Raw genomic sequence first — 115,343 nt, 5'->3', positions numbered from 1 at the left:
GATCGTAACGGATGAAGGTGGATTTACCAAGGTGCTTCCAGAATCTTATGATCGGTTATATGCTCTGCGTGATGAGCCTGGAATCGTAGTATTCCCAGGGTTCTTCGGTTATACGTTAGATGGTGATGTTTTAACCTTCTCAAGAAGCGGTTCTGATATTACGGGTTCGATTCTTGCGAATGGGGTCAAAGCTGATTTGTATGAGAACTTTACGGACGTGGATGCCGTTTATGCGGTGAATCCAAATGTGGTTTCCAATCCAAAGGGAATCCGGGAATTAACTTATCGTGAAATGCGTGAACTTTCTTATGCAGGTTTCTCGGTATTTCATGATGAGGCGCTGATTCCAGCATTCCGAGCGGGAATACCTGTCCATATCCAGAATACGAACAATCCGGCGGCACAAGGGACCCGCATTGTAAGTACACGGGATAATACGAATGGGCCGGTTATTGGCATTGCAAGTGATAAAGGATTTTGCAGCATTTACATTAGCAAATATTTGATGAACAGGGAAGTTGGTTTTGGCCGGAAACTGCTGCACATCCTCGAAGATTATGGAGTTTCATATGAACATATTCCATCGGGCATCGATGATGTGACGCTTATTCTAAGGCAGGACCAGATGAAGGGTGAAGCCGAGAAGAAAATCATTTCACGAATCAAGAAAGAGCTTCATGCTGATGAAGTGAATGTGGAGCATGATCTTGCCTTGATCATGGTTGTAGGGGAAGGAATGCGCCATAATGTCGGTACAACGGCAAGAGCGTCAAAAGCCTTGGCCGAAGCAAAGGTGAATATTGAGATGATCAATCAAGGCTCTTCGGAGGTAAGCATGATGTTCGGTGTGAAAGGGCATAACGAAGAGACGGCAATTCAGGCATTATATCACGAGTTCTTTTGAGAATAATAGTTCAAAGACCTCCTTTTAGAAGGGGGTTTTTGTGATTAATCTTTTAGTCATTATACAAAACGCTGGATTTTTCATCGGGTTCTTTATGATAGTGACAATGACTGTTTGGGGGTAATCATTCCAAGCTAACAGACACGCTGTATGGATCAGGCTGTCTGTCTTAATTTAATGCCCATTTGTCAAGTGGCTAAAGCAATTGGAGGAGAACGGAGTTGATGCTCTTGAAACGGATAAAAAGGGGGCGTCCAACCTCTGAATACATCACTTTCACCAAATCATAAATGAAAGAGATGTCGATGGCAGCATCAAGTTAACGGGCAAAATGATTCACTGGCACGAATTGATTTAAAATAATTAATTCGAGTTGTTCTTGCTGAATAGCATCATGTTTAGAAAGCATCCTTATCACCTCAAGTTTAATACTTCTATATAATAAAAAAGAATGTAGGATTGAGTTCTATCTTTATATTAAAACAAAGTGGATTGGAGTGTAAGGCTGCTAGGGAAGACACCGCAGGCGTAAGCCGAGGGGACTCCCGGAATGAATGCCCGCGGAAATCGAAAGCCCTACGTTACAACCGTCAAATTGTAAAAACTATAAAAAAACTGTAGACAAACTCGATTTTCATCGAGAGTTTGTCTACAGTCTGAGCCTCCAATTGAGGATTGGTGGTTTTTCTTTTATATTAGTCCAAGATGGTCAGTATTTGATCGATCTCTTTCCTTGGACGTGGAGTGGGGATCATATCGGGATAGCCGACGTGAAGGCTGCCGACGATCTTCTCTCCTGGTTTCACGCCTAAAGCTTCACGAAAATCCATGCTGTGTATCATGCCGTATGTTTCCCATATCATCCCAATTCCTTGTTCCCAGGCAAGCAGACTGAAATTCTGGATCAAGGCACTTGTGGCCGCATAATCTTCTTCACGTGTCATGGGATTCGGATTCTCTTCCATGATCACCGCGACAAACATCGGTACACCTATAAGTTTATTATATCCTCGCTGTCCGGCGTCTTTTTTCTTTTCAGGGTCCTTCTCTTTGTTGGCCATGAATGCACTGGTTGCTTCCGCGAGTTTTAAACGGCTATCACCATGCACCACGACGAAGCGCCATGGTTGGGTCATTTTATGGTTCGGTGCCCATGTCGCAGTTCCCAATAATGATTGGATGGTATCAATAGGAACAGGAATGTCCTTAAATCGTTTGATGCTGCGCCGCTCTTTAATGATATCTTCTAGTTTCATGATCATCCTGCTCCTTTAATCATATATGTAAGTTTAATAGTTTAAAAAAATAATCCCCGGCTGCCTAATATGCTTCCAGCGTGAATAAATTACTTGAATAAAGAGGGGGCAATATTCTAGTGACTTGCATTCGCTAATGAGCATATAATTTTACTAGGCACAGAGAAGCCGGGGCGACATTGTAGCTTTGTACAATATCAAAAGGGTACGATAAGAGAATATCGTAATGCTTATCAAATTTCAGAGAGCGATAATGAAATTGAAAATCATTATCAATTAGAATTTTCGCTTATTTCGTATAATTTGTCAAGGGTATTTATAAAAAAAATTCAACATATTTACCAATCCTTTATAATAGTTAAATTCTTTTAAAAAATCTGTATAAAAATGTATAATGAGAGGATGAAAAGATGCTATCTACATATGAAGAATCGAAGGGTGTCATAGATGAAAAATTTGTCCTCATTTCTTAAGCCATACTGGCTTTTGATCATTCTTGCTTTATCCTTAATGATTGTCGAGCTCGGGGTAGAGCTGTTACAGCCTCTATTTATAGCAAAAATAATTGATGATGGCATTTTGCAGAAAGATTTATCGGTGGTGATTAAATGGGGAAGTGTCATGGTTGGACTTTCCGTTTTTTCATTCCTTGGCGGGATCGTTAATTCCTTTACGGCATCACATGTAAGTCAAAGCTTTGGACATGATGTAAGGAAAAGCCTTTTTGGTAAAATACAGGCGTTTTCTTTTGCGAATTTGAATAATATCCCGACTTCCTCGTTGATAACAAGGATGACGAATGATGTGACCCAACTTCAAAATACGGTTTTTATGGGCTTGCGCATCATGGCAAGGGCGCCATTGATCGTAATCGGCGGGGCGATAATGGCAATTACGGTCGATTTGAAACTATCCCTTGTTTTGGTCATTTCAATTCCGGTTCTTGTCTTCTTCCTTAGATGGGTGATGAAAAGAGCGGCCAAGCTGTTTAAGCTCGTGCAGAATAAACTCGATAACGTCAATGGCGTCATGAGGGAAAACCTGATAGGCATGCGCTTGATCAAAGCTTTTCTTCGTAAGGAGCATGAGATCGGCCGATTTGACGATGCGAATGAAGAGTTGAAAAGAAAGACTGTGACTTCCCTTCGTTTAATTGAAACGACTATGCCTGTGTTGATGCTTGTCATGAATGTGGCGATTCTGATCATTCTCTGGCTTGGAAGCGAATTTATAACAACGGGAGATATACAGATAGGGGAGGTTGTGGCGATCGTTAACTATGCCACGAGGATTGCTGCATCCCTTTCCGTTTTTTCATGGCTGATCATGGTCATTTCCCGTGCGAAGGCTTCAGCGGAACGAGTGACGGAAATATTCGAAACCCCGATAGACATTGATGAAGGCAAGGCGGAAAGCAAGAGTGAGGCCGTCAATGGGGGAGGCATCAAGTTTCTGGATGTATCTTTCCGCTATCCTGGAACCGAAACCCCGATATTGAAAAACTTGAGCTTCTCCATCGATCCAGGAGAATCGCTTGCCATCATAGGAGCGACGGGATCTGGGAAAACATCACTGTTTCAGCTGATTCCAAGATTATACGAAGTTGAAAGCGGCTCCATTCGAATTGATGACCAGGATGTAAAAGATATTCCCTTGAATTCGCTGCGGAAAAGAATCGGCTATGTTCCGCAAGAGGCCCTGCTTTTTTCAGGAACCATAAGAAATAATGTCGCTTGGGGGAAAGAAGATGCCTCGATGGAGGAAATCGTGACAGCGGCCATGCATGCTCAGGTACATGAGACCGTAAAGAAACTTCCGAAACAATATGAAACCCAGTTAGGACAAAAAGGTGTGAATCTGTCCGGAGGGCAAAAACAGCGCTTATCGATAGCAAGGGCATTGGTGCGCAGACCAAAGATTCTCCTTCTGGATGATAGTACGAGCGCGCTGGATTTAAAAACGGAAAGTAAATTGCTTGCTGCTTTAAAGGAATATACATGCACAACGCTTATCATTACACAAAAAATCAGTACAGCTATGGAGGCGGACAAAATATTGTTGCTGGAAAGCGGTCAAGTGCTTGCGCTGGGGAAACATCAGGATTTGATGAAAACAAGCGATCTTTATCGAAAAATCGTTCACTCACAGTTTGGGGAGGAGGGGATTTCTCTTGAGTCGAAGAACATCTCCCGATAAGGCAAGGGCTAAACCGGTCAACTCCTGGAATACGATAAAAAGGATCATTCCCTACTTAGCAACAAATAAAAGCCTGCTATTTTGTGTCCTTTTCATGGTGCTGATAAGCTCGGTTTTGGGATTGCTTGGCCCTTTTCTTGTTGGGATGGCCATTGATGATTATATTGTCACAAGAGATAGCGGGGGGCTGATCAGCCTTCTTTTCGGACTTCTCGGGGTCTATATATTCTATTCGCTATCCATGTGGCTTCAGAATTATTGGATGATCGGAATCGCGCAGGATACGGTTTATGCGATGCGCAATCAATTGTTCAAAAAGCTTCACCAGTTGTCCATTCCCTTTTTTGACCGGCGTCAGCATGGGGAATTGATGAGTAGGGTCACGAATGATATAGAAAATGTCAGTTCAACTTTGAATAGTTCTGTCATCCAGATTTTTTCCAGTGTACTGACACTGGTCGGGACAATCGGAGTTATGCTGTATTTGAGCCCTTTATTAACTGTTCTAACATTATTAATCGTTCCTCTTATGTTCTTCGGTCTGAGGTGGATAACTAACCGGACGGGAAAGCTGTTTAAAGAACAGCAGAAGAATCTTGGAGAACTGAATGGGTTTATAGAAGAAACGATTTCCGGACAACGGATTGTAAAGGCTTTTTCACAGGAAGATAAAGTGATCCGGGATTTTGTCATCCGGAGTGAAAACTTAAAGAAAGCTGGTTTCCTATCACAATCATACTCTGGGCTGATTCCGAAATTGATGAATTTGCTGAACAACTTAAGCTTCACGGTAATAGCTGCTGTCGGGGGGTTTTTGGCGCTGAGTGGCATAGGGACGGTTTCCATCGGGGTCATTGTTATTTTCACCGAGTATTCAAGGCAATTCACCCGTCCCCTCAATGACCTTGCTAACCAATTCAATACACTACTCTCGGCTGTTGCTGGTGCGGAGCGGGTTTTCACCATACTTGATGAAAAAGAAGAGGAAGTGGATGAGAAACAGGCCTCTGAACTTCGTGATGTCCGTGGTGAGGTGGAATTTAAGGGTGTTTCCTTTTCGTATAATGATGAGGAGCAAACGATATATGATGTTGATTTCCGTGCGGAAAAAGGGGAGACCATCGCGCTTGTAGGTCCCACTGGGGCAGGTAAGACTACGATCATTAATCTTCTAGCCCGTTTTTATGAGCCGAACAGCGGCCGGATATTGATTGATGGCCAGGATATCCAACAGGTGACGAGGTCCAGTCTCCGTAAGCATATGGGATTCGTTTTACAGGATTCATTTTTGTTTCAAGGTACGATTCGTGAAAATATCCGCTACGGCCGTCTGGATGCCGAAGATGAAGAAGTGGTGGACGCAGCCAAGCTTGCCAATGCCCATTCCTTTATCATGAAACTGCCGGATCGGTATGATACCATCCTGAATCAGGATGGCAATGGAATAAGCCAGGGACAGCGCCAGCTATTATCGATTGCCAGGGCTATACTAGCCGATCCCGTTCTTTTGATTTTGGATGAAGCGACAAGTAGCATAGATACGATTACAGAGCTTAAAATCCAGGAGGCTTTACACCGTTTGATGGAGGGAAGGACAAGTTTTGTCATTGCCCACAGATTGAATACAATTCAGCAAAGTGACCAAATCCTTGTACTTGATGAAGGAAGGATCATTGAAAAGGGATCCCATGAAGAATTGTTGCGGCAGAGGGGTTTTTATTACGAACTGTTTCGCAGTTCATTAAGGGGAAACCAGATTGGATGAAGATAGAATGTGTGCCGTCAGGGCGCACATTTTTTGTGTTGGTCCCGTTATTAGGACCTTAAACCTGGGAAAAAACGCGGAGTTTTCACCAAATGCGGTTTTATTAAGAGTGAAAACACCCATTCCATCTTGGTGGGGACAGAGAGAATTATCGACAAAATAATGGAAAACACTTTACAAATTGACTAATTTGCTATTGCTAAAAAACCTTAAGGTAACATATAATTCAGAATATATATAAAATTCTTTAAATTTAATGGGTAAGAGGAGGAATAAAGCCCTAGCCCCTTATGAATGAAGTTTTTTATAGTTGCACACCAGTTCAAAATAGAGAGGAGATGGAAAGAAATGAAAGCGCTTAAGTCAGTTTTTCTTTGGGGGATCATATCTGCGTTGGGTGCGGTGAGTTTTGGTTTCGTCGCGCTAAACCGGGGCGAAAGCATCAATGCCATGTGGATTGTCACTGCAGCACTCTGTGTTTATTCAATTGCATACCGCTTTTATAGTAAATTCATTGCACGGAAAGTGTTTGAACTAGATGACAATCGCCAGACTCCATCGGAAGCGAATAATGATGGGAAAGATTATGTTCCTACAAACAAATGGGTGTTGTTTGGCCACCATTTTGCAGCGATTGCCGGAGCAGGCCCTCTCGTTGGTCCCATCCTTGCAGCGCAGATGGGATATCTGCCTGGGACACTATGGCTCGTAGTCGGTGTTGTATTGGCTGGTGCCGTACAGGATTTCATCATTCTCTTCGGTTCGATGCGCCGTAACGGCAAATCATTGGGAGAAATGATCAAGGAGGAAATTGGACCGATTACAGGCTTGATAGCGATGATCGGTATTCTGGGTATCATGATCATTTTATTAGCTGTACTTGCCCTGGTTGTCGTAAAGGCGCTCGTGGGGAGTCCGTGGGGGATGTTCACGATTGCCTCGACCATACCGATCGCTGTGCTTATGGGCATTTACATGCGCTATGTAAGGCCTGGACGGGTTGGCGAAGGGTCGATTATCGGAATCGTACTATTGATGCTCGCGTTATATTTCGGTCGCTTTGTATCAGAGAGCGCAACATTGGCGCCAATGTTCACTTTCAGTGGGGAAACGATTGCCATCATGTTGATTGTATACGGCTTCGTTGCCTCCGTTTTGCCTGTATGGATGTTATTGGCACCGCGTGATTACTTGAGTACATTCTTGAAAATCGGTACGATCATCGGACTTGCACTTGGAATCTTTATTGTCATGCCAAGCCTTGAAATGCCTGCCGTCACTCAATTCATCGATGGAACAGGACCTGTATTTTCCGGAAACTTATTCCCGTTCCTATTCATTACGATCGCTTGTGGGGCGGTATCAGGTTTCCATGCACTCGTTTCTTCAGGAACAACTCCTAAAATGATCGAACGCGAATCCCATTCACGTCCAATCGGATACGGGGCGATGTTGACTGAATCCTTTGTAGCCATCATGGCGATGATAGCAGCTTGTGTACTGACTCCTGGTATCTATTTTGCCATTAATAGCCCGGGTGCCGTTGTGGGAACGGAGCCAGCTCAAGTGGCCGCTACGATATCCGATTGGGGTTTCATTTTGACACCTGAGATGATTACCGGCCTTGCAGACGATGTTGGGGAAGAGACCATTATATCCCGCACTGGAGGAGCTCCAACCTTTGCTATCGGCATGGCCCATATCTTTTCGCAGGTGATTGGCGGAGCGTCCTTGATGGCGTTCTGGTATCATTTCGCGATCTTGTTCGAGGCATTGTTCATATTGACCACCATTGATGCTGGAACCAGGGTAGGGCGTTTTATGATACAGGATATAATCGGGACCTTTTACAAACCTTTTGCCGAAACGAATAAATGGCTGCCCAATATTATTGCGACTGCCATTTGTGTAATCGGCTGGGGGTACTTCCTTTATCAAGGGGTCATTGATCCTCTTGGCGGAATCAACACCCTTTGGCCATTGTTTGGAATTGCGAATCAAATGCTTTCCGCCATTGCGTTGCTGCTTGGGACGACAGTCCTTTTCAAAATGGGCAAAAAAGCGTACACATGGGTCACCCTTGTACCTACAACATTCTTGTTGATAGTGACCATGACGGCTGGGTGGCAGAAGCTGTTCCACGAAAACCCGGCTATTGGCTTTTTGGCACATAAGGATAAGTTTAAAGCGGCCTATGATAATGGGGAAATTCTTGCTCCGGCAGCTAACCTTACCGAGATGAAACGGGTTATCGTCAATGATTATGTGGATGCTGCCCTATGTGCCATCTTCATGATCGTGGTGATCACGGTCCTGATTTCCGCAATTAGGTTATGGATAAAAGTCTTGAAGAACCAGAAAATAGATTTACATGAAACACCTTATGTATCAAGGACATCATAAGGGAGGGAAGGCAATGTTGAAAAGATTGATTAAAATTCTCAGCTACAGAAAGCAATTCGTCAGTTTGCTGGTCGGCGTGCCGAGCTATGATACTTATGTGGCGCATATGAAAATGCATCATCCTGAAGATCCTGTGAAAACCAGGAAAGAATTTTTCTGTGAAGCCCAGGATGAGCGTTATAATGCAAAGGGTGGGAAAGTGTCTCGTTGCTGCTAACTTAATATCTTTTGAAGGGCCCTCAATAGGAGGACCCTTTTTTTAATGGATTTTTTTAGAACGGAAATAAGTAGAGGGGGAAATGTAATGGGAATGGATTCGTGAAATTGGTGAAAAGGATTTTCAAAACGAAAAAACCCATTCTTTCTGATCCTTATTTAATAGTGATGTTATATAACCTCACATATTTTCATGGTAAATAAAAATTAAGTTGAATTTTTAGAAAATTGAGTATATGATAAAAAATATAACATGTTAGTGTTAATAAACATAACATATATAAAAACAAGGGGGAAAAAAACAGTATGCAAATGGCGGATTCGGTATTCATGTTTTTGGCGACGATGATGGTTTGGCTAATGACACCAGGGATTGCCCTATTTTATGGAGGGATGGTAAAGAGTAAAAATGTCCTGAATACGGCAATGCATAGTTACATGCCACTGGCTGTCATTTCGATTCTTTGGGTGCTGATTGGGTATTCATTATCATTTTCACCTGGTAATGCATTTCTGGGCGGTCTGGACTGGGCTGGTTTAAAAGATGTAGGCTTTGCACCTGGGCCATACAGCGAAACAATTCCTCATAGTTTGTTCATGTTATTCCAAATGACTTTTGCCGTGTTAACAGTTTCAATCATTGCAGGTGGCATTGCCGAGCGGATGAAGTTTTCAGCATTCCTGATTTTTACGATCCTTTGGTCTTTATTCGTATACGCTCCTGTTGCACACTGGGTATGGGGAGGCGGCTGGTTAGCGGAATTGGGTGCACTTGACTTTGCAGGTGGAAACGTCGTCCATATTTCTTCAGGGGTTGCGGGTCTGGTTTTGGCGATCATGTTAGGTAAAAGAAAAGAGTCGGGTGACAGTGCACCACATAATCTTCCTTTAACATTCCTCGGAGGTTCATTAATTTGGTTCGGGTGGTACGGCTTCAACGTCGGAAGCACATTGACAATCAATGAAGTGGCGATGAATGTATTCGTTAATACAGCAGTTGCAGCGGCGGCTGGTATCATTGGCTGGCTGATCGTTGAGTATATGGCTAATAAAAAGGCAACATTGCTGGGTGCGGTATCCGGAGCTATTTCAGGCTTGGTAGCCATTACACCTGCTTGTGGATTCGTAACCACTGCCTCTTCCATCATCATCGGTGTCCTCGGCGGTGCCGTATGTTTCTGGGGCGTATTCTTCCTGAAGAATAGACTGGGTTACGACGATGCGCTTGATGCTTTCGGATTACATGGGATCGGTGGGACATGGGGGGGCATCGCGACAGGTTTGTTCGCGACCACTTCCGTAAACGAAAGCGGGGCAAATGGTTTATTCTATGGCGACTTCAACTTGTTGTGGAAGCAGCTTGTAGCGATCGTCGCGACATATATTTTCGTTGCCGTGGTCACTTATATCGTTGCGAAAGTCATTAACCTTTTCGTGCCGTTGCGTGTCAGTGAAGAAGATGAGTCAATGGGGCTTGATCTTACACTTCATGGAGAAAAGGCTTATCACGAATCAATTTAAAGGGGGGGCTCATATGTCCGAGGTTTTAACGAAAATAGAAATAATTACACGCCCTATCAAGTTTGAACAATTCAAAGCGGAACTTGCAAAAATTGGGGTGAGTGGAATGACGGTTTCGGAAGTAAAAGGAACGGGTCTTCAGAAGAGTTATGTGGAAACATATAGAGGCAGAAATCGTGAAATGTCATTGCATGACAGAATGAAAATCGAAATTGTAGTGTGTGAGGTGCCAGTTCAGGATGTTGTGGATGTAGCAAGGAAGTTCTTGAGTACCGGTAAGCCTGGTGACGGTAAAATCTTCATTTATGAATTGGCGAATGTCGTGAATATCCGGACCGGAAAAGAAGGTCATGATGCGTTAAAGAATGACATCTGATGCTGTGATTAATTTGGCCGAATATGCCGGATACAGTCGATTAAGGAAAGGGGGCTGAAAATGGGGAGACTGGTCCGAATTGTTAATGCGAAAAAACAGAAGATTGTTAATACGCTCATTTCAGAGGGTGTATATCAACCTGATGACCGATCCTTTTTATTAGAATTGCCATTGAAAAACTTAGAAGAGATATTATCCCTTCGAATAAAATCCTCGTTTCAAAATCCTCGTTTAAAAAAATAACCTTTCAGCCGTTATCCAAGATGGGGAGAGCGGCTTCTTTTTGCGTTTGTTGCCCAACCCCGGCTTTGGAATTTGAATGTTAGGTAAAAGGAAACTTTTTTCTAGAATCCCCCATGGAAATCGGGGAGCTTTCCAACTATAATGAATAAGGATATAAATTTAAATACGATTTTTTTGCTTTTTTTGACGTTATTCGCTTAGTTACTTCCATTTTTCTTTATTTTACGAAAACCAAATTCAAAAAAATGTAAGTTTTCCAGAAAACGATGAATTATTTCATGAATGCCCTGTTTAATAAATAGGGAAATTATTAATATGTTCTTTTAAGAGGTGAAAGGAAATGGATCAATTTACGGTCGAATCCGTTTTGAATATCATCAGGGAGTTTGTACCGAAGGATGCTTCAATTTCTGTGGCTGATTCTGAAAAATACATTTATTATCAACCGAGCAAACAAGTTGACTTAAGAATAAAACCGGGTGATTTAATCAGTGAAAAAACGGCGACATATAAAGCGTTGAGTGTTCGTAAAAAAATAGGGGTGCAAGTGGAAAGTAATGTATTTGGCGTACCATACTATGGGCTGAGTGTTCCTATCATGGACGAGGACAATCCTTTAGGGGCGGTAACGGCCATTTTGCCGTCAAAGCCATTAATTTTACCGACATCATTCTTGACCATTAAAACAGATGACCGCTGGATACCGCTTCCATATGATGAAATTATGTATTTGGAAGCTCAAAATAGGAAAACTAAGATTCAGTCCGAACGTGTGAGTGGATTTCATAAAATGAACTTAAGTGAATTGGAATTCATTTTACCTAGTGATTTATTCATTCGTGTGCATCGTTCGTACATCGTCAATATCAACTATATACAAGAGATCCTTCCTGATTTTCATTCTACATTTTTACTGATAATGAAAGACAATTCCAAAATCCAGGTCAGTCAAACATATGCAAGTCAATTTAGAAGGGCTTTGGGATTTTAGTGATTCTCCTTTATGTCAAAAAAATGCTGGTTTATGCTCTATTTAAGGCTTTTCATTCGAAATCGAATGTGATGATTACACAGGATTGATAAAATTAAGTGTAAGAAAAGCGAAAAATGGGGGTCTTTTGTATGAACGAAAGCGTTTTCAAAAAAATTCGCAACGAACAGTTTAAGGGGAAAGTAGTTACAGCGGAAGAGGCAGCTTCATGGATTAAAGATGGGATGAAACTCGGTATGAGTGGTTTTACTCGTGCTGGAGATGCTAAAGTTATTCCGATGGCTCTAGTTGAAAGAGCTAAAACTGAAAAATTCAAAGTTGACGTATTTACAGGTGCCTCATTAGGGCCGGAAGTCGACCAACATATGGCAGAAGCAGGTATCATAAACAAACGTTTGCCGTTCCAAGCGGATAAAGGTATTCGCAATAAAATCAATGCTGATGAAGTCACTTATGTAGATCAGCATTTATCTCATACAGCTGAACAAGTTCGTCAAGGCATTGTCGGGCCTATAGATTTTGCAATCATCGAAGCATTGGCGATTACGGAAGATGGATTAATCATCCCGACAACTTCTGTAGGAAATTCAGCCATATTCGTACAAGAAGCTAAACATGTAATCATTGAATTGAACGTATCCCATCCAGAAGGATTGGAAGGGATGCATGATATATATACACCAGCAAATCAAGGAGAACGCGAACCGATTCCTATGACTAAAGCAAGTGATCGCCTTGGATCGATCGGTATTGCCGTTGATCCTGAAAAAGTAATGGGAATCGTCGTTTCCACAGATCTTGATGCACCTTCTACAATCGTGCCGCCGGATGAAGAAACTGCAACAATCGCCAACCACCTTATTAACTTCCTTCGTGAAGAAATCAAGGCTGGCCGTTTAACTGAAAGCCTTGCTCCGCTTCAGTCGGGAGTAGGTTCAGTTGCAAATGCAGTATTCGCTGGCTTCCTTGATTCTGAATTTAAAGATTTGGAAGTATATTCAGAAGTGCTGCAAGATGCGGTATTTGATTTGATCGATGCTGGAAAAGTTAAATTCGCTTCAGGGTGTTCGATTACATTAGCTGAAGAAAAAGGTAAACAAGTTTACGGTGAGCTTGAAAAATACCGTGATAAACTAGTTCTTCGTCCACAAGAAATATCTAACCATCCTGAAATCATCCGTCGCCTTGGCTTGATTTCAATCAATACAGCGTTAGAGTGTGATATCTATGGTAACGTGAATTCGACACATGTTTCTGGGACAAGAATGATGAATGGAATCGGTGGATCGGGAGATTTTGCCCGTAACTCACGCCTAGGCATTTTCGTAACGAAATCATATGCGAAAGGCGGCAAAATTTCTAGTATCGTTCCTTTCGTTTCACATGTGGATCATACTGAACATGATGTGGATGTATTAGTGACAGAGCAAGGAATCGCTGATTTACGTGGTTTGGCACCAAAAGAGCGCGTAGAGTTAATCATAGAAAATTGTGCGCATCCTGACTACCGTCCACAGCTTCGTGCATACTTCACTGAAGCTGTTGCGCAAACTGGCGGGCATCAAACTCCGCACATTCTTGAAAAAGCATTTTCATGGCATACAAACCTAGCTAAAAATGGTACGATGCTTGAAGCAGTACTACAAGATCAAAAATAAAACATAAAACCACCCCGCCAATACAGCGGGGTTTTTTTATTTGGGTCCGTATCCCTTATTTGTGATAATAAACACATGAACCTTTCGGCACCACTGGAAATAGAATATTTTAAAATGAAGCTTAACCATCAAAAGGATAGGGAACTGTATCTTTAGGCTTTTTCTTTTATTTTTGTATATAATTATTCATTCAAGTTATGGAAATATGGTAAACTGCTAACAATGAGAGATTATCATACAAACTAATTTTCGAATTTAAGAAGATTTTACCTAAGAAATAGGGAGTTAAATAGAATGGTTATTGTGGAGGAGATAATTTGTTCAAGACAAAATTACATTTTTGGACGTTAGAGTTATTACTATTGTCTTTACTTTTTTATGTTGGTACTAAGATTTCTTTTCTTTTTGAACCGATAGTCATCTTTACATCTACATTGTTCTTTCCAATCTTGATTTCAGGTTTTCTCTACTTTTTGTTCAACCCCACTGTTGATTTCCTGGTTAAAAGAAGGGTGCCTAGGGGATTATCGATATTATTGCTATATGTATTTTTCCTGGGATTGATTAGTTTGCTGGTCGGTCTGGTCGGCCCGTCACTGTCCAAACAGGTTACGGATTTAGTCAATAACCTCCCGGATTATTTCAATCAAGTAAGAAAGTTCATTGAAGACTCAGCTCAGTCAAAATGGTTTTTGTGGACGGTGGAACAAGATTATGTTCCTTTGCAAGAAGTAGGAGATTCGCTTCAAAAATATTTGACGAATTTACCGAGTAATATAACTAATAGTTTGTCTTCGGTTTTCAGTGTAGTGACGAATATTACGTTAGTGGTCGTGACGGTTCCTTTCATCCTATTTTATATGCTGAAAGATGGCGATAAGCTTCCGGCCGCCATTATGAAATTCGTACCGGTTAGCTATAGAAAACCAGCTTTAACGGTACTTAAGGAAACGGGAGGGACGCTTGCCACTTATATTCAAGGACAGATGCTGGTTTGCATGTTTGTCGGAATTGGAACGTTCATTGGATATTTAATCATTGGTTTACCTTACGCGTTCTTATTTGCGCTGATAGGTGCGGTAACCAATATCATTCCATATGTAGGTCCGTTTATCGGAGCGGCTCCTGCGGTCATTGTGGCGTTGATTCATTCACCGACCGAAGCGTTATTGGTCATACTTGTTGTAACGGTCATTCAGCAACTGGATGGTAATGTCATTTCGCCGTTAGTCATCGGGAAGAAATTGAACACTCATCCGCTAACCATCATCATCCTTTTGCTCGTCGCCGGAAACATTGCCGGTATCATCGGTATGATTTTGGCCGTTCCGACTTATTCCGTTGTTAAAACGATTGTATTGAATATCGTAAAATTCATCAGGATCCGAAAAGAGGAAAAGCTTGAAGAAGATATATTGGAATGAAAAAACGGGCCCGACTCAATTAAGTCGGGCCCGTTTTCTTAGTGAAGGAGCAAAAGTGCCTAAATGGGTTACAAACCTAAGGAAATATATTTTACTTCCAGGAATTCTTCGATGCCTTGATGTCCACCTTCGCGGCCGAGCCCGCTTTGTTTGAATCCGCCAAATGGAGCTTGCGGAACGGAAGGAAGTCCATCGTTCAAGCCAACAATACCGAATTCAAGTGCCTCGGTGAATTTGATGCCCTTGGTGATATTTTCAGTGAAGACGTAAGCTGCCAAACCGAAGATGGAGTCATTTGCCCTTTTGATTGCCTCTTCATCAGTCTTAAAGGAGGCGATAGGAGCTAAAGGACCAAATGTTTCTTCATTCATGCAGAGCATGCTGTCATCAATGTTGGATAGTACGGTTGGTTCAATAAAAAGGCCGCTTATTGATTTACCGCCAGCTTCGAGCTTAGCACCGCTGCTGATTGCTTCATCAATTTGTTTTTGAACCTTATCAACTGCATTTTGATCGATAAGCGGACCGATATCGACGCCATCCTCCAGTCCATTTCCTACCTTTAGTTCTTTGACCTTGGCAACGAGCTTTTTGATGAAGGCTTCTTGAATGGCTTCGTGGACATAAATGCGATTTGAACAGACGCATGTTTGTCCTGCATTACGGAATTTCGAACTGATGATGCCATCAACCGCTTTATTAAGGTCGGCATCCTCAAGTACGATTGCGGGTGCGTGACCCCCAAGTTCAAGCGAGATTTTCTTTACCGTTTCAGCTGAGCCTCTCATAAGGGTTTTACCGACTTCTGTAGAACCGGTGAACGTCAATTTACGAACCCTTGTATCTTGAAGCCAAGTTTCGCCGATTTCTGATGATTTTCCTGTCACGACATTGATGACTCCTTTTGGAATCCCAGCTTCTTCAGCCAATTCAGCCATTTTTAGAGCTGTTATGGGAGTCAGGTTTGCCGGTTTAATGACGACTGTGCAGCCGACTGCAAGCGCCGGTGCAACTTTTCTTGTAATCATGGCTGCAGGAAAGTTCCAAGGCGTAATGACAGCTACAACTCCGACAGGTTGTTTTGTCACGAAAAGCCGCTTATTGGATACGGAAGCAGGAATCGTTTCGCCATACACCCGTTTTCCTTCTTCGGCAAACCAAGATAAAAAGCCATTTGCATATGTCATTTCACCAAGAGCCTCTTTAAGGGGCTTGCCTTGCTCTTCAGTCATGATTTTGGCTAGTTCTTCTTTATTATCATCTATCAATCGATGCCATTTCCAAATAAGTTCAGCACGTTCGTAGACCGAGAGTGCAGCCCAGCCCGTAAAAGCTTCACATGCGGCATCTGCAGCCTTCGCCGCTTCAGTTGCACCGCCTTTAGGAACGGTGGCAACTACTTCATCCGTTGCCGGGTTTCTCACTTCAATTTTATCCAATCCAAAATCCGACCACTCACCGTTAATAAATAATCCGTAATCCTTCATGATAAAACCTCCTAATTTGGTTAAATCCATCAAACTACTAAAACTTTTAACTATATACTTTTACCTTTACATAAAAGTATAAACACTTTTCAGTGATTCTGAAATTTATTTGATTGGCTATTTATAGAAAATCGGCTATTCATTGATAGAAAGGGAGCAAGACATAAAAAAAAGAGGTGCAAGTTGCACACCTCTTCATTCAAGATTCGCTTATTTTTCCGATGAGACGGCCACTTCACCCAGATCACCTGAGATGGCTTGATTAGAATTGAATTCACCTTCCGATTTAGAAATGACCACTGTAGCAACACTGTTACCGATTAGATTAGTGATGGCGCGTGCTTCAGACATGAAGCGGTCAACTCCCAGCAGTAATGCCATTCCTTCAACTGGAATCATTGGGAAGGCAGCTAATGTTGCAGCAAGTGTAATGAAACCGGATCCCGTTACACCGGCAGCTCCTTTGGATGTTAACATCAAGATTCCTAGAAGGGTCAATTCCTGCCAGATGCTTAAATCGACACCATAGGCTTGGGCGATGAAAATCGCTGCCATGGATAAGTAGATGGATGTGCCATCAAGGTTGAAAGAATAACCCGTTGGGACAACTAAACCGACTACCGATTTTGAGCAACCGTATTTTTCGAGTTTTTTCATCACGCTTGGTAGAGCGGATTCCGACGAAGATGTTCCTAAAACTAAGAGGATTTCTTCTTTTAAATAGGCTATGAACTTGAAAATATTAAAGCCGTAGATTTTTGCAATCGAGCCAAGGATAATAATGATGAATAGTGCCATTGTGATATATACACTACCCATTAATTGTCCTAAAGAGCTTAGAGAACCAAGGCCAAACTTACCGATTGTATAAGCCATTGCTCCAAAAGCCGCCAATGGAGATACTTTCATGATCATGCCGACGATGCCGAAGAAAATATCGGCAATATGCTGAAAGAAAGAAACGACTGGCTGCACTCTCGGTCCCATTGCCGCCATTGATAATCCGAATAATACGGCAAAGAATAGAATAGGGAGTAAGTCTCCGCCAGCAAGTGCGGCAACGGCATTATCAGGAATGATATTAGAAATGAAAGCAAGGGCGCCATGTTCCGTTTCGGAAGCGGCTGTTGTATATTGTGATACATCTCCGCCCTCGACTGAATCGATGTTAAAGCCTTTACCAGGTCCCAGCAGATTGACTACGATGATTCCGATGGCAAGCGCGAAAGTGGTAACGATTTCAAAATAGAGCAGTGCCTTTCCGCCGATGCGGCCAACCTTTTTCATATCACCCATACCGCCAATTCCGATTACGACAGTTAAGAAGATGATTGGTGCAATGACCATTTTAATCATTTTAATAAATAAATCAGCTAATATCTTCAGCTGTTCACCGAAAGCAGGGAAGAAGAAACCGACTGTTATACCCAGAATGATACCGATGATGACCTGAACTGTTAGATTTTTTAATATTTTCAAGGTGCATTCTCCTTTGTTATATGATAACGCTTTCTTAACTTGGTTATAGTGTAACAGAAGGAAGAATCAGAATATTCTTTTGGTGATATTGTTTTCTTTTTGTTCTTTTTGGTCATGGGATTAGGGTTCATGATAGATTGATAAACTGCAATAAAAAAATACCGGTGGGGTGCCGGTATTAGGAAAAATCAATTTTCGAATGGTTTTATGAGTGAGTAAAGGGTTCCGATCACAGGAAGTTTCAATCCGGCCTTGTCGGCAAGGCGCAGTGCACCGCCCTGTAAATGTTCCACTTCTAGGGTTAGGCCCTTCCGGCGGTCCTGGTGCATGGAAGAGGTGGATTCATCAGGTAAGCCTGCCATGTTTTCCAACGCCTGTGCAATATTCTCCATAGTAATTCCGACGCCATAGGCATTCGCGAGCTCCTTCATCTCAACAAGGACCTTTTCCAGCAATCCATTGGTTTCAGGGAATCTCCGTATCGTGCCGATAGGGAGGTTGGAGGCGGTTGTCACACCGGAGAAAGCGGTGATGAACATGTATTTGATCCACATCCTGATCAATATGTTTTCCGTTCTGCCAGTCTTCATGATAGCTGATCCGGCTGCCTGCTCGAATTCATCGCAAATCTTTTCTTGTGACGGATGAAGCGGGCCATAGATCAAATCGTGATTATCGTTGGAGTGAATGACATGACCTTTTTCATCAAGAGTGGCGATGATGAAGGCACTTCCTCCCAAGACAGCTTCATCGCCCAGTTCGTCCTGCAAAATGGATACATGTTCCAATCCGTTCAAAAGCGGGAGGACCTTTGCGCCCTTTTCAACAAGGACCTTTAAATCTGGAAGGGTGCCTTGCAGATGCTGGCCTTTTACGGCGAGAATCACAAGGTCGACCTTTACAATATCATTTACGTCCTCTGTGATATGAAGATCGTTAAATTGGTAGTTTCCATGAGGGCTGGTTATGCTGATGCCGTTTTCTTTCAATTGTTTGGCGCGGTTTTTTCGGACAAGATATTGAACATGCTGCCCAGCCTGCTGCAGCCTGCCTCCAAAGTAGGAGCCGAGTGCCCCGGCCCCTATAATGACAATATTCAATGTGCACACCTCTCTTTTGATTAAGATGTACTAATCATAACATTTACTGAAATTTCAGTAAATATTCCCGTTTGAAGGGAAACTGGTTGTTTAGGTGTTTGTAAGAATGGGGAAAACAAAAAACCAGCCTGAATTAGGTTTCAGGCTGGCGCTTATCATTATTTATAGATTTTTACTTTAACGGTTTTTCTGCCCCAATTGATAGCTTTTGAGTGAGAAGAGTAGAAGACGTCAATTTTATTCCCTTTGATTGCGCCGCCTTTATCTGCTGCAATGGCATCCCCGTATCCTTCTACATGAACTTTTGTTCCTAGTGGAATGACCTTAGGGTCAACTGAGATGGCTTTTGCGTTAGGGTTTTTCTTTAAGTTAAGACCAGATGCTGTAATACCGCTGCAACCTTTGCAGTTCGCAGTGTAAGCTGTTGCATTCACGGTGATCGTTTTATATTTCTTGGATGATGATGTTTTAGCTTTAGGTTTAGCAGATGTCGATGTTTTCTTGACCTTTAAAACTTGTTTTGGATGGATGTTATCTTTTTTCAGGTTGTTCCAACTTTTGAGTTGATTGACTGTTATATTATGTTTATTGGCGATACCCCATAGTGTGTCGCCGCTTTTAACTTTGTATGTAGTAGTAGCAGCCGATGAAACTCCGGAAAAACTAAATACCAAAAAGAAAGCAGTGAATAGTGGAAGTAGTATTTTTTTCAAAATGAATAGTCTCCTTTGTTTTAAATCGTAGACTTAGAATAACAGGTCTTTATGACAACAATGTTTCGCTGGAATAGTAATTGTGTTACAAAAAGGTTTCCTTTGATAAATAAATGTAATATAAACTAGGACAAAAGGACTTATCTATTGAATGTAAATATATTATTTATTATGTCAGTATAAGCGTATCTTTGGTAAATAACGTTGGTTTTATGGAATATCCTGTTTAATGAGGTGAAATATGGGGATCTGTTCCCTGGTTTTAAAGTCCTGTATATTTTGTAAAAAAAACAATGAAATATTGAACAATTGAGTGGGGTTTATTTTAGTAGGAAAGGATATTCGAAGCATGAAAAAAGCCCGCATCTATGTGATGCCGGCTTTTTTCATGCTTTGGATTAATTTAAAACAAATTCAGAAGCGAAATCGACTAGCATTTTTTGATAGACTGCCACTGATTCAAGGTTGACGCATTCCCTATCTCCATGCCAGTTCTCACCTTTCGGACCGAATTCAATGGCTGGGATATCATAAGCCGCAAAAAACACGGTATCTGCGGATCCGTGCTGCCCAAAAATGACAGCATCCTGCTTGGTGTTGCTTTCGATAATCGGGCGGAGCATAGCGATGAATGGGTCTGACTCTTCGGTTTTTACAGGTTTACTGTACATATTAAGGTGGACATTATTTCCTGTCACACTTTCGATCTGAGCAATGATATCTTCCATTGTTTGCGTAGGAAGGTAACGTATATCAAGGCTTAGCAAACAGGCATCCGGTACCTTATTATAAACATCCCCGCCTTTAATTTTTGCTAAGTTAAGTGAAGGGGAAGAGTAAAGGGGGGTGTGATCCCTGGTAAAAGGAAGTTCCTTTATTTTTTGATAGAGATCATAGGCCTTTTCAATTGCATTCACGCCTTCCCATGGACGGCTTCCGTGTGCAGATTTGCCGGATACTTCAATATCGAGACGAAGGGCACCCTTTGCCTGGAGTCCGATTCCCAATTGCGTAGGTTCAGCACAGATTACAAAGTCACCTCTATAACCATGTTTCGCTAAATATCCGGAACAGTTCAATCCGCCAATCTCTTCATCCGATACGATTTGTAGCTGGATTTTCAAACCTAAGTCCTTATCTTTCAGTTCGGTAAATGCACACATCATCCCTGCAACTCCCGCTTTCATATCGGCTGTCCCTCGCCCATATAAGTTTCCTTCATGAACCTCAGGGAAAAATTGATCCGGCGTTCCGCTGACAACATCGACATGGCCATTCCAAATTACCGTTTTATCTCCGCTGCCAATCTCGCTAACAAACATTTTATAACCGTTATTTACGATCACATTCACAGTAATACCTTGTTTTTTAAGCCAGTCCGCACAGTAATCAACTGCTTGGTTAGCTCCTTCTTTCGTTGAACTGTCAATAGATACTAAATCTTTAAGTAACTCGATGAGCAAAATGATACCCCCCTAAAAATTTGCATATTATTATTATATATACCCTTTCTAAGTAAGGGTTAACTCAAAATAATTTCCTGTTAAATAACGTTTAGCCTTTTCATCCCCTGGGGTATGTAAAGGGGGAGCGACAATTTACATTCTTTAAGGAGGATGATAGATATGGATAAACGTATAATTGGTGTATATGAAACTGGAGAAGAAGCCATAAAGGCTGTTGAGTCATTACAGGCCCAAGGGTATGATCGTGAAGATATTTCGGTGGTAGCTAAAGATAAAGAAGAATTAAATACAGTGAATGAAGAAACGGGTACAAAGGTTGAGGAGGGGCTCGCAGCTGGTGCGGCGACCGGAGGTATTTTGGGCGGTACTGCCGGATTATTGGCTGGTGTGGGTGCATTGGCGATTCCGGGAATCGGGCCGGTACTGGCAGCTGGACCGCTTGCTGCAACATTAGCCGGAGCGGCAGTAGGTGCTGGTACCGGAGGATTGGCCGGTACATTAATCGGAATGGGCATACCTGAAGACGAAGCTAATCGATATGAAGCGGATGTAAAGAGTGGCAAGCTGCTTGTGTTAGTCGATTCGAATGCGAGAAAATCCAGTTCTTCTTACTCAGGAATAACTGAAACCGATGAAACGCTTACGAACAGTAGAAGAACTCTATAAATAAGTAAGGTAAAAAAGGACGGATCCCTTAGGATTCGTCCTTTTTTTTGATTAGAATGTGAATTTCTTTATTTCTTTGTGCATTTCCTGGGATAAGGCATCCAAATCACTAGCCAGGGCATTTAATTGTTCCATGGAAGCATTCGTTTGTTCTACGGAAGCTGATACTTCTTCAGTTCCTGCTGCAGTTTCCTGACTGATCGAATTTAAGCTTTCTGCATTGCTCGCCATTCGTGTGACCTCGTTTACCATATCGTTCATCATCTTTTTTATTTCGTCGAAATTGCTGAATGTATTCGCGATAATCGATGCAATGTGACTGAAGGCATTTTCCGTATCCGATACAGAAGTATCCTGAAGATGGATTTTTTGATTGACTTGATCAATCAAATGAACGGTATTGGTTGTATCGGTTTGCATGGCTTGAATGATTTCAGAGATTTCTTTCAGTGAGTTTTCCGTCTGTTGGGCCAATTTCTTCACTTCATCGGCTACAACTGCAAATCCCTTTCCGTGCTCACCGGCCCTGGCTGCTTCGATGGCGGCATTCAGGGCGAGTAAATTCGTTTGTCCTGCAATCCCGCTTATGGTCTTTACGATCGCACTAATATCATTGGAGCGTGCATCCAATGATTTGACTGCCGTACTCATCTTACTGGAAATCAGGGATGTTTCATTGAATTGCTGTTTGAGGCCTTGCACTTGAGTGATTCCGTTTTCGGAAGCCTTGAACATATTTTCGGATTCCGTGGCCATTTTGCTCGCTTGCGTTTCAAGACCATGGATTTTATCAGCCAATAGCTTTACAGCCATTTCGTTATTCTGCCCGACTTCAATTTGGTCTATGGCACCGGCCGCTATTTGTTCCATCGTCATGGCCACCTCGTTAGCTGCCGCTGAATTTTCATCTGCACTAGCCACTAGCGTCATGGAGGATTCCGATACTTTATCGGAAAGGTTGTTGACAACGCCTAACATATGGCTCATATTCCTGGTCATTAAGCTGGTGTCTTCTGCAAGTTGCCCAATCTCGTCTTTCCTGGAAATGAAATTATTGGTTGTGAAATCGCCTTCAGCCATTTTCCGTATGGATTCCTGCAGCTTTTTAATGGGATTCGTTAGCGAACGGGTGATGAAGATGGCAGATAGTGCAGTGACAGTAAAGACGATCAGCAGTGTGATGATATTATCGATTACCATCGGGCTTGCACGGACTTTCACTTCATTTTCATCCATTACCCCTGTTATTCTCCATCCAGTTGTCGGATTGGTGGCGTATCCGATGATCCGGCTTTGCCCTTCGTATTCCTCGATCATTGAACCGGATGCACTTTTCATTTTTCTGAACATATTTTCCTTTGATATATCCTGTTGGATTTTTTCCTTGTCTGGATGTGCAACGAATGACCCTTTCTTATCCAGCAAAACCGCATAGCCCGTTTCACCGAATTTCGTTTGATTGACCATCGTGATCAATGTATCGATCGAGATGTCGACACCGAGCACGCCTATTAATTCATCACGATCATCATATATGGCTTTTGCTGCCGTAATGACAAGTGCATTTGTCGCTTGATCCGTATAAGGTTCCGTCCAAATGGTCTTGTTTTTTTGTTTCAAAGCCGATTGATACCAATCCCTTTGTCTTGGATCAAAGTCAGCCGGCAATTCAGCTTTTGGGAATATCAATGTTTTTCCGTCTTTCTCTGTGCCAAGGTATAAACCAATTATTTCAGAACTGCTCGACTGTGTATGGGAAAATTCATCCATTATCGATTCGGGGTTCTTATCATAAGTACTCATGATAGGGTACTTACCGATCCTATCCAATTGATTTTCCGTTTTTTGAAAGAAGATTTCGAAAGAATCGTTCATTGACTTGACTTGTTCTTCTGTCGTTCCGGTAAGTTCCTGGGTCGTCAACTCGATACTATTTTTATAGCTCATGTAAGAGATGGCCATTCCGCTTATCATGATCAAAGCTAAAAAAGGAATCAAAATTTGTTTTTTTAGCGAATTAAAATACCAGTCTGTCAGTCTTTTCATTTTGGACAATTCTCCTTATATTCTTCAAATTGATTTAGGTTCTATAAGATATTTCGGTCTGCTTTGATTTTTTTGAAGTTTCAAGTTAGAAAATTCCCAATATTAATTTTGACTTGGAAGGGCTTACATTTATTCTAGGTGGGAGAGGGGGATAAAGTAGATTAAAAAAGAGCTGACTGCCATGGTCAACTCTTTCATTCATTGCTATTCGACTTGGATATTTTTTGTCCTGCCCATATACCATGTGTAAAACTCGTCTGCATATTCAACGGATACATCTTGGAGCTTTGTATGGTGTACCGGCTTGGAGCGGTTGATCGTTTCAATTGTGGCAAGACCGAAAAGCTTTTGCAACTTTGTACGTTCCACCTCAATTTGAATGACCTTGCTTCTTTTGGTAATGAATAGTGATGTTTCCAAACTTCCGGATTTTAACTGAATGAACTCATCATTTAACAAGTAACGGCTATTTTTGTAATCCATTATTCTCAATGAATAAATGAGGACGAGTAAAATCAGCGAGATATACCATAGGGAGGGTTTAAAAAAATAAATCGCCAATGTTGTGAGAATCCAGAAAAAGCTGGGCCTTAGCATTCGAATCTTGAAGGCCTGTCCCGATAGGGGCTTCATTGACTGTTCCACTTTGTAAGCGGGTAAAATCTCTTCTACCATCCCATATGCCCGTTCAATTGATAAAAAAGGATAGAGTGTATTCGTTTCCAGCTCTTCATCGCCCGTATTTCCTGCACTGACCAGTTTCACTTCTGCCAGGCCTAGCAATCTTTTAATGATGGATTGGGTGATTTCTACAGCTTGTACTTTTTCTTTCTGAATGGAAAAAGCGGATTCATCCAATACACCTTTCTTTATATATATACGCTCGTGATCGGATGAAATTTCATATTTTCCATATTTGACGAAAGTGGAAACGATTCCGAAGGCAACGGCGACACATATGAGGCCTGCAAGAACGATTGTTATGATCCACCACGTATCCAATAACTTGGCAAGAAACCCTTCGGCATTCTCCAAATTGATAAAATCATCGAGTGTATTATATAACGTAGCCAATATCGGGATAAGAGCCAGGAAGCTGAGTGATGTAAAGGAAGCTTTCAGCACATCCTGTTTGGTTGGTGTGAAATGGATCGTTTTCCCATTGATTGATTCTGCTATACGCTCTTCGGGAATTTCCACTTCGATAACCGTAATTTCCTGTTTTGAAGCATATTCCCCCTCCAGCCGTTCGGCCTCTTTTCGGGAAATCACCTCAAAAGGTACGGTACCCTGATCACCAGTCATCCCCGTTTCGAATGTTATAGAGGTTAAACTGAAAATTTTATGAAATAACGTCGTGCGTTGCTGAACATTCTGTACCTTATGAAGAGGGATCGTTCGATACGACTTCGAGATAAGGCCTGAAGTAATATATATGGTTCCTTCTTTGATTTGGTATGTATACGTATACCATTTTAGGATGATGAAAATGACTTTCCAAATCAAATAAACAAGAAAACCGATTTGAAGTACCTTCATATACATCTTTTCAGAACCGAAGTTCAGGACATAAAGCATGATGATGAAAAACGCATTTCCTTTCAGCAATTTCCAAAACTCGAAGGGGATTTTGAAAGGGTGTAATCGTTTTGCATGTTCTTCCATCATTAATCCACTTCCTTAATTTTTGCGAAATGGGCAATTTTATCTCGTAATTCATAAGCCTCTTTCTCTGGGATGGCAGGTATGTCATGAGAGTCCCCCATTGTTCCAATGCTCAGGGAGTAAAGGTTATATTTTCGCAAAAACGGTCCTTGGTTCAATTTGACGGATTGGACCTTCGTCATCGGAATGAGTTCATGCGTTTCACTCCAGGCTCCACGTTTTGTTTGAATGAATTCTTCGTTCACGTCGTAACGCCAATACTTTTGCAACAAGATCGGTTCAATGAAGATGGACCAGATTGCATGAATAAAAGATAATGTGATAAGTCCGTTTAAAATCCATCCAATCCATTCTTTCCAAGTGAAATAATCATCAATAAATAATAGGATGCCAAGGACAGTGAGGATAATGAGATTGGTAATGGCTCCAGTCATCCGCCAAACCTTCACTGATTCTTTGGAAATTTTCTTAGTTGGTGGCTGTATCTTTGAATACATATATTCACTCCTTACTATGTCTTTATACTTATACGGATTAGCCGACAAGAAAGTTCCCTATTATCCTTTTGTGCCAAGAAATCATGAAGTCGGGGGTCCCTATCGGTTCCGTGGAGTGGCGGCCGAATAATCCTCCAGTTTCCTGAGTATGTATAAATAAAGACTTCTAGTGGATCTTTTCTTTTTATATGACTGTAAATTGGACAAGATAGAAGTGGTGAGCTTTTAGAGTGGGAGTGATAGGTTTGACATACAAAAGGAAGTTGAGTTTTATATTCTTCCTGTTTTTGATCTGTTTTTTTAATGGAGAATCGATGCAGGCTGCGAATGATGATGGAAACCTAGGGCAGGAAATTCAACAAATATTGGATGAATCGCCGGGATTGGCTGGCGCGTTAACGGGAATTTCCATCCGTTCAGCTGAAACGGGGGAAATGATTTATGAACGGGGGTCGCAAACAAGATTACGGCCTGCTTCGAACCTTAAGCTATTGACTGCAGCAGCTGCGCTGGAAACTTTAGGGGAAGATCATGCTTTTCAAACGGAACTATACATAAAAGGAGTGCAAGTTGGCCATGTTCTGCAGGGCGATGTGTACCTGAAGGGAAAAGGGGATCCGACTTTATTGGAAAAGGATTTCGATGAGCTTGCAGCTTCACTGAAGCACAAACAAGTTAAGGTGGTTCATGGGGATCTTATAGGCGATGATTCTTGGTATGACGATGTTCGTTATTCCCAAGATTTAGTTTGGAGCGATGAACAGGAATATTACGGGGCGCCCGTTTCAGCTTTAACAGCTTCCCCGAATGAAGACTACGATACCGGTACCATCATCGTGGAGATATCCCCAGGGAAAAAGGCTGGTAAAAGGGCAACAGTGAAGCTGAAGCCGGAAACGGATTATGTGAAGGTCATCAACAAAACAAAAACCGAATCGGAAGATGGCAATAAGAAAATTGAAGTCGAACGCTCTCATGGCACACAAGTCATTACGGTGACCGGAACCATTCCGGAGCATGCCGGGGTGACCAAAGAGTGGATCTCGGTGAAAGATCCCACAGAATATGCCTTAAGCCTATTTGAAAACTCAATGAACAAACATGGAATTAAAGTGTTGGGAAAAAGGAAAAGAGGGAAGACGCCAGTAGGAGCGGACATGATTGCCACTCATCGGTCCATGCCGCTTTCACAACTGCTTATTCCTTTCATGAAATTGAGCAATAACAGCCATGCCGAGGTTTTGGTGAAAGAAATGGGCAAAGAGGCAGAAGGAGAGGGAAGCTGGAAGGATGGTTTGAAGGTTGCTCGAAATCAGCTGAAGAGTATGGGTCTTGATATGCAAACGATCATGATGCGTGATGGATCTGGAATTTCCCAAGTCAATATGATTCCAGCGAATGAAATAACGAAACTGTTGTATGCCGTACAGGAAAAAACGTGGTTTCCTGCATACTTGAACGCTTTGCCGATTGCAGGCGACGAAAATCGGATGGTGGGCGGTACGCTAAGGAAGAGGATGAAAGGGACTTATGCAGCCGGGAATGTTCGAGCTAAAACAGGGACGATTTCAGGAACGAGCTCCTTATCAGGTTATGTTACGACCAAAGGAGGGGAAAAAGTCATATTTTCGATCATCTTGAATAATTTCGTAGAAGAAAAAGGCATTACGGCAATCCAGGATAAGATAGCCGTGATGCTCGCAGAAAAAGAAATCCGGTTGGGGATTGGCCTTTAGTATCCATTTGGAAAACAAAGTCTAGAAACGGATCGTCATCTGCCCATTCATTTTCTTCGGCAAATCCGAATTGGCAGCATATAGCCGATGAGCCATTTTATTGCTGACTCGATATCGGCTTCGATCGTAAATCCGAATGGCGGATTCAATTCAATGGTCATTCGATAACATTGCCAGCACCTCCTTCTAGTTTTTTTCATTTTAATCCTCTCAAGGAAGGAATTTGAGGGAGGATGAATAGAAATAAGTAGTATAGGAGGAATGCTCATGAATTTTCCAACACTTGCTGGACAGTATACAATTAGCAGTCTTATAGCTGAAATTCACGAAATTTCCAATAAACGATCTCCATATATATTGGCCATAGACGGACGGGGCGGATCTGGAAAAAGTACACTTGCTTCCCGTATCCAAGCTGAGTGTCCGGGTAGCGCGGTCGTTCATATGGACGATTTTTATTTGCCATCACCGGATAGGTTCCAACTGCCTCCATCCCAAAAGCAGATTGGTGCGGATTATGATTGGGAGCGGGTGTTTAATCAAATTCTGAAACCGCTTACAAATGAACGGGAAGCAAGGTATCAAAGGTATGATTGGGAAACAGACACTTTGGCAGAATGGCATGATGTTCCTGCTGAAGGCCTTGTTATTATAGAAGGAACATATTCCATCCGTAAAGAATTGGCAGGGTACCATGATTTCACGATTTGGGTGGAATGTCCCCGTGATCAGCGTTTGAAACGGGGGCTTGAGCGGGATGGTGAAGAAACGCGGCAAATGTGGGAGGATAATTGGATGATGCATGAAGACCTTTATGTGGGTGCGCAAAGGCCTCAAGAAAGAGCGGATCTTGTTGTGGACGGAACGAGCTGAATCCGTGGATTTCTGGAACTCGCTTTTAATTGTAAGGGTTTACCTGTAAAATTATATGTATGTTTAGATAATGCCGGAAACTTGGGGGGGAACTATGTTTACTAATGAAGAACAAGCTGCCGTATATAAAGCCATTTATAATCGAAGGGATATCAGGAGTTTTTTGCCTAAGCCCATTTCAAAGGATATACTCCGCAGAATTTTGGATGCTGCACATCATGCGCCGTCTGTGGGATTCATGCAACCTTGGAGTTTCATCGTGATTTCATCTCAGGAAACCAAGAACAGTTTAGCATGGGCAGCGGATAAAGAAAGAAGGGCACTCGCCATTCATTATGAAGGCGATAAAGAAAATAAGTTTCTTAGTTTGAAAGTGGAAGGGTTAAAAGAAGCACCTTACACCATTTGTGTTACATGCGACCCGACACGGGGCGGCTCCCATGTTTTAGGGAGGAATTCCATTCCGGAAACGGATATCCTATCCACAGCCTGCGCGATTCAAAATATGTGGCTGGCTGCCTGTGCGGAAGGATTGGCAATGGGATGGGTAAGCTTTTATAAGAAAAATGATATTCGTGATATTTTGGAGATTCCGCCGCATGTAGAACCCGTCGCACTCCTGTCGATTGGCTATACGGATCAATATCCGGATAAACCCATTCTTGAACTTGCTAATTGGGAAAAAAGAAGGCCGATGGATGAACTTATTTTCATAGATAAATGGGGTAATAAATAAAACGATATATTATGATTCCAGCCCCTGTCTTTGGGGTTTTTTGTTGAGAGTTTTTACAAAAAACAGAAATGAAGCAGTGGAAAATAGAGGACCCTTACGATGGATACATCTTTTGTAAGAGTCTTTTAAAATGCGTCATTCCGTAATATGGACACAAAATTTGGTTTGATTTTAAAATCTGCGCCGTTTTGAAGATCCCGGTATACCGAGATCTTCACGGTATTTTGCAATAGTGCGGCGGGAGATCTTCATCCCTTCATTTTCGAATATTTGACAAAGCTTCTGATCTGAAAAAGGCTTTATCTTATCTTCAGCGGCAATCAGGACCTTTATTTTTTCTTTGATGGTGGTCGTTGATTCGGCTGCTGGGCTGTTCACGCGGTTTAACCCTCTAGTAAAGAAGTTCCTAAGTTTAAAGAGTCCATGCGGCGTCTGGATATATTTATTGCTCGTCGCCCTGCTGATTGTTGATTCATGAACCTGAAGTTTTTCCGAAATGTCTTTCAGTGTCATAGGTTTTAACCCCGTAATTCCCTTCATGAAAAACTCTTGCTGCTGGTCCACTATTGTTGCTGCCACTTTGTAAAGAGTCATTTGCCTTTGTTCGAGCCCTTTTAAAAGTAATTGGGCATCATTTATGTGCCCTTTTATATAATCTTTAGCTGGATTGACAGGATTCAGAGCGATGTGGTCCTTGTAGAAAGGACTGATGGAAAGCTTAGGTGTGCAGCTATCATTGACCGTTATCAGAAAACCTTCTTTTTCTTTTTCCACGTAAACGTCCGGAATGATGTAATGAGTCAAGTCATTGGAAAAGTGACTGACGGGACGCGGGTTTAACCTACGGATGAAATCCGCCGCTTCTTGCACTTCCTGAATGGTCACTTTGTATAGGGCGGCAATTTTTCTGTAGCGTTTTTCTGCTATGTCCGTTAAGTGCTTTCTAACGATCTTATACGCCAGTTCATTGCGACTCTCATGCTCACGCAGCTGAATGAGTAAGCAATCGGTCAGATCTTTAGCCCCGACTCCAATCGGGTCAAGGGATTGCAAAACTTGAATCATTTTTTCTATTTCTTCGACGGACACGGAAAAATGCGAGGCAGTCCAATTGGCATCCAATTCAAGAAACCCATATTCATTTAAGTTTCCAATTAAAAATTGGAGAACCTTCCTTTCAATTGCTTTCAACGAACTTAGTAAACTCAATTGTTCCAGCAAATGGCTTTCCAGTGTTTCTGTGTTGATTGAATAATTGTTGATAGGGTTGTAATCATTGTCTCCGTTGAAACTTTTACTTTTAGAGGACCGTTTCAGAGAATTTATTTTAGGTATACGAATGCTGGATTCAGAAAGTGATGCGAGGGGGTCTTCAAATCTTATTTCGAGAACGGGATTTTCGTAAGCCTGCCGGTTTAGGAAATCTATTAGTTCATGGGTCGAATATTGAAGGATCTTTATCGATTGCTGTAATTCAGGGGTTAATGACAATTTCAAGGTTTGTTTTTGGTACAGTTCAAATCCTACCTGCATATATATCAACTTCTTTCGTTTAGATTAACTAACATGGCGGCTCAAAAGGGATGGAAAAATATTAACATGATAATAATACAAATCTTCCGAAAATTCAACATTTTGTGTCAGGTTTTATAACATCAACTAGGGGACAGGTAATTTAGTATTTATTCTAATGAATGGGCGTTAGGTGATTCGAATATGAATCGAATGATTTATATGTGAATCAAAGCAACCTCCTAATGATTTATATATGAATCGTTTTAACTTGAATACCTTTAATATAAGGCACATATAATTTGGCATGCATCTTGCTATATCTAAATATATAAATAAAAAATAAACTAGTTTGAAAAAATCCACTACAAGAGAAGGGTGTTTTTTACATGATAAAAGAAACGACGGGTATTCAGGAATTAATCGATTTGGATAAAAAGCATTTTATTCATCCGACTACGGCAATCGAGCAACAGCAGGCAGATGGTCCAAGTTTCATCTTTAAGGAAGGGAAGGGAATATATCTTACGGATGTCACGGGCAGGACTGTCATTGATGGCATGGCTTCACTTTGGAATGTGAATATCGGACATGGACAAGAAGAGTTGGCTGAAGTCGCGAAGGAACAAATGACGAAGCTAGCTTTCACCTCAAGTTTCGCCACTTTCAGCAATGAGCCGGCAATCCGGTTGGCGGCCAAGATCGCTTCCATTGCTCCTGGGGATCTGAATGCGGTTTTCTTCACTTCAGGTGGATCGGAGTCGAATGATACGGCCATTAAACTTGCTCGTCATTACTGGCTTTTGAAAGGGCAGCCTAATCGTCAAAAAATCATTTCCCGCTCGAAATCCTATCATGGAGTGGCAATGGGAGCTACAAGTGCGACTGGCCTGAAGCCGTTCCGAGACTTCACGAATTCAATCGCACCGGATTTTTACCATGTGGACGGTTCTTCCATTGAGGAGTTGCGTAAGGTCATAGAACAGGAAGGGCCGGAAACGATTGCAGCATTTATTGCTGAACCGATTCAAGGTGCTGGTGGCGTGAACCTTCCTCCAGAAGGCTATTTTAAGGAAGTAAGGGAGATTTGTAATGAATACGGCATTTTAATGGTGACGGATGAAGTCATTACAGGTTTCGGAAGAACAGGGACTTATTTTGGGATAGAACACTTTGGTGTTGTACCTGATATGATGTGCTTCGCAAAAGGTGTGACGAGCGGATATGCACAGTTAGGCGGGGTCGTCCTGAATGATAAGATGCATCAGGATTTCATTGCCCTTTCAAAAGGTACCCTTTTACACGGCTACACCTACAGTGGCCATCCTATGGCATGTGCGGTTGCTTTGAAAAATATTGAAATAATTGAACGTGAAAACTTGATAGAAAACTCGAAACAGCGTGGTGAAGAGTTGCTTGCCGGCTTTAAGAAGCTTCAAAGCAAACACCCGATTATTGGTGATGTCAGGGCACTTGGATTAATTGGAGGCATCTCCATCGTAAAGGACAAACAAACAGGCGAAGGCTTTGAGACACAGCTTGCTCCAAGACTGGTTGCTGAAGCGGCGAAGAATGGTTTGATTTGCCGGTCTGTTACGTTTGACCAAGATACACTCGTATTCGCACCGCCTTTAATCATTACTAAATCGGAAGTCGAAAGAATAATTGAAATCCTTGATGAGACATTTACTGCTGTCGAAAAAGAAATTTTATAAGAGGTGAAAGTGATGGTCATGACGGAAACGCTGAAAAAGAAATTATTCATTAATGGTAAATGGCAAGAAGCTGAAAAGTTCACGACACTAAAGTCTCCCTATAGCGGGGAAGTTCTGGCGGAGATTCCTTCTGCAAGCCTTGAAGAAGTAGAGTTGGCAATAGAATCAGCCTATCAAGCTAGAAAAACAATGGCAGCTTTACCTAGTCATAAACGCGCTGCAATACTTGAAAAACTTGCGAGCCTTTTGGAGAGCCGCAAAGATGAGGCAGCTGAAATTATTGCTAAAGAGGCAGCAAAACCGATCAAAACGGCAATGGTTGAAGTATCCCGGACGATTGCCACATATAAATTTGCAGCAGAGGAAGCAAAAAGGATTCATGGGGAAACATTGACGATGGATGCTACAGCTGACGGAGAAGGAAGGATAGGATACACAGTCCGTGAGCCTCTAGGCGTTGTGGGTGCGATTACCCCTTTTAATTTTCCGATGAACCTGGTTGCCCATAAAGTAGGCCCGGCCATTGCTGCCGGAAATACACTTGTCCTGAAACCTGCGAGCCAAACACCGCTATCTTCGCTATTTCTTGCTGAACTATTAGCCGAAACGGATTTGCCGGCAGGTGCGTTTAATTTAGTTACCGGAAGCGGTTCGGTTATTGGTGATAAATTAGTCACCGATTCACGGGTGAAGAGCATTTCATTTACTGGAAGTCCGGCCGTCGGAATCGGAATCCGAAATAAGGCAGGATTAAAGAAAGTGAGTCTTGAACTAGGTTCGAATGCGGCTGTCATCGTTGATAAAGGGATCGATATCGATAAAATCATCCAACGCTGTGTATCGGCAGCATTCGCTTTTCAAGGGCAGGTCTGTATTTCCTTACAGCGCGCATATGTTCATGAAGAGGTATATGATGAGTTCGTCAAAAAATTCATAGAAGCAACGAATGGCTTGAAACTAGGAGATTCTTTGGACCCGTCTGTGGATATTTCGGCATTAATCAGTGCTGGTGATGTACAGCGAAGCCTGGATTGGATTAGTGAAGCTAAACAACACGGTGCAATCGTTGCTGCAGGAGGTAAATCTGAAGGGAATATCCTGCATCCGACTGTGTTGCTGGAAGTGGATGCAATGCTTAAGGTATCTTGCCAGGAAGTATTCGCTCCCATTGTTTTGATCAATAAGGTTTCTTCTGTTGAGGAAGCGATTGACTTGGTCAACGATTCCGAGTTCGGATTGCAGGCCGGGATTTACACGGAAAATATCAATCTGGCTCTTTCTGCCGCAGAAAAATTGGAAGTAGGCGGTGTTATCATTAACGATATCCCAACTTACCGCGTCGACAACATGCCGTATGGCGGAGTCAAAAAAAGCGGGACGGGCCGCGAAGGGTTAAAATATGCCATTGAAGAAATGACGGAAATGAAACTGATCATTATTAACCGAAATTAATCAGAAAAGAGGTGAGCAGCTGCTCATCTCTTTTTTTGAGCTGAGGCTTATTTTTCTATGAATCTTGAAAGAGGTTAAGATGAAGGAGTGCTCATATGTTATGCAAAAATGAATAGGTAATTCACGATTGAATTTAAATGAGACAGGAAAGAGTAAAAAAAACGTGTGTTACCTATTATTTCAAGCTGGCATGAATCTTGCTCATATCTTATATATAGGTTGATAACTTAAAACCGAGGAGGAATTTACATGCAGGAAACTTTGCAAAATAACACGAAAAAAGAAGGAACGGGAGCACTGGACTTAAAGATGTTCATCAATGGGGAATGGGTGAATTCGACTTCAGGGGAGAAGAGGGACGTATTGAATCCGGCTACGGGGGAAATTATTGCCAAAGCTGCGGAAGGAACACAGGAAGATGTGGATGCAGCGGTCGAGGCAGCAAAATATGCTTTCTATGAAGGTGGTTGGTGGGGAACTCCTGCGGTGGAAAGAGCTCGCATTTTATTCAAAATAGCCGACAAAATAGAAGAAAAAGCTGAAGAATTAGCTGCGTTGGAAACATTGGATAATGGGAAACCATTGCGTGAGGCTCGTTATGATATAGCAGATTCAGCAGCCTGTTTTAGATATTATGCAGGATTGGCTACTAAACCGACCGGTCAAACTTTTGAAGTTCCTGACGGTCAGCAAGCGATGGTCGTAAGGGAACCGATCGGTGTATGCGGGCAGATCGTACCTTGGAATTTTCCGCTAATGATGTCAGCGTGGAAACTCGCCCCGGCGCTTGCTGCAGGAAATTCAGTTGTGTTCAAACCATCTGAGATCACTCCTGTGACAGCGGTCAAACTATTCGAAATCATGGATGAAGTCGGATTGCCAAAAGGTGTCGCAAACCTTGTGTTAGGAGCGGGACCAGTTGTCGGACAAGCCATTGCCGAACATGAGGAAATCGATAAAGTGGCCTTTACAGGAGGAACGGCAACAGGACGTAAGATCATGGAGGCTTCACTGGGTAACCTAAAGAAAGTGACATTGGAGCTCGGCGGGAAATCGCCTAATATCGTATTTGCGGACTCTGACTTTGAGACGGCCGTTGATTATGCTCTATACGGGATATTCTGTAATCAAGGACAAGTGTGTTCAGCAGGTTCTCGTTTACTGTTGGAAGAGTCCATTTACGATCAGTTCATCGCAAGTCTTACTGCGAAGGCGAAAAAGATCAAAGTAGGTTCAGGTTCTGATGAAAGCAGCCAGATGGGACCTATCGTTTCAGAAGCCCATATGAACAAAATATTATCGTATATCCAAATCGGAAAAGAAGAAGGTGCCAAAATAATCGTCGGTGGAAATCGAATGAAAGAAGAAGGCTTGGAAAAAGGTTACTTTGTCGAACCTACAATTTTTGTTGATACGACACCGGACATGCGGATTGTGCAGGAAGAAATTTTTGGACCGGTGCTTGTCGTTCAAAAGTTCAAGGATGAAGCGGAAGCACTTCGACTGGCAAATGATACGAAATATGGTTTAGCGGGAGCGGTGTTCACGAATGATATTGCAAAAGCGTACCGTGTCATTAAAAAAGTGCGTGCCGGCATCACGTGGATAAACTCATATCATCCGACTTATAACGAAGCTCCGTGGGGAGGATTCAAGCAAAGCGGAAATGGACGCGAACTGGGAACTTTCGGTTACGAAGCTTACACTGAAGTGAAGCAAATCAATAACAACTTGGATATCCAGCCAACAGGCTGGTTTGATGAAGAATAAATGGCTTGACGAAAAGGCTGTTCCTTGTGGAACAGCCTTTTTTTGTGGAATCGCAGATAAATATCAAAAATCGAAGATATAACTCCGGAAAGTGCAGATAAATATCAAAAATCGAAGATATAACTCCGGAAAGTCAGATAAATATCAGAAAGTGCAGATATGACTCCGGAAAACGCAGATATATTCAAAGATTGCTTACATTGATTTACTTTTGGTGGACTTTTTCAAGATCAACCCGTCCTGAAAAGAAAACGGCGCCATTACCCATATCTGAGAGACGATCTGGGGTAAGGGAATTGATGTGCTGTTTTGTTTCAGGCGTATTCTGCCACAAGCCTTGGCTGACAAGAACGCCGGGTAACACATTTTCACCGGGAGCAGCGGTAAGCAAACATTCACCGCGACCGTTCCAGATTTTAACCATATCTCCAGAGGATATTCCCATTGTTTTGGCATCGGCGGCATTCATGTGCAGCTTCGGTTCCTTTTCCAAGGAGATATGTTTGGCATTATTTGAAAAGGTTGAATTCAAGAAATTGTGATTAGGTGCCGGAATGAATAAAAATGGCAGGTCGCTGTCTTTTATGATTGGAGTATATGTTGGCAAAGGCTCGTATCCATCCTGCTTCATCCGTTCGGAATAAAGTTCGATTTTACCGCTTGGTGTCGGGAGTTTTCCTGGGAACATCGGCTGCATCTTGGCTTTGACAAATTGATTCCTTGAAAGGGAGTCATAGGTGATGCCTTCTAAATGAGGGTTTTCGGAAAAATCCAGCGCCTGACGTATCATATCTTCCTCTGAATCCCTAAATGCTTGTTCCCCAAATCCCATTCCAGCAGCTAACAGTTTGAACAGTTCAACATTCGATTTCGACTCGCCATATTTTTCGACTACAGGTTTTTGTATTTGCACGTAATTATGCCAGTATGAATTATAAAAATCCTCCGTTTCATAAGATGATGTGGCAGGGAGGACGAGGTCGGCAAACATGGCCGTTTCGGTTAAGAATAAATCATGTACAACTGTAAATAGATCTTCCCGCATTAGGCCTTCCTGCACCTTATTAGCATTCGGAGCGACAAGTGCTGGGTTGGATCCGTATACAAACATGGAGCGAATCGGGTTTTCTTTTTCCAGAAGTGCTTGACCGATTTGGTTCATATTAATGGTCCGGGTAGCTTTATTATGCAATAAATCAGGACGTCTCAAGGCATTTGTATTAAAAGCCAGATATCCAGAATTTCCTTTGATGGCTCCGCCGCCTTCGGCCATCCATTGGCCGGTAAGTGCAGGTAGGCAGGCAATGGTACGTACCGCCATGCCGCCATTGTCATGGTGCTGCAGGCCATTGCCTATCCGAACGAATGATGGACTTGTGGCGCCATACATCCTGGCTAATTCATATAAGTCTTCAATTGGAACGCCAGTGATAGCAGAGACGGTTGCAGGGTCATATTGGCGGACGTGTTCCCGCAATTCGGCAGCACCCACTGTGTATTCATCGAGAAAGGGCTGGTCGACTAGATTCTCGGCATATAGTATATGCATTAATCCGAGGGCGAGCGCACTATCTGTGCCAGGCAGAATCGGAATGAACCAATCTGCCCACTTGCCGGTTTGGTTTTTATGTACGTCAATGACAACTACTTTGGCCCCGTTTTTTCGGGCTTGCTGGGCAAGCGTTACTTGGTGCATATTTGTGCTCACAGCGTTAATGCCCCACATGATGAAAAGCTTTGTATGAATCGTTTCTTCTGGATCGATGCCGAATGAACCACCCATTGTATAGTTGTATCCGACTGAGCCTGCCGCGTTACAAATGGAACGCTCGAGCATGCTTGCACCGAGTTTGTGGAAAAAACGGCGATCCATCCCCTCGGCGCTGAGGTTGCCCATGTTTCCGTAAAAGCTGTAGGGAAGTATGCTTTCCGGTCCGTGCATTTCAATCAGGCCTTTCCATTTGGAAGTGATTGTGTCAATGGCCTCTTCCCAGCTGATTGGAGCAAAATTCCCTTCTCCTTTCGGACCGATGCGCTTTAATGGCTGTTTTAAGCGATTGGGGTCATATAGGCGGGCAGTCATGTTTCGGACTTTGTTGCAAATATTCCCTTTTGTGACTGGATGATCAGGATCTCCTTGAACTTTAATGATTTTCCCGTCTTTTTTGTGCAACAGTAAACCGCATTGATCAGGACAGTCTAGAGAGCAAACAGAGGGAAAGACTCCATCTGGCTGATTGATATAGGATTGCATGGCGTATTCCTCCTAATAATTTAATCTAATAAAATGAATTTTCTTAATTATATTGAAAGTGAAATCGATCAAAGGTGCAAGAACTTCTTAACATATGTTTTTTTTTCTGATAAGCTTACAAGATGAAAATTAACCTATAAATAGGAGGATTCATTTTTGGATTATGGAATTATAATATCAATTGGAATATACATGGCAGGCATGCTGTTAATTGGTTATTTTGCTTATCGGAAAACGGCCAACTTAACCGATTACATGCTTGGGGGCCGGAACTTGGGCCCGGCTGTAACTGCATTGAGTGCAGGGGCTTCCGATATGAGCGGCTGGCTGTTGATGGGTCTTCCCGGTGCTATGTACATAAGCGGGTTAAGTGCTGGCTGGATTGTCATCGGCCTGTGTACAGGATCTTATTTAAACTGGTTATTCGTGGCACCAAGACTTCGGACATACACGGAAGTGGCCGGCAATTCGATTACGATTCCGGACTTTTTGGGAAATCGGTTTAAAGATGGCTCAAGGGTCTTAAAAGTGGTATCAGCATCTGTCATTTTAATTTTCTTCACCTTTTACACATCCTCAGGCATGGTAGCGGGCGGTGAGCTTTTCCGCTCCGCTTTCAATTTGGATTATCGGTGGGGCATCTGGCTGACGGCGAGCGTTGTTATACTTTATACATTATTTGGCGGATTCCTGGCTGTTAGCTGGACCGACTTCGTACAAGGTACAATCATGTTCATTGCCTTAATTCTAGTACCAGTTGTCACGATTGTAAATATTGGTGGCTGGGACCCTACCTTCAATGAAATAAAATCGATCAACCCGAATTTATTGCATGTCTTTGAAGGAACATCAACCATTGGAATCATATCTCTTCTGGCATGGGGGCTTGGTTATTTCGGGCAGCCTCATATTATCGTTCGATTCATGGCGGTTTCATCTGTTAAAGAATTGAAAAGTGCACGCCGGATCGGTATGGGCTGGATGATTTTTGCTATCGTCGGAGCGATGTTCACCGGATTGGTGGGGATAGCTTATTTTAACCTTGCAAATAGCCCTTTAGGGGAAAAAAATGCTGAGTCCGTCTTCATCATTTTATCTAAAGAACTGTTTCCTTCTTTAATTACAGGCTTCTTGTTGGCTGCTATTTTAGCAGCGGTCATGAGTACGATTGCATCACAGCTGTTAGTATCGGCAAGTGCTCTGACCGATGATTTCTATAAGCAGTTCATTCGGCCGAATGCATCTGATAAGGAATTAGTGCTGGTAGGCCGGTTTGGCGTGTTGGCGATTTCCGCCATTGCCCTATTATTGGCTTTTAATCCAAGCGGCACGATCCTTAAATTGGTGGGTTATGCATGGGCTGGCTTTGGAGCGGCCTTCGGTCCTGTCATTCTGTTAAGCCTGTACTGGAAACGGATGACGAAATGGGGAGCCCTGGCGGGAATGATTGTCGGTACGGCAACCGTGATCATCTGGGATATGATCGATAAGTTCGCTGAAGTATACGAAATCATTCCTGGTTTCATCGCTGGTTCAATAGCGGTAGTCGTTTTCAGCTTATTATCGGCCAAGCCTACAAAAGATATAGAAGAAGAATTCAATCAAGCCATTAAGAACCTCTCTTGATCATTGAAGGTCGTTAAAATGGTGCTGTTTTTTTAGCTATATAAAACAATGAATGTAATATATATGGTACAATACCGATAGAGTCCTTATGTTGAAAACATGAGGGCTTTTTTTGAGTGATTTGGGAATAATAAACCAAAAAACAATACAAAGGAAAAAATATGAACCAATCTCATAAAATTGCATGTAAAGTGGCTTTTATATATATAATCATTGGGGTCTTATGGATTTTCGTTACGGATTACATCTCTATGACACAGTCAAGGGCAGATGTTCAGAGATATGCAATGTTTCAACATTCGAAAGGGTGGATGTTCATTTTCATAACCGGACTTATCCTATACTTCATTATCAGGTATTGGACGGGGAAAATGTTGAGGTCCCAACAGGAATTCGTTCTGAAGGATGAACAGTATCGGTCGCTGTTCAAGCATAACCCGGATTGTGTCCTTGAGCTGGATCTCGAAGGAAATGTCGTTTCGATAAACCCTGAAGCTGAAAAACTATTAGGTCATAACAGTGACAACTTGAAAGGCAAGAATGCGAATCATCTCCTCAACTGGAATGAAAGTGATAAAGTATCTGTATTCTTTAAACGGTCCCTTCAAGGGGAGGCTGTAAAATTCGAAACGACCATCCAGAATGGCAGTGATGAAGAGCGGATAATCCGTGTAACCTTTTTACCGATCATCGTTCACGCGGAAATGCTTGGAGTATATGCAATCGTTCGGGATATTACTGAATTGCGGCGCGAAGAGGAATTGATGATCATGTCTGAAAAGCTATCTGTAATCGGGCATCTGGCAGCAGCAGTCGCACATGAGATACGGAATCCCCTGACATCGTTAAAAGGTTTCGTACAGTTAATGGATATGACGCAGGAGGTGAACCCGCTGCATTCTGATATCATGTTGAAGGAAATTGACCGAATTAATATTATCTCAAGTGAACTTTTGATTCTTGGGAAGAAACAGGATGTAGCATTCCGCAGGATCGATCTTGCCGACAGTTTACAACAGGTATTCACGTTGATGAAAGCGGAAACGAATTTGAATAATATCGAAATGGGGTTCAGGGTTAAAACCGCCGAACCGATTTATATTATGGCTGATCCAATTGAAATTAAACAGTTGATAATCAATATCGTCAAGAACAGCATTGAAGCGATTGAGGATAATGGGAAAATTGATATATCACTGCAAACCGTCGATGGACAAGCAATGGTCAGCGTGAGTGATAATGGCATGGGAATGGTGCCCGAGCGTCTTGAACGGATTGGTGAGCCTTTTTATTCGACGAAAGAAAAGGGCACAGGGATCGGGCTAGCAATTTGCCGGAAAATCGTTCATCGGCTTCACGGGGAAATGCATTTTGAAAGTGAGGTAAACAAAGGGACGACGGTTACAATTCGTATTCCATTGGCTACTGGACAAGAATAAATGGTACTATGAAAGATAGGAAAAGTTATATTTTAAAGGAGAAAGATATGAGCGAATTACCTGAATTAGTGAACGATAGAAAAGCATATATACAAGAGGTCTGGAAAAAGTCCGGATTCGGGCAACTTACCCCGATTCAAACGAAAGCGATTCCGGTGATTGTCGAGGGAAAAGACATCTTGGCCGAATCACCGACTGGTACGGGAAAAACATTAGCATATTTACTGCCATTGCTAGAAAAGGTAGACCCTGAAAAGAAATCGCCCCAAGCTTTGATTTTGGCATCATCACGAGAACTGGTCATGCAAATCAATGAAGAGATTCGCATTTGGTCAGAGGGAAGCGGCATTACGGGTGCAGCATTCATCGGCGGTGCTAATGTGAAAAGGCAGTTGGACAAACTGAAGAAGCGTCCCCAGGTGATTGCTGGAACACCGGGGCGTATTTACGAATTGATTGCCCAAAAGAAATTGAAGATGCATGAAGTTAAGACGATAGTACTTGATGAAGGTGACCAATTGATCACTCCAGAGCATATGGGAACGATCAATAATATTATCAAAACAACGCTAAAAGATCGACAAATCATGGTATTTTCAGCGACCTTGCCGGAGGAAACGGAAAAAGCGGCCCGGGGATTCATGAATGAACCCGAAATGATCAAGGTCGATAAGCATGAAAAAATGGAATCAAAGGTGGACCATCTTTACTTTGTTGTTGAGAGACGGGAAAAGTCCAAGATTCTCGAGAAAATCACAAGAATTAAAGATGTGAAGGCCCTTGCATTCCTGAATGATATAGCGGAGCTGAGCGTCCTACATGAAAAGCTGAGCTATAAAGGTATTGAAATGGGTGTTCTTCATGGTGAATCCAATAAAGTCGACAGGGAGAAAGCGTTGCGGAAGCTTCGTTCGGGAAAATCCCCAATGCTGATAGCAACGGATGTAGCGGCAAGGGGGCTTGATATTAAAGGTCTTACTGCGGTCGTTCATATTGATATGGCCGACAACATCGAACAATATATCCATAGATCTGGGAGAACTGGTCGTGCAGGTGCAGATGGCACTGTTATTTCAATCGTAACGGAAAGAGAAGAGCGAGAGTTGAAAAAAATGGCCCGTGAACTGGAGATTCCATTAACGAGAGTAACCTTCTATGGTGGAAACATCGTAGTCGATGAATGATACAAAAAAAGGGACGGCCATGGCGGCTGTCTTTTTTTTGTAAATGCCCGTTAAGATATAAAAATTTAAAAGTTGCTCATTGTGCAGAATTCCCTGTAGAAAAGTGCCTGTTATTGCTGAATCAAATTGAACGATGGCTGCCTCGGCAAAAGTGCAGTTCAAAAAGAAATGATCCAATAAAGATCAGGATATTATCACCTCAAAGCATTTGATACTATAAAAATTGAATTGGGAAATGATTCTAAATTCAGGAGTTCATTAATGGGGGATAAACATGAATGAAAACGCTTCCTTTATATGGTTTTTTGACATATGATAGCAATAGACATAGGTTAGGAGGAGACGGTATGACAGGAAAGTATAAACAGTTTGAAACGGCAGTCATCCATGAAGGATATGACTCGAAGAAGCATTTAGGAAGCTTGGCAACTCCCTTATTCCAAACCTCAACATTCACTTTCGAAAATGCCGAGCAAGGGGAAAGGCGTTTTGCCGGTATGGAAGATGGATATATTTATTCTCGCCTTGGAAATCCAACGGTACAAGTACTTGAAGAAAAGATTGCCGCTTTGGAAGGAGGGGAAGCTGGCCTTGCTTTCGGTTCAGGCATGGCTGCCGTTTCAGCAGTGCTTTTTGCGTTAACAAAAACAGATGACCACATCCTGTGCTCACAGGGGCTATATGGTTGTACATTTGGCCTCCTGCAGCTAATGAAAAATAAATACCGCATCACACATGATTTTTGTGAAATGGATTCAGAAGAACAGGTAAGGAAAATGATCCGGCCGGAAACGACCTGCATATATGTGGAAACCCCTATCAATCCGACGATGAAAATGATTGACTTACAGATGGTGGTGAGAGTTGCGAAGGAATATGATGTGACGGTCGTTGTCGATAATACGTTTGCGACTCCCTACCTACAGAGACCGCTTGAATATGGCTGTGATATCGTCCTTCATAGCGCTACGAAATATCTTTGCGGGCATGGTGATGTCGTTGCAGGCCTTGTCGTCGGTAAGAAGGAATTCATGAATCAAGTAGCCGGGACTACACAGAAGGATATCGGTGGAATCATTTCACCATTCGATGCCTGGTTACTATTACGGGGGCTGAAGACCTTGCCTGTCAGGATGGACCGTCATTCGGCCAATGCAATGGCAGTCTTTCAAGAACTTAAGAAACATTCAAAGGTGAAAAAGGTATATTATCCAGGTGATGTAGCTTCACCGGATCATTATATAATGCAAAAACAAATGAAACATGGCGGCGGCCTTATCACTTTCGAACTGCATGGCACAAAACAGGATGCACAGGAATTCCTCAATAAATTGAAACTTATCAAAATTGCCGTAAGTCTAGGTGATGCCGAAACATTGATCCAGCATCCCGCTACCATGACGCACTCTGCCGTTCCTGAAGATTCACGGGAACAAATGGGCATCAGTGACCAGCTGGTCCGTCTCTCAGTTGGCCTTGAGGCTTGGGAGGATATCTGGCAAGATCTTCAGCAAGCATTTTAGGGTAACATATACCTTATTTGTTCCTCCTATTTTGAATGAAGTTGGTGATGGATACGATAAAAGTGATGGCAGCTAGGATATAAGAAATGTCTGTGATTATCGGATAGGCGTCGCTATTTCGTATCCCGATGCCTATGAATGCCCAAACGAATACGAGAGGATAGCACCAATCCCGGTTTTTACCTGCAAAGAAAAAGGCCAAGGCTGTTGCTGCAATCAGCAGGACGATCGTCCAGGTTATACGGGAAGCCCCAAAACCGTCCCATTTGATATAGGTGAGGTAATAAGAAATGTCAGCTATGGTTGCAACACTTACCCAGCCCGTATATACGGAAAACGGAAATAGGTCAAAAGCAACATGCTCGACTTTTTTCATTCTTGTATAAATGACCATTAAAGTAGCCAATAGAGCAATGATAATGAATACGGATAACAAAAAGCGTTCATAGTGCCAAGCCAAAAGCCAAGCGCCATTCAAGACACAGCTTAAAGCAAACCAAGGAGAGGATGCCTTATATGCAGGGCTGTTTTGATGTTTACTTAAAAACTGCCTGAATACCCAGATGGCGAGCAGGAAATAGATCAAGCCCCATATGGAAAATACATAACCGGCAGGAGTGAAAAGGACATCAAGTTTATCGGAAATCTCTCCTGATGTTTGGCCGTTCAATGGCAAGAAATTGGCTAAAAAATTCATCGTGACGACGAATAGATAGAAAATCAAGTTAATGATGGAAATAATAATCGGCTTCCTCCTTGTATGAATTGTGATCCTTCTAACCTTATTCCACATATTCAGCCTGGTTAACCTTTTCGGAGCACATCGGGAGTACTTGGAGAGATTTTTCCATAAAAAGAGGAAGTTCCTGTAACAATGGAACCATTTAAGGTTAGAAATTTTACATCTTCACTTTATGGTGATAAAATGTTCAAAGATTCATATTTTTTTAGTCCTTCGGGGTCGGGTGAAAATCCCAACCGGCGGTGATGAAGAAATTCTAAGCCCGCGAGCCTGATAAAGGCAGGATTTGGTGAGATTCCAAAGCCGACAGTACAGTCTGGATGGGAGAAGGACGTGTGGAACCCAAGTGTATACGTATGCCTAATTTTTTGAAAATGAAAATATTAGGCTTTTTAGGTATACAATTTTTTTCACTCATTTCTCCTGCTAACTCCTTAGGTCATCCTAAGGGGTTTTTTATATTTTATAAAAGGGGGAAAAACATGTTTACGGGAATCATTGAGGATATCGGTACCGTGCATTCCTTAAAAAAAGGAAAAAGCAGTATGGAGTTATCGATTCGTTCTGAAAAAGTCCTTGAAGATGTGCAACTGGGGGATAGTATTTCAGTCAACGGGGTCTGCTTAACGGTAACATCCTTCACGAAAAGTTTGTTTACGGTCGACGTGATGCCGGAAACGGTCAAAGCGTCCACGATCCGGACATTGAAATTGGGATCACCTGTTAATCTCGAACGAGCAATGAGTGCACAGGGGAGGTTTGGAGGTCATTTTGTTTCAGGTCATATCGACGGAACCGGAACGATCATAAAAAAAGAACGGAAAGAAAATGCCGTATATTATGTAATCCAATTGGATGAAGGGCTTAGTACCTTCTGCATTCCAAAAGGTTCCGTGGCCATTGATGGAACAAGCTTGACGATATTTGGGATCGAAAGGAACCTTTTGACTGTATCACTGATTCCATTGACTCATCAGGACACCATATTGGGACAAAAAGCGGCTGGCGATATCGTTAACATCGAAAACGACATGATAGGGAAATATATAATACATCAAATGAAAAATGGCAATCCGAAACCAGGACTGAATTTAGAGTTTTTGGCAGAGCATGGATTCTAATAAAAGGGCGGTGTAATGATGTTCCATACAATAGAAGAGGCAATAGAAGATTTGAAGGCTGGCAAGGTAGTAATCGTATCCGATGATGAAGACCGTGAAAATGAAGGGGATTTTGTAGTGTTGGCCGAAAGGGCGACACCGGAAGCGATTAATTTCATGGCGACCCATGGACGTGGTTTGATTTGTACCACCATCACTGAAGAACTGGCAGCGAAATTGAAGCTGCATCCTATGGTAGGTGAAAATACCGATCATCATGGCACTGCTTTTACGGTAAGTGTCGATCATAAAAGCACCTCTACAGGAATCAGTGCTTTTGAACGGTCCTTGACCATCCTTGAACTTCTAAATGAAGATTCTGTCGCTGAAGATTTCCAAAGGCCTGGTCACACTTTTCCGATAGTCGCTAAAAAAGGCGGCGTATTAAGAAGGGCAGGACATACGGAGGCATCGGTGGACTTGGCGAAGTTATGCGGTGCCGCTCCAGCTGGTGTCATTTGTGAAATCATGAATGAAGATGGATCAATGGCCCGCGTATCCGATTTAGAAGTCATCGCTGATAAATTTAACCTGAAATTCATTACGATAGCCGATTTGATTCGGTATCTTGAACAAAATGATTCAATTGGGAAACAGGAACTTGAACTGAACATTCCTAAAGCTTGAATGATTATTAGAAATTAAATCTTAACGTGAAAAAAATGATATTGTTTTTTAAAATTAGGAGGAATTGGACATGGGGAAAACTATTGAAGCACAATTAATCGGATCAGGATTGAAAGTCGGAATCGTGGTAGGAAGATTTAATGAGTTTATAACTAGCAAGCTTTTAGGAGGGGCATTGGATGGCCTTAAGCGTCATGGCGTTGATGAGAATGATGTTGACATCGCGTGGGTCCCGGGTGCTTTTGAACTTCCGTTAATAGCTAAGAAGCTTGTGAATACAGGTAAATATGATGCTGTAATCGGTCTTGGAACGGTAATCAGAGGTGCCACTTCACATTATGATTATGTCTGCAACGAAGCAGCTAAAGGCATGGCTTCCGTTTCATTGGAAACAGGTGTACCGGTTATCTTCGGTTTGCTGACAACTGAGAATATTGAACAAGCCATTGAACGTGCAGGAACAAAATCAGGTAATAAAGGATATGAAGCTGCGGTTAGCGCCATTGAAATGGCTAACCTTGGAAAATTAATAGAACAATGATTTCACATAAGGAAGCCGCAGGGAATAACATTCCTGTGGCTTTTTTTAATTGTCCGTTGGAAATACCTCGATTTCAGAGTAATGTATTTTTAGGTATAAATCATGGAAAATAAAGAACCATTAGGAAATTTCAAAAAAAAAAACGAACAAAAGCATCACGTAATGGAAGCATGATAAAATATGCGGATATGATTATGCTACAATTGTAAAGATTGCAATTGAAATTCATGACTTTAGGGAAAAGTAATTTTATTAGTTATTAGGAGGGGTTTGTGTGTACCATCTCTTTACACATAATGATTTAGATGGAGTCGGCTGCGGCATTGTAGCTAAGCTGGCATTCGGAGAAGAAGTAGTGGTTAGTTATAATTCAATTGGGCGCCTTAACCAGAATGTAGGAGCATTTCTTGAGCAGGCTAAGATTGAAGATACATTGATTGTAACTGATCTATCGGTTGATGAAGATAACGAGAAAATGATTACTCAGTTTGTGGAAGATGGAGGCAAGGCACTGCTGATTGATCATCATAAGTCAGCACTGCATTTGAACGAACATGATTGGGCATCTGTAACTGTCGAACAAGAAGATGGTAAACAGACGGCAGCGACATCTCTATTCTATCAGTACGCAGTTGATAATAAATTGCTGGAACCCTCAAGCATTGTCGCTGAATTCGTTGAATTGGTTCGTCAATACGATACTTGGGAATGGGAAGTCAATAAAAATACAACGGCAAAACGATTGAATGACCTGTTTTTCATGATTCCGATAGAGGAATTCGAAATGAAAATCGCAAATAAGCTGTCCACGGCTGAAAGCTTTACTTTTGACGAAGTGGAGCAAACCCTTCTTAATGTTGAAGAGAGTCGAGTAGATCGGTACATAAACAGGAAAAAAAGAGAAGTCTATCAGGCTACGGTCGGTCCCCATACAGCTGGTGTGGTCCATGCAGAGTCATACCACTCGGAATTGGGTAATGAACTGTCGAAAGAGTTCTCGCATCTGGATTATATAGCCATTCTGATGGTAGGAAGTAAGAGAATCAGCTTCCGGACAATCCACGATGATATAGATGTTTCTGAGGTTGCCGGCAAGTACGATGGGGGCGGTCACCAAAAAGCCGCCGGTTGCACCATGTCCGAAAAGGCATATAGCCAATATGTCGAAAAGACCTTCCATGCTGAGCCCCTTAAACGAGACGCACATAAGAATCAATTGAATGTAAAGGAGTCACCAGAGGGTTGCCTATATTCAACGAGAGACAAACAGGACATATTCATCTATGAAGATGAAGAAGAGGAATGGATTGTTGAAATCAACGGAAAACAACAGAAAAAAACATTCGATTCTTTTGCGGAAGCGGAAAAATACATGAAGCGGAAACACGCTGCATGGCTGGCCCATGATGAAAGGTATGAAGAGTTCGTCAATAAAGGTTGAATAAGAAAGCGGCTGTCCGAATGGGACAGCCGCTTTTCAATCTTCCATTGTCATTCATGCTTTACCTTTTAAGCGGGACAGGATGAACGATCGTGCGGGACCGTTTTTTCGGAATTGAATTTTGGCGATGTAGAATTGCATTGATTTCTCCGCCGATCACAAAAATCAGACCACTCAAATACAGCCATAGCATCAAGATGATCACGCCTCCCAAACTGCCGTAAGTGGAAGAGTAGTTGGCAAAGTTACTGACATAGAATGAAAATCCAAGTGATATTCCCAGCCAAAGTACAGTTGCGGTCACTGCCCCTGGGATGACATGTTTAATGGGAAAACTTTTATTCGGTGCAAAGCGATATAAAAAGGCCAGGACAAGTGAGATGACCACAACCGCGATGACCCACCGTAATAAGCTGAATAATATTTGCGTTTCTTCAGGGATCGGAATGACCTGCTGTAATAAATCGATGATGACTTTTCCGAAGACGGGAAGACCCAACATGACGATGAATGCTACAACCAGGCCTAATGTCAATACAATGGAAATGATGCGGGCTTTGATGAAGTTCCTTGTTTCTTCTACATCATAGGCGATATTCATGGAATGGATGAACGCATTCATTCCGTTGGAAGCCGACCAAATGGTCCCAAGGAAACCAAAAGTCAGTAAGCCGCCGTTCCGTTCAGATAATATGTTGATGATATTTTTCTCGATGACATCCATCGTTTCCGCAGGCATGAAGGTTTTTATCGTGTCAAGGGCTGTCTGAATATCGATGTTCAGATAAGGTAATATGGACAGAAGTAAAATGAGCAAAGGAAATAGTGCCAGTAAATAGTAATAAGCTTGTTCTGCCGCCAGCCCGGTTACACGATCTTCCTTTATTTCTTTAATCAGTTTCTTTGAAAATTTTATCGACTTATTCATCGGGGCATCACTCCTGAATAGTTACTTAGGTTATCTCTTCTTTTCCCTCTGGTCATGTAAGTTAATCCTCAAAACAAAAGAAATTGAAAGTTCTAATCGACGCACTAGTGGAAGCTGTGATAATGACATAACCTCATAATAACCAAAAACAAATTTGGGGAGAGGAAAATCTATTTTAAATGCACCAGTAAAGTGCAAAATCGAAAATGATGGAGCTGAAGAAATGGCAATCCAAGGATGATCAACCTTAGCCTATTTTTATGACACTCTTTTTTGGAAGGTTTTACAATTAACTGTAAATAGGTGCTGTTGATACTTCAAGCCTATGGCCAAACACTACTACTAGGTTATTTTATGCCTTTTTTATAACAAGTATAATAATTATGATAGCATGTTATGGAAGGTAAACAGCAAAAAGGCCAGACATCTTGTCTGGCCTTTTTGCTCTATTGCACTTCTTTTCCCTGTTCCTTTTGGACCTTCGGAGGGGTCCATTTGAAGACTTTATTTAGGATATTATAAATGTGTTTGGATTCCTTGGTCAGGATAGGTCCAAGAATCGCTAAGGTCAACACATATAATGCAGCAAACGGGGTGAGTATAGGCATTAAACCGCCTGCAATGCCTAAGTTGGCTAAAATGATGGAGAATTCGCCGCGTGAAACGATTGTTAAACCGATGTTTGCGGAAGCTCTGTGAGATAAACCGGATTTGCGTCCGGCAATCATTCCAGCTGCAAAGTTACCGATTATGGTGATGATGACTGCTCCAAGAACCATCCAGACTGCTCCCCCAAGGGTCGTCGGATCGATACTCAAGCCAAAACTGAAGAAGAATATGGCCCCGAAGAAGTCTCTAAAGGGAATGACAAGTTTTTCAATCCTGTCGCTATGTTCCGTTTCCGAAAAGACTAGGCCGAGCAATAATGCACCAATGGCTTCTGCAACATGAATCGTCTCCGAGAAACCTGCAATGAAGAATAGTAACGCGAACACGACAATGATAAATATCTCATCTGAGGTTATATTGAATAATTTATTCAATACCCCAGAAGCCTTCCGGGCAATAACGAAGAATATCAGCATATACCCAATTGCGATAAATGTAGAAAGTAATGTTCCCCAAACGGAACCAGAAGAGCTTAATACCAATCCGGATACGACTGATAAATAAACAGCGAGGAAGATATCTTCAAACATGATAATACCAAGGATTAGCTCCGTTTCATTATTACCGGTCCTTTTAAGGTCCACAAGTACCTTTGCCACAATGGCACTTGATGAAAAGCTGATAATCCCTGTTAGTATCAGCACCTCTTTTAATGGGAGTCCGAGCAGGAAACCGTACAGCAAGGCCATTCCCACGTTAATTAAAATGTAATAGGTTCCGCCTGTCACGATATTTTTCCCGGACTTCATGAGCTTTTTCACGGAAAATTCAAGCCCTAGGTAAAACAGAAGGAATAAAATACCGACACGACCGAGGAAGGCTATGATTTCATCACTTTCAATGAAACGCAGGTCAATTAATCCGACGTGCGGGGCATGGGGGCCAACGAGCATCCCGATGATAATTAATAGTGGAACATTTGATATTTTGAATTTACCTGCTACGAGAGCGGCTAATGCCACTAGAAGTAGGGCAGTACCCACTTCAAAGACTAAATGGTCCATATGAGCTTAGTCACTCCTTTCGTAAGTCAATAATTCTCTTGTCAGGTTACGGATATCTTTTCTTTCACCGGATATCACAAGAGTGTCGCCTGTTTCAATGATGGAGTCAGGACCAGGATTACTCAATTGTTTTTTTCCTTTTTTAGAATGGGCGATGACGGTCACGTTATAATTACTCCTGATATCAATCGAACCGATCGTTTGATTGATGGCCTTTGAACCTGGTTCGACTTTGAACCATTCAATCACCAAGTCACCCAAAGACATTTCAATTGTTTCAAGTGCTTGTGGTTTATAAACCATGCCACCTATGATGGAAGCCATTTGCCGGGATTCCTGATCGTTAAGGGTGATGCTCGATATGACGTCCTCATGTTCATTATCAAAATGGTATAATTCCCGACGGCCGTCATCGTGAATGACGATTACTAACTTTTCATCATTTCTCGTTATGATTTCGAATTTTTGGCCAATACCAGGAAGTTCACTTTCTCTAATTCTCACTGGAATTCCTCCTTAAAATGTTGGTTAGAGTTAAATAGAAGATAGCAGGATGTTTATAAGTTAACGTCAATATTCGTCTTGAATTTCTTCTCCTTGGATATGCCGATGTACTTTAATGTCTCCGATGGACTGGAATGATGGTAATGCTTCTGTATCAAGGCCAGTGAAACTCCTTGCTTATAGGCATGGTAGCCAAAAGTTTTACGCATCGAACTTGCTCCGAATTTTCCTGTCAGCCCTGCACCTTCCACAGCATCATGGATGATTCGGTGCGCCTGTTGACGTGTTATCGGCTTTTTTGTCTTAGGGGAAAGAAATAAAAATTGACCTTCGATAACCTTAGAGCCTTTAAGGTATTCTTGTAACGCGGTACGGACTTTCAGGTTCAAATAAATTTGATTGACTTCGTCATTTTCCGTCCGTTGTTCATAGAACTCCTTGATTTTGCCCGTTTCATCCAGAACACTGGCCACGGTGATTTCAAGCATTTCATTTATCTTCATACCTGTATTGATGCCGAGTACAAACAATAAATAATCCCGACTGGAGTGAGCGCGTAGGTATGTTTTTATTTTGCTGATTTGATTGATATCCTTAAAGGCTTCTACATATTCCATAAATCTTCTCCTCTTGCTAATGTAACATAATTACATTATAACACAAGTTATGTAACGTTGCATACATTTAGTCTTGAGGTGATTTCTATCCAAACAGTAATGCATGCTATCGAACGTAAAAAAACCTTTTCCTTATTCTCTGCTCAAACGAGGTAAATTATTTCAGGGAAGTTATTTAATGTGGAGATTACTGTTTGCATCATCGAGAATATCAGCCTGGAATGATAAAAAAAAGAAACCCCAAGTTGGGGTTTCCTCATCTTTTTAGTACACGGCTTTTTGTAGTTTGTGAATGACCTCAAGTGAAAGCCCGGTTCCGATGGCAACTGATTCAAGCGGGTTATCTGCAAGTTGGACTGGGACGACAATTTCATTCGTCAGCCATTCTTGTATCCCGTTGAGAAGTGCACCCCCGCCGGATAAGATGACACCTTGATCGACGATATCCCCGCTCAATTCAGGAGGACAATCTTCCAAAGTGGCCCTGATTGCTTCCAGTATATGAAGAAGCGATTCCTGAATAGCTTCCTGGACGTCAGTGGATGATATTGTAATCGGCTTTGGAAGACCCGTTACAAGATCGCGGCCCCTGACTTCCATGCTGATCTCGGAATGTTTAACGAGTGCGTAGCCGATTTCTTTTTTTATTTCCTCGGCTGTTCTTTCCCCAATCAGCACATTATGTTTTTTTCTAACATATTGGCTGATATCTTCATCCAATTGATCTCCGCCAATTCTGATTGAATTGCAAGAAACGACGCCGCCATAAGAGATGATCGCGACCTCAGTCGTTCCGCCGCCGATATCAACGATGACATTGGCAATAGGCTCTTCGACAGGCAGGCCCGCACCTATAGCAGCTGCTACTGGTTCCTCAATCAGGTGGACCTGTTTCGCTCCGCAGCTTTTGACTGCATCCTGAATGGCCCTTCTCTCAACCGACGTGGAACCTGATGGTGTACAGACCACTACACTAGGTTTGCGAATCGATAAACCTAGGGCCTTACTTGCTTTTTTCATGATTTCCCGAAGCATTTGCGCGGTTACATTAAAATCCGCAATGACACCATCCTTAAGCGGACGGATTGCCACGATATTTCCGGGTGTTTTCCCGATCATGTTTTTTGCATCCACACCGACTGCCAATACTTTATTAGTCTCTATATCAATGGCCACCACAGATGGCTCATTAAATACGATTCCTTTATTTTTACTGTAAACTAGCGTATTTGCAGTCCCTAAGTCAATGCCTATTTCTGTATTTGATAACATTTAGTCACCCCTCCATAAGAGTTTGACCCCCTATATACTCATTCTACCTTTTATTGCGAGTTTGTGGGGGTGGGAAATCTAGTAAATGGTGGAATTGCCATGCCGTTTCTTTTCAGAGAGCGAAAAAATGATCTAAATATAAAAATGCATTGGTGATGGCAAGCGAGTGGATAACGGCAAATGTCCAATTGTAACCAATCCACTGATGGCGGAAAGGCTGATGGCGCCAACATTCTGCTATTGTAATAGTGACCCCTCATATGTACCGTTTTTAATATATTTCACATAGCGCACCTCGCATCAGTCGAAAACAAGCATGGGTGGCCGCTTTGAATCAGCTTATTTTATGTTAAGATATAGATGAAAATCCGCTTAGATAAAGAAGGTAATTTTGTGAGTGCAAATTTAATCGAGAGTAAGAGTTTTAGAGTCATCTTTACAGCCTTTCTAGCCTTCCTGGGTGGTTATGCGTTTGATAGCCTTGGAATATACCTGCCATGGATGCTTGGACCATTATTCGTCGTGATGATCGCGAAAATGAAGTTAAGGAAGTACTTGTTTTGGTCTAAAACCTTTAGAAGTACTGGATTGGTCATTCTAGGTTTACAACTGGGCAGTTCATTCACGAAACAATCGTTGAATGAGATGATTGAATATCTGCCTGTTATGCTTTTTACGACAATCGCAATCATTTCATTTACAGTGTTGACTGGCTGGTTTGTCGGGAAACGGATGAACTTATCCTTGGGCACATCCATGCTTGGAAGTTTTCCTGGAGGTCTTTCGCAGATGGTGGTCTTAAGTGAGGAAATGAAGGATAGTGATGAAACGGTAGTGGGTTTCATGCAAACACTGCGGGTCATCCTGGTGATATCCATTGTTCCTTGGATTGTGACTCATGTAATGTCAGTTGAATCAGGTGCGGTAATGGCCGTATCGGAGCGGCCGTTTTTCTTATTTGAATATGATGGGAAATTAGCCATCATGATGTTGTTAACCTTGCTATTATTCATCTTCATCACAAAGAAGGCGAATTTTCCGCTGCCTTTTTTGCTAGGACCTCTCATGGCCGCAGCACTTTTCAATTTAGCAGGCCCAGGTGCCCCGCAGATTCCTGACTTTTGGTTGAATTTGTCGCAATTGTTGATCGGCGCACATTTAGGCTACACACTGAAGGTTGATAATCCCCGACTTTTCAGAAAGATGTTCGGGGCCGTATTCGTCAGTAATGTCCTATTGATTGGATTTTGCTATTATCTTTCCATTCAGTTTGCCCCGATCCTATCATTACAGGCGAACGAATTATTTTTGAGCATGGCGCCAGGCGGCGTCGCCGAAATGGCAGTCACAGCCATGTCTGTGCATGTAGATTTATCCGTTGTAACAAGCTTTCATTTATTCAGGATTTTATTCATTTTATTTTTCCTGTCACCCATCATAAAATGGCTGGTTGGAAGAAGCAAGGGAAAACAAGAACAGGGACAAAGTTAACAGGCTTTGTCCCTTTTTTCTTTTCGGAAATACTGAAGTGTGAAAAGAATAAATGCCAGGCGTTATGCGGAATTCACGAGTAAACCGCTGAAACTTACGAGTAAACGCGCATATTCCGGACGTTATGATAAAAGTACGAACGGAACATGCTTGAAATTCCATTCTCGAAAGAATATTGTACCAGAACCATTGAAATGTGCTGTTGAATAAGCTCATGTAGGCGCCAAAGCTGGTAGCTTTTGTGATGATATATTGAAAATTGAATCCGAATAATAAAATAATCCTCACTTTTTTTGAAGTTCATCCGATATAAGGAGGAGATGAGACTTTAAATGAATGGGTGAGTATTATGGATATAACATCAGTTTTGGGCGTAGTTCTCGGTATTGTGGCCATCTTGGTAGGAATGGTGTTGAAAGGCGTTAGTGTAACGGCGTTGATTAACCCGGCAGCTATTTTGATCATTATTGTAGGGACGGTAGCTGCTGTCGTAACGGCTTTCCCTTTGTCGGAATTAAAAAGACTACCAAAAATATTCAAGATTTTATTCTTTGAACAAAAATTGACAAAGCCTGAAGATTTAATAAAGACCTTTTCGGAATGGGCGGTCATTGCCAGGAAAGAAGGCTTGCTGGCATTGGAAAGCATTTCGGATCAAGTGGATAATGCCTTTTTGAAAAATGGCTTGAATCTTGCAGTCGAAGGTCAGAGTGCCGATTATATTCGTGATATTTTAGCGGAGGAAATAGACGCGATGGAAGAACGTCATTTAAGCGCGGCAGCGATTTTCAGTCAAGCCGGTACATACGCACCGACTCTTGGCGTATTGGGTGCGGTAATCGGGCTGATTGCTGCATTGGGGAATATGGCTGACACCGAGGCATTGGGACATGCCATATCAGCCGCTTTCGTCGCAACCTTGATGGGGATTTACACGGGGTATGTGTTATGGCATCCATTTGCCAATAAGCTCAAACGGAAATCGCAGCAGGAAGTCCGAATCAAAGAAATGATGATCGAAGGTATTTTATCGATCATCGAAGGGGAAGCGCCAAGAACGATTGAACAGAAATTAACATCCTATTTGCCTGCTGGAGATCGTAAGAAGTGGTTGGAAGGCGATGTGAGAGAAGATGGCTAGGCGCAAAAAGAAACAAAGGCATGAGGAGCATATCGATGAATCATGGCTGGTTCCCTACGCCGATATCTTAACGTTGCTTCTCGCGCTCTTTATCGTCTTGTTCGCTTCAAGTTCGGTTGATGCAATAAGGTTCCAGCAATTGTCCAATGTATTTAATCAGGTTTTTACAAGCGGAACGGGTTTTATGGATTTCCCAAGTGATTCCCCCAGCAATGAGCCGACGTCACCAGAACAGAGAACAGGTGCAGAAGAACTTGAGAAGCTTGGGAAAAACGAACAAGAAGAACTTATGGAGGTTCAGAAGCGTGTGAATGCCTACATAAAAAAGAATGATTTAACGGATAAATTGGGAACGAACCTTACTGATGAAGGAATGTTGATTTCAATTAGGGAAAACGTGCTGTTCGAATCGGGGGTGGCAGAGGTGAGACGTGAAAACCGAAAAATCGCTAAGGAAATCTCGGATTTATTGGTCATGGACTTACCCAGAAACATTATCGTAAGCGGGCATACCGATAATATTCCGATTAAAAATTACCAATATGAATCCAACTGGGATTTAAGCGTGATGCGATCCGTGAATTTTATGAAACTTCTCTTAGAAAATAAAAAGTTGGATCCCGAAATGTTCAGTGCTAAAGGACATGGGGAATTCAAGCCGGTTACTTCTAATGAAACGAAAAAAGGAAGGGCGAAAAACCGGAGGGTTGAAATTCTAATTGTTCCACGGACAGCGATAAATGAGTGAAAACCTGTCAGGAATGGACGGGTTTTTCTTTTTGAAGGAGAATATATGGAAAGAGAATATAAGAATGTGATGGAAGAAATCGTTGTGACATGGGTGCATGTATTAATGACTGGTATGGAATACCAAACATTTTGTTCGTGCAGGAAATGTAAGAATGACATCATCACATTATCATTGAATAACCTGCCTAATTATTATGTAACAACGGAAGAAAGGCGGAAAAGAATATTTGGAAATTTGAATACAGAAGAAAACAGGAAATGGATCAATAAAAGAATCATCAATGCGATACATGTAGTTGGCCAGTATCCTAAACATTGATCAAAAGGCTGCCATTATCTTTTTTCCGATATTAAAAAAGGTGGACAGCGACCGCCGAAGGGATGGCGGAAATACCTCGAAATATTACTCATAAACAAAAGGGACAACCATTAATTATGTGTTTTATTTATGGTGGCAGAGGGAACATAAATAAAGTACAAAGTAGGTTCATTCGATAAAAATTGAGGAGATGAATGATTATGGGTAAAAATATCGCATGTGTTGTAACGAATATGTTTGAGGACTCGGAGTATAGTGAACCGGCAAAAGCATTCGAGGAAGCAGGCCATAAGGTAACGACGATTGAAATGGTAAAAGGGAAAACGGTTAAAGGGAAACAAGGGGAGGTAGAAGTGGAGATTGATGAAAGCATCGACTCGGTGAAACCGGAAAATTTCGATGCACTATTCATCCCCGGCGGTTTTTCCCCTGATCAACTGCGTGCTGACGAACGCTTCGTAACTTTCGCCAAATCGTTCATGGATGATAAAAAACCAGTATTTGCAATCTGTCATGGACCACAGTTGCTGATTACGGCCAAAACACTTGAAGGGCGCCACGCAACAGGATATACATCTATTAAAGTCGATATGGAGTATGCAGGTGCCACATATTTGGACAAAGAGGTTGTGGTTTGCGGCAACCAGCTTGTAACCAGCAGGACACCTGAAGACCTTCCGGCATTTAACCGGGAATCGCTCAATCTATTGAAATAATGAAAAATCCCGGCAGCTGCCGGGATTTTTCATTTTAAAGGATTCATATACTTCAATCTTTGCAGTAAAATAAAAGGAGAGACCAATTACAAAGGAAGTGTCACGATTGATCGTATTAAAATCTGCACGTGAAATTCAAGCGATGCATGAATCGGGAAAAATTTTGGCAGCTTGTCATAGGGAGATTGCAAAGATGATTGTTCCTGGGGTGACAACATGGGAAATAGAAGAATTTGTTGAAGGATTCTTAAAAAAGCATGGTGCGAAGCCGGAACAAAAGGGTTACAAAGGGTATGAGTATGCGACATGTGCCAGCATAAATGAAGAAATTTGTCATGGTTTCCCTCGTAAGACCCCTTTGAAAAACGGAGATATCGTAACGATTGATATGGTTGTCAATCATAACGGGGCCCTTGCTGACTCTGCTTGGACGTATACGGTCGGTAAGGTTTCAAAGGAAACCGAACATTTAGTGAATGTGACGAAGGAATCTTTATATAAGGCGATTGAAGTATGTGTGGAAGGCAATCGGATTGGAGATATAGGTCATGCCATACAATCTTATGTCGAAGCGGAAGGCTTCTCTGTCGTTCGTGATTTCATCGGACACGGGATAGGAAATGTCATTCATGAAGAGCCGCAGGTTCCGCATTATGGACTGCCGAATAAAGGTCCGCGTCTTAAGGAAGGCATGGTATTCACCATCGAGCCAATGGTAAACGTAGGTACATATAAAGCAAGCCGAGATCCGAATGGATGGACGGCATCCACTGCAGATGGGAAATACTCGGCACAATATGAGCATACAATTGCCATTACGAAAAACGGTCCGCTTATTTTGACCGAACAATGAACATAAAAAACAGCATCGGTCATGATGCTGTTTTTCATTTTAATCGATGGGACGTTCCAATGAATACAAATCTTCTTCAATATTTCCTAATCTGTCCTCAATGACTTTTTGAGCATCTTTAATACCTTCATTATAAATAAAGGGAGCAATATTTTCAAAAATGAACTGCAAATGATTTTCAGCAGCGATTTCACCGATTTCCTTGCCATGTTCCTGATACACATATTCTTGGATGCTTTCGATCATCTTGCGGCGTTTTTCTATGGGAAATTGTATGAACATTGTGCCCTCCTTCATATTTGTTCTAAAAACCATGTAATGAATTGATCCGAATCCAAAGGGAAGACGGGTACTGAAGCATGACTCCTTGTTCGTTCCAGACATTCGGGCCAAGCCACAGCTGCTTTGACATTAGTAAGCCGTTCCAATAACAGGAGGTCACTTTCTTCTTTGATTAAAATGGCCTTAGGAAAGTCCTCTTGCTTATAACCTTCAATTAAAATCACATCAGGGAGAAATAGGCACAGTAATTGAACGAGCTCAGTGATAGGGGCTTTACCCTTGAAATTGCCGAGCAGCTCGATTGTGCCATCTCCTTCAACAAGTGATGCGGCCGCGCCTGCATGAAAGTGTTTATTAGAATCCTTCGTGGCTGTGACATCTGGTTTTCCGCCATGTCCATGATGTTTTAAAACGGCTGTCTCTAATTTTTCTTCGCGAAGCTTTTTGATTATATTCGTTATGAAGGTCGTTTTTCCTCTATTTTGGTAACCAACAACCTGGAAAATAAATGGCTTTACCAAGGCCATTGGCATCCTTCTTGGTCATCGAGAAGCAGGATGTCCACAAAATCCCCAGTTTGGAAACCACGTGTCCCCCCAGGTAAGACTGTCAGTGAATTGGCACCTGCCAAGCTTGTAGTAATATTGGATTTATCCACACCGCTAGGAGTTACCTTCAGCTGGCCGGATTCGTAAAATAATCGGGTCCGAAGCAGACGTGAAAATGGATTGGGTTTTAAGAAGTCTTCTGCCAATTGTGCCGTCTCTTTTCGTAAATGCGGATGCTCCGAAAACAGCATGGTGCGGATGATCGGTCTTGCAAATAGTTCAAAGCCGACATAACTGGCGGATGGATTGCCGGATAAACCGAATAAATATTTGTTATTATATACGGCTACGGTCGTCACGCTTCCGGGGCGCATGGCCACTTTGTTGAATAAGACATCAGCGCCAATTTTTTGATAAATATCCGGGAGAAGATCAAAATCACCGACAGAAACTCCTCCTGTCGTAATGAGCAGATCCACTTCCTCCAAGGCATTGGAAATGGCTTCGTAGCTTAATTCGAATTCATCCTTAAGCTTTCCATAGAAACGGACTTCCCCTCCTGCCCTCCGAATTTGGGCGGAGATCGCATGTGAATTGCTGTTGCGAATTTTGCCGGGCTGCAACGGTTCATTAACATCAAGAAGTTCAGACCCCGTAGCGAATAATCCAACGACAGGCTTAGTGGCAACTGGCACTTCTGCATAACCGAATGTTGCGAGCAAGCCGATGATCCCTGGATTGATCGCTGTTCCTTTTTTCACAAGAACATCGCCTTTCTTTGCATCCTCACCTTGAAAAGAAACGTTTTCGCCTTCCTTAAGAGAGCGTTTAAATGATATGTACTTCTTTCCGTCCTTTTCGAATTCCTTCGTAAGCTCGAGCATGATTACTGCATCACACTCAGCTGGCATCTGAGCTCCAGTCATGATTCTTGCCGCTTGATTTTTTTGAACAGGAATATTCGATACCATACCCGCAGCCAACTCTTCAACCACTTCGAACTCGAGAGGGGTATTTATGGAACCTTCTGCGGTATCCTTGGACCTAAGGGCGAATCCATCATATGGCGAGCGGTTAAAATGCGGAACATCATTTGTAGCTACAATATCTTGAGCCAAAAAACGGTCGTGGCTTTCCTCAAGGGGGATCAGTTCCGTATGTCCTGTTAATTTATGCTTCATCACTTTTTCCACTGCTTCTGCAATACTGATGGGCGTTCTTCTTTCTACCATGCTTACAACTCCTGTCGGTTTTCAAATTCTATATCAAATGTAGCAGGATTTTTTAAAAAATGAAAAAAATCCTCACCGGAATGGGAGGATTTGAATGTTACTTATTACGCAGTCTTCCAAGTTCTTCAGCGATAGCTTCCATTTCACGGACACTGAAATTCGTTTTTTTCATCACCATTGTATAAATATCGTGCAGTTCTTCGTACATCTCAATATCAAAATGGGTCGATTTGATTGCACCGAAGTTCATAACTTTTAATTTATCCTTGATTGCTTCAATCATAAACTCGACACTTTCGGCTGTGTTTTGCGTTAAATCCATTTCCTTCATCCTTTCATACGTTCCTAAATATTTTCATCTTTGCATGATTACCTTGAGAAGTCAATGAATATTCGGGTGGAAAACGAAGCTTGATTCCCGATATACTTGGTCATCTTCACGTTTTAAAGTGAGAGAGTTTGGGAAAAGATAGGAAAAAAAATATTTAAACATTGTATAATGGAGATAGCTACTACTATTATACATCAACTAATATATGACTAGGAGGAGAATATATGAGCAACATTCGTGAAGAATATAAGTGTGCCAAGAAAAGCAAATTTATGCAAGCGGTCTTTATTGGGGCGTTGGCTGGGGCAGCGATAAGCCTTTTTGATAAGGATACGCGTTATTCTGTATTGGAAAATAGTAAAAGCTGCATGGGTAATATGAAAGAATTCATAAAGAATCCCAACGGGGTGCTTACACAAGTACGTGAAACATCATCTAAGGTCCGTTCCACTGTTGAAAAAATTTCCGATGATGTCTCCTTCATTTCCCAAAAGGTGGAGGAAATGAAAGACATTCCTTCACAAGTTGCCCAAGTGGTGATGGAGACGAAGGAAGTTTTTGCTGGAGAGGAAGAAGGGACAACTTCAAGTCACCATGAACGGATTTCCTTAAATTAGAAAATGGGGTGGAGGTATGGCCAATAAAAAAGAATGGCTGAAAGGCTCATTCTTCAAGGCTTTCATAAAACGGTTGCAGGTCGATGATGTGTCTGGTCTTGCCGCACAACTGTCTTATTTCTTTTTACTTTCCCTGTTTCCATTACTTATTTTTTTATTCACTTTATTGGCCTATCTGCCATTTTCCCAAGAAGATATATTAAATACCGTTCGTACATATGCGCCTGACGATTCGATGAGAATCATTGAGGCTAACCTATCGGAAGTGATGGAAGCGAATGGGACTTTATTGTCGTTTGGTGTCATCGGAACGATATGGTCGGCATCGAATGGGATGAATGCAATCATTAAAGCATTTAACCATGCATACGGTGTAAAAGAAAGTCGAACTTTCTTTATTTCCCGGGGAATGTCGATTCTTCTCACTTTAGCGATGATTTTTGTTTTTATTGTCGTTTTATTGCTGCCGGTATTCGGAAAACAGATCGGAGTGTTTTTATTTGCCGAAATTGGACAATCCGATGAATTTCTTACGATTTGGAACCAACTTCGATGGGTGATCAGTACGCTTGTATTTTTAATTGTGTTCACCATCCTTTATTGGATTGCGCCGAACATAAAGCTGAAGTGCATAACCGTACTGCCTGGTGCTATCTTTGCAACGGCAGGATGGAGTCTCGCTTCCTTTTTGTTTTCATTTTATGTGGAGAACTTCGCTAATTATTCAGCAACATATGGAAGTCTTGGAGGAATCATCGTATTAATGGTCTGGTTTTATTTGTCGGGGCTCATAATCATAATGGGTGGGGAAATAAATGCGCTCATTAGTGAAAAGAAAAAACCGGAATGTGGATGATCTTCCTGGAGTTTCCGTAATAGCGGATTATCATGCTGCGGATACTATTCAAGAAATGACAACTTTAGAAGAGGAGGAGTTCTTTCATGAGTAAAAAGGATGGCAGCACAAAGCAAAAAGGGAAAAATAAAGGTTCGAACCATAAAACTTCAGGTTCTGCAAACGGTAAGAACGGATATCACTAAATGAAATAAACATAAAAAAAGGGAGCCTTGGAAGGCTCCTTTTTCATGTTTAGTTTCTCAAAAGTCTTAAGCTGTTCAGTATAACGAGAATTGTACTTCCTTCATGGCCAATGACGCCATATGGGAGGTCTAGAAATTGAAGGAAATTGGATGCTATCAGGATCATGATGACCGAAATTGAAAAGATGACGTTTTGTTTGATGATTCGATTCATCTTCTTGGATAATTTGACTGCTTCCGCAATGCGTGGCAGATCATTCTTCATCAGAACGACATCCGCTGTCTCCAAGGCAACATCCGTGCCTTCACCCATTGCAATTCCAACAGATGCTGTTGCAAGTGCAGGTGCATCATTAATGCCATCCCCAACCATTGCTACAGTGCCAAAATGTTCTTTCAGCTTTTTCACTTCAGTCACTTTGGTTTCAGGTAGACATTCGGCAATGTATGCATCTATATGGCTCTCCGAAGCAATCGCTTTAGCCGTTTTTTCCCCATCCCCTGTAAGCATGACGGTATGGATGCCCTCATTTTTCAAGGCTTCGATGGCTGTAACGGTTTCTTCACGCACGACATCTTTCAAAGTGAGTATGCCTGCAATTCCTTGATCATCTTTTGCATAAACGATTGTCTTGCCTTGTTCAGCCAATGTCAGTGCAATGCCATTTTGGAATCGTTCTGCTTCACTGCGACCGACGAAATCAGCCTTTCCGACTTGCCAAAGCACGCCATTGATATAGGCTTGAACCCCATTACCTGAGATATCTTCCATGTTATTTGGTTTAATGATATCCTTTTGCAATTTCGATTTGGCATAACGTACGATCGATGTTGCCAAAGGGTGATTCGAATAATTTTCAACAGATGCAATATGAAATAAGAAGTCATCTTCGTTTAAATCTTCGCGGATAATGACATCGGTTACCTCTGGTTTTCCTTTTGTCAATGTACCGGTTTTATCTAAAGCAATTGCCTGCAGATTACCTAGATTCTCAAGATGGATGCCCCCTTTAAATAAAATGCCATGACGGGCTCCATTTGAAATGGCAGAAAGTGTAGCTGGCATGATAGAGGCCACAAGGGCACAAGGAGAAGCGACAACGAGCAGGATCATCGCTCTGTAGAATGTCTCGGTCCAGCTCCACCCCAATAGGAAATGGGGTATGAACATCATCAGGGCGACAACCGTCAATACTACTTTTACATAGGTTCCTTCAAACCGTTCAATGAACAGCTGGGAAGGGGACTTTTCACTTTGTGCGGATTGAACGAGAGTGATTATTTTTTGAAATAAAGTTTCACTTGCCGGTTTGGTGATTTCCACGGTAATCGTTCCTCGGAGATTGACCGTTCCCGCAAATACTTCATCATCCAATGATTTACTGACTGGTATGGATTCGCCAGTGATGGCGGCCTCATCGATATTGGTACGGCCGTCCGTGATTTTTCCATCTGAAGGGACTCTCTCTCCTGGTTTCACTAAAATTAAATCCCCGATATGCAGTTGTGAAACGGATACGGTTTCTTCATATCCGTTAGTGATGCGCAGTGCTTCTTCCGGCTGTAAGTCCATAAGTGCCGAAATTTCTTTATGGCTTTTATTCATCGTGTATGTTTCAAGGGCACCGCTTAAAGCGAAGATGAAAATCAATATGGCGCCTTCCGTCCAGTATCCGATGACCGCAGAACCGATTGCCGCAAAAATCATCAGCATCTCAACATTCAATTCCCGGTCGGCAATCGTATCTTCTATGCCTTCTTTCGCCTTGGCATATCCGCCAATCAAGAAAGAGGCCAAGTAAATGATTATGGAGGCAGTTTCCATTCCATTCTTTGAAAGAGCCCAGCCCAATACTATAAGTAAACCGCTGAATAATGCAGCAATAAGTTCTAGATGAGGTTTTGCTTTTTCCACCCAAGTGGTTTTGCATGCAGCCGGTTGGGTTAAATGTTTAGTATCTGTAGTCATAAGATTCCCTCCCACATTCTTCACTTTTTTTGTGTAAATGATATAGATTATCATTTGTGTTATATCTAATTGAGAAAGATAATCAACGTCATTTCTCTGGATAAAATATGAAAGCTGCCACCGTAATTGCGATGACAGCAATGTTTTCAAAGGTTTATAAACGTGATGTCCCTTTTGTTATTATTATAATACCACATATCCTATTCAGAAATAAAGAAGAATGATTCTAATCTAGTAAAAAATATAAAGTATTTTCTAACCAATATAAAGTCTATTGAAAAATTGAATAATAAAAGAAGCAGTCAAGATAAAAAATTATACTACATAACGGGAGCAGGCATTTTTTCCTTAAACAAGGCCAATGATATGAAGACAAGGAAAAGCATGATACTTATCATATAGAAAAAACTTCCTCCATCAATGTGTTCTATAACCAGGCCGCCAAAGAATGGACCGCCAATGCTGCCGAGACTAAAGAATATACTGCATAATAAATTCCCGGCAGGCAATAGGTTTCTAGGTAAAAGATCTGCCATATAACTGATTCCCAGCGAGAAAGTCGAACCAACCATCATTCCGCCAAACATAAAACAGATGAATAGGCCAAGCACTGAATAGGAATATATCCCTGCAAGAGTGAATATGGCAAACCCTGATATAAGAATCGTCAGCAAGGTCTTTCGCCGTCCAAAACGGTCACTGACCATCCCCAAGGGAATCTGGGTAAGCAGAGTCCCTGCAGAAAATGCCGGAATGATGATGGATACTGCGGTTAAATCGATTCCGGAGCGCAAAGCGAATACAGGGAAATTGCTATTCAATGAGGCTTCAAGCACGCCAAATGTAAACGGAAGTAAAAAAGCGACCCAGGCTATGCGGCTAACTTTCGTAAACCTTTTGAGTGTGCCAAGGAATGATGTGCTTTCAGAATCATCTTGTTCAGGAAGCTCATTTCTAATAAGGAAAACAGTGGACCAAGCCAGAAGGCTAAGTATGGATGTGATGATGAAAGGCAAAGACTGATTGATCTCAAGAAGCTTCGTCATCAGCGGGCCAACCATGAAGCCAAGACTGAAGAAGAGTCCATAAATGGCAAGATTCCTTCCGCGCTTCGCTATTGGTGAAATGGCCGTGATCCAAGTCTGTGTAGCAAAGTGAAGTGTATGATCGCCGATACCAATGAAGAAACGCAGTACGAACCAAAACCAGAATGATTTCCAGACAGGAAATAGGGCAAGTGATACGATGACCGTTAGCCCGCCAAATAATATCAATGGCTTATAGCCGTATTTACGGAGTGGGGCTTCCATAAAAGGAGAAATCAATAGAATTCCAATATAAAGGGAGGCTGCATGAAACCCGTTTAGGGATGAGCTAATTCCTTCATTTTCAAAAATGATGGCAATGATCGGCAGAAGCATCCCTTGAGAAAACCCCGATATGCCGACAATTAAGATTAAAACGCTTAAAAGCAATTTATTATTCATAAAATCATGTCTCCTAAGAAGTGTATACCTTCTTGATGTTACATCTTAGGAAGAGGATTAAGCAATAGAAATTTGGGTAAATATTGTCAAGAAGAGAGGGGATGATAAAATTTTCCTTTGTCATCACCCGAAGATTATGTATGATAGTTTTTGTTACATAAAAAGAACTACAGGATTGTGAGGAGAAGTATCGTGAATAAAATATTTTTGGGGCTTGTCCTGTTAGGCGTCCCTTTATCTGTCATTGGGTCATTATTGCATTGGCCGAGTGTAATCATGTTCATAGTATATTGCTTAACAATCGTGGCGCTGGCAGGCTTCATGGGCCGGGCCACTGAAAGCTTAGCGATCGTTATGGGACCAAGGATTGGCGGTCTCTTGAATGCAACCTTTGGTAATGCAGTAGAATTGATCATATCCATCTTTTCATTAAAGGCGGGGCTAGTGGGTGTCGTGCTGGCGTCTTTGACAGGTTCCGTTTTAGGAAATTTATTGTTGGTAGCAGGACTTTCATTCTTTATCGGAGGGACTAAATACAAACGGCAGAAATTTAATGTATTCGATGCGAGGCATAATGCCGGTCTATTGATTTTTGCAGTAATTGTGGCCTTCGTCATACCGGAAGTATTCACACAAAACATGGGTGAATCAAGCACGATGTCGTTAAGTGTCGGAATTTCCATTATAATGATCATATTATATCTTGCTGCATTATTCTTTAAATTGGTTACACACCGCGGGGTATATCAGCATACAGAGAAACTCGAGGATCATGAAGCGGAAGTACCGGAGTGGAGCAGGAAAAAGGCAATTATAATACTTGCTGCCGCTACATTGGCTGTTGCTTACATATCGGAAAAACTTGTCCATACGTTTAGCGAGGTGGGGGAAGCCTTCGGATGGTCGGAGTTATTCATCGGTGTCATTATCGTAGCGATTGTCGGTAACGCGGCAGAGCATGCTTCCGCCGTCATTATGGCCTATAAAAACAAAATGGATGTCGCTGTGGAGATTGCCGTTGGTTCCACGCTTCAAGTAGCGATGTTCGTTGCTCCTGTACTCGTATTGATTTCGTTAATGTATCCAACGAGTATGCCGCTTGTTTTCACAATGCCAGAACTAATATCAATGGTTACAGCAGTCTTTCTGGTGATCATGATTTCTAATGACGGGGAAACGAACTGGTTTGAAGGGCTTACCTTATTGGCCGCTTACTTCATTATGGGAATTGGATTTTACTTATTATAAGAATGCAGGCCTTCCGATGCGGAAGGTCTTTCTTTTTATAAAATGAAAAAATAAAAATGACTCTGCTCGGGTTAGATTTAGCAGAGTCATTTCTATATTAGTAAATTACCATTCATAAGTTATTCCAAAATTTTTCATCATGCTTTTGAACAAGTTGAGAAAATATTCTAGAGTGTCACACCATCCTTTTACATCAGATTTAAGTATAGGCGAATTCGTTTTCTGTCATCCTTTAAAAGGGTGTCATGGATTGTTCGATAAGCATACCTCCTGAAGGTTTAATAGGTATGAACGATTTCGCCTCCTTTTTATAATGTAAAATAAGTATAACTGATTTGAATAGAAAAGTAAATATTCTGAACTTTACAAATTCATTACAAAGTTGAAATCGGAATGAAATGTATAGAATGTTGGCTAAAAACAAAATCTATAATCAATATGATTGAACCCCTCAAAGGAGTGCGACAGCATGAAAAGAACTATTATTATTACGATGATTGCCCTAATTGCCTTTATTCAGGCGAATGTAAGTTTTGCAGCTGATATACCGGAAGTCAAAGCAAATCAGAATAAGGTGAATATCCCACCTTCAGTATTGAATATTGCAAAGGAGAATACGTATCCGAACCCGACCCAGGATCTTCCGATGCTGCAGCCGAGTAATCTTGCCAAACAATTGATCGATTCGTCGGATATCAAGATTGAAAACCCAGAACTCATCCAAATGTTGAATGAATCCGCAATTGCAAAAGCCCCGCTTGCTTTTGGATACAGGGCAACCATTTACCTTGGCCATTGGGCCTTGAATTATGAGTCTTCTGAAACGGCACCAAACTGGGAATACCAAAAGATCAATACTAATTACTATGATAATCGCGGCGGTGAAGTTCCCTATAAGATCCGTTATGTCCAGGAAAGTCAGAAGGCAGTGAGTGGCGGTCTGACAGCGAAAATTCCAAAGGCTGAGGATGTTCAAAAGATGATGCTGCTAAAAGCCACTGAAAAAACGAATTTGCCTTTGGCTTTTGAAACGATCATCGGAGCTGGTACGAAAAAAGATCAAGTATATAATGTGGCTTCAAATAGGATTGGTTACTTATCCAGTTTTGCTTCCGCCGTCAATGAAAAAGGCAAGGTCACATATGGGGAAGTATATTTGAATCTAAAAGGAAATAAAAGAACCATTACGATAAAGAACATCACTTCACAAGGCATCGGTGCATGGATACCGGTTCAGGACCATGTTTCCTTCAGCTTTACAGTCTCGCAGCAACCAAGGTAAATTGAAAAAACTCGCCGGATTGGCGAGTTTTTCTTCATATGGTTGACTTCCTGATCCTGAAGTCCTCCTTCGGGTAGTAAGCATTTTTGACGAGAACATTCGGGCCTAGACATTTGACTGCCGGGCAGTGGCAGTTCAATTCATTGGCCAGTTTCGAATTCATCCATGTGTCATAGGAATCGGTCAAGGGCTGATCTTTGATATTCCCTAATGTAGGCGCGTCGCCGAAATCGGTCACGATCACTTCCCCAGTGAAAATATTGATGTTCAACCTGGAACGTCCATCAGGGTCATTCCGTACCGTCACTTTATGTGAACCATAAAGGCGTTGAAGCAACTTTATATCCTCTTTACTGTTATTGCAAGGATAAAATGGCAGGGTACCGAAAAGCATCCAAACATTTTCATCACGGATATCCAGCAAATGATGAATCGCTTCACGCATATTATCCAATGGTAAAGTTTCAAGTGCCGAAGCGAAATCGCTTGGATACATCGGATGAATTTCATGTCTTTGACATCCCATTTCATCGACGATCTGTCTGTGAATATGCTCAAGATGAGGCAATGTCCGTTTATTAAGCATCGTTTCAGCAGATACCAGCACACCAGCTTTTGTCAGGGCACGGGAATTTTCGATCATTTTATCGAATAGTTTCTTTCGCTGTTCACGAGATGGTTTTCGATCCATCATGGCAAAGCCGATATCAATGAATTCATCGATCGTTCCCCAATTATGGGAAATGTGCAGAACATCCAAATAAGGAATGATTTCCTCATACCGTTCCAAGTCAAGGGTCAAATTGGAATTGATTTGTGTCCGTACCCCGCGGCTGCGGGCATATTTCAATAGAGGCAAAACATAATTCTTCACTTGTTTTCTTGAAAGCATCGGTTCCCCGCCAGTGATGCTGAGCGAGCGAAGCAAAGGGATCTCATCAAGGCGCTGAATCAGTAATTCCAGAGGCAGGGCATCCGGGTCCTTGGGCTGGAGTGTGTAACCGACGGCACAATGCTCACAACGCATATTGCAAAGGGTGGTGGTGGTGAACTCCACATTGGTGAGGCTGAGTTTTCCATATTGTTCAACGTCCATATATGCTTCCCAAGGATCATACTTGGGTGTAATTGGTGTTAAAGTATCTTGCTTGATTATTGACATATTTAAAACTCCTTACGTAATAATGCACTAACCCATTATGAACAATGGGAATAAAAATTGTCAAATGGCGGAGAGCTGTATTTATAGCTTGCCATTGCACTTTCAAGCAGATTTCGTTACGATGAAAGAAGAACGGAAGGAGAGTGCCTCATGGGAAAATCCATTACAGGTAAAAACGAACAATTAACATACTTAAAAGAACGCCTCACGATGTTCATGGAAGTTCTTGATCATATCGAACCGGAAACTGCGGAGTTGGAAGATATAGACCGTTTAATCGGCATGATAGATGATTTGGAAGGCAAAGTGGAACAATTCAAAACCCGGGAAGACTGATATCTGTTTCGATAGTATGACTTTTTCAATGTTAATATTCATGAAGGGATGACGAGAAACCTGCGTCATCTCTTTTTAATATCAAATCTTCCAATGATTGGTGATGGTATTTGACTTATGGGCTATTTAAGGCGCTTTGATCATTTCTCTCCAAATTGCTATTCATTAAGAAAAATAATTACTTGTTTTCGAAAGATTATGTTAGATGTATAATAAAACGGGTGTAGAATCATTCGCTATTTATAGAGAAGCAGGGAAATGATTAAATCTAAATCTAGGGGAAAATAAGAGGGGGAAGAGAAATTTGGATATTCAAAAATTCCAAGAAAGTATGTACAGTCTTATCGTTGAAACTTCAACGAATCTTCCAAAGGATGTTCGTCGTGCGGTCAAAAGTGCAAAACAACGTGAAAATGCTGGTACTCGTTCTGCATTAAGCTTGGATACCATCACGAATAATATTACAATGGCTGACGACAATGTATCACCGATTTGTCAGGATACTGGTCTGCCGACTTTCAAAATAAAAACTCCAGTTGGCGTGAACCAACTTGAAATAAAAAAAGCAATCCGAAATGCGATCATTTTAGCGACTAAAGGCGGAAAACTTCGTCCAAACGCAGTTGACTCTTTATCGGGTGAAAATAGCGGGGATAACCTTGGGGAAGGTCTTCCAGTCATTAAATTCGATCAATGGGAAAAAGACTATATTGATGTTCGCCTTATCTTAAAAGGCGGCGGCTGTGAAAATAAAAACATCCAATACAGTCTGCCTATGGAACTTGAAGGATTGGGGAAAGCGGGCCGTGATTTGGACGGAATCCGTAAATGTGTACTTCACTCTGTCTACCAAGCACAAGGACAAGGCTGCAGTGCCGGCTTCATCGGCGTTGGTATCGGTGGGGACCGTTCATCCGGATATGATTTGGCAAAGGCGCAACTCTTCCGCAGTAATGAAGATGTGAATCCGAATGAAGACCTTCGTAAACTTGAAGATTACATCATGAAGTCAGCTAATGAATTGGGAATCGGCACGATGGGCTTTGGCGGCGAAACTACACTGCTTGGGTGTAAAATCGGTGTCATGCACCGTATTCCGGCAAGCTTTTTCGTATCCGTTGCTTACAACTGCTGGGCGTTCCGCCGTTTAGGAGTGAAAGTCAATCCTGAAACAGGTGAAATCAATGAGTGGTTGTATCAAGAAGGCGAGAAAATCGACTTTGCTTTAGAAGCAGAAAAAGCAGCCAAGGACGAAGTGGCAGCCGCTGCTGAACCGGACGTTAAAGCTTCCCGTGAAATCACCCTGCAAGCACCAATCACGGAAGAACAAATCCGCGAATTAAAAGTTGGTGACGTAGTTCATATTAACGGCAGAATGTATACAGGCCGTGACGCGATCCACAAGCATTTATCTGAAAATCCTGCACCAATCGACCTGGATGGACAAATCATCTATCATTGTGGCCCGGTTATGCTGAAGGACGAAGAAGGTAAATGGCATGTGAAGGCTGCGGGACCAACGACAAGTATTCGGGAAGAACCATACCAAGGCGATATCATGAAACGATTCGGCATCCGTGCAGTTATCGGTAAAGGCGGAATGGGTCCAAAAACACTAGAGGCACTTAGTGAACACGGCGGCGTTTATCTAAACGCAATCGGCGGGGCTGCTCAATATTATGCAGACTGCATCAAATCCGTCGAAGGTGTGAACTTCACCGAATTTGGTATTCCAGAAGCGATGTGGCATCTGAATGTTGAAGGATTTACTGCCGTAGTTACCATGGATTCACATGGAAACAGCCTGCATAAAGACGTTCAGCAATCTTCGTTGGAAAAATTGGCACAATTCAAAGAACCAGTATTTAAATAATTGTCTGGGAAAAGACGCTCACCAAACGGTTGAGCGTCTTTTGCATATCCTACTTTTCGGTTTCCGGCAGTTGATCGATCCTTGAAGCATCCTCTACATTCAATCCACTTTTCACAAAATGAACAAACACTCCGCCACCTAAACCAAGACAACCAACAAAGCCTATAGTGATAACCCATTCCAGCATTTCATTCCCCCCCTTGCTAAATGTATATGAAAAAAAAGGCGATAATTTACTCGAAAAAGTACAATCTTTTGGAACGCTCGCACATACATTAGAAGGGAAAGGGGGGATTTTCATGCAGAATAGCTACATCTTATTCTTTATCGCCATGTTAACCGGCTTTGCTTTCATCCAACTCCCTGTGGCAAATACGATTTTCTCCGGTCTTGAAACATTCCTTGACGTAGTCGGAATTGTTATCGTTCTCATTTTCGCTATCGCCATTATTTGGAAGGCGGCACAAGCGTTATTTAAAGGATAAACAAAGCATGGGGGGCCCATCCTTTTTGGAGGATAGGCCTTTTTTTTGTGGATTTAGGTTTGGCAGGGAAATACCTCTAATATTTTGGCCCGTGGTACTAAAATTGGTTCCTGAGCGTATTGAATTAGACATAGGGTCCAATAATTCGACATTCACAATATCATGCATATAAATCTCCGTGTTCCAAACAATAAGAAAAAAGGACATGGGGGATATTCCAATGAAAAAAAAGGTGATTTTATCCGCTTTAATATGCTTGATATGCTCTTTGGCAAGCCCAGCTTTTGCAGAATCCTATAACTGGGGTTTCAATAAAGGTAAAAATGGGACACCTGCCGATGCAGGTGAAAAATTCAATGAGATGCTGCCTGAATATGAAGCGATTTATAAAGGGGATACAAGGAAAAAAGTCGTTTATTTAACATTTGATAACGGTTATGAAAATGGCTATACGGCCCAGATTTTAGATGTTCTGAAGAAACATGGTGCACCTGGAGCTTTTTTTGTCACGGGTCATTATTTAAAGACGGCACCTGAGCTTGTTGTCCGTATGGCTAATGAGGGGCATATCGTAGGAAACCATTCATGGAACCATCCGGATATGACCAGCGTGACGGACGATGTGATACGCACGGAGCTTGAGAGGGTAAAAGAAGCAACGGAAAAATTAACGGGGCAAAAAGGAATGAATTACTTAAGGCCGCCTCGTGGGGTATTTAATGAGAGAACGATGAGAGTCGCAAAAAAAGAAGGGTATTACCACATCTTCTGGTCACTGGCATATAAAGACTGGATTGTTGATCAACAAAAGGGTGCCGCGTTCGCACACGATGAAGTGCTTAAGCAGATTCATCCTGGCGCTATTTTATTACTGCATACCGTATCGAAGGATAATGCGGAAGCATTGGACTCGATTCTGACGGATCTTGAAAAACAGGGGTACACATTCAGTAGCCTGGATGCTTTAATGATTGAGAAACAATTGCCGAACCGAATGCTTTATTAAAATGAGAAGCGGGTCCTGTAGTGATAATTCAGGTCCCGCTTTTATCCATTCTCTTTAATTTCAAGTAATATTTCTGGAAACATGCTATAATACGTGGAAAACTGCTAAAGGATGGATCGCTTGTGTGGACAGAAAAATTACAGGTTCAAGGACCCTATAATTTCGATCTAGTTCTCGAACGATTATCGTTAGACCCACTTCAGGTAGTTGATTTTACTAACAGGACGGTAAAAGTTCCGCTATATATAGAAAAAGAACCAATCGTTTTACAGGTTCAGGCAATAGGAAATATCGATGAACCATCCTTTATCATCAAAGGTCATTCAGAGGTTTACAAGTCAAAAGCAATCGAACGGTTAAAAAAGGTTTTTCATTGGCATCAGCCATTAGAAGGCGTTTCCCGGCATTTCCGGGAAACGGATTTAAGTAAAATCTTCGAAGAGCACCGCGGTACTGCCATAGTCTTGGACTTCGATTACTACAGTTGCCTCGTCAAATGCATCATACATCAGCAATTGAACTTATCCTTTGCCCATACGCTCACGGAACGATTCGTTAAAACCTTCGGCTACCAGTTGGAAGGTGCCTGGTTTTACCCGACACCGGAAACAACAGCCCAACTTCAAATCGAACAATTAAGAGCCATTCAATTCAGTGGCCGGAAAGCCGAATACGTCATCGGACTTTCAGAGCAAATCATTCAAGGCCATCTCAACCTTGATATAATGGAAAAGCTATCCGATCAAGAGGTTATGGACACACTAATAAAAATACGCGGTATCGGTAGATGGACGGCTGAAAACTTCCTGCTTTTTGGACTTGGCCGGCCGAACCTATTTCCTAAAGCCGATATTGGCATTCAAAATGCCTTGAAAATATTATATGGCTTACCGCAAAAGCCAACCCAAGAAGAAATGGAGTCCTATAGTGTGAAATGGGCCCCATATCTAAGCTACGCTTCCCTCTATTTGTGGAGAAGCATTGAAAAACGGAGTGAAAAGAAATGACAAACATTCAAGATACAAAACTGGAAGTGAATCAAACCCTTCCCCTTACGATTAAACGGCTGGGCATTAACGGGGAGGGAGTCGGTTATTTCAAAAAGAAAGTCGTCTTCGTCCCAGGTGCATTGCCTGGTGAAGAAATTGTAGCTTTGGTCACAAAGGTTCAGCCAAACTTCACCGAGGCGAAAATAAAAACCATCCGTAAAGAATCACCGCATCGCATTGCAGCGCCATGTCCGGTTTACGCTGAATGCGGCGGATGTCAGTTACAGCATTTAAGCTATGCCCAGCAGCTAATTGAAAAACGCGATATCGTCATTCAAGCGATGGAACGTCATTCTGGATTCCCAGTTTCTTCATTAAATGTAAAAGAAACGATCGGCATGGAAGATCCTTGGAATTACCGTAACAAAAGTCAGTACCAAGTCGGCCAAAAAGATGGCAAATTGATTGCTGGCCTTTACGGCTTGAATTCCCACACACTGATCGATATCCCGAATTGCCTTGTACAGCATAAGGCAACAAATAAGGTAACGCGGACAGTGAAAAAGATACTAAAGAACCTGAACATCTCGATTTATAACGAAAGAAAAAGAAAAGGTGTGATCCGTACGGTCATCACACGGGTAGGATTTGAAACAGGTGAAGTGCAGGTTGTCCTCGTTACTGGTGCGGAGGAAATTCCACAAAAAGATCAGTTGCTTAAACAAATTCGTGACCAACTGCCAGAAGTGAAATCGGTCGTTCAAAACATCAACAACCGGAACACATCACTTATCTTTGGCGAAAAAACGATTCACCTGGCAGGCGAAAAAGTCATCAACGAAACATTGGGTGACCTATCATACGAACTATCAGCCCGTACATTCTTCCAGCTTAACCCGGTCCAAACTGTTCGCTTATATGATGAAGTGAAAAAAGCGGCAGCCTTAACCGGCACGGAAAAAGTGGTTGACGCTTATTGCGGTGTCGGGACCATTGGCCTATGGCTGTCCGAAAATGCCAAGGAAGTCAGAGGAATGGACGTCATTAAAGAATCCATTGAGGACGCCAAGAAAAATGCCAAAAAACATAAACGGAACAATGTATACTATGAAACAGGCAAAGCCGAGAATATCCTTCCACGCTGGACCAAAGAAGGCTGGAAACCGGACGTACTGGTCGTCGACCCGCCAAGATCCGGCTGTGATCAATCGTTACTGCAGACAATCTTGAAAGTTAAACCGAAAACCATTGTGTACGTATCATGCAACCCGTCTACATTGGCGAAGGACTTACAAGAACTGGGCTCTTCTTATCGCGTGGAGGCCATGCAGCCTGTGGACATGTTCCCACAGACGAGCCATGTTGAAGTAGTGACCTCATTGAAGCTGATTGAAGAATAACCAGAGTGATCCGGGAATCTGTAAAAGGTTCTCGGATTTTAATCTGCGTTTATTTCCATCCATTTGTGAAATAATGAAAGTACTGTGAAAATCGAGAAATACATAGGAGGGTTTTGGATGCATAATCATGATATATTAATTCGATTAAGATATGCGCTGGATATTAAAGATAAAGATATGGTTGAGATATTTAAACTCGGGGAGATTGAAGTGACAAGAGAAGAAGTCATGCAGATGCTCACAAAACCAAAAGATGATTATTATGATGAATATGATGAATTTGATGATGATATGGATGAAGCTGAAGATGGGGTAAACTGCAATAACATGATGCTAGAGTCCTTCTTAAATGGTTTGATCATTTTTAAACGAGGGAGACAAGAGCCAAAACCTGGTCAGCCTCAAAGTCAGGCACCGGCTGTAAAGAATAAGGAAAGTGTGAATAATATCCTTCTGAAGAAACTGAAAATAGCATTGACATTAACAAGTGAGGATATGATTGATATCTTGGAAGATGCAGGAGTCATGATAACCAAAGGGGAATTAAGCGCTATATTAAGAAAAGTGGGTCATAGGAATTATAAAGAGTGCGGGGATCGATACGCCAGGAATTTCCTAAAAGGATTAACTTTGAGATATAGGGGATAAGGGTTCTGTAACCTCATGATATTTAGGCCTTGATTTCGTGAAAAGCACTTTTCCGATTTCAGGGTCTTTTTCTATTCGAAGACATTAGAAAGTGAGAAATAATTTGAAAACAGAAGGCATCCCTTAGACACCTTCTGCACATTCATACAAATTGATTAACCTCTTAAAAAGTCTGGTTTTGCGAAATGGGGGTTGGGATAATTATAGAAGCCTTCTCCTGCTTCTCTTCCGATTTTCCCTTTATCGATATACTCTGTTTTCAATAAGTTAGCCAGCTTTTCAAACTCTGGATCACCTGTCGCTTTCGCTTTTGCAAGTGAAATATTATAAGCGGTATTGATTCCTACCACATCTAAAATGGCGAAAGGTCCAAGCGGTGCTCCTGTTGCGACCATCCACGTTTTATCGATGGTTTCCGTATCAGCCACTCCTTTTAATAAGAGCATTTGGGCAGCATCCAAAAGAGGAACCAATAAGGAATTCAAAATATAGCCTGGCTGCTCTTTATGTAAAGGCAGAGGAACCATTCCAATCGCTTTGGCAAATTCAATCACTTCATCGAACACTTCATTATCCGTTCCTGGATGTTTCATGATTTCTGCGGTATTGTTTTTCCAGATTTCATTAGCGAAGTGTAAAGCCAGGAATTTTTTTGGACGGCCTGTCGCTTCGGCAAATTGGCTTGGTAATAATGTAGAAGAGTTCGTGGCGAAAATTGTTTTTTCAGGAGCAACTTTTCCTAACTCCGTGTAAAAATCCGTTTTGATTTGAACCACTTCTGGAATCGCTTCGATCACAAGGTCAGCTTCGGCAACTGCCACAGATAAATTACTGTGGAAAGATATGCGGGCATAAGCAGTATTAAGATCTTTCTCAGTAGCGCCTATGTCTTCTTTATAGTATGGCTTCAAATTAATGATCCTATCTTTTGCACGTTCTAATGCTTCATCATTGATATCATATACTGACACGTTGAGCCCTTTGAATGCGGTTTGAAATGCGATCTGACTTCCTAAAACGCCGCTGCCGGCAATCGTGATGTTTTTATAATTCACAGCCATTCTCCTTTATTTCTTTAAATATCTCTTCTTGTTAATTATTTCACTTATCTTGAAAATAGATGCAGGAATAAACTTGATATAGTTTTTTTCCCTTTAAAAGAACGGATAAACACGCATATAGGCAGACCGTTTTTAGTGGTTTATATCATTCGTTTATGGGAAGAAGAAACATAGAGAAGCATGATAGGAGGAATGAAAGATGGCCAAAACAATTTTCATTACTGGAGCGGGCAGCGGGCTTGGAAGAGGAGCTGCACTCGGGTTAGCAAAGCAGGGGCACCGTGTAATCGCCACAACGGAAATCACTTCCCAGAAAACGGATCTTATGAGGGAGGCGCAGGAACGGGGCTTGGATATGGAAGTCTTCAAATTGAATATTGCAAATGAACGTGATCGAGCAAGAATTGATAATCATGATTTTGATGTATTTGTTGCAAATGCGGCGATCAATGAAGGAGGACCGCTCGGAGAAATGCCGATGGACCGATTCAGGGCAATCTTCGAAGTAAATGTTTTTGCTACACTTGAATCCGTTCAGTTTGCTGCAAGAAAGCTGATCAAAAAAGGAAAAGGGAAAATCGTGTTCTTAAGTTCAATGGCTGGGACCATCACGACACCATACGGAGGTCCGTATGCAGCAACCAAACATGCCATCGAGGGAATGGCATTAACCTTGAAGGATGAGCTGGAGGAGTTTGGGGTGCAGGTTGCGACTATCAATCCGGGTGCCTACAATACCGGTTTTAACGACAGGGCAGCTGAGGAAAAATGGAAATGGTTCGATGAAGAAAAGAATTTTACAAGGGCAGAGGATATGAAAAAGCAAGAAAAGGGATTAAAGAACCAATTCGATCCGGATGACATGATAGAGAAGATGATCGAAATCATCCCGGCTGACCACCATAAATTCCGAACGGTCCATCCCGAGAAAACGGAAAAACAGATGAAGGAGACCGAAAAGGAAAGGTGGGATATGGAAATCTGATTTAGCCTGAAGGTTATGGAGCACTACTGTCCTAGGAGCAGTGCGTTAGAGGGGTAATTTGTAAGTTGTGCATGAATTGTGGACAAAGGAAAAGAAATAGGGAAAATCCTTATTCTTATTCTCTTTCTCCCATTCTTTTGCATGGCTTTTTGTTTTTTTGATCTCTCTAAGTGAGACTTAATTGTATCCGAGCTGATCAACAGCTCTTTTTTATTGTTGTAATGGACTTAAGGGTCCATTAGTACAATGTAAAACAGACAAAAAAAGAGGATGATTAATCCCCTTAGTTTACTTGTCTTCATTTGTTTGTTCATCAGGTTTTTGGACGATTTCTTTTAGTTCCCCAATGTCACCTTTTGCATTGATAATCTCAAAAATCTCATTTAGGCCTTCTGAGGTTTTTTCATCTTCTGTTTTCACTATATCCCTCCTTAGTGGTTATTTGTTAATGTCTCCAAAAAACAGAAGATAAAACATCGTTCACATTGAAAATTGATGAGGATTTTCACCTCGTATTTCCGTTGATATAAGCGCATTTTAAGCGGATGTTTATTGTAAAACTACAAAAAATCCGATTTTTTTGTCCGCACAATATGGACAACGTTAAAATTATCTATTATTATGATTGTTATAACTCTTAGTATAAAGGGATTTAGGTTGATCTTGTGTGTGTTTTTGGAGAAGACACATGTATTTTCAGAAAAAAGGAAATAAATACAATGTTTTTTAAATAGGGGTAAAACATATAAAAATTCTACATTTATTCCAGCCATCAATGAGGGGGTATATTAAATGTCAAGTGAAGTATTAAATCAATTTTTGAAAGAAAATTTGGAAGATTTAAAAGAAAAGGGACTATACAACGTAATTGATCCGGTGGAAGGTCCAAACGGTCCGGTAATCACCATTGCAGGCAGGAAGTTAATTAATTTATCATCGAATAACTATTTAGGATTAGCAACAGATCGACGATTAATAGAGGCTTGCATAGAAGCGACGAAAACATATGGTGTCGGAGCCGGTGCCGTACGTACAATTAACGGAACATTGGATATTCACGTCAAATTAGAAGAAAAGCTTGCAGAATTTAAACATACAGAAGCCGCCATTGCTTATCAATCTGGATTTAACTGTAATATGGCAGCGATTTCAGGAGTGATGGATAAACATGATGCCATTCTTTCAGATGAACTGAATCATGCTTCAATCATTGATGGATGTCGATTATCCAAGGCGAAAATTATTCCCTTTATCCATTCCGACATGGACGATTTACGGACAAAAGCACGCCAAGCAAAGGAGTCCGGATTGTATAACAAAGTCATGATCATTACTGATGGAGTTTTCTCGATGGACGGGGATATTGCCAAGCTTCCTGAAATTGTGGAAATTGCAGAAGAGTTTGACTTAATCACGTATGTTGATGATGCACATGGATCGGGTGTATTGGGTAATGGTGCGGGAACGGTAAAACATTTTGGGTTATCGGATAAAGTGGATTTCCAAATTGGAACATTATCCAAAGCCATTGGTGTTGTTGGAGGCTATGTAGCAGGAAAGAAAGATTTGATTGATTGGTTAAAGGTGAGAAGCCGTCCATTTTTATTTTCAACGGCTGCCACACCGGGAGCAGTTGCAGCTAGTATAGAAGCCATCGAGATTTTGATGAGTAGCTCAGAACTTCAAAATAAGCTGTGGGAAAACAGCGATTACTTGAAAAAAGGCCTAAAGGAATTAGGGTTTGATATCGGGGAGAGCGAAACACCGATTACGCCTTGCATCATAGGGGATGAAGCAAAAACGCAGCAATTCAGCAAGAGGCTGAATGAAGAAGGTGTGTATGCTAAATCCATCGTATTCCCTACCGTTCCAAAGGGTACAGGAAGAGTGAGGAATATGCCTACTGCTGCTCATACAAAAGAGATGCTGGACCGTGCAATAGCCATTTATGAAAAAGTGGGAAAAGAGATGTCGATCATATAAGAGATTGCTTGTTTCAGAGTTTAAAACATAGGGAGGGATTTTTGATGAAAAAGGTACTGGTAACGGGGGCTTTAGGTCAAATTGGTTCAGAACTTACGCTGAAAATGAGAGAGATTTATGGAGCTGACAATATCATTGCAACAGATATTCGAAAAACGGACAGCGATGTTGCCCTATCAGGTCCATTTGAGATTTTAGATGTTACAGATGAAAAAGCGATGTTTAACATGGCAAAAAAACATGAAGTGGATACAATTATACATTTAGCCGCTTTATTGTCAGCAACAGCTGAAAAGAAACCTCTTTTAGCTTGGCATTTAAACATGGGCGGATTGGTCAATGCTTTGGAATCGGCACGGGAACTCGATTGCCAATTATTCACACCTAGTTCGATTGGTGCGTTTGGCCCAACCACTCCTAAAGATTGGACACCGCAAGACATCATTCAACGGCCGAATACGATGTACGGGGTGAATAAAGTATCCGGAGAGTTATTATGTGATTATTATCATCATAAATTTGGGGTTGATACGAGGGGGCTTCGATTCCCGGGACTGATTTCGTATGTCACACCTCCTGGCGGTGGAACTACCGACTATGCAGTTGAAATTTACTATGAAGCGATTAAAAATAAGCGATATACTTCTTACATTGATAAGGGAACGTATATGGATATGATGTATATGCCTGATGCTTTAGCTGCCATCATTAATCTAATGGAGGCAGATGCCTCAAAATTAAAACATCGCAATTCTTTCAATGTGTCAGCCATGAGCTTTGATCCGGAGCAAATTGCTGCCGAGATTAAAAGGCATATTCCGGAATTTATCATGAATTATGAGGTCGATCCTGTAAGACAATCCATTGCTGATAGTTGGCCGAATACAATAGATTCAACTTGTGCAAAGGAAGAGTGGGGATTCAAGGCGGAATATGATTTAGAGAAAATGACGAATGATATGTTATTGAAGCTGAGATTAAAGTCCCTTTTAGTAACAGCATGAATTAACCTGCCTGCCGAATAAAAGAGTTGCAATACTCTTTTATTCGAGTTATTTTATACAGAGGAATTTTAACGCTTAAGGGTGGGCTGTTATAAACGATAAAAAGTAAGCGCTTTCTATCACACCTTGAACAGAATTAAGATATACATGAAATTTGATAGTAATCTTTCTAACTGTCAATTAAGAGTGAAGAATGATTTTATGAGGCAGCTTTAAGAAAGATTCAAAAAAGTGGAGCCTGCTATATCATTTCTATACTAAATAGGGAGTGTATTAAGCATCTTGCATTAAATTTCGACTATTAGTAGTGTAGGGGGAAATGGAATGGCAAACAAAGATTTGAATAGGGACTTGAAAAGTCGTCATATTCAGATGATCGCTTTGGGCGGAACGATTGGTGTCGGCTTATTTATGGGTTCAGCCAGCACGATTCAATGGACAGGTCCGTCAGTGATGTTAGCTTATGCGATCTCTGGGATATTTATATTCTTAATCATGCGTGCAATGGGGGAAATGTTGTATTTAGAGCCAAGTACAGGTTCATTTGCAACATTTGGTTATAAGTACATTCATCCATTGGCAGGGTATATGACTGCATGGAGTAACTGGTTCCAGTGGGTTATTGTCGGGATGGCAGAAATTATTGCAGTGGGGACGTACATGCAGTACTGGTACCCTGATCTCCCGGGTTGGATTCCAGGTTTAATCGCAATGTTGATTCTTGGAGCAGCGAACTTAATTTCAGTTAAATCCTTTGGGGAAATTGAATTTTGGTTTGCACTGATTAAAATCGTAACGATCATATTAATGATCGTTGCAGGATTTGGACTTATTTTCTTTGGAATCGGTAATGGAGGGGAAGCCTTAGGATTATCGAATCTTTGGGAACATGGTGGTTTATTTACAGGTGGTTGGAAGGGCTTCTTCTTTGCTCTCTCACTGGTGGTTGCCGCTTATCAAGGTGTAGAATTAATCGGGATTACGGCTGGTGAAGCAAAAAATCCTCAAGAAACGATAACCAAAGCGATTCAAAGTACCATTTGGCGTATTTTAATTTTCTATATCGGTGCGATTTTCATTATTGTAACCGTTTACCCTTGGGATCAATTAAGTGCGATTGGCAGTCCATTTGTTGCTACTTTTGCGAAAGTTGGTATCACCGCAGCAGCTGGAATCATTAATTTTGTCGTAATTACGGCTGCTATGTCAGGCTGCAATAGTGGTATTTACAGTGCAGGACGCATGCTTTACACATTAGGGATGAATGGCCAAGCGCCAAAATTCTTTGCGAAAGTATCTAATAGCGGTGTACCTTTATTCGGTACGTTCGGAGTGATAGTCGGATTAGCAATTGGGGTTGTTTTAAGTTATATTGCACCAGAAAATTTATTTGTGCATGTATATAGTGCGAGTGTACTTCCTGGTATGATTCCTTGGTTTGTCATTCTGATCAGCCAAATCCAATTCAGGAAGATTAAAAAAGCTGAAATGCACAATCATCCATTCAAAATGCCTTTTGCACCTGTTACAAACTACCTGACCATCGCTTTCTTGATCATGGTATTAATCGGTATGTGGTTTAATGATGACACACGTATATCACTAATGGTCGGAATAGGTTTTCTGGCTATCGTTGCAATTAGTTATTTCGCTTTTGGAATAGGCAAGCGTGTACAAGCCGATGCTCAGACAATGGCTCAGAAGGAAGATAAAGTGGGTTAATCCATCATTCACTTTGGGTTTTGCAAAGGGTTGCTTCGGCAGCCCTTTTCCAATGAAACTAAAGGGCAGCTTAGTTAACAAGAGATGATAAAATGATAGTTGAAGATGAAAGTTGTGCCATAGATATTGCTTGTTGGATATATGAGGTGTATAGTGTGACCTTGGATATCCCGAGAAGCAACTGAAAACAGTAAGTAAGGTTCTTGTTGAGCCCCTTGTTTAATTAACAGCTTTCTGGGCTATGGTGATTGGGGTCAGTGTACGTTTCCGCCAAAGTTTAGCGTAAGTTAACTGCGATGTGATTACTTCTTAAGATAGAATGTTAAAAATCATCAGAAAAGGAGACATTGACAATGACCACTTCAAAAAAGAATTTGAGGACTTGCGAAAAGGGTCACAAATACTATAAATCCAGCGACTGTCCGACCTGCCCTGTATGTGAACAAGAACGCAAACCTGACACCGGATTTCTTTCGTTGCTTTCGGCACCAGCCAGACGCGCATTGGAAAACAATGGGGTAACCTCTTTACATCAGCTATCAACATATAGTGAAAAAGAGATTTTGAAGTTTCACGGTATGGGACCAGCTTCTTTACCTAAACTTAGGGATGCTCTGGAGACAGGTGGGTTATCATTCAAAGATTAACCACCTAGAATGTTTAATCATGCAGGAACGCCCTTTATGCCTGCTGGTTCCATACATTCAATTTCTTTCATCAAGTCATAGGGTCTTTATGTAAATAAGGGATCAGGAACATCTTTTTTATGGTCATCATCCTTGTTAAACTGATAGTAACTCTAAAAAGTGAGGTAACGAAAAATCATGAGTTCCTATACTCCCTATTATGAATTCAATCGAAAAAAGTGGGCATCTTTGCGAAACCATACCCCTCTTCCTTTAACTGAAGAAGAATTGGATAACTTAAAAGGAATTAATGAAGAAATATCCATTCAGGAAGTAGAAGAGGTCTACTTGCCCTTGACTCGTTTAATCAATTTATATGTTGAAGCATCTCAGCAGCTTAATACAGCCACTTCTTCCTTTCTAAAAACTGATGTTAAAAAAGTACCTTATATCATTGGAATTGCAGGGAGTGTTGCTGTAGGAAAGAGTACGACAGCAAGGTTACTTCAGACCTTATTATCTAGATGGGATAATCATAGAAACGTAGGTCTGGTCACTACCGACGGTTTTTTGTACCCCAATGATCTATTAGAAGAAAAAGGACTGATGAAAAGAAAAGGGTTTCCTGAAAGTTATGATACGCAAAAATTAATTAACCTAATCGGGGATGTAAAAGCAGGAAAAAATAAAGTGGAAGTTCCAATCTACTCACATTTGAAGTATGACATTTTGCCAAATGAAGTGCAGACTATCTGTAATCCGGATATTTTAATAGTGGAAGGTATTAATGTTCTTCAAGTTGATAAGGAAAATCAAGTATTCGTCAGTGACTTTTTTGATTTCTCACTTTATGTAGATGCAGACGCAAATGACATAGAGCGGTGGTATGTTGAAAGGTTCCTATTACTTCAAAAGACCGCGTTTCAAAGTCCCGAATCCTATTTTCATCGTTATATTGACTTGTCTAAAGAACAAGCCATTAAACAAGCGACCCAAATTTGGGAAGAAATTAATTTGAAAAATTTACATGAAAATATACTGCCGACAAAAGGACGGGCAAAACTCGTTTTAACAAAAGGCCCAGATCACAAAGCTGAAAATATCTATTTGCGAAAATGATAACTTAAATAATGTTTTCTTATAATAACAATAAAGGATAAAATTTCATTTATAAGGGACTATGCAATAAGTCTTAAAATTAGGAATATTTTCAATGACCGTACCTAATATTGGTTTAATTATCAGTAATTATTGGTATTGTTATAATATCTAATTATTGGGTGAAATTTATGATCCAAGTTAAAAAGGTAGTAGTTTGGCAATTTCAGGAAGGGCATTATTTTTTCGGGAAATGGTTACAGAAACTTCTAATTCCACTTCCGATATTGTCAATAAATGTGTATTTTCGTTACTTTTTCTGATGTGTCAATATTATTTCGCTAACAGTTTCTTCCTTCAATAAAGGGAAGTGGCTGAAGAAATCTTTTTCTTCGACTATCATGGCGGATAAGTTTAAGCTAATTTCTTCACAAAATCAATTTTCTAACAAAAAAAGTAATAGTAGAATATTTTAATCTATGAAATAATGATAATAGATTATGATATAGTTATAAGGAGACAGAAAAGGTGTGTTCCTAGTTCATGCCTGGCTTTTGGTTACACCTAAACAGGAGCGCCTACATCTTTTTTGCAAATATAGGGGATAAGGAAGGTTATAATGAGCAACATACAGAAACAAACAGACGTTATCTTAATTGGCGGCGGAGTCATGAGCGCGACTTTGGGATCATTACTGAAAGAGTTAGCACCGGAATGGGAAATCAAAGTATTTGAGAAGCTTGCAAACGCAGGAGAAGAAAGCTCTAACGAATGGAATAATGCGGGTACGGGACATTCTGCACTGTGCGAGCTTAACTATACATCCGAAAAATCTGACGGATCTATAGATATTAGCAAAGCAATTAAAATTAATGAACAGTTCCAAGTTTCATTGCAGTTTTGGTCGTATCTTGTAAACTGTAAGCTGATTGATAATCCGCAAGACTTTATCATGCCATTGCCTCATATGAGTATGGTACAAGGGGATAAAAATGTAGCGTTCTTAAAGAAACGTTTTGAAGCACTGTCAAAAAATCCTCTGTTCCAAGGTATGGAGTATTCCGATGACCCAGCAAAACTGATGGAATGGATTCCACTTATTATGCAAGACCGTCCATCGAATGATTCTATAGCGGCAACAAAAATTGATTACGGTACAGACGTTAACTTTGGTGCTTTAACACGCATGTTGTTTGACCATCTAAAGACTAAAAACGTCGATATCAAATATAAACATAGTGTTGATAATGTTAAACGTGCCAGCGATGGCTCATGGGAATTAAAAGTGCGTAATGTCGATACTGGCAGCGTAGAACGCCATAATGCTAAATTCGTCTTTATCGGAGGCGGGGGCGGAAGCTTGCATTTACTGCAAAAATCCGGTATTCCTGAAGGGAAACATATCGGCGGATTCCCAGTAAGCGGATACTTCATGGTATGTAATAATCCTGAAGTTGTTGAGCAGCATCATGGAAAAGTATACGGAAAGGCTAAAGTTGGCGCACCGCCAATGTCTGTTCCGCATCTTGATACACGTTTTATCGACAATAAAAAATCGTTGCTATTTGGACCATTTGCGGGCTTCTCACCGAAGTTCCTAAAAACAGGTTCAATGTTCGATTTAATAACTTCCGTAAAACCGAATAATGTTTTAACTATGTTGGCGGCAGGAGCAAAAGAAATGCCATTGACAAAATACCTGATCCAGCAGGTTATGTTATCGAAAGAACAGCGCATGGAAGAGTTACGGGAATTCATCCCGAACGCTAAGAGCGAGGATTGGGATTTAGTAGTAGCTGGCCAACGTGTACAAGTCATCAAGGATACTGCAGAAGGCGGCAAAGGTACACTTCAATTTGGTACGGAAGTTGTCAGTGCATCCGATGGCTCGATTGCAGCATTGCTAGGTGCATCTCCTGGTGCTTCAACTGCTGTTCACGTTATGCTTGAGGTAATTAATAAATGTTTCCCGCAACGTATGAAAGAGTGGGAACCGAAAATTAAAGAAATGATTCCTTCTTATGGAGAATCACTCATGCAAAATCCAGAGCTTCTGCACAATATTCAAACTTCAACTTCAGAGACTCTTGGTCTGAGCAAAAAAAAAGAGCTAGTTTATAGTTAATTTTTGGATGTGGAAGCAACGTTGAAATTAAAAACAACAGAACCTTTAATCGATCTTTGATTGAAGGTTCTTTTTTGTCTTGAAGCTTACTCAATTAATGGTGTCTATATTTTTTTATGCGAAATCTTTTGGGATGCATTAATTGCAACCCCTCAGTTTGTAGGCAAAAGGGTTCTATCTAAAGGTTAAAACTAAGTTGATTGGAGCGGGTGTTCGAGACTCATGCTTAGAAAAGCGCGTCTAGGGGAAATGCCCTTCGTTCCAATCAACGTCCAAATTGTACAAGCGCTTCTAATGTTTATCTGAATTTATTTGGGAAATGGTCTCTTTATCACAAATGACGAAAAGCTGTGCATCGTCAGGAATTCGTTCATCTAATTTTTGGTTTATGTTAAGATCACCGCGATCTGCTACCAGTGTGGCTCCTTTATTAAGAAGATCTATGAACGCATCACGATAGGTTCGCCATTCTTCTTGTTTAGAAATCTCATACATGGTTTCTTCATACTTTTTGCTCATAAGTTCAGAATACATATGGATGACTCCATGAGAAAATAATGACCGTACTGCGGCGTGGGAGATCATTTCTTGTGTAGGAATAAACTCATCCACCTGTACACGCTCGAATAAACGAATATGCTTTTGATTGATCACTTCGGCGGTGACATGAATGGATGTACTCGTTTTTTCCTCAATGGCCGTTATGGCAGTGGCGACCAATAATGTCTTTCCATCGACGAGTAACGGGTCTTTTGTAGCATAATTATCTTGTGTTATTTGGTCAGCAAAAATGATAACGCCTTTTGCTCTAGGCAGATTTGCACGGAATAATGTTTCTTCATCGGTAGCATCACCGCGAACATAAAACAGACGCTCCTCCAACATGGGGGCTTTTTCCAAGTTATCAATGATTACAATATCAATGGTTTCATCAGATTTAAAAATTTCTTGGAGTGCAGCTTTTGACTTATCACTCCATCCAATTAGAATGATATGATTTTTACCTGTATATTTCATTTTTCCACCAACTTTACGTTTTTCGATAAGATATACAGATTTAATGATTTTTCCAATGAAAAGACTAACAAGCCCGATACCCGTGATGTAAAGACCAATGGTGAATGCTTTTCCAAGGTCGGTGACCGGCGCATAGTCTCCAAAGCCAACCGTAGCAAGCGTTGTAAGAACCCAGTAAACTGAGGTTAAATATGACTCGAACGTCTGTGGCTCTATAGAATAAGCAACATACGCAGCAACCAATATGTATAAAATGGCAAATGGAATAAAGATTCTACCTCTTAATTTAATCAGGTAATATATTATTTTTTTTACCGTAATCCTCATCATACCCATCCTAGTTTTCAAGTCATCATCAATTAAATTTTATAATTCCCCAATTTAACAATTAATTAAACGTAAGTTTGTCATCCCTAATAAGAAATCCCCCTTTAGTTACATAAGAAAAAAACAAATCAATTAACATTTGAACGCTCATAAACTAGAATATGACCGCCCTCTAATGGTCTTGTTTTACAGGTATCGATGGCATGTCGGCTATTTTTAAAGTGAAGGTTTCCATATACTTTTTTGATTTTCATTCACTGAAATAATATTGGGGTAAACATCCATAAAAATTATTTAAAGAAAATAATGTATATTCTAAAAATTCATATTATAATACTTTATTCTTATGCTATATTATAGGGAGAATTATTTATTATCACGTATAATCTAAGAATTGGAGTGATTTGAATGAAGAAACTTGGTTTATTGAGTATGTTTTTTATTCTAACTATCTTTATCTCGGCTTGTGGAACCAATGAAGAAAAAAGTGCAGGTGAGGAAAAGGAACCTGAAAAGGTATATAAAATTGGTGTGGATACGACTTATCCTCCTTTTGAATTTAAAGAGGGGAACGAATATAAAGGTATTGATATAGAATTGATCAATGCAATCGCGAAAGACCAGGATTTTAAAATCAAATTGTCTCCGATGGATTTTGGCGGAATCATTCCGGCTATGCAAGCCAATCAGCTTGATGTGGCCATTGCGGGCATGAGCATTACAGAGGAAAGAAAAAAGGTAGTGGATTTCTCAACACCGTATTTTGATGCAGGATTAACAATAGTTGTTAAAAAAGATAATACAAGCACTAAAACTGTTAAAGACCTTAAAGGAAAAACCATTGCAGTCAAAAAAGGGACAACAGGTGCTAAATATGCACAGGATAATGCTACGGAACTAGGAATTAAAGTAGTTCAATTCAATGATAGTCCAGCGATGTTCCAGGAAGTGGCCAACGGTAATGCGGATGCTCTTATAGAAGATTACCCGGTTATCTCCTATGCCATCGCCCAAAAAGATCTTGGGCTGAAAATCGTAGGTGACCGTTTGAATGGTGACCAATATGGAATTGCTGTATTGAAGGGGCAGAACAAGGATTTATTGAAGAAAATAAATGATGGTCTGGCCAATCTGAAAAAAGACGGCACGTATGATGAAATTATTAAAACGTATCTTGGTGAATAAACAATAGAGTAAAGCTCGGTAGGCGCGCTTATGGCGCGCTTTCTTTTTTAAAGGGGTGAAAGAAATGGATATAATTGTTGCGGCATTGCCAATTTTATTAAAAGGACTTCAGGTGACACTTTATATCTTTGTGATTGCCATTATCCTAGGTTTTTTGATTGGTTTACTGGTCGCTTTGCTGCGACTTGCCCCCATCAAGATCTTGAACTGGATTGCAAAGGTTTATGTGGATGCGATACGAGGGACACCGTTCATCGTGCAGTTGTTCTTTATCTATTTTGGTATGAATTCACTGAATTTGATTTCTTTGGACAGTACAACAGCTGGAATAATTACCGTTGCCATCAATGCAGGGGCATATTTTGCTGAAATAATAAGGGCGGGGATACAATCCATCGATAAAGGACAAACGGAAGCCGCAAGATCGATCGGGTTCACGGGTACTCAAACAATGAGGTATGTCGTGCTGCCGCAAGCCTTTAGAAGGATGCTGCCTACGATTACGAACCAATCGATCATCAGCTTGAAAGACACTTCGCTATTATCCGTCATTGGTATAGCCGATTTAACCCAGCAAGGTCAGATTCAAGCTTCGGCAACCTTTGAAGCATTCAAGATTTGGCTGGCCGTTGGTGTGATTTACTTTATCATCATCTATTTGTTAACCCTAATTGCTAATTTCATAGAAAGGAGGGTACAAGTTCGATGAGCATCATTACTGTAAAAAACCTGAGAAAATCATTTGGAACTGTCGAGGTTTTAAAAGATATTAATGCAGAAGTGCAGGAAAAGGAAGTAATTTGCGTAATAGGCCCTTCTGGATCTGGAAAGAGTACATTCCTGCGTTGCCTGAATCTCCTTGAGGAAGTTACGGGCGGTGAGGTGGTCATTAACGGACATGATATAACCGATCCTAAAAGGAAAATCAATATAAACAAAGTCCGGCAAGAAGTTGGAATGGTTTTTCAACATTTCAATTTATTTCCCCATAAAACCGTCCTTGAGAACATAACATTGGGCCCTATTAAAATTCGTGCCACCGAGAAAGCGGAAGCAGGAAGGTTGGCGCTTGAGTTATTGGATAAGGTTGGTCTTAAGGAAAAAGCAAATAGCTACCCAGGGGAACTTTCCGGCGGACAAAAACAGCGGGTCGCCATCGCAAGGGCATTGGCGATGAATCCGAAAATCATGCTATTTGATGAACCGACTTCGGCCCTTGACCCTGAAATGGTCGGCGATGTTTTGGAGGTAATGAAACAACTTGCCCAGGAAGGCATGACAATGGTCGTCGTTACGCATGAAATGGGCTTTGCCCGGGAAGTCGGGGACCGGGTCATATTCATGGATGGAGGGTATATCGTGGAAGAAAATGAGCCGAATGAATTATTCGGTAACCCTCAGCACGAAAGAACGAAAGCATTCTTGAGCAAAGTGCTTTAATGGGATGACCGTTAAAGACCATGGTACATCATGAATGAAATTGTGCATGAAGTGTGGGAAAGGAATGCGGGAAATGAGGGGCAACCCAAACGCATCAGCCTTTTCCTTATCTTTGTGCATGACTTTTTTGTTTTTTAGAGCAGGAGTCAGTCAGGCATGTTTATTAAATCATCGGGCAAGCATCAAAAAAAACCTATGCATTCGCCGCATGCATAGGTTTTTTTTTATTTACTTGGCACCGTAACTAATTAAGTTCGTCATGATTCGATATCCGCCTGGTACCTGGCTTTGAATTTGCCTATATAGGACAAGGTTGGTGTAGAGGTAGGTTCCTTTGCCGTATTTAGTCATGAGGATTCCGCCATCAAACGGTTCTTCATTTGGATCGGCCATGGAAATGAATGTTTCAAACCGTTCATCCCATTCCATTGGGAAATACAATCCTCTTTCTTGGACCCAATTGCTCCAGTCATCACTTGTTATTTTATTTGGATAGTTAAAGAGAGTAGATTCTGGTTTCAAGACGTTTACCTTGGCATTTTCATCGGTTACCCGCCAGCGAATGGAAGGATTCCCGAGGGTAAGGGGATATGGAGCTGTCTTCAGGGCATCCCATCCATCACCCGGTTTATGGTATTGAACGACGAGATGACCGCCGTTTTCCACATATTCAAGTAAGCGTGCGTTATTTGCCTTTAAATCTTCCCTTGATAGATAAGCACGGATGCCTGTAACGATCGTATCATATTGACTTAAATCACCTTTAGCTAAATCGGCTGCAGTTAACTTCGTAATGTTCAGGCCTGCATTGCTCAAATAATCTGCCACTTTATCGAATCCACTTTCAATGTACCCCACTTTTAATGAAGCTGGCTTCAAAAGCTCAAATGCAACGGTGTCGATAGCTGCTGGGTATTGGTAATAGAATGTTCCGATATGGTTATAGGAAATTTCCTGAATGGTCGAATCGAAGGTTTTCCCATTGACAGTAGCAGCTGCCTTAACCTGATATTCACCATTTTGGATTGCCTTAGGCGGTCTGAGAGTGAACTTCACTTGTTTTTCCTCTGATTTTTCATTAAATGATACTGTGGCATTTTGGGGATGAACTCCCCAATTTTCAGGAACTTTTAAAGCGACCTTAGCTGATGTTTTTCCTTCTGTGTAGTTTTTCAAGGTTACGGTCACTGGGACTTCTTCTTTTACATCTGCTGTATTTACGACTATATCTTCAGGAGATAGGGTAAGGCCAACGTCGGGAAGGACAGCGATCGTTCCGTCCAATTCTTCCTTGATGGCCGTTTTTGTGCTGCCGTATTTATATGAAATGCTTGTTGTAATGGTTGAGTGATCATAGGCATGGTAATAGGCTGCATCTTCTGGGACCTCGACCAGGTAGGTCATTGTCGCTGATTTATTTGGTGCCAGATTGACATCTTTAGCTTTTGTTTTGGTCTTCCAGCCTTTAGGCACGTTCAAAGCAGCAGTGACTTTTTTTAAAGTTTGTTTCCCTTTATTCTTCACGGTAACGGTAACATTCGTTCTTTGGCCTTTCGTAAGGATCTTTGAAGCCGCGTTAGCTTGAACTTCGAGTCCTGAAGAGACATAACTGACGTTTTGCAATTGCTCTTCTTTTAATAAGAGCTTATGAAGCAAGTCGTTCTTAATGGCAGGGCTTAGCTTTGCCTTTTTGACTTGCGCAGTAATTGAACGAACATTGGAGAGAGCATTTTGGGATGTTGAAAAAACACGTTTTTCATTTGGATAAGCCGCAATGACGGCGTCCAAATTCCGTTGCAGGTATTTAAATTCACCTTTCAATTTTGAGGCTTGGCGAGGGAGTTTTTCGGCCCATTCAGTAAAATTGTAAGGTACACCTGCAAAAAGGTCAGACTGTTTTTTTGTATCAACGGCGCTTTGCTTCAAATCCAGATGGATCTGGCGAGGTGCTGCAGGAATATCAGTACCCATGCCTTGGCTTTTATGCAGATAGCGTGATTGTTCTCCAAGCTGAGGGTAAGTCATATTGTAAATCGGGTCAAATTTACCAATTTCAATTGAAGTGGTTGCTTGATCTGCCGAGGAAACGGGTAAATATAACTTTTTCACCTGCCATACTGAGAGACCTTGTTTCAATTGTTGTGGAAACACGGTTGGGTCGGCGGCATCCTTAAAGGCACGTTCACTTAAGATTGTCATTGTTCGGTGATGTCCATGCTGGGTATCATCATTTTGAAAGGATGGCATCAATATATCCGGCTGATACGTCCGAATAAAGCGGATTAGCCTTTCATAGGTGAGTTCCTCACCCCACTTTTCCAATGTTTCCTCTGGTGTTTTAGAGAAACCGAAATCATAAATGGGATCTGAGGTAGTTTCACTTAAATGATAGGCCTTGACCCCGGTGATTTTTGCAGCTTCTATCATTTCCCTTGAACGGATGATCCCAAGAGCATTGTCCAGTTCATCCCCAATTTCATTTTGTCCTCCTTCACCACGGTTTGCAATCAGGCTGGATGTCTTAACCCCTAACCCTCTCGATAAATAAGCGAGAAAATCACTGCGTTCATCATCCGGATGTGCACCGCTGTTCAAGAATGTCACGGTTGTCTCGAGCGGCTTGACCGCATTCCATAACTCAACGTTGGTTTCCTCAGGATTTGCAGCTCTACCTCCAAGCGGCAATAAGGCAAGGACCAACAAAAGGGAAAGCAACGATAATAGAGCTTTTTTCATTATTCTTTTAACCCCCTTCAATTTTGTAAAACACCTAAAAAAATGTAGGTTAGTAATATTTTCTAACTAACCCAGACGAAAAAAACTTATCTAATAAATAACATTGATGGTTATAAATGTAAATGATGCGAAGTAACTATTAAAAATTAAACATTCTAAAAGTTCAGAAAAAACTTGTATGCTGGATTTTTTTAAGTTATATTTTTACTTAATTAGGAAGATTTACTAACTAAATGATGTAAGGCCGTGATGTGATGAGTTTTAAAAGATCAACCAGTCATCAGAAATATGTCAATAAAAAAAGAATCATTCAATGCATCCAGGAATGTTCGCCCATTTCAAGAGCTGAAATCGCCGTTAAGCTTCAGCTAAGTAAACCAACTGTTTCTCTGGCTGTGGATGAACTTATACAGGAGAAATGGGTATTCGAGAAAGGAATAGGAGAATCCTCTTCTCAAGGCGGGAGAAGGCCTATCCAGCTCTTTTTTAATGAAAAGGCTTCCTATATCATTGGGGTCGATATAGGCGGGACGAAAGTGAAAATCATTTTAAGTGATTTAAGCGGCAACATCCTTGCCGACACTAGCTTTTCAACTAACACCTATTTACAATCAGGGCTTCTTAAACAAATGGCGATTGAAACGGAACGGTTAATTGCAAAGAATCAGATTACGAAAGGCAGGGTATTGGGGATGGGAGTCGGGATTCCTGGTATAACGCAAACGGCAAGCGGATTGGTAATAGAGGCACCGAGTTTAGGCTGGGTACAATATCCGTTCATAGCCGAAGCGAAACGGTATTTTGATTTCCCCATATTTCTAGACAATGATGTAAACGCGGCTGCGCTAGGTGAACAATGGCTGGGCAATGCCCAAAATAAGCGGAATTTACTGTTCATTGCGGTTGGTACGGGGATAGGAAGCGGCATCATCTTGAATAACCAGTTATACAGAGGAGCTTCCAGTGCAGCTGGGGAAATGGGATATATGGTAACGGACAAAGAGGATATGAAGCGTGAATTCAAGCCGGTTTTCCATAGATACGGCTATTTGGAAAGTGTCGCAGGAGGAAAGTCGATTGGCAGTCATTATACAAGGGAGGTTCTCAAGGATCCTCAGCATTCTTTATTCGAACGGGCCAAATCTTCCGAACTATCGGGGGAGGATGCCTTTTTGTCAGCAAAAAAAGGAGACGCGACAGCCATTGCCGTCATAAATGAAGCCATCGAGCATTTGGCCTGCGGCATAGTCAATGCGGCCAGTTTACTAAATCCAGAGGTGATTATTTTAGGAGGTGGTGTTTTAAATTCATCTGAATACATTTTACCTAGAATTCGGGAAATCGTTGATCGGTATCTTCCTAGTTTAGTAGAAATGAAAACTTCACAACTGGGAGAAAACGCAGGAGTACTTGGAGCGGTTTCCCTTTTCTTAAGGGAACATGATGGCATTTTGAATTTTCGTGAAGAGGGGGAGTATTAATGAAAAATAAGAAAAAGTCGCTTGTTTCAGTAATGGTCTTATCGGCTGCACTATTGATTTCGGGATGTAACGGTGCAGATACGAAAACGAATTCGGAAGCTGGCGGTGCCAAGGGAAAAAAAGGTGAGCTGGAAGATAAGATCGTTGTTTATTCACCGCATGGCAAAGATATTTTATCAAAATTCGAAAAACAGTTCGAAGATGAGTATGGTATTGATGTTGAGTGGCTTGATATGGGGTCTCAGGAAATCCTTGACCGCGTTCGATCAGAGAAAAGCAATCCGCAGGCAGATGTTTGGTGGGGGGCACCTTCCACGAACTTCAATCAAGCAAAGAGTGATGGGCTGCTGGCTGCTTATAAGCCTAGCTATTCCGATAGTCTCGATGAAGGATTCCACGATCCGGAATGGTATTGGACGGGAACGAGCCAGACGCCGGAAGTCATCATGTATAACAGCAAAGAACTATCAAAAGACGAGGTGCCGAAAGATTGGGATGAGCTGCTTGATCCAAAGTGGAAAGACGAAATCATCATTCGCTATCCGTTAGCCTCCGGAACGATGAGGACAATCTTTTCTGCGATGATCTATCGTACGTATAAGGATACTAATGATCCAAAAGAAGGGTATGACTGGTTAAAGAAGCTCGACCAAAACACAAAGGAATATTCAGCAAACCCGGAAATGATGTATAACAAGGTGGCCAAAGGAGAGGGCTCACTTTCCGTTTGGGCAATGCCGGATGTTGTCATGCTTAAGGAAAATAAAAATTATCCGTTTGAATTTGTCATTCCAGAAAGCGGAACGCCAGTTTTGACAGAAGGTATCGCCATCGTTGAAGGTGCCAAGCACCCAAAAGCGGCAGAAGCCTTTTATGAGTTTGTGAATTCACCGGAAGCCGCAAAAATTCTAGCGGATGAATTTTACAGAATTCCGACCAGAAATGATGTGAAGGATTTACCTGAATGGATCACGGAAACAGAAATTAAAGCGATGGATATTGATTGGGATGCATTCGAAGAAAAAGGTGACGAGTGGATGAAATATTGGGACGAAAATATTAAAAGTGGAGATAAAGAAATTAAAGAATAAGGAAGTGTCGTTGGGATGGCGTCAATAAAAATAGAGAATGTCCAAAAAGCCTTCGGGAAAACGATAGCTGTCGACCATTTAAATCTGGAAATAAAAGAAGGGGAGTTTTTTACCTTTCTTGGTCCAAGTGGCTGCGGGAAAACGACAACGCTTCGGATGATTGCCGGTTTTTATTATCCGACAAAAGGTGTCGTCCGATTTGGCGACAAAGATATGACGCGTGTACCTCCGGAGAAAAGAAATACTGGCATGGTTTTTCAAAACTATGCCCTCTTTCCCCACATGACTGTTTTTGATAATGTAGCGTTTGGCTTGCGTGTAAGAAAAGTTTCTTCTGCTGACTTAAAGAGGAGAGTGCTGGATGCCCTCCAAAAGGTCAGGCTAGAGAGCTACTCGAATCGGCAAGTGAGCCAGTTAAGCGGAGGGCAGCAGCAGCGGGTGGCCCTTGCGAGAGCACTGGTCATTGAACCGGAAATATTACTGCTGGATGAGCCATTAAGTAATCTGGACGCCAAGCTTCGTGATGAAATGAGAGTGGAAATCTTAAGGCTGCAGCGTGATTATAAGATTACCACCATTTATGTCACACATGATCAGGCCGAGGCATTATCCATGAGTGATCGGATCGCTGTGTTCAATTATGGTGTATGTCACCAGGTCGGGACGCCGGCAGAAATTTATAATCAGCCGGCCAATGACTTTGTGGCGAGTTTTATAGGCGAGATTAATCTATTGCCCGTTCAGGTCGAAAACGTTCAACAAGAGAATATAGAGGTTGCGCTTAAAAATAGTGAACAACCGATTAAATTGAATGTAGAAAATCAAGCTTGGGAAGGAATTTCAATCGTACAGACTGATGCTGATCTTGCTGTTTCGATTCGTCCTGAAGCAATCAGAATTCTGGATGCAGCCGAAGAAGGAACGAATATCTTTAAAGGTAAAATAAATTCCGTCCAATTCTTTGGATCTGTTGTGAATGTCATGGTGGATGTTCAAGATGTGTTACTAAGGGTTGACGTATTCAACACTCAGGATTTTGGATACTTTCATCAAGGAAAGGAAGTGTATGTCCAGCTTCCTGAGAAACAGCTGCGTCTTATCCCTATCATAAGCGGTGATGCCCCATGATTAAAAATCGTGATAAGAGATTGACGATTTTGCTCCTTATACCAGTTGTTATGGTGCTCGTAGCGTATGTTCTCTACCCATCGTTGAGGACCTTTATCGAAAGTCTGCAAAAAGACGGAACGATATCCCTTGGAAATTATCAGGACTTCTTCGTGCAGGAATCGAAAACGAACCTAGAGGCGCTATGGAATTCCGTTTATATATCCTTATTGAGTGTATTGGTCAGTGCCTTGATTGGCATTCCGCTCGCATTTATCTTTAACCGTTATGATTTTCCCGGCAGAAGCTTCTTTTCATCGGCAGCGATTTTGCCGATTGTCCTTCCATCATTGGTAGGGGTCATGGCTTTTATGTTTTTATATGGAGAATCGGGATTGATTCCGAACGCCATCAAGGACCTGTTTGGTCTCGATAAAGTTCCATTTAAAATTGGCGGGGTTTCGGGAATCCTTATCGTGCATGCCTATACGATGTATGTCTATTTTTATATGACCGTATCCGCTGCAATCAATAAAATAGATCCATCACTTGAAGAAGCTGCTTATAACTTAGGAGCTAATAAATTCAAGGTTTTTTGGAAGGTGACATTTCCATTATTGACACCTGCCATCGTTGCCGCTGCTTTGCTTGTTTTCATGATATCAATGGCTTCATTCAGTGCCCCGTTTTTATTGGCTGGCGGATACAGGGTGTTGAGCCTGCAAATTTATTTTTCAAAAATAAATGGTGATATGGAAATTGCCGCTACTCAATCCGTCATTCTATCCATCGTTTCGATTTCATTTCTATTATTCATGCGTTGGTATCAGAATAGGAAAGATTATCGCATGGCTTCGAAAGGGATTGGGGCACACAGGAGCGAAGTGAAGAGCCCGATTATGAAATGGGTGATGGTCGTAACGGGCATCATTGGCGTAATTATTTTGCTATTACCGCACTTTACGATTCTTTTGCTTTCACTTGTGCCGGATGGAACCTGGACATTTCAAACGTATCCAACAGTATTTAATGTGGAAAATTACAGGCTTTTGTTTGAAGATCCTAATATCTTCAAACCGTTACGAAATAGCTTACTGATGGCGGTTATGGCAACGTTGGCAAATCTGGTGTTTGGGGTCATAGCGTCCTATGTGCTTGTCAAAAGGAAATTCGTCGGGAAAAGCTTTGTCGATATTCTGGTCATGATTCCTTGGGCGTTGCCTGCAACGGTCATAGGGATGAACTTGATATTCGCATTCAATGAACCTAGCGTTTTTTCTTTCGGTCAAATATTGGTAGGAACATTTTGGATTTTGCCTCTTGCCTATTTCGTCAGACATATTCCACTCGTTGTCCGCTCGACTAACGCCGTTCTGGAGCAGCTTGATGATTCGATTGAAGAAGCGGCCAGAAATTTGGGGGCAAAGTGGTTTTATACCTTCAGAAAGGTCATTTTTCCGATTATTATGCCTGGCGTTTTATCAGGGACATTATTGGCATTTATCGAATCTGTGGGGGAATTCCCGACCTCGGTCCTGTTGTACACTATTTCAAACAGGCCCATATCCATTGAAATCATGAATCAGCTTCGAATGTTCAATATGGGGCAGGCAGCTGCCTATGGGATGATTCAAATCACGCTGATTGTAATCGTTCTCTTTATCTCGAACAAGTTTTTTGGAATCAAAGCGGAAAAAGCTTTATAAATTTGGAGGTTTAAAGATGAGCAGGATTGAAGATTTTATCAAAAATGAAGGTAGTGTCTTTCCCGGAAAAACCTATGCTAGAGAGCTTCTGATGCCTGTTTTTAATGATCAAAGAGATTACTTATTTCATGCAATGTTCGATATTCATCGGGCACATGTCATCATGCTTTCGGAACAAAAGATCATTAAAGAAGAAGAGGCGGAAACCATGCTTGACGGGATTCGGAAAGTGGCCCAAACAGATCTCGAGCAGTTGACCTATCAGCCCCAATTCGAAGACTTATTTTTCATGATGGAGGCAAAGATAGGTGAGGAAATCGGTCATGAACTTGCAGGGAAGATTCATATCGGCCGCAGTCGTAATGATATGGGAGTCGCGATGTACCGGCTTGTTTTGAGAGGCCATATGCTCCAATTGATTGGCTATGCAAATCATTTGAGTGAGGCATTCCTGGTGCAGGCTGAAAAACATACAGAAACCTATATAACTGGTTACACGCATACCCAACCGGCTCAGCCGACTACGATAGGACATTACTTTTTAGCCATTTATGATGTGCTTCAAAGGGATATTGGCCGGTTATGGGCAGCCTATGAAACGGTTAACCAATCGCCTTTGGGCGCTGCCGCGTTAACGACCACCGGTTTTCCGATTAGCAGGAACCGTACTGCCGAACTGCTTGGATTTGATTCGGTGATAGAGAATTCCTATGACTCGATAGGAGGGGCGGATTATTTATTGGAAACCGCAACGGCCATCATGACGTGCATGGTCGATACAGGGAGATGGATTCAAGATTTCCTGCAGCATGTGACAAGGGAGTTTGGTACATTTCATGTTGCGGATCCTTATGTTCAAGTGAGCAGCATCATGCCGCAAAAAAGAAATCCGGTTTCCATTGAACATTCCCGTTCGATTGCTAGCAGTGCATATGGTGATGCACTCGCTGCAATGAATATGATCCACAATACACCATTTGGTGATATCGTCGATACGGAAGATGATTTACAGCCGCATTTATATCGAGCATTTTCGAATGCAGGACGTGTCATGAAACTCATGTATGCCGTCATATCGACTTTGCAAGTAAATGGAGAACATACAAAGAAAATGGCCGCAAAATCCAGTATAACGGTTACTGAATTAGCGGATACCTTATCAAGAGATTACGAGATATCCTTTAGAAAAGCTCATTCCATAGCCAGTCATATTGCAAAACGGTCGATAGGTGAAGGGAAGGAGCTTTATGATTGGGACACACAAGACATCAATAAGATCATCAATGAATTCGTTGCAGTGAATTTAACTGAAGACGAATGGAAAAAGATCATCTCTCCCGAATACTTTGTGGAAATTAGAAGCATTCAAGGCGGGCCCAGCCCGAAAGAGGTAACGAGGATGATCGTAAAAAGAAAACAAAAACTGGAGCAACAGTTGCACGAATATAAGGGAATCGTTGAAGCAATGAATGACGGCAGGAAGGCTTTAATGGATTACGGAAGGTACGGGAAAGAAGGAAGTGAGTTTTAACAGGCATGAAATCCACGAGTAAAAGCCCGAACCTCTTAAAAAGAGTATTTTTTGTTGGCTTGGACGCAATACGATGCACTTCACTGCGAAAGCTCATATTTTATGATAAATAGTCATTCTTTATAGGGTGACTATTTATTTTGGATTTTTTATTGCAACTGAGATATCCCTAGTAACAATGGATGTATATTATTTCCTTCAGATATGCTGCTTTTTGTAAAATACACAATATAAGGTGGAATGCTAATGTCAAATAGATCTCAGTTCGGGTTTATCCTAGTTTTAATAACCTTCGTAATATCGATTACTTTATGCTTTAACCCTAAATTATTAATACCTAAAGGATATGATTTAGCTATTGATGGTCTGGTAGTATCCCGAACCTTGATGATTATTTTTTCGTTGTATTTATTAGCTAAAATAGGGAATTTGTTTATAAACAAAAAAGATTAGTAGTTTATTATGGGACTTTGTCTTTTGGCTGCTATTAACTTTCTATAATCACTCTTAAGAAAAAGGACATTATGACTTTGGATGTCGATAATAAGGAAGGCTCAGTCTTTTGACTGAGCCTCAATGTTTATCTATCCAAAAAAACAGTTTCAAATTTGTTTCATATATCGTTAATGGATTTAGGTTCCAACTGAACCGCGTGCTTTCTGAAAGCAAGACTTACCGTGATCATCACAATGAAATTGACCGCCAAGGCGATGATTCCCACATTCAAATCTTTTGCGGCTTGCGGCAAGGATGGAAACAAGGTTCCTATAGTTGAAGAACTGAGTGTAATGCAGATTACGATGAATAATCCGGTGATAATGCCGGCGATTGCGCCATATTTATTGATGGGATTATTCTTCTTCAGACTAAAGAGCAGGGACGGGAATAGCTGTGTAATGAGACTGTAGCCCATTAGAATTAATGCTGACATCGTTTCGCCGCCGTTTAAGGTGAAGTAGACGGCTATAAGGGCAATGACTGGAACAAGGAACTTTGCCAATCGTACAACGTGGCGATCGGACACTGCAGGTGCAAATTCCTTATAGACGTTTTTCGCGAGCAGTGTAGCGACGCTCATCAAAAGCATGGATCCCGGCACCAACGCGGTCAACAATCCAGCTCCGCCGATTATGCCTATAAACCATGGATCAAAGGTCTCGATCGAAAGGCGCAGCAATGAGAGGTCTGCATCTGCCCCAACAAGTCCGGGCACTTTCAATATAGCTGTAAACCCAACGAAAAAGACGAATAACAGCATGAGCGTATATAAAGGACTGATGATGGCATTCTTTCGAAATACCTTGCCGCTGCGTGCTGAAAAGACAGCGCTGAAAACTTGCGGCCACATATAGAAACCGAATACGAGCAATATTACCGTGGAGATAAACCATGATACGCTAAGTCCCTGGTCAGGGAACTTTAGAAAACCAGGTTTGGCCGCATCAATCGCTTCAAACATCGGCTGAAATCCGCCAAAGTAATGGATCGGCAGATAAATCCCCAAAAATCCTATTATGGCGACCATCATGATATCTTTAATGACCGCTGTCCAAACAGAACCGTGTATTCCGGAGATCATCACATAAATGGTAAGGCTGATCGCCCCCATCCAAACTGCCTCGGGCATTGAGATGGCACCATAAGATGCCTCTGAGACAATGATTCCCAATCCTTTCAGCTGCACGACGATCACTGGAATCATCGACACCACACCGACAAGTGCAGCCAAAATTCCTAAACTGGGACTCTTATATTTGCTCACAAAGAAATCGGATTGAGACATCAGTTTATTTTCTTTGGCATATTTCCATATTTCCGGAAGGAGCCAATAGGATAATACGTAAGACAAAGTAATGTAAATTAGAACATATAGAGCGGGTGCGCCCTTGCCATATGCCCAGCCGCTGCCGCCAAGGAAGGAGAAGGTCGTATAGATTTCACCGGCCATCAGCAGAAAGACGAAAATCGCACCAAAACCACGTCCGCCCACCGTCCATTGTTCCAAGTCCATATCTTTTCCTTTTGAAGAGCGTATCCCTAAAAATATCGATAGAAGTAAAAATGCTAAAATGATTAAGAGAGCAATATTCATTTCGGGTCACCTTCCCGATTCCTGGGATCCAGCTTATACATGATGCCCAATATGGCAGAGGTAAGGACAACCCACATAGCCATCCAGAACATATTGAAAGGCATCCCTAATACGTATGGTTCTATTTTATTAACAAAAGGTAGAAATCCTAGTATGCCTATAAAAGGAACTAGAGTAAGGATATATATAATCTTCATTAAACAAACCCCTCCGTTTTAAATAAGTGAAACGTCCATCAATGGGGTTTATTCTTCAATGCCACTGATGGCTTTGGTGAACCAAACCGGGAAGGAAAATTCATGCAAGACGGATTTACCTTCTTTTAAAAAGGTCCGATGATATATAATAGCTTACACTATTTTGATATAAAATTTAATGGAGTTGGGTGATATATTTTAGCAAAAAAGCGCCAACTGCCTAATCTTGATATGTTTCTTAGATGGAGAAAGCCTTGAATTCGAATTGAATTCAAGACTTTATTTCCTTTAGCTATTTTTTTTCCGATAGTTATATAGTATCACCAAGAGTATGAACCAGATCGGGGTCAAAAGCAGTGATAGTCGTGTAGCTTCAGCGAATAGCATAACAATAAGGATGAATAGGAATAATCCTAAAATAGCGTAATTGACAAAGGGTGTAAAAGGAGCCTTGAAAGTCGATTGAGCTCTTAGATCAGGCCTTGTTTTCGAATATTTGATATGGGAGATCAAGATGATGCTCCATACCCAAATGAAACAGATGGCACTGATGGTCGTCACCACGGTAAACGCCTGTTCCGGTATCAGCTTGCTCAATAATGCCCCTATTGATACAACGATGGTGGATGTTAATAAGGCATTGCTTGGAACAGCCTGTTTATTTAATTTTTCCAGTTTAGCAGGGGCTTCGCCATTCCTGCTTAACGTATAGAGTATCCGGCTTGTTGAAAATAAACCGCTGTTGCATGCAGAAGCAGCGGATGTCAACACGACGAAGTTGATGATTCCTGCAGCGACAGGAATGCCGATTAACGCAAAGACCTCTACAAATGGGCTGCTCGTGGCATCAAGTTGTGTCCATGGGTTGACACAGAGAATGACGAATAGGGCACCCACATAGAAAAGTAAAATCCGGACAGGGATTTTATTGATGGCAGAGGGAATGTTCTTTCTCGGGTTCGCCGTTTCCGCTGCGGAAACCCCGACCAATTCGACACCGACAAATGAGAAGACGACTAACTGTAAAGATAATAGGAATCCGGAAATGCCATTGGGGAACATGCCCCCATGATTCCATAGGTTCGTTACGGAAACCGTTCCGGTATTGGTATTGAAGCCGATGATCAAAAGAATGATTCCTACGATGATCAAGGCAATGATCGTGACTACTTTAATGATGGCAAACCAGAATTCCAATTCGCCGAATAACTTAACGGTCAATAGGTTCAACCCTAACAGAATGACTAGGCATATTAGGGCCGGAATCCATTGAGGGATATCGAACCAATATTGTATATAGACACCGACAGCTATGATATCGGCCATTGCGGTCATGATCCAACAGAACCAATATGTCCAACCTGTCACGAATCCAGCCCATGGACCGACATATTCGGTTGCAAATTCAGTGAATGATGCATAACCTGCATTGGATAATAGCAATTCGCCCAGCGCCCTCATCACAAAAAACAAAGCAATTCCTATTATCAGATAGGAGAATATAATGGAAGGTCCAGCCAATTGTATGGCTTTTCCGGATCCTAAAAATAAACCGGTGCCAATGGTTCCTCCTATTGCAATCAGTTGTACATGTCGATTTTTTAAATCTCTTTTTAATTCCTGTTTAGCCAATTCTTGCGCCCCCGTTTTTTATAGTCTTGTTAGTGAATGATTTCAACCTGCATGGTCTTGGAGAGATGGGCGTGATTTTTTGCCCTGCTTGCCTATTCCATGGTTTTCAAGAGTGTAGTTTTAAGTCCAATCACAAATTGGACAATAAAAAAAGAGATTGGATAATACCAATCTCTTAAAGGGTTCAGAATAACAATTCTATCATTCGTTACTCTTCTGTCCTTTTGCCTGAGATTGTGAATCCTTCGGCGCTGCATCTTGTACAGTCTCTCCAGAAGCTGCTCCTGCTATAGTGTCATCCATAGCATTCATCGCTTGCTTGTATGCGGTTGTGAATAAATGTCTGTCAGTGTTAATCTTCCACTGTTGGATCATTCATTATGCTTATAAAATAATATTGGAATTCTATCATCTATTTTTCGATTGGTCAACAAATTTTTTTGAAATGAAACAGGCATTATCCGCAGTTTAATAGTGGTCTGTATTTAACTTAAGGTTTAAGCAGAAATGATAGTTTTCCACTCTTTTTGAACGAACACTATTATAAAATACTGAACATCATTTTTTTAAAATGATATTTTAAGATTAGAAAAATCGACAAGATATTATTGGTAACTGTTTATTTCAAAAATACAATTGTATTTTTACAGAATATTTACTATTATAAGATAAGAAAACATAATTGAAGTGTTATGTAATATTGATTACGATAAAGCAATTCTAATTAAAAGAGAGTCGTTCGTGGCAAGGATGGAAAAGCATTACCGATATTGCATCTGGGGGAGTTAATCATGTCGAACAAGGAATTAAAGAGAGGGCTGGAATCAAGACATATTCAAATGATAGCCTTGGGCGGAACCATCGGGGTCGGGTTATTCATGGGATCTGCGAGCACGATCAAATGGACCGGGCCCTCTGTAATGCTTGCTTATGCAATCGCAGGTATTTTTATATTTTTCATCATGCGTTCCATGGGTGAGATGCTATATTTAGAACCGACTACAGGTTCTTTTGCAACCTTTGCGAGCAGCTATATACATCCCTTGGCAGGTTATATGACTGCTTGGAGCAATTGGTTTCAATGGGTAATCGTCGGAATGTCCGAAATCATCGCAGTTGGGTTGTATATGCAATATTGGTTCCCGGAGTTACCTGCTTGGATACCAGGTGTGGTCGCCATGATCATCTTGGGGGCGGCAAACCTTATTTCGGTAAAATCCTTCGGGGAATTTGAATTTTGGTTTGCACTTATAAAAATCATAACGATTATATTGATGATCATTGCTGGCCTTGGCCTTATCTTCTTTGGAATAGGGAATGGCGGGGATGCTATTGGATTATCGAATCTTTGGGCAAATGGCGGCTTCTTTACGGGAGGCTGGAAAGGATTCTTCTTCGCGCTTTCCCTTGTCGTGGCTGCCTATCAAGGCGTTGAGCTTATCGGCATCACAGCCGGAGAAGCGAAAGATCCAACCAAGACCGTAACAAAAGCGATCCAATCAATCATATGGCGCATTTTAATTTTCTACATTGGTGCCATATTCGTCATCGTGACCGTCTTCCCTTGGGATCAACTGGATGACTTAGGCAGTCCGTTTGTTTCAACCTTTGCCAAAATAGGTATCACTGCAGCGGCAGGCATCATCAATTTTGTCGTAATCACTGCAGCAATGTCTGGATGCAACAGTGGGATTTTCAGTGCAGGACGTATGCTTTACACACTGGCATTGAATGGCCAAGCCCCGAAAGCCTTTGCTAAAGTATCAAAAAATGGAGTGCCGGCATATTGCACGATCGCTGTACTTTTAGGATTGGGCATCGGGGTTATCCTGAATTACCTTGCACCGCCGCAATTATTCCTTTATGTGTACAGTGCGAGTGTATTGCCCGGGATGATTCCATGGTTTGTCATACTTATCAGTGAGCTTAAATTCAGAAAGGTGAATGCTTCTGAAATGGAGAAACATCCGTTCAAAATGCCGTTGGCCCCTTTCAGTAACTATGCGACAATTGCCTTTTTACTGATGGTGCTGGTCGGTATGTGGATCAATCCTAGCACAAGGATTTCCTTGGTTGTCGGGATCGTTTTCCTAGCCTTGGTCGCAGCAAGTTATTACATGCTGAAAATGGATAAACGAACACCATTGGATGTTAAATCCAATGATGAGATTTCCTGATAAGGTAACAAAAAGCCCTTCTCTTAACTCGAGAAGGGCTTTTTTTTTTTTTGGGGATCAATTGCTGAATTCATTCACGAGTAAAACCGTTGAATTCACGGGTAAATGCGTGGAATTCACGAGTAAATGCGTGGAATTCACGAGTAAAGTAGTTGAATTCACGAGTAAAGCTGGAATTCACGAGTAAAACCGTGGAATTCACGAGTAAATGCGTTGAATTCACGAGTAAAACTGAAAAATTCACGAGTAAAGCTAAATTGACCCCATTACAAGGGAGGGCCAGCAAGAGGAATGTATCTTCCTGCCAGGTTTTTTCATAGGATGTAACATATTTACTCGAGGAAGGGGTTATCTTTTGGAAAGAACAAAGCTTACCGGGCGTATCGTTACACCTAATGATGCTGAGTATGAGCGTGCCAGGATAAATAATAACTTAAGTTTTTCTAAATTCCCAAAGGTCATTGTGTTTTGTCAAAATTCCGATGATGTGTTGAATTCATTGAAGTGGGCCCGGGAAAATCATGCACCTTTCCGGGTTAGGAGCGGCAGGCATAGTTATGAAAATTTTTCATTAGTGAATGGCGGTCTAGTCATTGATATTAGTGAAATGTACAATATCAAGGTCAATCGTGAAAAAATGATCGCAAAAATTGAAGCCGGAGCTGATTTAGGGCGAGTATATAATACGTTATGGAACTATGGAACGACGATTCCGGCAGGGACCGAAAGCAGTGTTGGTGTTGTAGGTCTTACGCTCGGCGGTGGAATAGGTATGTTAACGAGGCGCTTTGGACTTACTTGTGACAATCTACTTGAAATAGAAATGGTAAGGGCGTGTGGAAAGAGGGGCGCCAAACTCATTAAAGCAAATAGGAAAATCAATAGTGATTTATTTTGGGCTTGCTGCGGGGGAGGAGGGGGAAACTTTGGCATAGTCACTTCTCTTACTTTCAGGGTAACCCCCGTATCAAGGGTATCTATTTTCTCCGTCACATGGGGGTGGGAAGATTTCGAAGCGGTGTTTGAAGCCTGGCAGGATTGGGCCCCTCAAGCTGATGAATGCTTAACTTCAGAAATAGAGTTCAAGGCAAAGGAAGCAAACGAAATTTTTGCTAAAGGTGAATTTGTTGGAACGTCACATAGATTGAAGCAGCTATTAAAGCCTTTGACAAAAACTGGTTCACCAATAAATGTCATGATAAAGGAAGTCCCATACATTGAAGCCGTAAGATTCTTTGATTATCCAGCTGGAAATCAACCGGCGTATCGAAAGAGGTCAGGATCTTTCATTGAAAAAGCTTTTCCGCAGCAAGCAATCATGACCATGAAACATTTTTTAGGAAATGCTCCAAATGAAGATGCAGCCATTTGGCACCAATCCTTAGGAGGAGTGGCGGGGCTTAAAGATCCAAAGGAGACAGCTTTTTATTATCGCGATGCCATCATCGCCCAGGAGTATCAGGCTACATGGACCAATCCAGAAGAAGAGCGGCAAAACATTCGTTGGATCAAGGACCTGAAGCATGCCTTGTCGCCATTTACTACCGGTGACTATGTGAATTGGCCGGATACTCTAATCAAAGATTGGCCAACTGCGTATTATGGAGAAAATTTCAAACGGCTTAGGGAAGTGAAAACGAGGTATGATCCATACAATGCGTTTAAGTTCCCACAAAGTATACCGCCATTAAATAAGTGGGGGTGAAAAAGCTTGGATTCACCAAAAACATTCGTTATATAAAGGCCTATTCCTAAATTTGGATATAGGCCTCTTTCTTCTTGTTTTGAATCAATTAATCGAGATAATGCTCAAAATCATTCCGCTTGCTGAGCTTGTACTGTATTGTATACCTGATTTACGGAAGATTGGGCTTGGGCGATTTCTTGAGCAGCTTGTTTAATGGCTTCTTGTGCCAAAGTTGGATCAGAGGAAGATTTTTCAATTGCTTGTGAAAGTAAGGTTTGCGTAAGGGTAACGTTTGCTTTTGCTTGATTTAATTGGTTGATATCAATTTGTTGCTGAGGCATGTGGTTTCTCTCCTTATGTCATTATTGGAATTACTCCATTAGGATGACAGTTCTTTTCTATTTTATAAGGAGAAAAAAATATAACGTAGACAGGATGGACAGTTTGGAAAAGTTCTGAAACGGCCAAAAAGTATTCGTTTTATTTACTTAGAATCCTGAAATTTTCATCTGCATAATTACTATTACGTTCCTTGAATATCATAATGTATGAAAACGTAAAAAATATATCGTGATTTTTTGTTGTTCTGTAAATTAAATTATACTTTACTTATTGGTTTTATCAGATTAAAATCGGAGAAAGAATTATTATAAGTGGATGAGCTGATTGGACAACCGAAAGCTCCTGAACGCGAAAAGCGAACAGGAGCTTTTTGCGTTCATTTTGGAAAAGGAGTTGGCAAGATGAATATTGATCATATTGAAGCATTTATGTATGTTGTTCACCTTAATAGTTTTCATAAAGCCGCAGAAGCAATGTTTTTATCACAGCCAACTGTTTCGGCAAGAATTAAGACCCTTGAGAGTGAACTCGATTCAGTACTATTTGAGAGGCAAGGAAGAGGGATTATTTTAACCGAAAAAGGGAAAGCCTTCATTCCATTTGCTGATCAAATTATTCGTACCTTTCACCAGGGGAAAAAGCAGTTGAAAACAGGAAGCGAACTGGAGGAAATAACGATTGGGGCTAATATCATTACATCGCAATACTTTATTCCATTTGCTCTTCCTCTATGGAAAAAGGAAAACCCAAATTTACGCTTTAAATTTATTTCAGCAACAAATGATGCATTAATGGAAAAATTGCTTCAGAAACAAGTTGATATAGCCTTTATGAAGGATGTTACACATAGTGGTCTGCAAAATTACAAAACCCTTGATAATTCGATTCGTTTAGTCGTGTATCCAGGACATCCATTTCAACTTCGAACTGGGCTAACAGTACAGGAATTAGCAATGGAGCCGTTGGTATTTTTTGAGTGTGGTGCACTTGACTGGAACCACGTTCATAAAATTTTTGAAGTGTCCAATGTAGAGCCGCGCATTGATTTTCAGGTTGATCACCTGGAAGTGGCGAAGTCGCTAATTCTTAGCAGAAGCTGTATCGGATTTTTACCGTACTTATGTATTAAAAAAGAGTTAGAACAGGGAAATTTGATTGAAGTGGATGTGTCACATTTACTCAAGATAAAGCAGCACATCTATCTGACGCATTTAAATCACGGGATGGAATCCCCTTTATTATGGAAAGACATTCTTTTATCGATTCGGAAATTTGAGAAAAACCATCAGCAATTACAGATACAATCGAATTGATAGATATTTTCTATCAATACAATATTTTTTTCTATTAGTAAAACCATTGCCATTAGCATGTTTTAGATGATAGGATATGTCAAAATATAATTATTCACATAAGTAAACTTTGAATTAAAACGGAGGAGAGAATATGAGTTATAAGCTTGGCATTTTAGACCAGAGCCCGATATTTCCAGGAGCTTCAGCATTTGATGCGCTACAGCAAACCATTAATCTGGCTAGACATGCAGAAGAGTGGGGTTATACCCGTTTCTGGGTATCGGAACATCATCATGCCGAACAGCTGGCGGGGTCCTCCCCGGAAGTATTGATTTCTTATTTATTAGCCCAGACAAAATCGATTCGGGTAGGTTCCGGAGGTGTTATGCTTCAGCATTATAGTCCATATAAGGTGGCGGAAAACTTTCACGTATTATCGAATCTCTCGCCAGGCAGGGTAGACCTTGGCATCGGAAAGGCACCAGGCGGCCTCCCCTTATCAACGAAGGCGCTGCAGTTTGGAACTGTGAATGATGGAAAAGATTTCAAAGAGCGGTTATCTTTCCTGCAAGAAATAATTGGAAATTCGGTTAATGAAGCTCACCCGCTTGCAGGCATTCAAGCGACACCGCTCCCTTCCAAAAAGCCTAAGATGTTTCTGCTTGGTGCAAGTGCTGACAGTGCCAGATTAGCAGCCGATCTTGGTATAGCTTATGTATTTGCTCAATTTATCAATAGTAATGAGACTGTACTCGAAGATGCTTCACGCATTTACCAAAGTATCTATCCAACTGGAAGCTTTAAGGTATCGGTTTCAGTGATTGCTGCTCCTTCACAGCAAGAAGCAGAACAGTTAACAGGTGACCAGAAGATTGTGAAAGTTCATCTCAAAAGCGGTCGTTCTGTCACGGTCCAAACACTATCGCAAGCAGAGTTATTCGGGAAGCAGTCTGGGGAGCCTTACGAAATAGAAGAACAAGATTCCAATATCATTGCTGGAACTCCTTCTTATGTAAAAGAAGTCTTAGCAAATTTACATGAAAAGTACGGTGTAGATGAGTTTATCCTACATTCGCCGGTTTTAAAGGAAGCAGAAAGGTTCAGATCTTTTCGATTGTTGAGTCCGCTTCAATTAGCCTTATCTGAAGAGAAACACGTTACGAGCCAAAATTAGCGTAGATGGTGGATGTCAGCAAAGCTGAATACCGATTAATTAAAGGAGGAGTATTGATGTCTGAGCAGAGAAAGTTGAAATTTGGAGCGCTTATTCATGGAGTTGGAGGGAGTATATCTGGTTGGAGACATCCAGACATTCAAGCAGATGCCAGTGTTAGTCTTGAATTTTATAAGGAGCAGGCCCAGAAGGCTGAAGAGGGAAAGTTCGATTTACTTTTCATTGCTGACGGATTGTTTATCAATGAGAAGTCAATACCGCATTTCTTAAATCGATTTGAACCACTTACCATTTTATCCGCACTCGCTGCTTTCACATCAAGAATAGGACTTGTCGGAACAGTTTCCACCTCATACAGTGAGCCATTTACTGTAGCCCGGCAATTTGCTTCACTTGATCACATTAGTCAAGGTCGTGGCGGATGGAACCTTGTTACTACCCCTCTTGAGAGTACGGCCTTGAACTATAACAAAACGATTGAGGAACACCCTGATCATGCCAAACGCTATCGGATAGCATCAGAATATATACAAGTCACCAAAGGACTTTGGGATTCATGGGAGGATGACGCGTTTACTCGGGATAAAGAGTCCGGTGAGTTTTTTGATCCTTCTAAAATGCATCAATTAAAGCATAAAGGAGAATTTTTCTCCGTGCATGGACCACTCAACATTGCCAGATCTAAACAGGGGAGACCTGTCATTTTTCAAGCTGGCTCATCAGAAGCTGGCAAAAATTTTGCGGCTAAAGAAGCGGATGCAATCTTTACAGGTCAACCAACATTGGAAGATGCAAAGATTTTTTATCAAGATGTAAAAAATAGGGCTATTGCATTCGGGAGAAAACCTGATGAAATTGTTATTCTGCCAGGTATCGCGCCAATCATTGGTGCAACTGAGGAAGAGGCGGAACACAAATATCAAGAACTAGCTAACCTAGTTTCTATAGATAAGGCGCTTGACTATTTGGGACGTTACTTCGATCATCATGATTTTTCCCAATATGAACTGGATGCACCTTTCCCAAATCTCGGAGACATCGGAAAAAACAGTTTCCGAAGTACAACTGATCGAATTAAACAGGAAGCGAAGGAGAAACAGTTAACGCTCCGTCAAGTAGCACTTAAGGAGACAACACCCCGGACTTCTTTCATTGGAACTCCAGAGAATGTAGCGGATTTGATTCAGCAATGGTTTGAAGAGAAGGGGGCGGACGGATTTATCTTTTCTTCAAGTGTTCCCAATGCATTAAGTGACTTTGTAGACTATGTGGTCCCTATCCTTCAAAAAAGGGGAATATACCGTACAGAATATGAAGCAGAAACCTTAAGAGGCAACTTGGGCCTTCCATTCCCGGAAAATCGTTATGCGAAAGAAAGCATTAATCAATGATTGAAGAATCATTTGAAAAATTAAAGGAGGAATAAGAAATGGGAGAAGCATTATCTGTCGTCGTTTGGTCAAAACAAGGATGCCACTATTGCGAAGAGGTTAAACAATACTTAAAAGAAAAGGAGATCGCTTATCAAACGGTGGATGTTACCAATCATGATGATCGGCGAGATATTTTAGAAATCAAATATGGTGTTCGGTATGTACCCATTATTGAAATTGGGCGAGGTAGCGTATATGAGAGCGTTACTGAAATTGGAATTCCTCATCTTGAAAAAGTACTTAAACGTGTACAATAACAAAAATTCACGCTTTTAAATCTGAGTCTTTAAGTATGACTGATTGAATAATGAAAAATTGCAGATATAATTCCGACTATTCTTGTGTAAATAATATGTTATAGAAACGAGGAGTTAATCATGACACAGCTAATCCGTCTTGCCACTGTAAAAGATGCTCCTGAAGTGCTTACCGTTACACTTCGGGCTTATGAACCAATTAGAGAATTGAATATTAACTTTCTGGCTGCGACAGCTGATTTGCAGCTAGTGACGAATAATATTCGGCGGAATCTCACTTATGTTTTAGAACAAGAGGGCCAAATTGTTTCCACTGTGACAGTTCGTCACCCATGGAATGATCCTGATCATTTCAGTCCGTACCCATTCATTTGGTGGTTTGCAGTCGACCCCCTATACAAACAAAAAGGTTTTGGCTCGACGTTGTTAACCTGGGTGGAAGAAAATGCACTTCAAAAACAGGTGAAAGCGCCTGCTGTCTATTTGGCGACAGCTGATCGTCATCCTTGGCTTGTTTCCATTTATGAAAGAAGAGGCTATGAGATTTTTGCTGAACGAGATCACGATGGAGAAAAAATTGTGTATCTTCGTAAAATTCTAGATGAAACGTTGTTTCGCATTATTGAAAATAAAGAACCAATTGTTAGTAATTAAAAACGTCGGGGGAATTTGAGATGAGAAAAACATTATTAATTGTTATCGCACTGTTACTTACTTTTTTGGGAGCTTGCTCTTCGAAAGAAACAACGAGTACAGCAAAATCAAGTTCTGGAGATTCAAAAGATAAAAAAGTTCAGAAAATCATTGTCGGAACTGGGACGCAATTCCCTAATATTTGCTTTTTGGATAGTAATGGTAAGTTGACAGGTTATGATGTAGAGTTGGTTCGTCAAATCGATGAAAGGCTGCCTGAATATGAATTTGAATTTAAAACGATGGAATTTTCTAATCTATTATTAAGTTTAGAAACGAACAAAATAGATTTTGTTGCTCACCAAATGGAGGTGAATGATGAACGAAAAGAAAAATTTCTATTTAATAAAGAACCCTATAATGTCTTTCCGCTTCAAGTTACAGTTCATCAGGACAATAATGATATCCATTCCATTAAAGATCTAAAAGGGAAAAAAGCGATAGTGAGTGCAACGAGCAATTCTGCTGTTTTTCTTGAAAAGTATAATAAAGAGAATGATGCCGGTATTGAAATTGTTTATTCTGGCCAAGGCGCAGATGATACGAAGAATCAAATCAAAACTGGTCGGGCGGATGCTACCATTACTACACCATTTGCAGTCGACTTCTTAAATAAACAAGCAGATGCACAGCAAAAGGTTGTGGGTGAGCCGCTTCTTAATTCAAAAGTATACTTTTTGCTAAGAAAAGACGAAACGCCTTTACAGAAGAGAATTGATGAAGCACTTGTGGAGCTGAAAAAAGATGGGGTAGTTAGCGAACTAAGTAAAAAGTGGCTTGGCGCAGACTATTCAGTAGGATTTTAATTAGATAGTAGTAAGCTCGGAGGTGCTAAAGCATGGGGAAGTCATTTGATCCTTCATTAATCGTCGATTTCATTCCGACATTAATTTATTATCTTGGAGTAACATTGCAAATTCTGGCAGCATCCGTTTTATTAGGAATGATCATCGGGATAGCGGCAGCCATCCTGAGATTATTTCGTATCCCAGTTTTGAATCAACTAGTCATTTTGTATATTTCATTCATTCGGGGAACTCCTATTTTAATACAATTATTTCTAGTTTTTTATGGACTGCCTGCAATCCTTTTATTCATTAATATTGATATTTCAAGAATGGATGCTCTGTATTTTGTCATTATTACTTATGCATTAAGTAATGGGGCACATTTCGCAGAAATATTCCGAGGAGCGATTAAGGCTGTCGATTATGGGCAAACGGAAGCAGCCTATTCTGTTGGCATGAATAATAGTCAAAGCTTTTTTCGAATTGTGCTTCCTCAGGCCATAAGGATTGCCTTTCCGAATATCGCAAACTCTATTATCGGATCCTTGAAGGATACCTCGCTTGCCTTTACCATCGGCGTGATGGATATGATGGGCAGGGGAGAGACATTAATTGCTGCAACTGCACATGCTCTCGAAGTCTATCTCTCATTAGCTGTTATCTATTATGCAGTCGTGCTATTGTTTGAGAAAATATGAGGGATGTATGAACATCGCCTTAATCGGTCTCTATCTCTTGAGGTGTCGGT

General features: G+C 41.4%; 100 protein-coding genes, 1 pseudogene and 2 riboswitches (1 of these 103 running past the window's edge). Of the genes and pseudogenes, 67 read left to right on the top strand and 34 right to left on the bottom strand.

Annotated features, from left to right (window positions below; genetic code table 11):
* Positions 1 to 904, top strand: partial view of an aspartate kinase gene (locus ACFVSH_RS01175; protein ID WP_387601836.1) — the 3' portion only. The gene continues 443 nt to the left of window position 1, outside the view; the window shows 904 of its 1,347 coding nt (coding positions 444-1,347); its start codon lies off the left edge, out of view; it ends in the stop codon at positions 902 to 904.
* A 695-nt stretch (positions 905 to 1,599) separates the two neighbouring features.
* Here the strand turns inward: ACFVSH_RS01175 and ACFVSH_RS01170 are convergent.
* On the bottom strand, positions 1,600 to 2,160 hold the full coding sequence (locus ACFVSH_RS01170; protein WP_387704404.1) for a nitroreductase family protein: 561 nt from the start codon (positions 2,158 to 2,160) through the stop codon (positions 1,600 to 1,602).
* 447 nt (positions 2,161 to 2,607) lie between these two features.
* Here ACFVSH_RS01170 and ACFVSH_RS01165 point away from each other — a divergent pair, with 447 nt between their 5' ends.
* The 10 genes from ACFVSH_RS01165 to ACFVSH_RS01120 all read left to right on the top strand — a co-directional run bounded on the left by ACFVSH_RS01165 (position 2,608) and on the right by ACFVSH_RS01120 (position 14,953).
* Complete coding sequence (locus ACFVSH_RS01165; RefSeq protein ID WP_387601842.1) at positions 2,608 to 4,356, top strand: ABC transporter ATP-binding protein; 1,749 nt, start codon at positions 2,608 to 2,610, stop codon at positions 4,354 to 4,356.
* Positions 4,331 to 6,121 carry an ABC transporter ATP-binding protein gene (locus tag ACFVSH_RS01160; protein ID WP_387601844.1) on the top strand — a complete coding sequence of 597 codons (1,791 nt, stop codon included), beginning with the start codon at positions 4,331 to 4,333 and terminating at the stop codon, positions 6,119 to 6,121. Before ACFVSH_RS01165 ends, ACFVSH_RS01160 begins: the two co-directional genes overlap by 26 nt.
* A gap of 348 nt (positions 6,122 to 6,469) precedes the next feature.
* Positions 6,470 to 8,524 carry a carbon starvation CstA family protein gene (locus tag ACFVSH_RS01155; RefSeq protein ID WP_387704402.1) on the top strand — a complete coding sequence of 685 codons (2,055 nt, stop codon included), beginning with the start codon at positions 6,470 to 6,472 and terminating at the stop codon, positions 8,522 to 8,524.
* Between the two features lie 13 nt (positions 8,525 to 8,537).
* Positions 8,538 to 8,741 (top strand): YbdD/YjiX family protein, encoded by a 204-nt coding sequence (locus ACFVSH_RS01150; protein WP_076370801.1) that lies wholly within the window; start codon positions 8,538 to 8,540, stop codon positions 8,739 to 8,741.
* 305 nt (positions 8,742 to 9,046) lie between these two features.
* Positions 9,047 to 10,261: an ammonium transporter gene (locus ACFVSH_RS01145; protein ID WP_387601850.1), complete on the top strand. Its 1,215-nt coding sequence runs from the start codon at positions 9,047 to 9,049 to the stop codon at positions 10,259 to 10,261.
* A 13-nt stretch (positions 10,262 to 10,274) separates the two neighbouring features.
* Positions 10,275 to 10,637: a P-II family nitrogen regulator gene (locus ACFVSH_RS01140; protein ID WP_063235326.1), complete on the top strand. Its 363-nt coding sequence runs from the start codon at positions 10,275 to 10,277 to the stop codon at positions 10,635 to 10,637.
* A gap of 60 nt (positions 10,638 to 10,697) precedes the next feature.
* Positions 10,698 to 10,880 (top strand): hypothetical protein, encoded by a 183-nt coding sequence (locus ACFVSH_RS01135; RefSeq protein WP_260286534.1) that lies wholly within the window; start codon positions 10,698 to 10,700, stop codon positions 10,878 to 10,880.
* A 340-nt stretch (positions 10,881 to 11,220) separates the two neighbouring features.
* Positions 11,221 to 11,871: a LytTR family DNA-binding domain-containing protein gene (locus tag ACFVSH_RS01130; protein ID WP_260286535.1), complete on the top strand. Its 651-nt coding sequence runs from the start codon at positions 11,221 to 11,223 to the stop codon at positions 11,869 to 11,871.
* 131 nt (positions 11,872 to 12,002) lie between these two features.
* Positions 12,003 to 13,529, top strand: a complete 1,527-nt coding sequence (gene scpC, locus ACFVSH_RS01125; RefSeq protein ID WP_260286537.1) for a succinyl-CoA:acetate CoA-transferase ScpC — start codon at positions 12,003 to 12,005, stop codon at positions 13,527 to 13,529.
* A gap of 317 nt (positions 13,530 to 13,846) precedes the next feature.
* Complete coding sequence (locus ACFVSH_RS01120; protein WP_387601854.1) at positions 13,847 to 14,953, top strand: AI-2E family transporter; 1,107 nt, start codon at positions 13,847 to 13,849, stop codon at positions 14,951 to 14,953.
* A gap of 68 nt (positions 14,954 to 15,021) precedes the next feature.
* On the opposite strand, the gene ACFVSH_RS01115 is transcribed toward ACFVSH_RS01120, so the two are convergent.
* The 5 genes from ACFVSH_RS01115 to ACFVSH_RS01095 form a co-directional block, all read right to left on the bottom strand.
* Positions 15,022 to 16,440, bottom strand: a complete 1,419-nt coding sequence (locus ACFVSH_RS01115) for an NAD-dependent succinate-semialdehyde dehydrogenase (RefSeq protein WP_387601857.1) — start codon at positions 16,438 to 16,440, stop codon at positions 15,022 to 15,024.
* A 210-nt stretch (positions 16,441 to 16,650) separates the two neighbouring features.
* Positions 16,651 to 17,919, bottom strand: coding sequence for a dicarboxylate/amino acid:cation symporter (locus ACFVSH_RS01110; protein WP_387601860.1), 1,269 nt, complete (start codon positions 17,917 to 17,919; stop codon positions 16,651 to 16,653).
* 188 nt (positions 17,920 to 18,107) lie between these two features.
* Positions 18,108 to 19,019: a ketopantoate reductase family protein gene (locus ACFVSH_RS01105; protein ID WP_387704400.1), complete on the bottom strand. Its 912-nt coding sequence runs from the start codon at positions 19,017 to 19,019 to the stop codon at positions 18,108 to 18,110.
* Between the two features lie 158 nt (positions 19,020 to 19,177).
* On the bottom strand, positions 19,178 to 19,732 hold the full coding sequence (locus ACFVSH_RS01100; protein ID WP_260286542.1) for a LysM peptidoglycan-binding and 3D domain-containing protein: 555 nt from the start codon (positions 19,730 to 19,732) through the stop codon (positions 19,178 to 19,180).
* 398 nt (positions 19,733 to 20,130) lie between these two features.
* Positions 20,131 to 21,195: a M20 family metallopeptidase gene (locus tag ACFVSH_RS01095; RefSeq protein WP_387601866.1), complete on the bottom strand. Its 1,065-nt coding sequence runs from the start codon at positions 21,193 to 21,195 to the stop codon at positions 20,131 to 20,133.
* 162 nt (positions 21,196 to 21,357) lie between these two features.
* On the opposite strand from ACFVSH_RS01095, the gene ACFVSH_RS01090 reads away from it, so the two are divergent.
* Positions 21,358 to 21,864: a general stress protein gene (locus tag ACFVSH_RS01090; protein ID WP_192207736.1), complete on the top strand. Its 507-nt coding sequence runs from the start codon at positions 21,358 to 21,360 to the stop codon at positions 21,862 to 21,864.
* Positions 21,865 to 21,915: 51 nt separating this feature from the next.
* Here the strand turns inward: ACFVSH_RS01090 and ACFVSH_RS01085 are convergent, their stop codons facing one another.
* From ACFVSH_RS01085 to ACFVSH_RS01075, 3 genes are all read right to left on the bottom strand, one after another.
* Positions 21,916 to 23,910: a methyl-accepting chemotaxis protein gene (locus tag ACFVSH_RS01085; protein ID WP_387704398.1), complete on the bottom strand. Its 1,995-nt coding sequence runs from the start codon at positions 23,908 to 23,910 to the stop codon at positions 21,916 to 21,918.
* Between the two features lie 204 nt (positions 23,911 to 24,114).
* Complete coding sequence (locus ACFVSH_RS01080) at positions 24,115 to 25,578, bottom strand: PH domain-containing protein (RefSeq protein WP_387601873.1); 1,464 nt, start codon at positions 25,576 to 25,578, stop codon at positions 24,115 to 24,117.
* Positions 25,578 to 26,072 carry a PH domain-containing protein gene (locus ACFVSH_RS01075; protein WP_387704396.1) on the bottom strand — a complete coding sequence of 165 codons (495 nt, stop codon included), beginning with the start codon at positions 26,070 to 26,072 and terminating at the stop codon, positions 25,578 to 25,580. Before ACFVSH_RS01075 ends, ACFVSH_RS01080 begins: the two co-directional genes overlap by 1 nt.
* 314 nt (positions 26,073 to 26,386) lie before the next feature.
* On the opposite strand from ACFVSH_RS01075, the gene dacB reads away from it, so the two are divergent.
* Positions 26,387 to 27,808 carry a D-alanyl-D-alanine carboxypeptidase/D-alanyl-D-alanine endopeptidase gene (gene dacB / locus ACFVSH_RS01070; protein WP_483878284.1) on the top strand — a complete coding sequence of 474 codons (1,422 nt, stop codon included), beginning with the start codon at positions 26,387 to 26,389 and terminating at the stop codon, positions 27,806 to 27,808.
* A 47-nt stretch (positions 27,809 to 27,855) separates the two neighbouring features.
* On the opposite strand, the gene ACFVSH_RS01065 is transcribed toward dacB, so the two are convergent.
* Entirely contained in the window at positions 27,856 to 28,008 is a 153-nt protein-coding gene (locus ACFVSH_RS01065; RefSeq protein WP_387601881.1) for a hypothetical protein, read from the bottom strand.
* A 67-nt stretch (positions 28,009 to 28,075) separates the two neighbouring features.
* Between ACFVSH_RS01065 and ACFVSH_RS01060 the strand changes: the two genes are divergently transcribed.
* Entirely contained in the window at positions 28,076 to 28,681 is a 606-nt protein-coding gene (locus ACFVSH_RS01060; protein ID WP_387601884.1) for a uridine kinase family protein, read from the top strand.
* Positions 28,682 to 28,775: 94 nt separating this feature from the next.
* The gene (bluB, locus tag ACFVSH_RS01055) at positions 28,776 to 29,417 is read left to right on the top strand and encodes a 5,6-dimethylbenzimidazole synthase (protein ID WP_387704392.1); all 642 of its coding nucleotides are present in this window, start codon (positions 28,776 to 28,778) and stop codon (positions 29,415 to 29,417) included.
* A 171-nt stretch (positions 29,418 to 29,588) separates the two neighbouring features.
* Here bluB and rpoN read toward each other — a convergent pair whose 3' ends face one another.
* Positions 29,589 to 30,950, bottom strand: coding sequence for an RNA polymerase factor sigma-54 (gene rpoN / locus ACFVSH_RS01050; protein ID WP_387704390.1), 1,362 nt, complete (start codon positions 30,948 to 30,950; stop codon positions 29,589 to 29,591).
* A gap of 368 nt (positions 30,951 to 31,318) precedes the next feature.
* On the opposite strand from rpoN, the gene ACFVSH_RS01045 reads away from it, so the two are divergent.
* From ACFVSH_RS01045 to ACFVSH_RS01035, 3 genes are all read left to right on the top strand, one after another.
* Positions 31,319 to 32,644: an aminotransferase family protein gene (locus tag ACFVSH_RS01045; RefSeq protein WP_192207744.1), complete on the top strand. Its 1,326-nt coding sequence runs from the start codon at positions 31,319 to 31,321 to the stop codon at positions 32,642 to 32,644.
* Between the two features lie 18 nt (positions 32,645 to 32,662).
* Positions 32,663 to 34,096, top strand: coding sequence for an aldehyde dehydrogenase family protein (locus ACFVSH_RS01040; RefSeq protein ID WP_387704410.1), 1,434 nt, complete (start codon positions 32,663 to 32,665; stop codon positions 34,094 to 34,096).
* A gap of 249 nt (positions 34,097 to 34,345) precedes the next feature.
* Complete coding sequence (locus tag ACFVSH_RS01035) at positions 34,346 to 35,866, top strand: aldehyde dehydrogenase family protein (RefSeq protein WP_387601890.1); 1,521 nt, start codon at positions 34,346 to 34,348, stop codon at positions 35,864 to 35,866.
* Between the two features lie 205 nt (positions 35,867 to 36,071).
* Here ACFVSH_RS01035 and ACFVSH_RS01030 read toward each other — a convergent pair whose 3' ends face one another.
* Complete coding sequence (locus ACFVSH_RS01030; protein WP_387704388.1) at positions 36,072 to 38,120, bottom strand: molybdopterin oxidoreductase family protein; 2,049 nt, start codon at positions 38,118 to 38,120, stop codon at positions 36,072 to 36,074.
* 156 nt (positions 38,121 to 38,276) lie between these two features.
* On the opposite strand from ACFVSH_RS01030, the gene putP reads away from it, so the two are divergent.
* From putP to megL, 4 genes are all read left to right on the top strand, one after another.
* On the top strand, positions 38,277 to 39,746 hold the full coding sequence (putP, locus tag ACFVSH_RS01025; RefSeq protein WP_387601896.1) for a sodium/proline symporter PutP: 1,470 nt from the start codon (positions 38,277 to 38,279) through the stop codon (positions 39,744 to 39,746).
* A gap of 251 nt (positions 39,747 to 39,997) precedes the next feature.
* The gene (locus ACFVSH_RS01020; protein ID WP_387704386.1) at positions 39,998 to 41,185 is read left to right on the top strand and encodes an ATP-binding protein; all 1,188 of its coding nucleotides are present in this window, start codon (positions 39,998 to 40,000) and stop codon (positions 41,183 to 41,185) included.
* A gap of 47 nt (positions 41,186 to 41,232) precedes the next feature.
* On the top strand, positions 41,233 to 42,369 hold the full coding sequence (locus ACFVSH_RS01015; protein ID WP_387601902.1) for a DEAD/DEAH box helicase: 1,137 nt from the start codon (positions 41,233 to 41,235) through the stop codon (positions 42,367 to 42,369).
* A 347-nt stretch (positions 42,370 to 42,716) separates the two neighbouring features.
* Positions 42,717 to 43,892, top strand: a complete 1,176-nt coding sequence (megL, locus tag ACFVSH_RS01010; RefSeq protein WP_387704384.1) for a methionine gamma-lyase — start codon at positions 42,717 to 42,719, stop codon at positions 43,890 to 43,892.
* A 13-nt stretch (positions 43,893 to 43,905) separates the two neighbouring features.
* Here the strand turns inward: megL and ACFVSH_RS01005 are convergent, their stop codons facing one another.
* Complete coding sequence (locus tag ACFVSH_RS01005; protein WP_387704382.1) at positions 43,906 to 44,685, bottom strand: TspO/MBR family protein; 780 nt, start codon at positions 44,683 to 44,685, stop codon at positions 43,906 to 43,908.
* A 154-nt stretch (positions 44,686 to 44,839) separates the two neighbouring features.
* A riboswitch (FMN riboswitch) is annotated at positions 44,840 to 44,970 on the top strand.
* 146 nt (positions 44,971 to 45,116) lie between these two features.
* Between ACFVSH_RS01005 and ribE the strand changes: the two genes are divergently transcribed.
* The 4 genes and pseudogenes from ribE to ACFVSH_RS00985 all read left to right on the top strand — a co-directional run bounded on the left by ribE (position 45,117) and on the right by ACFVSH_RS00985 (position 48,403).
* Positions 45,117 to 45,755, top strand: a complete 639-nt coding sequence (gene ribE / locus ACFVSH_RS01000; RefSeq protein ID WP_387601910.1) for a riboflavin synthase — start codon at positions 45,117 to 45,119, stop codon at positions 45,753 to 45,755.
* Between the two features lie 18 nt (positions 45,756 to 45,773).
* Positions 45,774 to 46,412 (top strand): annotated as a pseudogene (gene ribB, locus ACFVSH_RS00995) (3,4-dihydroxy-2-butanone-4-phosphate synthase); the annotation flags it as partial.
* Positions 46,413 to 46,491: 79 nt separating this feature from the next.
* Positions 46,492 to 46,962 (top strand): 6,7-dimethyl-8-ribityllumazine synthase, encoded by a 471-nt coding sequence (ribH, locus tag ACFVSH_RS00990; protein ID WP_048685088.1) that lies wholly within the window; start codon positions 46,492 to 46,494, stop codon positions 46,960 to 46,962.
* 274 nt (positions 46,963 to 47,236) lie between these two features.
* Positions 47,237 to 48,403, top strand: a complete 1,167-nt coding sequence (locus ACFVSH_RS00985; RefSeq protein ID WP_387601912.1) for a DHH family phosphoesterase — start codon at positions 47,237 to 47,239, stop codon at positions 48,401 to 48,403.
* A 61-nt stretch (positions 48,404 to 48,464) separates the two neighbouring features.
* Here the strand turns inward: ACFVSH_RS00985 and ACFVSH_RS00980 are convergent, their stop codons facing one another.
* The 5 genes from ACFVSH_RS00980 to mreBH all read right to left on the bottom strand — a co-directional run bounded on the left by ACFVSH_RS00980 (position 48,465) and on the right by mreBH (position 53,397).
* Positions 48,465 to 49,331 carry a YihY/virulence factor BrkB family protein gene (locus ACFVSH_RS00980; RefSeq protein ID WP_387601915.1) on the bottom strand — a complete coding sequence of 289 codons (867 nt, stop codon included), beginning with the start codon at positions 49,329 to 49,331 and terminating at the stop codon, positions 48,465 to 48,467.
* A 446-nt stretch (positions 49,332 to 49,777) separates the two neighbouring features.
* Positions 49,778 to 51,004 (bottom strand): cation:proton antiporter, encoded by a 1,227-nt coding sequence (locus tag ACFVSH_RS00975; RefSeq protein ID WP_260286566.1) that lies wholly within the window; start codon positions 51,002 to 51,004, stop codon positions 49,778 to 49,780.
* 6 nt (positions 51,005 to 51,010) lie between these two features.
* Complete coding sequence (locus ACFVSH_RS00970) at positions 51,011 to 51,508, bottom strand: cation:proton antiporter regulatory subunit (protein WP_387601918.1); 498 nt, start codon at positions 51,506 to 51,508, stop codon at positions 51,011 to 51,013.
* Positions 51,509 to 51,561: 53 nt separating this feature from the next.
* Positions 51,562 to 52,125, bottom strand: a complete 564-nt coding sequence (locus ACFVSH_RS00965) for a tyrosine-type recombinase/integrase (protein WP_063234693.1) — start codon at positions 52,123 to 52,125, stop codon at positions 51,562 to 51,564.
* Between the two features lie 264 nt (positions 52,126 to 52,389).
* On the bottom strand, positions 52,390 to 53,397 hold the full coding sequence (gene mreBH, locus ACFVSH_RS00960) for a rod-share determining protein MreBH (RefSeq protein ID WP_387601922.1): 1,008 nt from the start codon (positions 53,395 to 53,397) through the stop codon (positions 52,390 to 52,392).
* A 393-nt stretch (positions 53,398 to 53,790) separates the two neighbouring features.
* Here mreBH and ACFVSH_RS00955 point away from each other — a divergent pair, with 393 nt between their 5' ends.
* From ACFVSH_RS00955 to map, 6 genes are all read left to right on the top strand, one after another.
* Complete coding sequence (locus ACFVSH_RS00955; RefSeq protein ID WP_387601925.1) at positions 53,791 to 54,888, top strand: AbrB family transcriptional regulator; 1,098 nt, start codon at positions 53,791 to 53,793, stop codon at positions 54,886 to 54,888.
* A 349-nt stretch (positions 54,889 to 55,237) separates the two neighbouring features.
* Positions 55,238 to 56,029 (top strand): flagellar motor stator protein MotA, encoded by a 792-nt coding sequence (motA, locus tag ACFVSH_RS00950; RefSeq protein ID WP_192207760.1) that lies wholly within the window; start codon positions 55,238 to 55,240, stop codon positions 56,027 to 56,029.
* Positions 56,022 to 56,777 (top strand): flagellar motor protein MotB, encoded by a 756-nt coding sequence (gene motB, locus ACFVSH_RS00945; RefSeq protein WP_387601928.1) that lies wholly within the window; start codon positions 56,022 to 56,024, stop codon positions 56,775 to 56,777. The genes motA and motB overlap by 8 nt, the downstream gene beginning before the upstream one ends.
* A 45-nt stretch (positions 56,778 to 56,822) precedes the next feature.
* Entirely contained in the window at positions 56,823 to 57,098 is a 276-nt protein-coding gene (locus tag ACFVSH_RS00940) for a late competence development ComFB family protein (RefSeq protein WP_387601931.1), read from the top strand.
* 200 nt (positions 57,099 to 57,298) lie between these two features.
* A complete protein-coding gene (locus ACFVSH_RS00935) occupies positions 57,299 to 57,814 on the top strand; it encodes a type 1 glutamine amidotransferase domain-containing protein (protein WP_387601932.1) in 516 nt (171 codons plus the stop codon).
* A gap of 106 nt (positions 57,815 to 57,920) precedes the next feature.
* Entirely contained in the window at positions 57,921 to 58,667 is a 747-nt protein-coding gene (gene map / locus ACFVSH_RS00930) for a type I methionyl aminopeptidase (RefSeq protein WP_387601935.1), read from the top strand.
* A gap of 39 nt (positions 58,668 to 58,706) precedes the next feature.
* Here map and ACFVSH_RS00925 read toward each other — a convergent pair whose 3' ends face one another.
* The 4 genes from ACFVSH_RS00925 to ACFVSH_RS00910 form a co-directional block, all read right to left on the bottom strand.
* Entirely contained in the window at positions 58,707 to 58,949 is a 243-nt protein-coding gene (locus tag ACFVSH_RS00925) for a DUF2164 domain-containing protein (RefSeq protein WP_387601937.1), read from the bottom strand.
* An 11-nt stretch (positions 58,950 to 58,960) separates the two neighbouring features.
* The gene (mobB, locus tag ACFVSH_RS00920; RefSeq protein WP_387601940.1) at positions 58,961 to 59,476 is read right to left on the bottom strand and encodes a molybdopterin-guanine dinucleotide biosynthesis protein B; all 516 of its coding nucleotides are present in this window, start codon (positions 59,474 to 59,476) and stop codon (positions 58,961 to 58,963) included.
* On the bottom strand, positions 59,464 to 60,729 hold the full coding sequence (locus ACFVSH_RS00915) for a molybdopterin molybdotransferase MoeA (protein ID WP_387601943.1): 1,266 nt from the start codon (positions 60,727 to 60,729) through the stop codon (positions 59,464 to 59,466). The genes mobB and ACFVSH_RS00915 overlap by 13 nt, the downstream gene beginning before the upstream one ends.
* A 97-nt stretch (positions 60,730 to 60,826) precedes the next feature.
* Positions 60,827 to 61,051, bottom strand: coding sequence for a DUF1128 domain-containing protein (locus ACFVSH_RS00910; protein ID WP_034305672.1), 225 nt, complete (start codon positions 61,049 to 61,051; stop codon positions 60,827 to 60,829).
* 233 nt (positions 61,052 to 61,284) lie between these two features.
* On the opposite strand from ACFVSH_RS00910, the gene ACFVSH_RS00905 reads away from it, so the two are divergent.
* The gene (locus ACFVSH_RS00905) at positions 61,285 to 61,677 is read left to right on the top strand and encodes a YtxH domain-containing protein (protein WP_387601946.1); all 393 of its coding nucleotides are present in this window, start codon (positions 61,285 to 61,287) and stop codon (positions 61,675 to 61,677) included.
* 16 nt (positions 61,678 to 61,693) lie between these two features.
* Positions 61,694 to 62,533 carry a YihY/virulence factor BrkB family protein gene (locus ACFVSH_RS00900; RefSeq protein ID WP_260286578.1) on the top strand — a complete coding sequence of 280 codons (840 nt, stop codon included), beginning with the start codon at positions 61,694 to 61,696 and terminating at the stop codon, positions 62,531 to 62,533.
* 234 nt (positions 62,534 to 62,767) lie between these two features.
* Here ACFVSH_RS00900 and ACFVSH_RS00895 read toward each other — a convergent pair whose 3' ends face one another.
* The gene (locus tag ACFVSH_RS00895) at positions 62,768 to 64,687 is read right to left on the bottom strand and encodes a heavy metal translocating P-type ATPase (RefSeq protein ID WP_387704380.1); all 1,920 of its coding nucleotides are present in this window, start codon (positions 64,685 to 64,687) and stop codon (positions 62,768 to 62,770) included.
* Positions 64,688 to 65,007: 320 nt separating this feature from the next.
* The gene (locus ACFVSH_RS00890) at positions 65,008 to 66,174 is read right to left on the bottom strand and encodes an MFS transporter (RefSeq protein WP_387601952.1); all 1,167 of its coding nucleotides are present in this window, start codon (positions 66,172 to 66,174) and stop codon (positions 65,008 to 65,010) included.
* Positions 66,175 to 66,363: 189 nt separating this feature from the next.
* Here ACFVSH_RS00890 and cax point away from each other — a divergent pair, with 189 nt between their 5' ends.
* The gene (gene cax / locus ACFVSH_RS00885) at positions 66,364 to 67,422 is read left to right on the top strand and encodes a calcium/proton exchanger (RefSeq protein ID WP_387602118.1); all 1,059 of its coding nucleotides are present in this window, start codon (positions 66,364 to 66,366) and stop codon (positions 67,420 to 67,422) included.
* Between the two features lie 469 nt (positions 67,423 to 67,891).
* Complete coding sequence (locus tag ACFVSH_RS00880) at positions 67,892 to 68,704, top strand: YfkD famly protein (RefSeq protein WP_387601955.1); 813 nt, start codon at positions 67,892 to 67,894, stop codon at positions 68,702 to 68,704.
* Between the two features lie 34 nt (positions 68,705 to 68,738).
* Here ACFVSH_RS00880 and yfkAB read toward each other — a convergent pair whose 3' ends face one another.
* A complete protein-coding gene (gene yfkAB / locus ACFVSH_RS00875) occupies positions 68,739 to 69,866 on the bottom strand; it encodes a radical SAM/CxCxxxxC motif protein YfkAB (protein ID WP_387704378.1) in 1,128 nt (375 codons plus the stop codon).
* Between the two features lie 150 nt (positions 69,867 to 70,016).
* On the opposite strand from yfkAB, the gene ACFVSH_RS00870 reads away from it, so the two are divergent.
* Positions 70,017 to 70,202 (top strand): SE1561 family protein, encoded by a 186-nt coding sequence (locus ACFVSH_RS00870; protein WP_387601961.1) that lies wholly within the window; start codon positions 70,017 to 70,019, stop codon positions 70,200 to 70,202.
* A gap of 304 nt (positions 70,203 to 70,506) precedes the next feature.
* A complete protein-coding gene (locus tag ACFVSH_RS00865) occupies positions 70,507 to 72,075 on the top strand; it encodes a fumarate hydratase (RefSeq protein ID WP_311202561.1) in 1,569 nt (522 codons plus the stop codon).
* 49 nt (positions 72,076 to 72,124) lie between these two features.
* Here the strand turns inward: ACFVSH_RS00865 and ACFVSH_RS00860 are convergent, their stop codons facing one another.
* Positions 72,125 to 72,262 (bottom strand): hypothetical protein, encoded by a 138-nt coding sequence (locus tag ACFVSH_RS00860; protein ID WP_387704376.1) that lies wholly within the window; start codon positions 72,260 to 72,262, stop codon positions 72,125 to 72,127.
* Positions 72,263 to 72,374: 112 nt separating this feature from the next.
* Here ACFVSH_RS00860 and ACFVSH_RS00855 point away from each other — a divergent pair, with 112 nt between their 5' ends.
* The 5 genes from ACFVSH_RS00855 (at position 72,375) to ACFVSH_RS00835 (ending at position 76,603) form a co-directional block, all read left to right on the top strand.
* Complete coding sequence (locus tag ACFVSH_RS00855) at positions 72,375 to 72,560, top strand: hypothetical protein (RefSeq protein ID WP_387601968.1); 186 nt, start codon at positions 72,375 to 72,377, stop codon at positions 72,558 to 72,560.
* A gap of 220 nt (positions 72,561 to 72,780) precedes the next feature.
* On the top strand, positions 72,781 to 73,566 hold the full coding sequence (pdaA, locus tag ACFVSH_RS00850) for a delta-lactam-biosynthetic de-N-acetylase (protein WP_387704374.1): 786 nt from the start codon (positions 72,781 to 72,783) through the stop codon (positions 73,564 to 73,566).
* A gap of 122 nt (positions 73,567 to 73,688) precedes the next feature.
* Entirely contained in the window at positions 73,689 to 74,573 is an 885-nt protein-coding gene (locus tag ACFVSH_RS00845; RefSeq protein WP_387601974.1) for a DNA-3-methyladenine glycosylase family protein, read from the top strand.
* Positions 74,570 to 75,955 (top strand): 23S rRNA (uracil(1939)-C(5))-methyltransferase RlmD, encoded by a 1,386-nt coding sequence (gene rlmD, locus ACFVSH_RS00840; RefSeq protein ID WP_260286586.1) that lies wholly within the window; start codon positions 74,570 to 74,572, stop codon positions 75,953 to 75,955. The genes ACFVSH_RS00845 and rlmD overlap by 4 nt, the downstream gene beginning before the upstream one ends.
* A gap of 117 nt (positions 75,956 to 76,072) precedes the next feature.
* On the top strand, positions 76,073 to 76,603 hold the full coding sequence (locus tag ACFVSH_RS00835; RefSeq protein WP_387601976.1) for a YehS family protein: 531 nt from the start codon (positions 76,073 to 76,075) through the stop codon (positions 76,601 to 76,603).
* Between the two features lie 155 nt (positions 76,604 to 76,758).
* On the opposite strand, the gene ACFVSH_RS00830 is transcribed toward ACFVSH_RS00835, so the two are convergent.
* Positions 76,759 to 77,658 carry a 3-hydroxyacyl-CoA dehydrogenase gene (locus ACFVSH_RS00830; RefSeq protein ID WP_387601979.1) on the bottom strand — a complete coding sequence of 300 codons (900 nt, stop codon included), beginning with the start codon at positions 77,656 to 77,658 and terminating at the stop codon, positions 76,759 to 76,761.
* 205 nt (positions 77,659 to 77,863) lie between these two features.
* On the opposite strand from ACFVSH_RS00830, the gene ACFVSH_RS00825 reads away from it, so the two are divergent.
* Positions 77,864 to 78,649, top strand: coding sequence for an SDR family oxidoreductase (locus ACFVSH_RS00825; protein ID WP_387704372.1), 786 nt, complete (start codon positions 77,864 to 77,866; stop codon positions 78,647 to 78,649).
* A 288-nt stretch (positions 78,650 to 78,937) separates the two neighbouring features.
* On the opposite strand, the gene ACFVSH_RS00820 is transcribed toward ACFVSH_RS00825, so the two are convergent.
* Positions 78,938 to 79,069: a hypothetical protein gene (locus ACFVSH_RS00820; RefSeq protein ID WP_258832873.1), complete on the bottom strand. Its 132-nt coding sequence runs from the start codon at positions 79,067 to 79,069 to the stop codon at positions 78,938 to 78,940.
* Positions 79,070 to 79,441: 372 nt separating this feature from the next.
* On the opposite strand from ACFVSH_RS00820, the gene ACFVSH_RS00815 reads away from it, so the two are divergent.
* The 6 genes from ACFVSH_RS00815 (at position 79,442) to ACFVSH_RS00790 (ending at position 87,207) form a co-directional block, all read left to right on the top strand.
* Positions 79,442 to 80,632 (top strand): glycine C-acetyltransferase, encoded by a 1,191-nt coding sequence (locus ACFVSH_RS00815; RefSeq protein ID WP_387601981.1) that lies wholly within the window; start codon positions 79,442 to 79,444, stop codon positions 80,630 to 80,632.
* Between the two features lie 44 nt (positions 80,633 to 80,676).
* The gene (locus ACFVSH_RS00810) at positions 80,677 to 81,636 is read left to right on the top strand and encodes an L-threonine 3-dehydrogenase (protein ID WP_192207782.1); all 960 of its coding nucleotides are present in this window, start codon (positions 80,677 to 80,679) and stop codon (positions 81,634 to 81,636) included.
* Between the two features lie 324 nt (positions 81,637 to 81,960).
* Positions 81,961 to 83,358 (top strand): amino acid permease, encoded by a 1,398-nt coding sequence (locus ACFVSH_RS00805; protein WP_260286592.1) that lies wholly within the window; start codon positions 81,961 to 81,963, stop codon positions 83,356 to 83,358.
* 353 nt (positions 83,359 to 83,711) lie between these two features.
* The gene (locus ACFVSH_RS00800) at positions 83,712 to 84,005 is read left to right on the top strand and encodes an RNA polymerase alpha subunit C-terminal domain-containing protein (RefSeq protein ID WP_076370928.1); all 294 of its coding nucleotides are present in this window, start codon (positions 83,712 to 83,714) and stop codon (positions 84,003 to 84,005) included.
* A 177-nt stretch (positions 84,006 to 84,182) separates the two neighbouring features.
* The gene (gene coaA / locus ACFVSH_RS00795) at positions 84,183 to 85,103 is read left to right on the top strand and encodes a type I pantothenate kinase (RefSeq protein ID WP_387601985.1); all 921 of its coding nucleotides are present in this window, start codon (positions 84,183 to 84,185) and stop codon (positions 85,101 to 85,103) included.
* A gap of 598 nt (positions 85,104 to 85,701) precedes the next feature.
* Complete coding sequence (locus ACFVSH_RS00790) at positions 85,702 to 87,207, top strand: malate:quinone oxidoreductase (RefSeq protein ID WP_387601988.1); 1,506 nt, start codon at positions 85,702 to 85,704, stop codon at positions 87,205 to 87,207.
* 291 nt (positions 87,208 to 87,498) lie between these two features.
* On the opposite strand, the gene ACFVSH_RS00785 is transcribed toward ACFVSH_RS00790, so the two are convergent.
* Positions 87,499 to 88,551, bottom strand: coding sequence for an ion channel (locus ACFVSH_RS00785; RefSeq protein ID WP_387601990.1), 1,053 nt, complete (start codon positions 88,549 to 88,551; stop codon positions 87,499 to 87,501).
* Positions 88,552 to 88,959: 408 nt separating this feature from the next.
* Here ACFVSH_RS00785 and ACFVSH_RS00780 point away from each other — a divergent pair, with 408 nt between their 5' ends.
* The 3 genes from ACFVSH_RS00780 to ACFVSH_RS00770 all read left to right on the top strand — a co-directional run bounded on the left by ACFVSH_RS00780 (position 88,960) and on the right by ACFVSH_RS00770 (position 91,176).
* Positions 88,960 to 89,736 carry a transporter substrate-binding domain-containing protein gene (locus ACFVSH_RS00780; protein ID WP_387601993.1) on the top strand — a complete coding sequence of 259 codons (777 nt, stop codon included), beginning with the start codon at positions 88,960 to 88,962 and terminating at the stop codon, positions 89,734 to 89,736.
* 64 nt (positions 89,737 to 89,800) lie between these two features.
* A complete protein-coding gene (locus tag ACFVSH_RS00775) occupies positions 89,801 to 90,445 on the top strand; it encodes an amino acid ABC transporter permease (protein ID WP_387704370.1) in 645 nt (214 codons plus the stop codon).
* Positions 90,442 to 91,176 (top strand): amino acid ABC transporter ATP-binding protein, encoded by a 735-nt coding sequence (locus ACFVSH_RS00770; protein ID WP_311202579.1) that lies wholly within the window; start codon positions 90,442 to 90,444, stop codon positions 91,174 to 91,176. Before ACFVSH_RS00775 ends, ACFVSH_RS00770 begins: the two co-directional genes overlap by 4 nt.
* Before the next feature lie 228 nt (positions 91,177 to 91,404).
* Here the strand turns inward: ACFVSH_RS00770 and ACFVSH_RS00765 are convergent, their stop codons facing one another.
* Entirely contained in the window at positions 91,405 to 93,912 is a 2,508-nt protein-coding gene (locus ACFVSH_RS00765; RefSeq protein ID WP_387704369.1) for an NEW3 domain-containing protein, read from the bottom strand.
* 254 nt (positions 93,913 to 94,166) lie between these two features.
* On the opposite strand from ACFVSH_RS00765, the gene ACFVSH_RS00760 reads away from it, so the two are divergent.
* From ACFVSH_RS00760 to argH, 5 genes are read left to right on the top strand one after another with little or no spacing between them, the layout of a single operon-like run.
* A complete protein-coding gene (locus ACFVSH_RS00760; RefSeq protein WP_387601998.1) occupies positions 94,167 to 95,393 on the top strand; it encodes an ROK family transcriptional regulator in 1,227 nt (408 codons plus the stop codon).
* Positions 95,393 to 96,484 carry an extracellular solute-binding protein gene (locus tag ACFVSH_RS00755; protein WP_387704367.1) on the top strand — a complete coding sequence of 364 codons (1,092 nt, stop codon included), beginning with the start codon at positions 95,393 to 95,395 and terminating at the stop codon, positions 96,482 to 96,484. The genes ACFVSH_RS00760 and ACFVSH_RS00755 overlap by 1 nt, the downstream gene beginning before the upstream one ends.
* A gap of 15 nt (positions 96,485 to 96,499) precedes the next feature.
* A complete protein-coding gene (locus ACFVSH_RS00750) occupies positions 96,500 to 97,612 on the top strand; it encodes an ABC transporter ATP-binding protein (RefSeq protein ID WP_387602004.1) in 1,113 nt (370 codons plus the stop codon).
* The gene (locus ACFVSH_RS00745) at positions 97,609 to 99,297 is read left to right on the top strand and encodes an ABC transporter permease (RefSeq protein WP_387704365.1); all 1,689 of its coding nucleotides are present in this window, start codon (positions 97,609 to 97,611) and stop codon (positions 99,295 to 99,297) included. Before ACFVSH_RS00750 ends, ACFVSH_RS00745 begins: the two co-directional genes overlap by 4 nt.
* A 16-nt stretch (positions 99,298 to 99,313) precedes the next feature.
* Complete coding sequence (gene argH / locus ACFVSH_RS00740; RefSeq protein WP_387602010.1) at positions 99,314 to 100,828, top strand: argininosuccinate lyase; 1,515 nt, start codon at positions 99,314 to 99,316, stop codon at positions 100,826 to 100,828.
* A gap of 613 nt (positions 100,829 to 101,441) precedes the next feature.
* On the opposite strand, the gene ACFVSH_RS00735 is transcribed toward argH, so the two are convergent.
* The 3 genes from ACFVSH_RS00735 to ACFVSH_RS00725 form a co-directional block, all read right to left on the bottom strand.
* The gene (locus tag ACFVSH_RS00735) at positions 101,442 to 102,920 is read right to left on the bottom strand and encodes a sodium:solute symporter family protein (protein ID WP_387602013.1); all 1,479 of its coding nucleotides are present in this window, start codon (positions 102,918 to 102,920) and stop codon (positions 101,442 to 101,444) included.
* A complete protein-coding gene (locus ACFVSH_RS00730) occupies positions 102,917 to 103,117 on the bottom strand; it encodes a DUF3311 domain-containing protein (RefSeq protein WP_377395003.1) in 201 nt (66 codons plus the stop codon). The genes ACFVSH_RS00735 and ACFVSH_RS00730 overlap by 4 nt, the downstream gene beginning before the upstream one ends.
* A gap of 288 nt (positions 103,118 to 103,405) precedes the next feature.
* Positions 103,406 to 104,749: an amino acid permease gene (locus ACFVSH_RS00725; protein ID WP_387602015.1), complete on the bottom strand. Its 1,344-nt coding sequence runs from the start codon at positions 104,747 to 104,749 to the stop codon at positions 103,406 to 103,408.
* Between the two features lie 206 nt (positions 104,750 to 104,955).
* A riboswitch (glycine riboswitch) is annotated at positions 104,956 to 105,034 on the bottom strand.
* Between the two features lie 506 nt (positions 105,035 to 105,540).
* On the opposite strand from ACFVSH_RS00725, the gene ACFVSH_RS00720 reads away from it, so the two are divergent.
* Together ACFVSH_RS00720 and ACFVSH_RS00715 are read left to right on the top strand one after the other, a co-directional pair.
* The gene (locus ACFVSH_RS00720) at positions 105,541 to 106,926 is read left to right on the top strand and encodes an amino acid permease (protein ID WP_387602018.1); all 1,386 of its coding nucleotides are present in this window, start codon (positions 105,541 to 105,543) and stop codon (positions 106,924 to 106,926) included.
* A gap of 355 nt (positions 106,927 to 107,281) precedes the next feature.
* Entirely contained in the window at positions 107,282 to 108,631 is a 1,350-nt protein-coding gene (locus ACFVSH_RS00715) for an FAD-binding oxidoreductase (RefSeq protein ID WP_387602024.1), read from the top strand.
* 110 nt (positions 108,632 to 108,741) lie between these two features.
* On the opposite strand, the gene ACFVSH_RS00710 is transcribed toward ACFVSH_RS00715, so the two are convergent.
* Entirely contained in the window at positions 108,742 to 108,954 is a 213-nt protein-coding gene (locus tag ACFVSH_RS00710) for a hypothetical protein (protein WP_057278656.1), read from the bottom strand.
* A 402-nt stretch (positions 108,955 to 109,356) separates the two neighbouring features.
* Between ACFVSH_RS00710 and ACFVSH_RS00705 the strand changes: the two genes are divergently transcribed.
* From ACFVSH_RS00705 to ACFVSH_RS00675, 7 genes are all read left to right on the top strand, one after another.
* Positions 109,357 to 110,268, top strand: a complete 912-nt coding sequence (locus ACFVSH_RS00705; protein ID WP_387602120.1) for a LysR family transcriptional regulator — start codon at positions 109,357 to 109,359, stop codon at positions 110,266 to 110,268.
* A 133-nt stretch (positions 110,269 to 110,401) separates the two neighbouring features.
* Positions 110,402 to 111,424 (top strand): LLM class flavin-dependent oxidoreductase, encoded by a 1,023-nt coding sequence (locus ACFVSH_RS00700; protein ID WP_387602028.1) that lies wholly within the window; start codon positions 110,402 to 110,404, stop codon positions 111,422 to 111,424.
* 56 nt (positions 111,425 to 111,480) lie between these two features.
* Entirely contained in the window at positions 111,481 to 112,815 is a 1,335-nt protein-coding gene (locus ACFVSH_RS00695; protein ID WP_387602031.1) for an LLM class flavin-dependent oxidoreductase, read from the top strand.
* Positions 112,816 to 112,853: 38 nt separating this feature from the next.
* Positions 112,854 to 113,114, top strand: a complete 261-nt coding sequence (locus ACFVSH_RS00690; protein WP_141992636.1) for a glutaredoxin family protein — start codon at positions 112,854 to 112,856, stop codon at positions 113,112 to 113,114.
* Between the two features lie 120 nt (positions 113,115 to 113,234).
* Positions 113,235 to 113,768: a GNAT family N-acetyltransferase gene (locus ACFVSH_RS00685; protein ID WP_387602035.1), complete on the top strand. Its 534-nt coding sequence runs from the start codon at positions 113,235 to 113,237 to the stop codon at positions 113,766 to 113,768.
* Positions 113,769 to 113,788: 20 nt separating this feature from the next.
* Complete coding sequence (locus tag ACFVSH_RS00680) at positions 113,789 to 114,613, top strand: amino acid ABC transporter substrate-binding protein (protein WP_387602037.1); 825 nt, start codon at positions 113,789 to 113,791, stop codon at positions 114,611 to 114,613.
* A gap of 32 nt (positions 114,614 to 114,645) precedes the next feature.
* A complete protein-coding gene (locus tag ACFVSH_RS00675; RefSeq protein ID WP_387704363.1) occupies positions 114,646 to 115,293 on the top strand; it encodes an amino acid ABC transporter permease in 648 nt (215 codons plus the stop codon).
* Positions 115,294 to 115,343 lie beyond the last annotated feature (50 nt).

This window comes from Peribacillus sp. NPDC058002, assembly GCF_042886655.1.
Taxonomy (GTDB): domain Bacteria; phylum Bacillota; class Bacilli; order Bacillales; family DSM-1321; genus Peribacillus; species Peribacillus aracenensis.
This window is presented reverse-complemented; position numbering and strand designations above follow the sequence as displayed.

Excerpts from the sequence above, each read along its gene's own strand:
- ACFVSH_RS01170 (WP_387704404.1), bottom strand. The coding sequence starts at position 2,160 with ATGAAACTAGAAGATATCATTAAAGAGCGGCGCAGCATCAAACGATTT.
- ACFVSH_RS01165 (WP_387601842.1), top strand. The coding sequence starts at position 2,608 with ATGAAAAATTTGTCCTCATTTCTTAAGCCATACTGGCTTTTGATCATT.
- ACFVSH_RS01155 (WP_387704402.1), top strand. The coding sequence starts at position 6,470 with ATGAAAGCGCTTAAGTCAGTTTTTCTTTGGGGGATCATATCTGCGTTG.
- ACFVSH_RS01150 (WP_076370801.1), top strand. The coding sequence starts at position 8,538 with ATGTTGAAAAGATTGATTAAAATTCTCAGCTACAGAAAGCAATTCGTC.
- ACFVSH_RS01145 (WP_387601850.1), top strand. The coding sequence starts at position 9,047 with ATGCAAATGGCGGATTCGGTATTCATGTTTTTGGCGACGATGATGGTT.
- ACFVSH_RS01140 (WP_063235326.1), top strand. The coding sequence starts at position 10,275 with ATGTCCGAGGTTTTAACGAAAATAGAAATAATTACACGCCCTATCAAG.
- ACFVSH_RS01135 (WP_260286534.1), top strand. The coding sequence starts at position 10,698 with ATGGGGAGACTGGTCCGAATTGTTAATGCGAAAAAACAGAAGATTGTT.
- ACFVSH_RS01130 (WP_260286535.1), top strand. The coding sequence starts at position 11,221 with ATGGATCAATTTACGGTCGAATCCGTTTTGAATATCATCAGGGAGTTT.
- scpC (WP_260286537.1), top strand. The coding sequence starts at position 12,003 with ATGAACGAAAGCGTTTTCAAAAAAATTCGCAACGAACAGTTTAAGGGG.
- ACFVSH_RS01115 (WP_387601857.1), bottom strand. The coding sequence starts at position 16,440 with ATGAAGGATTACGGATTATTTATTAACGGTGAGTGGTCGGATTTTGGA.
- ACFVSH_RS01090 (WP_192207736.1), top strand. The coding sequence starts at position 21,358 with ATGGATAAACGTATAATTGGTGTATATGAAACTGGAGAAGAAGCCATA.
- ACFVSH_RS01085 (WP_387704398.1), bottom strand. The coding sequence starts at position 23,910 with ATGAAAAGACTGACAGACTGGTATTTTAATTCGCTAAAAAAACAAATT.
- ACFVSH_RS01080 (WP_387601873.1), bottom strand. The coding sequence starts at position 25,578 with ATGATGGAAGAACATGCAAAACGATTACACCCTTTCAAAATCCCCTTC.
- ACFVSH_RS01075 (WP_387704396.1), bottom strand. The coding sequence starts at position 26,072 with ATGTATTCAAAGATACAGCCACCAACTAAGAAAATTTCCAAAGAATCA.
- dacB (WP_483878284.1), top strand. The coding sequence starts at position 26,387 with ATGCAGGCTGCGAATGATGATGGAAACCTAGGGCAGGAAATTCAACAA.
- ACFVSH_RS01065 (WP_387601881.1), bottom strand. The coding sequence starts at position 28,008 with ATGAAAAAAACTAGAAGGAGGTGCTGGCAATGTTATCGAATGACCATT.
- ACFVSH_RS01060 (WP_387601884.1), top strand. The coding sequence starts at position 28,076 with ATGAATTTTCCAACACTTGCTGGACAGTATACAATTAGCAGTCTTATA.
- bluB (WP_387704392.1), top strand. The coding sequence starts at position 28,776 with ATGTTTACTAATGAAGAACAAGCTGCCGTATATAAAGCCATTTATAAT.
- rpoN (WP_387704390.1), bottom strand. The coding sequence starts at position 30,950 with ATGCAGGTAGGATTTGAACTGTACCAAAAACAAACCTTGAAATTGTCA.
- ACFVSH_RS01045 (WP_192207744.1), top strand. The coding sequence starts at position 31,319 with ATGATAAAAGAAACGACGGGTATTCAGGAATTAATCGATTTGGATAAA.
- ACFVSH_RS01040 (WP_387704410.1), top strand. The coding sequence starts at position 32,663 with ATGACGGAAACGCTGAAAAAGAAATTATTCATTAATGGTAAATGGCAA.
- ACFVSH_RS01035 (WP_387601890.1), top strand. The coding sequence starts at position 34,346 with ATGCAGGAAACTTTGCAAAATAACACGAAAAAAGAAGGAACGGGAGCA.
- ACFVSH_RS01030 (WP_387704388.1), bottom strand. The coding sequence starts at position 38,120 with ATGCAATCCTATATCAATCAGCCAGATGGAGTCTTTCCCTCTGTTTGC.
- ACFVSH_RS01020 (WP_387704386.1), top strand. The coding sequence starts at position 39,998 with ATGACACAGTCAAGGGCAGATGTTCAGAGATATGCAATGTTTCAACAT.
- ACFVSH_RS01015 (WP_387601902.1), top strand. The coding sequence starts at position 41,233 with ATGAGCGAATTACCTGAATTAGTGAACGATAGAAAAGCATATATACAA.
- megL (WP_387704384.1), top strand. The coding sequence starts at position 42,717 with ATGACAGGAAAGTATAAACAGTTTGAAACGGCAGTCATCCATGAAGGA.
- ACFVSH_RS01005 (WP_387704382.1), bottom strand. The coding sequence starts at position 44,685 with ATGTGGAATAAGGTTAGAAGGATCACAATTCATACAAGGAGGAAGCCG.
- ribE (WP_387601910.1), top strand. The coding sequence starts at position 45,117 with ATGTTTACGGGAATCATTGAGGATATCGGTACCGTGCATTCCTTAAAA.
- ribH (WP_048685088.1), top strand. The coding sequence starts at position 46,492 with ATGGGGAAAACTATTGAAGCACAATTAATCGGATCAGGATTGAAAGTC.
- ACFVSH_RS00980 (WP_387601915.1), bottom strand. The coding sequence starts at position 49,331 with ATGAATAAGTCGATAAAATTTTCAAAGAAACTGATTAAAGAAATAAAG.
- ACFVSH_RS00975 (WP_260286566.1), bottom strand. The coding sequence starts at position 51,004 with ATGGACCATTTAGTCTTTGAAGTGGGTACTGCCCTACTTCTAGTGGCA.
- ACFVSH_RS00965 (WP_063234693.1), bottom strand. The coding sequence starts at position 52,125 with ATGGAATATGTAGAAGCCTTTAAGGATATCAATCAAATCAGCAAAATA.
- mreBH (WP_387601922.1), bottom strand. The coding sequence starts at position 53,397 with ATGTTATCAAATACAGAAATAGGCATTGACTTAGGGACTGCAAATACG.
- motA (WP_192207760.1), top strand. The coding sequence starts at position 55,238 with ATGGATATAACATCAGTTTTGGGCGTAGTTCTCGGTATTGTGGCCATC.
- motB (WP_387601928.1), top strand. The coding sequence starts at position 56,022 with ATGGCTAGGCGCAAAAAGAAACAAAGGCATGAGGAGCATATCGATGAA.
- ACFVSH_RS00940 (WP_387601931.1), top strand. The coding sequence starts at position 56,823 with ATGGAAAGAGAATATAAGAATGTGATGGAAGAAATCGTTGTGACATGG.
- ACFVSH_RS00935 (WP_387601932.1), top strand. The coding sequence starts at position 57,299 with ATGGGTAAAAATATCGCATGTGTTGTAACGAATATGTTTGAGGACTCG.
- ACFVSH_RS00925 (WP_387601937.1), bottom strand. The coding sequence starts at position 58,949 with ATGTTCATACAATTTCCCATAGAAAAACGCCGCAAGATGATCGAAAGC.
- mobB (WP_387601940.1), bottom strand. The coding sequence starts at position 59,476 with ATGGCCTTGGTAAAGCCATTTATTTTCCAGGTTGTTGGTTACCAAAAT.
- ACFVSH_RS00915 (WP_387601943.1), bottom strand. The coding sequence starts at position 60,729 with ATGGTAGAAAGAAGAACGCCCATCAGTATTGCAGAAGCAGTGGAAAAA.
- ACFVSH_RS00910 (WP_034305672.1), bottom strand. The coding sequence starts at position 61,051 with ATGGATTTAACGCAAAACACAGCCGAAAGTGTCGAGTTTATGATTGAA.
- ACFVSH_RS00905 (WP_387601946.1), top strand. The coding sequence starts at position 61,285 with ATGAGCAACATTCGTGAAGAATATAAGTGTGCCAAGAAAAGCAAATTT.
- ACFVSH_RS00900 (WP_260286578.1), top strand. The coding sequence starts at position 61,694 with ATGGCCAATAAAAAAGAATGGCTGAAAGGCTCATTCTTCAAGGCTTTC.
- ACFVSH_RS00895 (WP_387704380.1), bottom strand. The coding sequence starts at position 64,687 with ATGACTACAGATACTAAACATTTAACCCAACCGGCTGCATGCAAAACC.
- ACFVSH_RS00890 (WP_387601952.1), bottom strand. The coding sequence starts at position 66,174 with ATGAATAATAAATTGCTTTTAAGCGTTTTAATCTTAATTGTCGGCATA.
- ACFVSH_RS00880 (WP_387601955.1), top strand. The coding sequence starts at position 67,892 with ATGAAAAGAACTATTATTATTACGATGATTGCCCTAATTGCCTTTATT.
- yfkAB (WP_387704378.1), bottom strand. The coding sequence starts at position 69,866 with ATGTCAATAATCAAGCAAGATACTTTAACACCAATTACACCCAAGTAT.
- ACFVSH_RS00870 (WP_387601961.1), top strand. The coding sequence starts at position 70,017 with ATGGGAAAATCCATTACAGGTAAAAACGAACAATTAACATACTTAAAA.
- ACFVSH_RS00860 (WP_387704376.1), bottom strand. The coding sequence starts at position 72,262 with ATGCTGGAATGGGTTATCACTATAGGCTTTGTTGGTTGTCTTGGTTTA.
- ACFVSH_RS00855 (WP_387601968.1), top strand. The coding sequence starts at position 72,375 with ATGCAGAATAGCTACATCTTATTCTTTATCGCCATGTTAACCGGCTTT.
- pdaA (WP_387704374.1), top strand. The coding sequence starts at position 72,781 with ATGAAAAAAAAGGTGATTTTATCCGCTTTAATATGCTTGATATGCTCT.
- rlmD (WP_260286586.1), top strand. The coding sequence starts at position 74,570 with ATGACAAACATTCAAGATACAAAACTGGAAGTGAATCAAACCCTTCCC.
- ACFVSH_RS00835 (WP_387601976.1), top strand. The coding sequence starts at position 76,073 with ATGCATAATCATGATATATTAATTCGATTAAGATATGCGCTGGATATT.
- ACFVSH_RS00825 (WP_387704372.1), top strand. The coding sequence starts at position 77,864 with ATGGCCAAAACAATTTTCATTACTGGAGCGGGCAGCGGGCTTGGAAGA.
- ACFVSH_RS00815 (WP_387601981.1), top strand. The coding sequence starts at position 79,442 with ATGTCAAGTGAAGTATTAAATCAATTTTTGAAAGAAAATTTGGAAGAT.
- ACFVSH_RS00810 (WP_192207782.1), top strand. The coding sequence starts at position 80,677 with ATGAAAAAGGTACTGGTAACGGGGGCTTTAGGTCAAATTGGTTCAGAA.
- ACFVSH_RS00805 (WP_260286592.1), top strand. The coding sequence starts at position 81,961 with ATGGCAAACAAAGATTTGAATAGGGACTTGAAAAGTCGTCATATTCAG.
- ACFVSH_RS00800 (WP_076370928.1), top strand. The coding sequence starts at position 83,712 with ATGACCACTTCAAAAAAGAATTTGAGGACTTGCGAAAAGGGTCACAAA.
- coaA (WP_387601985.1), top strand. The coding sequence starts at position 84,183 with ATGAGTTCCTATACTCCCTATTATGAATTCAATCGAAAAAAGTGGGCA.
- ACFVSH_RS00790 (WP_387601988.1), top strand. The coding sequence starts at position 85,702 with ATGAGCAACATACAGAAACAAACAGACGTTATCTTAATTGGCGGCGGA.
- ACFVSH_RS00785 (WP_387601990.1), bottom strand. The coding sequence starts at position 88,551 with ATGAGGATTACGGTAAAAAAAATAATATATTACCTGATTAAATTAAGA.
- ACFVSH_RS00780 (WP_387601993.1), top strand. The coding sequence starts at position 88,960 with ATGAAGAAACTTGGTTTATTGAGTATGTTTTTTATTCTAACTATCTTT.
- ACFVSH_RS00775 (WP_387704370.1), top strand. The coding sequence starts at position 89,801 with ATGGATATAATTGTTGCGGCATTGCCAATTTTATTAAAAGGACTTCAG.
- ACFVSH_RS00770 (WP_311202579.1), top strand. The coding sequence starts at position 90,442 with ATGAGCATCATTACTGTAAAAAACCTGAGAAAATCATTTGGAACTGTC.
- ACFVSH_RS00765 (WP_387704369.1), bottom strand. The coding sequence starts at position 93,912 with ATGAAAAAAGCTCTATTATCGTTGCTTTCCCTTTTGTTGGTCCTTGCC.
- ACFVSH_RS00760 (WP_387601998.1), top strand. The coding sequence starts at position 94,167 with ATGAGTTTTAAAAGATCAACCAGTCATCAGAAATATGTCAATAAAAAA.
- ACFVSH_RS00755 (WP_387704367.1), top strand. The coding sequence starts at position 95,393 with ATGAAAAATAAGAAAAAGTCGCTTGTTTCAGTAATGGTCTTATCGGCT.
- ACFVSH_RS00750 (WP_387602004.1), top strand. The coding sequence starts at position 96,500 with ATGGCGTCAATAAAAATAGAGAATGTCCAAAAAGCCTTCGGGAAAACG.
- ACFVSH_RS00745 (WP_387704365.1), top strand. The coding sequence starts at position 97,609 with ATGATTAAAAATCGTGATAAGAGATTGACGATTTTGCTCCTTATACCA.
- argH (WP_387602010.1), top strand. The coding sequence starts at position 99,314 with ATGAGCAGGATTGAAGATTTTATCAAAAATGAAGGTAGTGTCTTTCCC.
- ACFVSH_RS00735 (WP_387602013.1), bottom strand. The coding sequence starts at position 102,920 with ATGAATATTGCTCTCTTAATCATTTTAGCATTTTTACTTCTATCGATA.
- ACFVSH_RS00730 (WP_377395003.1), bottom strand. The coding sequence starts at position 103,117 with ATGAAGATTATATATATCCTTACTCTAGTTCCTTTTATAGGCATACTA.
- ACFVSH_RS00720 (WP_387602018.1), top strand. The coding sequence starts at position 105,541 with ATGTCGAACAAGGAATTAAAGAGAGGGCTGGAATCAAGACATATTCAA.
- ACFVSH_RS00710 (WP_057278656.1), bottom strand. The coding sequence starts at position 108,954 with ATGCCTCAGCAACAAATTGATATCAACCAATTAAATCAAGCAAAAGCA.
- ACFVSH_RS00705 (WP_387602120.1), top strand. The coding sequence starts at position 109,357 with ATGAATATTGATCATATTGAAGCATTTATGTATGTTGTTCACCTTAAT.
- ACFVSH_RS00700 (WP_387602028.1), top strand. The coding sequence starts at position 110,402 with ATGAGTTATAAGCTTGGCATTTTAGACCAGAGCCCGATATTTCCAGGA.
- ACFVSH_RS00695 (WP_387602031.1), top strand. The coding sequence starts at position 111,481 with ATGTCTGAGCAGAGAAAGTTGAAATTTGGAGCGCTTATTCATGGAGTT.
- ACFVSH_RS00690 (WP_141992636.1), top strand. The coding sequence starts at position 112,854 with ATGGGAGAAGCATTATCTGTCGTCGTTTGGTCAAAACAAGGATGCCAC.
- ACFVSH_RS00685 (WP_387602035.1), top strand. The coding sequence starts at position 113,235 with ATGACACAGCTAATCCGTCTTGCCACTGTAAAAGATGCTCCTGAAGTG.
- ACFVSH_RS00680 (WP_387602037.1), top strand. The coding sequence starts at position 113,789 with ATGAGAAAAACATTATTAATTGTTATCGCACTGTTACTTACTTTTTTG.
- ACFVSH_RS00675 (WP_387704363.1), top strand. The coding sequence starts at position 114,646 with ATGGGGAAGTCATTTGATCCTTCATTAATCGTCGATTTCATTCCGACA.